The 115343-nt window shown below is 62.2% G+C and carries 108 protein-coding genes and 2 riboswitches (1 of these 110 running past the window's edge); of the genes, 28 read left to right on the top strand and 80 right to left on the bottom strand.

Features of this window, described 5'->3' with window-relative positions; translation table 11 throughout:
• Window positions 1-151: the end of a 2-C-methyl-D-erythritol 4-phosphate cytidylyltransferase gene (ispD, locus tag ASH01S_RS02250; protein ID WP_067922759.1), read on the top strand. It extends 545 nt beyond the left edge of the window; the window shows 151 of its 696 coding nt (coding positions 546-696); its start codon lies off the left edge, out of view; the stop codon is at window positions 149-151.
• 19 nt (window positions 152-170) lie between these two features.
• Here ispD and ASH01S_RS02245 read toward each other — a convergent pair whose 3' ends face one another.
• The gene (locus tag ASH01S_RS02245; RefSeq protein ID WP_245628897.1) at window positions 171-1157 is read right to left on the bottom strand and encodes a glycoside hydrolase family 130 protein; all 987 of its coding nucleotides are present in this window, start codon (window positions 1155-1157) and stop codon (window positions 171-173) included.
• A gap of 176 nt (window positions 1158-1333) precedes the next feature.
• Between ASH01S_RS02245 and ASH01S_RS18275 the strand changes: the two genes are divergently transcribed.
• The 3 genes from ASH01S_RS18275 to ASH01S_RS02235 all read left to right on the top strand — a co-directional run bounded on the left by ASH01S_RS18275 (window position 1334) and on the right by ASH01S_RS02235 (window position 6028).
• Window positions 1334-1480, top strand: coding sequence for a hypothetical protein (locus tag ASH01S_RS18275; protein ID WP_157066946.1), 147 nt, complete (start codon window positions 1334-1336; stop codon window positions 1478-1480).
• 288 nt (window positions 1481-1768) lie between these two features.
• On the top strand, window positions 1769-4921 hold the full coding sequence (gene ileS, locus ASH01S_RS02240) for an isoleucine--tRNA ligase (protein ID WP_067922757.1): 3153 nt from the start codon (window positions 1769-1771) through the stop codon (window positions 4919-4921).
• Window positions 4922-5158: 237 nt separating this feature from the next.
• Window positions 5159-6028 (top strand): SDR family oxidoreductase, encoded by an 870-nt coding sequence (locus ASH01S_RS02235; RefSeq protein ID WP_067922754.1) that lies wholly within the window; start codon window positions 5159-5161, stop codon window positions 6026-6028.
• 97 nt (window positions 6029-6125) lie between these two features.
• Here the strand turns inward: ASH01S_RS02235 and ASH01S_RS02230 are convergent, their stop codons facing one another.
• The 9 genes from ASH01S_RS02230 to ribD form a co-directional block, all read right to left on the bottom strand.
• A complete protein-coding gene (locus tag ASH01S_RS02230; RefSeq protein ID WP_067922750.1) occupies window positions 6126-7994 on the bottom strand; it encodes a glucosaminidase domain-containing protein in 1869 nt (622 codons plus the stop codon).
• Between the two features lie 251 nt (window positions 7995-8245).
• Complete coding sequence (gene galE, locus ASH01S_RS02225) at window positions 8246-9247, bottom strand: UDP-glucose 4-epimerase GalE (protein ID WP_067922747.1); 1002 nt, start codon at window positions 9245-9247, stop codon at window positions 8246-8248.
• The gene (locus ASH01S_RS02220; RefSeq protein ID WP_083516743.1) at window positions 9232-10452 is read right to left on the bottom strand and encodes a galactokinase; all 1221 of its coding nucleotides are present in this window, start codon (window positions 10450-10452) and stop codon (window positions 9232-9234) included. Before ASH01S_RS02220 ends, galE begins: the two co-directional genes overlap by 16 nt.
• The gene (gene galT, locus ASH01S_RS02215) at window positions 10449-11426 is read right to left on the bottom strand and encodes a galactose-1-phosphate uridylyltransferase (protein ID WP_067922745.1); all 978 of its coding nucleotides are present in this window, start codon (window positions 11424-11426) and stop codon (window positions 10449-10451) included. The genes ASH01S_RS02220 and galT overlap by 4 nt, the downstream gene beginning before the upstream one ends.
• Window positions 11427-11798: 372 nt before the next feature.
• A complete protein-coding gene (locus tag ASH01S_RS02210) occupies window positions 11799-12617 on the bottom strand; it encodes a methyl-accepting chemotaxis protein (protein ID WP_067922741.1) in 819 nt (272 codons plus the stop codon).
• 120 nt (window positions 12618-12737) lie between these two features.
• Window positions 12738-13211 (bottom strand): 6,7-dimethyl-8-ribityllumazine synthase, encoded by a 474-nt coding sequence (gene ribH, locus ASH01S_RS02205; RefSeq protein WP_067922739.1) that lies wholly within the window; start codon window positions 13209-13211, stop codon window positions 12738-12740.
• Between the two features lie 16 nt (window positions 13212-13227).
• Complete coding sequence (locus ASH01S_RS02200; RefSeq protein WP_067922737.1) at window positions 13228-14418, bottom strand: bifunctional 3,4-dihydroxy-2-butanone-4-phosphate synthase/GTP cyclohydrolase II; 1191 nt, start codon at window positions 14416-14418, stop codon at window positions 13228-13230.
• Window positions 14419-14456: 38 nt separating this feature from the next.
• Entirely contained in the window at window positions 14457-15140 is a 684-nt protein-coding gene (locus ASH01S_RS02195) for a riboflavin synthase (protein WP_067922734.1), read from the bottom strand.
• Window positions 15121-16296 carry a bifunctional diaminohydroxyphosphoribosylaminopyrimidine deaminase/5-amino-6-(5-phosphoribosylamino)uracil reductase RibD gene (gene ribD / locus ASH01S_RS02190; RefSeq protein ID WP_067922731.1) on the bottom strand — a complete coding sequence of 392 codons (1176 nt, stop codon included), beginning with the start codon at window positions 16294-16296 and terminating at the stop codon, window positions 15121-15123. Before ribD ends, ASH01S_RS02195 begins: the two co-directional genes overlap by 20 nt.
• Before the next feature lie 232 nt (window positions 16297-16528).
• Window positions 16529-16717, bottom strand: a riboswitch (FMN riboswitch).
• 297 nt (window positions 16718-17014) lie between these two features.
• Here ribD and ASH01S_RS02185 point away from each other — a divergent pair.
• Entirely contained in the window at window positions 17015-18892 is a 1878-nt protein-coding gene (locus ASH01S_RS02185; protein ID WP_169794169.1) for an APC family permease, read from the top strand.
• A gap of 261 nt (window positions 18893-19153) precedes the next feature.
• Here ASH01S_RS02185 and ASH01S_RS02180 read toward each other — a convergent pair whose 3' ends face one another.
• From ASH01S_RS02180 to epsC, 3 genes are all read right to left on the bottom strand, one after another.
• Entirely contained in the window at window positions 19154-21247 is a 2094-nt protein-coding gene (locus ASH01S_RS02180; protein ID WP_169794168.1) for a beta-galactosidase, read from the bottom strand.
• A 159-nt stretch (window positions 21248-21406) separates the two neighbouring features.
• On the bottom strand, window positions 21407-22423 hold the full coding sequence (locus ASH01S_RS02175) for a LacI family DNA-binding transcriptional regulator (RefSeq protein ID WP_067922723.1): 1017 nt from the start codon (window positions 22421-22423) through the stop codon (window positions 21407-21409).
• Window positions 22424-22456: 33 nt separating this feature from the next.
• The gene (gene epsC / locus ASH01S_RS02170; protein ID WP_245628896.1) at window positions 22457-23320 is read right to left on the bottom strand and encodes a serine O-acetyltransferase EpsC; all 864 of its coding nucleotides are present in this window, start codon (window positions 23318-23320) and stop codon (window positions 22457-22459) included.
• A gap of 137 nt (window positions 23321-23457) precedes the next feature.
• Between epsC and ASH01S_RS02165 the strand changes: the two genes are divergently transcribed.
• On the top strand, window positions 23458-23895 hold the full coding sequence (locus tag ASH01S_RS02165; RefSeq protein WP_067922721.1) for a Fur family transcriptional regulator: 438 nt from the start codon (window positions 23458-23460) through the stop codon (window positions 23893-23895).
• Window positions 23896-24012: 117 nt separating this feature from the next.
• Here ASH01S_RS02165 and ASH01S_RS02160 read toward each other — a convergent pair whose 3' ends face one another.
• Window positions 24013-25359 carry an Nramp family divalent metal transporter gene (locus ASH01S_RS02160; RefSeq protein ID WP_281178177.1) on the bottom strand — a complete coding sequence of 449 codons (1347 nt, stop codon included), beginning with the start codon at window positions 25357-25359 and terminating at the stop codon, window positions 24013-24015.
• A gap of 256 nt (window positions 25360-25615) precedes the next feature.
• Between ASH01S_RS02160 and ASH01S_RS02155 the strand changes: the two genes are divergently transcribed.
• Together ASH01S_RS02155 and ASH01S_RS02150 are read left to right on the top strand one after the other, a co-directional pair.
• Window positions 25616-26230, top strand: a complete 615-nt coding sequence (locus ASH01S_RS02155) for an undecaprenyl-diphosphatase (protein ID WP_067922719.1) — start codon at window positions 25616-25618, stop codon at window positions 26228-26230.
• A 115-nt stretch (window positions 26231-26345) separates the two neighbouring features.
• Window positions 26346-27728, top strand: a complete 1383-nt coding sequence (locus ASH01S_RS02150) for a dipeptidase (RefSeq protein ID WP_067922717.1) — start codon at window positions 26346-26348, stop codon at window positions 27726-27728.
• Between the two features lie 132 nt (window positions 27729-27860).
• Here the strand turns inward: ASH01S_RS02150 and codY are convergent, their stop codons facing one another.
• The gene (codY, locus tag ASH01S_RS02145) at window positions 27861-28646 is read right to left on the bottom strand and encodes a GTP-sensing pleiotropic transcriptional regulator CodY (RefSeq protein WP_067922714.1); all 786 of its coding nucleotides are present in this window, start codon (window positions 28644-28646) and stop codon (window positions 27861-27863) included.
• 323 nt (window positions 28647-28969) lie between these two features.
• Between codY and ASH01S_RS02140 the strand changes: the two genes are divergently transcribed.
• A complete protein-coding gene (locus ASH01S_RS02140; protein ID WP_067922712.1) occupies window positions 28970-30139 on the top strand; it encodes a cation:proton antiporter in 1170 nt (389 codons plus the stop codon).
• Window positions 30140-30172: 33 nt separating this feature from the next.
• Here the strand turns inward: ASH01S_RS02140 and ASH01S_RS02135 are convergent, their stop codons facing one another.
• The 11 genes from ASH01S_RS02135 to ASH01S_RS02090 all read right to left on the bottom strand — a co-directional run bounded on the left by ASH01S_RS02135 (window position 30173) and on the right by ASH01S_RS02090 (window position 39228).
• Window positions 30173-30472, bottom strand: a complete 300-nt coding sequence (locus tag ASH01S_RS02135) for a YerC/YecD family TrpR-related protein (protein WP_067922709.1) — start codon at window positions 30470-30472, stop codon at window positions 30173-30175.
• 144 nt (window positions 30473-30616) lie between these two features.
• Window positions 30617-32245 carry a dihydrolipoamide acetyltransferase family protein gene (locus ASH01S_RS02130; RefSeq protein WP_067922706.1) on the bottom strand — a complete coding sequence of 543 codons (1629 nt, stop codon included), beginning with the start codon at window positions 32243-32245 and terminating at the stop codon, window positions 30617-30619.
• Between the two features lie 14 nt (window positions 32246-32259).
• Entirely contained in the window at window positions 32260-33246 is a 987-nt protein-coding gene (locus ASH01S_RS02125) for an alpha-ketoacid dehydrogenase subunit beta (RefSeq protein ID WP_067922704.1), read from the bottom strand.
• Window positions 33243-34304: a pyruvate dehydrogenase (acetyl-transferring) E1 component subunit alpha gene (pdhA, locus tag ASH01S_RS02120; RefSeq protein ID WP_169794167.1), complete on the bottom strand. Its 1062-nt coding sequence runs from the start codon at window positions 34302-34304 to the stop codon at window positions 33243-33245. The genes ASH01S_RS02125 and pdhA overlap by 4 nt, the downstream gene beginning before the upstream one ends.
• Window positions 34305-34764: 460 nt before the next feature.
• On the bottom strand, window positions 34765-34875 hold the full coding sequence (locus tag ASH01S_RS17775; RefSeq protein ID WP_083516739.1) for a hypothetical protein: 111 nt from the start codon (window positions 34873-34875) through the stop codon (window positions 34765-34767).
• Window positions 34876-35307: 432 nt separating this feature from the next.
• Window positions 35308-36090 (bottom strand): enoyl-CoA hydratase-related protein, encoded by a 783-nt coding sequence (locus ASH01S_RS02115; protein WP_067922700.1) that lies wholly within the window; start codon window positions 36088-36090, stop codon window positions 35308-35310.
• A 161-nt stretch (window positions 36091-36251) separates the two neighbouring features.
• Window positions 36252-36704: a thioesterase family protein gene (locus ASH01S_RS02110; RefSeq protein ID WP_067922697.1), complete on the bottom strand. Its 453-nt coding sequence runs from the start codon at window positions 36702-36704 to the stop codon at window positions 36252-36254.
• A gap of 60 nt (window positions 36705-36764) precedes the next feature.
• A complete protein-coding gene (locus ASH01S_RS02105; protein WP_083516738.1) occupies window positions 36765-38078 on the bottom strand; it encodes a phenylacetate--CoA ligase family protein in 1314 nt (437 codons plus the stop codon).
• 117 nt (window positions 38079-38195) lie between these two features.
• Window positions 38196-38381 carry a hypothetical protein gene (locus ASH01S_RS02100; RefSeq protein WP_067922691.1) on the bottom strand — a complete coding sequence of 62 codons (186 nt, stop codon included), beginning with the start codon at window positions 38379-38381 and terminating at the stop codon, window positions 38196-38198.
• A gap of 50 nt (window positions 38382-38431) precedes the next feature.
• Window positions 38432-39019 carry a helix-turn-helix domain-containing protein gene (locus tag ASH01S_RS02095; RefSeq protein ID WP_245628900.1) on the bottom strand — a complete coding sequence of 196 codons (588 nt, stop codon included), beginning with the start codon at window positions 39017-39019 and terminating at the stop codon, window positions 38432-38434.
• A gap of 2 nt (window positions 39020-39021) precedes the next feature.
• A complete protein-coding gene (locus ASH01S_RS02090; protein ID WP_067922684.1) occupies window positions 39022-39228 on the bottom strand; it encodes a helix-turn-helix domain-containing protein in 207 nt (68 codons plus the stop codon).
• Between the two features lie 213 nt (window positions 39229-39441).
• Here ASH01S_RS02090 and ASH01S_RS02085 point away from each other — a divergent pair, with 213 nt between their 5' ends.
• A complete protein-coding gene (locus ASH01S_RS02085; protein ID WP_157066945.1) occupies window positions 39442-40053 on the top strand; it encodes a GNAT family N-acetyltransferase in 612 nt (203 codons plus the stop codon).
• Here the strand turns inward: ASH01S_RS02085 and ASH01S_RS02080 are convergent.
• The gene (locus ASH01S_RS02080; protein WP_067922679.1) at window positions 40010-40720 is read right to left on the bottom strand and encodes a cytochrome c biogenesis CcdA family protein; all 711 of its coding nucleotides are present in this window, start codon (window positions 40718-40720) and stop codon (window positions 40010-40012) included. The two genes, ASH01S_RS02085 and ASH01S_RS02080, sit on opposite strands and share 44 nt — an antisense overlap.
• A gap of 36 nt (window positions 40721-40756) precedes the next feature.
• On the opposite strand from ASH01S_RS02080, the gene ASH01S_RS02075 reads away from it, so the two are divergent.
• On the top strand, window positions 40757-41332 hold the full coding sequence (locus ASH01S_RS02075) for a helix-turn-helix domain-containing protein (protein ID WP_245628895.1): 576 nt from the start codon (window positions 40757-40759) through the stop codon (window positions 41330-41332).
• Between the two features lie 11 nt (window positions 41333-41343).
• Here ASH01S_RS02075 and ASH01S_RS02070 read toward each other — a convergent pair whose 3' ends face one another.
• From ASH01S_RS02070 to ASH01S_RS02045, 6 genes are all read right to left on the bottom strand, one after another.
• The gene (locus ASH01S_RS02070) at window positions 41344-42456 is read right to left on the bottom strand and encodes a metal-dependent hydrolase (RefSeq protein WP_083516737.1); all 1113 of its coding nucleotides are present in this window, start codon (window positions 42454-42456) and stop codon (window positions 41344-41346) included.
• A gap of 55 nt (window positions 42457-42511) precedes the next feature.
• Window positions 42512-43627 (bottom strand): DUF1648 domain-containing protein, encoded by a 1116-nt coding sequence (locus ASH01S_RS02065; RefSeq protein ID WP_067922668.1) that lies wholly within the window; start codon window positions 43625-43627, stop codon window positions 42512-42514.
• Window positions 43627-44031 (bottom strand): GntR family transcriptional regulator, encoded by a 405-nt coding sequence (locus ASH01S_RS02060; RefSeq protein ID WP_245628899.1) that lies wholly within the window; start codon window positions 44029-44031, stop codon window positions 43627-43629. The genes ASH01S_RS02065 and ASH01S_RS02060 overlap by 1 nt, the downstream gene beginning before the upstream one ends.
• A gap of 174 nt (window positions 44032-44205) precedes the next feature.
• Window positions 44206-45288, bottom strand: a complete 1083-nt coding sequence (locus ASH01S_RS02055; protein ID WP_083516736.1) for a class I SAM-dependent methyltransferase — start codon at window positions 45286-45288, stop codon at window positions 44206-44208.
• Window positions 45289-45542: 254 nt separating this feature from the next.
• Window positions 45543-46547, bottom strand: coding sequence for a hypothetical protein (locus ASH01S_RS02050; RefSeq protein WP_157066944.1), 1005 nt, complete (start codon window positions 46545-46547; stop codon window positions 45543-45545).
• Window positions 46548-46656: 109 nt separating this feature from the next.
• A complete protein-coding gene (locus tag ASH01S_RS02045; RefSeq protein ID WP_067922897.1) occupies window positions 46657-47991 on the bottom strand; it encodes an MATE family efflux transporter in 1335 nt (444 codons plus the stop codon).
• A 360-nt stretch (window positions 47992-48351) separates the two neighbouring features.
• Between ASH01S_RS02045 and ASH01S_RS02040 the strand changes: the two genes are divergently transcribed.
• Window positions 48352-48780: a DUF1641 domain-containing protein gene (locus tag ASH01S_RS02040; protein WP_067922659.1), complete on the top strand. Its 429-nt coding sequence runs from the start codon at window positions 48352-48354 to the stop codon at window positions 48778-48780.
• Window positions 48781-48867: 87 nt separating this feature from the next.
• On the opposite strand, the gene ASH01S_RS02035 is transcribed toward ASH01S_RS02040, so the two are convergent.
• The 5 genes from ASH01S_RS02035 to ASH01S_RS02015 all read right to left on the bottom strand — a co-directional run bounded on the left by ASH01S_RS02035 (window position 48868) and on the right by ASH01S_RS02015 (window position 54612).
• Entirely contained in the window at window positions 48868-50238 is a 1371-nt protein-coding gene (locus tag ASH01S_RS02035) for an MFS transporter (protein ID WP_067922656.1), read from the bottom strand.
• Between the two features lie 181 nt (window positions 50239-50419).
• Entirely contained in the window at window positions 50420-51985 is a 1566-nt protein-coding gene (gene mctP, locus ASH01S_RS02030) for a monocarboxylate uptake permease MctP (protein WP_281178176.1), read from the bottom strand.
• Window positions 51972-52178 carry a DUF3311 domain-containing protein gene (locus ASH01S_RS02025; RefSeq protein WP_067922653.1) on the bottom strand — a complete coding sequence of 69 codons (207 nt, stop codon included), beginning with the start codon at window positions 52176-52178 and terminating at the stop codon, window positions 51972-51974. Before ASH01S_RS02025 ends, mctP begins: the two co-directional genes overlap by 14 nt.
• Before the next feature lie 195 nt (window positions 52179-52373).
• Window positions 52374-53597, bottom strand: a complete 1224-nt coding sequence (locus ASH01S_RS02020; protein ID WP_169794166.1) for a glycosyltransferase family 2 protein — start codon at window positions 53595-53597, stop codon at window positions 52374-52376.
• A 34-nt stretch (window positions 53598-53631) separates the two neighbouring features.
• Window positions 53632-54612, bottom strand: coding sequence for an aldo/keto reductase (locus ASH01S_RS02015; RefSeq protein ID WP_067922648.1), 981 nt, complete (start codon window positions 54610-54612; stop codon window positions 53632-53634).
• Window positions 54613-54735: 123 nt separating this feature from the next.
• Between ASH01S_RS02015 and ASH01S_RS02010 the strand changes: the two genes are divergently transcribed.
• The 4 genes from ASH01S_RS02010 (at window position 54736) to ASH01S_RS01995 (ending at window position 58373) form a co-directional block, all read left to right on the top strand.
• On the top strand, window positions 54736-55209 hold the full coding sequence (locus ASH01S_RS02010) for a hypothetical protein (protein ID WP_157066943.1): 474 nt from the start codon (window positions 54736-54738) through the stop codon (window positions 55207-55209).
• A gap of 166 nt (window positions 55210-55375) precedes the next feature.
• Window positions 55376-56530, top strand: a complete 1155-nt coding sequence (locus tag ASH01S_RS02005; protein WP_067922642.1) for an XRE family transcriptional regulator — start codon at window positions 55376-55378, stop codon at window positions 56528-56530.
• Complete coding sequence (locus tag ASH01S_RS02000) at window positions 56527-57603, top strand: extracellular solute-binding protein (RefSeq protein ID WP_067922639.1); 1077 nt, start codon at window positions 56527-56529, stop codon at window positions 57601-57603. Before ASH01S_RS02005 ends, ASH01S_RS02000 begins: the two co-directional genes overlap by 4 nt.
• Window positions 57600-58373 carry an ABC transporter permease gene (locus tag ASH01S_RS01995; RefSeq protein ID WP_067922636.1) on the top strand — a complete coding sequence of 258 codons (774 nt, stop codon included), beginning with the start codon at window positions 57600-57602 and terminating at the stop codon, window positions 58371-58373. The genes ASH01S_RS02000 and ASH01S_RS01995 overlap by 4 nt, the downstream gene beginning before the upstream one ends.
• A 31-nt stretch (window positions 58374-58404) precedes the next feature.
• On the opposite strand, the gene ASH01S_RS01990 is transcribed toward ASH01S_RS01995, so the two are convergent.
• Genes ASH01S_RS01990 through ASH01S_RS01980 form a run of 3 tightly spaced genes read right to left on the bottom strand, consistent with a single transcriptional unit; the run spans window position 58405 to window position 62290 of the window.
• Window positions 58405-59538: a multicopper oxidase family protein gene (locus ASH01S_RS01990; RefSeq protein ID WP_067922633.1), complete on the bottom strand. Its 1134-nt coding sequence runs from the start codon at window positions 59536-59538 to the stop codon at window positions 58405-58407.
• Window positions 59535-60686 carry a multicopper oxidase family protein gene (locus tag ASH01S_RS01985; protein ID WP_067922630.1) on the bottom strand — a complete coding sequence of 384 codons (1152 nt, stop codon included), beginning with the start codon at window positions 60684-60686 and terminating at the stop codon, window positions 59535-59537. The genes ASH01S_RS01990 and ASH01S_RS01985 overlap by 4 nt, the downstream gene beginning before the upstream one ends.
• Before the next feature lie 23 nt (window positions 60687-60709).
• Window positions 60710-62290 carry a phospholipase C gene (locus ASH01S_RS01980; protein ID WP_174520711.1) on the bottom strand — a complete coding sequence of 527 codons (1581 nt, stop codon included), beginning with the start codon at window positions 62288-62290 and terminating at the stop codon, window positions 60710-60712.
• A gap of 353 nt (window positions 62291-62643) precedes the next feature.
• Here ASH01S_RS01980 and ASH01S_RS01975 point away from each other — a divergent pair, with 353 nt between their 5' ends.
• Entirely contained in the window at window positions 62644-63489 is an 846-nt protein-coding gene (locus tag ASH01S_RS01975; protein WP_174520710.1) for a hypothetical protein, read from the top strand.
• Window positions 63490-63562: 73 nt separating this feature from the next.
• Here the strand turns inward: ASH01S_RS01975 and ASH01S_RS01970 are convergent, their stop codons facing one another.
• The 16 genes from ASH01S_RS01970 to ASH01S_RS01895 form a co-directional block, all read right to left on the bottom strand.
• The gene (locus tag ASH01S_RS01970; RefSeq protein ID WP_067922621.1) at window positions 63563-64381 is read right to left on the bottom strand and encodes an ABC transporter permease; all 819 of its coding nucleotides are present in this window, start codon (window positions 64379-64381) and stop codon (window positions 63563-63565) included.
• A complete protein-coding gene (locus tag ASH01S_RS01965; protein ID WP_067922618.1) occupies window positions 64341-65153 on the bottom strand; it encodes an ATP-binding cassette domain-containing protein in 813 nt (270 codons plus the stop codon). Before ASH01S_RS01965 ends, ASH01S_RS01970 begins: the two co-directional genes overlap by 41 nt.
• Window positions 65125-65655 carry a MarR family winged helix-turn-helix transcriptional regulator gene (locus ASH01S_RS01960; RefSeq protein ID WP_067922615.1) on the bottom strand — a complete coding sequence of 177 codons (531 nt, stop codon included), beginning with the start codon at window positions 65653-65655 and terminating at the stop codon, window positions 65125-65127. The genes ASH01S_RS01965 and ASH01S_RS01960 overlap by 29 nt, the downstream gene beginning before the upstream one ends.
• Window positions 65656-65830: 175 nt before the next feature.
• On the bottom strand, window positions 65831-66817 hold the full coding sequence (locus ASH01S_RS01955; protein WP_067922612.1) for a Gfo/Idh/MocA family protein: 987 nt from the start codon (window positions 66815-66817) through the stop codon (window positions 65831-65833).
• Window positions 66818-66837: 20 nt separating this feature from the next.
• Entirely contained in the window at window positions 66838-67824 is a 987-nt protein-coding gene (locus tag ASH01S_RS01950; protein WP_067922609.1) for a Gfo/Idh/MocA family protein, read from the bottom strand.
• A gap of 62 nt (window positions 67825-67886) precedes the next feature.
• The gene (locus ASH01S_RS01945; protein WP_169794165.1) at window positions 67887-68969 is read right to left on the bottom strand and encodes an ROK family protein; all 1083 of its coding nucleotides are present in this window, start codon (window positions 68967-68969) and stop codon (window positions 67887-67889) included.
• Window positions 68970-69068: 99 nt separating this feature from the next.
• Complete coding sequence (locus ASH01S_RS01940) at window positions 69069-70070, bottom strand: N-acetylglucosamine kinase (RefSeq protein ID WP_067922603.1); 1002 nt, start codon at window positions 70068-70070, stop codon at window positions 69069-69071.
• Between the two features lie 4 nt (window positions 70071-70074).
• Window positions 70075-71082 (bottom strand): N-acetylglucosamine kinase, encoded by a 1008-nt coding sequence (locus tag ASH01S_RS01935; protein ID WP_083516734.1) that lies wholly within the window; start codon window positions 71080-71082, stop codon window positions 70075-70077.
• 18 nt (window positions 71083-71100) lie between these two features.
• The gene (locus tag ASH01S_RS01930; protein WP_067922600.1) at window positions 71101-72414 is read right to left on the bottom strand and encodes a 6-phospho-beta-glucosidase; all 1314 of its coding nucleotides are present in this window, start codon (window positions 72412-72414) and stop codon (window positions 71101-71103) included.
• Window positions 72415-72503: 89 nt separating this feature from the next.
• A complete protein-coding gene (locus ASH01S_RS01925) occupies window positions 72504-73661 on the bottom strand; it encodes a GNAT family N-acetyltransferase (RefSeq protein ID WP_067922598.1) in 1158 nt (385 codons plus the stop codon).
• Between the two features lie 23 nt (window positions 73662-73684).
• Window positions 73685-74602 carry a carbohydrate ABC transporter permease gene (locus tag ASH01S_RS01920; protein ID WP_067922595.1) on the bottom strand — a complete coding sequence of 306 codons (918 nt, stop codon included), beginning with the start codon at window positions 74600-74602 and terminating at the stop codon, window positions 73685-73687.
• A 17-nt stretch (window positions 74603-74619) separates the two neighbouring features.
• On the bottom strand, window positions 74620-75516 hold the full coding sequence (locus ASH01S_RS01915; RefSeq protein ID WP_067922592.1) for a carbohydrate ABC transporter permease: 897 nt from the start codon (window positions 75514-75516) through the stop codon (window positions 74620-74622).
• Between the two features lie 73 nt (window positions 75517-75589).
• Entirely contained in the window at window positions 75590-76951 is a 1362-nt protein-coding gene (locus ASH01S_RS01910; RefSeq protein ID WP_067922589.1) for an ABC transporter substrate-binding protein, read from the bottom strand.
• 66 nt (window positions 76952-77017) lie between these two features.
• Complete coding sequence (locus ASH01S_RS01905; protein ID WP_067922586.1) at window positions 77018-77731, bottom strand: glucosamine-6-phosphate deaminase; 714 nt, start codon at window positions 77729-77731, stop codon at window positions 77018-77020.
• Window positions 77732-77786: 55 nt separating this feature from the next.
• Window positions 77787-79100, bottom strand: coding sequence for a family 4 glycosyl hydrolase (locus ASH01S_RS01900; RefSeq protein WP_067922583.1), 1314 nt, complete (start codon window positions 79098-79100; stop codon window positions 77787-77789).
• A gap of 281 nt (window positions 79101-79381) precedes the next feature.
• Window positions 79382-79999, bottom strand: a complete 618-nt coding sequence (locus ASH01S_RS01895) for a TetR/AcrR family transcriptional regulator (protein WP_067922580.1) — start codon at window positions 79997-79999, stop codon at window positions 79382-79384.
• 121 nt (window positions 80000-80120) lie between these two features.
• Between ASH01S_RS01895 and ASH01S_RS01890 the strand changes: the two genes are divergently transcribed.
• Window positions 80121-80687 carry a cysteine hydrolase family protein gene (locus ASH01S_RS01890; RefSeq protein WP_067922577.1) on the top strand — a complete coding sequence of 189 codons (567 nt, stop codon included), beginning with the start codon at window positions 80121-80123 and terminating at the stop codon, window positions 80685-80687.
• Window positions 80688-80842: 155 nt separating this feature from the next.
• Entirely contained in the window at window positions 80843-82009 is a 1167-nt protein-coding gene (locus ASH01S_RS01885; protein ID WP_373278539.1) for a multidrug efflux MFS transporter, read from the top strand.
• Window positions 82010-82087: 78 nt separating this feature from the next.
• Here ASH01S_RS01885 and ASH01S_RS18270 read toward each other — a convergent pair whose 3' ends face one another.
• The gene (locus ASH01S_RS18270; RefSeq protein WP_157066941.1) at window positions 82088-82288 is read right to left on the bottom strand and encodes a hypothetical protein; all 201 of its coding nucleotides are present in this window, start codon (window positions 82286-82288) and stop codon (window positions 82088-82090) included.
• Between the two features lie 150 nt (window positions 82289-82438).
• Between ASH01S_RS18270 and ASH01S_RS01880 the strand changes: the two genes are divergently transcribed.
• Complete coding sequence (locus ASH01S_RS01880) at window positions 82439-83068, top strand: YidC/Oxa1 family membrane protein insertase (RefSeq protein ID WP_067922569.1); 630 nt, start codon at window positions 82439-82441, stop codon at window positions 83066-83068.
• 81 nt (window positions 83069-83149) lie between these two features.
• Complete coding sequence (locus ASH01S_RS01875; protein ID WP_067922565.1) at window positions 83150-84115, top strand: aminoglycoside phosphotransferase family protein; 966 nt, start codon at window positions 83150-83152, stop codon at window positions 84113-84115.
• Window positions 84116-84217: 102 nt separating this feature from the next.
• On the opposite strand, the gene ASH01S_RS01870 is transcribed toward ASH01S_RS01875, so the two are convergent.
• From ASH01S_RS01870 to ASH01S_RS01845, 6 genes are all read right to left on the bottom strand, one after another.
• Window positions 84218-84832 (bottom strand): nitroreductase family protein, encoded by a 615-nt coding sequence (locus ASH01S_RS01870; RefSeq protein ID WP_067922560.1) that lies wholly within the window; start codon window positions 84830-84832, stop codon window positions 84218-84220.
• 92 nt (window positions 84833-84924) lie between these two features.
• Entirely contained in the window at window positions 84925-86316 is a 1392-nt protein-coding gene (locus ASH01S_RS01865) for an MATE family efflux transporter (RefSeq protein WP_245628893.1), read from the bottom strand.
• Window positions 86317-86470: 154 nt separating this feature from the next.
• Window positions 86471-87667 (bottom strand): glycosyl transferase, encoded by a 1197-nt coding sequence (locus ASH01S_RS01860; protein ID WP_067922557.1) that lies wholly within the window; start codon window positions 87665-87667, stop codon window positions 86471-86473.
• On the bottom strand, window positions 87642-88859 hold the full coding sequence (locus ASH01S_RS01855; protein WP_067922554.1) for a glycosyltransferase family 4 protein: 1218 nt from the start codon (window positions 88857-88859) through the stop codon (window positions 87642-87644). The genes ASH01S_RS01860 and ASH01S_RS01855 overlap by 26 nt, the downstream gene beginning before the upstream one ends.
• Window positions 88856-89095 (bottom strand): hypothetical protein, encoded by a 240-nt coding sequence (locus ASH01S_RS01850; protein ID WP_067922551.1) that lies wholly within the window; start codon window positions 89093-89095, stop codon window positions 88856-88858. Before ASH01S_RS01850 ends, ASH01S_RS01855 begins: the two co-directional genes overlap by 4 nt.
• A gap of 380 nt (window positions 89096-89475) precedes the next feature.
• On the bottom strand, window positions 89476-90720 hold the full coding sequence (locus ASH01S_RS01845) for an aminopeptidase (RefSeq protein ID WP_067922547.1): 1245 nt from the start codon (window positions 90718-90720) through the stop codon (window positions 89476-89478).
• A 231-nt stretch (window positions 90721-90951) separates the two neighbouring features.
• Between ASH01S_RS01845 and ASH01S_RS01840 the strand changes: the two genes are divergently transcribed.
• The 5 genes from ASH01S_RS01840 (at window position 90952) to gcvH (ending at window position 94387) form a co-directional block, all read left to right on the top strand.
• Window positions 90952-92118: a Gfo/Idh/MocA family protein gene (locus tag ASH01S_RS01840; protein ID WP_067922544.1), complete on the top strand. Its 1167-nt coding sequence runs from the start codon at window positions 90952-90954 to the stop codon at window positions 92116-92118.
• Between the two features lie 109 nt (window positions 92119-92227).
• A complete protein-coding gene (locus ASH01S_RS01835; RefSeq protein WP_067922541.1) occupies window positions 92228-92638 on the top strand; it encodes a Fur family transcriptional regulator in 411 nt (136 codons plus the stop codon).
• Window positions 92639-92728: 90 nt separating this feature from the next.
• Window positions 92729-93268 carry a peroxiredoxin gene (locus ASH01S_RS01830; RefSeq protein ID WP_067922538.1) on the top strand — a complete coding sequence of 180 codons (540 nt, stop codon included), beginning with the start codon at window positions 92729-92731 and terminating at the stop codon, window positions 93266-93268.
• A gap of 228 nt (window positions 93269-93496) precedes the next feature.
• Entirely contained in the window at window positions 93497-93955 is a 459-nt protein-coding gene (locus tag ASH01S_RS01825; RefSeq protein WP_067922535.1) for a TlpA disulfide reductase family protein, read from the top strand.
• 48 nt (window positions 93956-94003) lie between these two features.
• The gene (gene gcvH / locus ASH01S_RS01820) at window positions 94004-94387 is read left to right on the top strand and encodes a glycine cleavage system protein GcvH (protein WP_067922532.1); all 384 of its coding nucleotides are present in this window, start codon (window positions 94004-94006) and stop codon (window positions 94385-94387) included.
• Window positions 94388-94470: 83 nt separating this feature from the next.
• Here the strand turns inward: gcvH and ASH01S_RS01815 are convergent, their stop codons facing one another.
• From ASH01S_RS01815 to ASH01S_RS01765, 11 genes are all read right to left on the bottom strand, one after another.
• Window positions 94471-96492, bottom strand: coding sequence for an FtsX-like permease family protein (locus ASH01S_RS01815; protein ID WP_067922530.1), 2022 nt, complete (start codon window positions 96490-96492; stop codon window positions 94471-94473).
• Complete coding sequence (locus ASH01S_RS01810) at window positions 96489-97247, bottom strand: ABC transporter ATP-binding protein (RefSeq protein ID WP_067922527.1); 759 nt, start codon at window positions 97245-97247, stop codon at window positions 96489-96491. The genes ASH01S_RS01815 and ASH01S_RS01810 overlap by 4 nt, the downstream gene beginning before the upstream one ends.
• An 89-nt stretch (window positions 97248-97336) precedes the next feature.
• Window positions 97337-98503, bottom strand: coding sequence for a sensor histidine kinase (locus tag ASH01S_RS01805; protein WP_067922524.1), 1167 nt, complete (start codon window positions 98501-98503; stop codon window positions 97337-97339).
• The gene (locus ASH01S_RS01800; protein ID WP_245628892.1) at window positions 98500-99318 is read right to left on the bottom strand and encodes a response regulator transcription factor; all 819 of its coding nucleotides are present in this window, start codon (window positions 99316-99318) and stop codon (window positions 98500-98502) included. The genes ASH01S_RS01805 and ASH01S_RS01800 overlap by 4 nt, the downstream gene beginning before the upstream one ends.
• A 194-nt stretch (window positions 99319-99512) precedes the next feature.
• Window positions 99513-99911, bottom strand: coding sequence for a VOC family protein (locus ASH01S_RS01795; protein WP_067922521.1), 399 nt, complete (start codon window positions 99909-99911; stop codon window positions 99513-99515).
• A gap of 106 nt (window positions 99912-100017) precedes the next feature.
• Window positions 100018-100782, bottom strand: a complete 765-nt coding sequence (locus ASH01S_RS01790) for a phosphosulfolactate synthase (RefSeq protein ID WP_067922518.1) — start codon at window positions 100780-100782, stop codon at window positions 100018-100020.
• Entirely contained in the window at window positions 100779-102419 is a 1641-nt protein-coding gene (locus ASH01S_RS01785) for an AMP-binding protein (protein WP_067922515.1), read from the bottom strand. Before ASH01S_RS01785 ends, ASH01S_RS01790 begins: the two co-directional genes overlap by 4 nt.
• A gap of 94 nt (window positions 102420-102513) precedes the next feature.
• Window positions 102514-103692 (bottom strand): acyltransferase, encoded by a 1179-nt coding sequence (locus ASH01S_RS01780; RefSeq protein WP_245628891.1) that lies wholly within the window; start codon window positions 103690-103692, stop codon window positions 102514-102516.
• Between the two features lie 29 nt (window positions 103693-103721).
• On the bottom strand, window positions 103722-105170 hold the full coding sequence (locus ASH01S_RS01775; protein ID WP_067922512.1) for an MFS transporter: 1449 nt from the start codon (window positions 105168-105170) through the stop codon (window positions 103722-103724).
• 325 nt (window positions 105171-105495) lie between these two features.
• Window positions 105496-106347 carry an NAD-dependent epimerase/dehydratase family protein gene (locus ASH01S_RS01770; RefSeq protein ID WP_067922509.1) on the bottom strand — a complete coding sequence of 284 codons (852 nt, stop codon included), beginning with the start codon at window positions 106345-106347 and terminating at the stop codon, window positions 105496-105498.
• A gap of 174 nt (window positions 106348-106521) precedes the next feature.
• Complete coding sequence (locus ASH01S_RS01765) at window positions 106522-107346, bottom strand: G1 family glutamic endopeptidase (protein WP_067922506.1); 825 nt, start codon at window positions 107344-107346, stop codon at window positions 106522-106524.
• 288 nt (window positions 107347-107634) lie between these two features.
• Here ASH01S_RS01765 and ASH01S_RS01760 point away from each other — a divergent pair, with 288 nt between their 5' ends.
• On the top strand, window positions 107635-108153 hold the full coding sequence (locus tag ASH01S_RS01760; protein ID WP_067922504.1) for a transcription repressor NadR: 519 nt from the start codon (window positions 107635-107637) through the stop codon (window positions 108151-108153).
• Window positions 108154-108277: 124 nt separating this feature from the next.
• Here ASH01S_RS01760 and purU read toward each other — a convergent pair whose 3' ends face one another.
• The 5 genes from purU to ASH01S_RS01735 all read right to left on the bottom strand — a co-directional run bounded on the left by purU (window position 108278) and on the right by ASH01S_RS01735 (window position 113439).
• A complete protein-coding gene (gene purU / locus ASH01S_RS01755; RefSeq protein ID WP_245628890.1) occupies window positions 108278-109222 on the bottom strand; it encodes a formyltetrahydrofolate deformylase in 945 nt (314 codons plus the stop codon).
• Window positions 109223-109583: 361 nt separating this feature from the next.
• Window positions 109584-110813: a glycosyltransferase gene (locus ASH01S_RS01750; RefSeq protein ID WP_067922500.1), complete on the bottom strand. Its 1230-nt coding sequence runs from the start codon at window positions 110811-110813 to the stop codon at window positions 109584-109586.
• A 45-nt stretch (window positions 110814-110858) separates the two neighbouring features.
• The gene (locus ASH01S_RS01745; RefSeq protein ID WP_067922497.1) at window positions 110859-111281 is read right to left on the bottom strand and encodes a GtrA family protein; all 423 of its coding nucleotides are present in this window, start codon (window positions 111279-111281) and stop codon (window positions 110859-110861) included.
• Between the two features lie 220 nt (window positions 111282-111501).
• Window positions 111502-112638 (bottom strand): WxL protein peptidoglycan domain-containing protein, encoded by a 1137-nt coding sequence (locus ASH01S_RS01740; RefSeq protein ID WP_067922494.1) that lies wholly within the window; start codon window positions 112636-112638, stop codon window positions 111502-111504.
• A 138-nt stretch (window positions 112639-112776) separates the two neighbouring features.
• On the bottom strand, window positions 112777-113439 hold the full coding sequence (locus ASH01S_RS01735; RefSeq protein WP_067922491.1) for a WxL domain-containing protein: 663 nt from the start codon (window positions 113437-113439) through the stop codon (window positions 112777-112779).
• A 51-nt stretch (window positions 113440-113490) separates the two neighbouring features.
• A riboswitch (cyclic di-GMP riboswitch) is annotated at window positions 113491-113574 on the bottom strand.
• A gap of 255 nt (window positions 113575-113829) precedes the next feature.
• On the opposite strand from ASH01S_RS01735, the gene ASH01S_RS01730 reads away from it, so the two are divergent.
• Window positions 113830-115343, top strand: a 1514-nt coding sequence (locus ASH01S_RS01730) for an ArnT family glycosyltransferase (protein ID WP_067922487.1), incomplete at its 3' end; no start/stop codon positions are given.

Raw genomic sequence — 115343 nt, 5'->3', positions numbered from 1 at the left:
TCAGGCCCCTGTGCTGGCCAGCGACGACTGCAGCCTGGTTCTGCGCTTCCAACTGGCTCCGGTGCATGTGGTCGAAGGCGACGTGCGAAACCTGAAAGTCACATACCCCGCCGACCTCGCGCTGGCCGAACGGCTGCTGACACTGCAATAAGAAGTGCCCAGCCGCTGGATCAGGAAGCCATCGCTTCCCCATCCTCAGCCCGCGCCGAAGCGGGTGCCGTCGCGACCCCTATCTTCGAGTCGGCCATGCCATAATAGAGGTACCAGAAACCGTTGTGCTCCACCAGCCCTTCGACGAACACGACATTGTCCACCTGGCCCACCCGCTCGTCCAGAGTTCCCGGGGTGAGGAAGGGAACCGTTGTGCGTTTGAGCACTCGCAACGGGTCTTCCTTGGCCAAGAGCGCCTGGCCGCTCGCATAGTGCAGCTGGCCATGCTGCGGACTGGACGGATTGTCAATCCGCCGGGCGGCATTGTAGATGAGGAGGATGCCCTGGTCGGTCAATACTGGCTGCGGACCGGGCTCGATGAGCGCGCTGTCGAAGGCGTCTGGATTGGTGGACGGACGTAGCACCGGCTCCGCCACCGGCGTCCAGTGGATGAGGTCCTTCGAGTGAGCCATCCAGATGCTGGTGTCGCCGAAGTACATGACGTACCGTCCGTCTATCGGCGTCGACAGGATGGCTCCCGACTTGGACCACACCTTGTCCGATCCGCCCCGCCACTCAGGGAACAATATCCCGTGTTTCTCCCAGGTGAACAGGTCCTTCGAAGTGGCCAGGCACAGGTACGCGCTCCGGCCGTCAAACGCCGTGTAGGTCATGTAGTACGTGGCCCCCACCTGGGTGACACGCGGATCCTCACACCCCCCCGGAAGCTCATACCCCTCCGTCGGCACGAGCACGGGCTGGGGATGGCGTTGAAAGCGGATTCCATCCTCGCTGAACGCAAGCCCGATGCGCGAGGTGCCGTTCCAACGGCCGCTGCCGCTGTGGTCCTCGGCACGGTACAGCATGTATATCTTCCCGTCCTTGGCGACCGCGGTCGGATTGAACAGATCCTTGGCCTCCCAGCCATTCCCCTGCGGTCCCAAGATAGGATTGAGTTCGTATTTTGTAAACGGCCCCAGTGGGAACCCTATCTTGTTCGAAGTCAAGGTCTGCAACCTCCCACTTTGATGGTGTTGTCATTGTACTACGGCCGCCCAACCCCCGCGAGCCCAATTTATGCCTGGACTGGGTGATGGAACTTTGCCGTGGCGTCGATTTATGCTACAATTACGCGTGAATTTCCGGCCGTGTCGCGGCCGGATGGAACGATGAGCAAAGGCCGATGAGAAGGACGAGTACCCAGCATTTGGACGCCACAGAGAGTGGGGGGCAGGTGAAAGCCCACGCGCCCAGGCTGGTGAACATCCCCTTTGAGGTGCTGGCTGAACCCGGCCCCGCCGGCGAGCAGGTTGCAGAGGGTTGGCAGTAGGCCCAGACGGTTTCTCCCGTTATCGAGAGCAGATGGAGCGGCAAGCTCGGCACCCATCCGGCCCCGCCGCATCGCGGCATGCCGGCCAGGCAGGTGCAGAGTTTTTTCATGGCCGATGGTGAAGACCGGGTGCGCATAGGCACCCCCGGCTCAGCGCCAGGCCATGTGCGGCTAACTTGGGTGGTACAGCGGGAGGTCCTCTCGCCCCAAACGGGGCGAGAGGTTTTTGTTATAGAGCCCCGCCGCACCCCGACACATTCCGCCATTGACGCTGCAGGAGGATGAACCATGTACCGAAAAGTGGACGCCAAGGAACCGGCCAAAGCGCGCGAGCAGCGCGTGCTCTCGTTTTGGCGGGAGCACGACGTGTTCCGGGAGAGCGAGCGGATGCGCGAGGGCAGCCCGGAGTTCGTGTTCTACGAAGGTCCCCCGACCGCAAACGGGCGGCCCCACCCCGGCCACGTGCTGACCCGGGTGATGAAGGATGTCTACCCGCGCTACCGGACGATGAAGGGGTTTCACGTCACGCGCAAGGCGGGCTGGGACACACACGGCCTGCCCGTCGAGATTGAAGTGGAAAAAAAGTTTGGCATCAGCGGCAAGAAGCAGATTCAGGAGTTCGGGATTGAACGCTTTGTCCAAGAGTGCAAGAACAGTGTCTTCACTTACGAACAGACGTGGCGGGAACTGTCTGAGCGGCTGGGCTATTGGGTGGACCTGGATAACCCGTACATGACGCTGACAGACGATTATATTGAATCGGTCTGGCACCTGTTGAAAACCATCTACGACAAAGGCCTGCTGTACAAAGGCCACCGGGTGAGCCCTTACTGCCCACACTGCGAAACCACGCTGTCTAGCCATGAGGTGGCGCAGGGCTACAAGAATGTCAAGGACTTATCGGTGACGGCCAAGTTCCGCCTGCTTGACCCATCGGAGGTCGCGCGGGTGTTCGCGCAGGGACAGTTGCCGGATGACACCCCGACATACATCCTGGCCTGGACAACCACCCCCTGGACGCTGCCGAGCAATGTGGCGCTGGCGGTCAACCCGGAGTTTACGTACGTGCTGATTCATGACGCGGCGGCCAAGGAGAACTACGTTGTCGCGGAGGGCCGCAAAGAGCACTACCTGACGGAGGAGCGACGCGTCATCACCGCCTGCACCGGCGCGGAGTTGGCCGGCCTGCGCTATCAACCGGTGTTTCCGTACGTGACCGTCGACGGGCAAAAACACGTCGTCGTCACCTCCAACCACGTGACCGACGAATCCGGCACCGGCGTCGTGCACATGGCGCCGGCCTTCGGCGAGGACGACTACCGCGTCTGTCAGGAAAACGGCGTGGTGTTTGTCAATTTTGTTGACCTTTCCGGCCACTTCACCGACACCGTCAGCGACTTCGCCGGCCGCTTCGTCAAGGATGAACAAGTCAACGTGGATATCGTCAAGCACCTGGCGGCGCGCGGTCTGGTCTATGACAAGGGCAAGCACGAACACGCGTACCCCCACTGCTGGCGCTGCGACACGCCCTTGTTGTATTACGCGATTGACAGCTGGTTCATCCGCATGACCGCCATCAAGGCCGAGGTCATCCAAAACTCGCGCGGCGTCCATTGGATCCCGGAGCACATCCGCGACGGCCGCATGGGAAATTTTCTGGAAAACCTGGTCGATTGGAACCTGTCGCGCAGCCGCTATTGGGGCACTCCACTGCCGATTTGGGTGTGCGACCGCTGCGGGCGCACCGAGTGCATCGGATCGAAGGCCGAGCTGAAGGAGCGGGCCGGCCGGTTGCCGCAGGAGCTGCACAAGCCGTACATCGACGATGTCCGCTGGACCTGCGCGTGCGGCGGCCGGATGGAGCGGGTGCCCGAGGTCATCGACGTCTGGTTTGACTCCGGCAGCATGCCGTTTGCCCAGTGGCACTACCCATTTGAGAACCAGGAGCAATTCCACCGGCTGTACCCGGCCGATTACGTCTGCGAGGCGATTGATCAGACACGCGGCTGGTTCTACAGCCTGTTGGCCATTTCGTCGCTGGTCAAGGGAATGGCCCCGTATAAAAACGTGCTGGTGCTGGGCCACGTGGTGGACGAGGACGGCAAGAAGATGTCCAAGTCGAAAGGCAACGTGATCGATCCGTTTGAGGCTTTCGACCTGCACGGTGCGGACGCGCTGCGCTTCTATTTCCTGGTCAACACCCAGCCGTGGAACTCGCAGCGCTTCTACCACCGAGCGGTGGCGGAGGCCAAGGCGAAGTTTATCGACCTTCTGCAGAACGTGCACGCCTTCTACGCGCTGTACGCTGGCATCGACGGCTTCTGCCCGGCCGAGCATCACGTGCCGGTGGCCGAGCGGCCGCTCATGGACCGCTGGATTCTGGCCCGCCTGCACGATACCATCCGGCGCGCGGACGAGGCCCTGGCGGCGTTCGACGCGACCACGGCAGCGCGCCAGATCCAGGGTTTGGTCAACGACTTGTCGACCTGGTACGTGCGCCGCAACCGCGAGCGGTTCTGGGCGGGCGGCATGGAGGCGGACAAGGCAGCGGCGTTCTTGACCCTGTACGAAGTCCTGGCGACTGTGGCCAAGCTGATTGCGCCCCTGACCCCGTTCATCGCGGAGGAACTGTACCAAAATGTCGTGCGCAGTTGGGACGAGACCGCTCCCGTCAGCGTCCACCTGTGCGACTTCCCAGTCGCGGACGTGGACCTCGCGGACGAACGCCTCTTGGATGAGATGGACTGGGTTCTCTGGGCGGTGGAATCCGCGCGGCACCTGCGCAACGAAAGCAAGCTGAAAATAAGGCAACCGCTCTCCACGCTCTATCTGCCGCGAAACCTGCAGGATGTGCTGAGCAAGTTCACCGACATCCTGGCCGAGGAGTTGAACGTCAAGGAGGTTGCCTTTGTGCAGCTGGAGGAGATTGCCCGTCCGGAGCTGTTCCTCAACCTGAAAGAAGTCGGCCGGGCCTACGGAAAAGAAGTGCCGGCCATCAACCAGGCGGCCAAGCAGGCGGCTCCGCAGGTGATGGCTGCGTTTGCGGCCGAGGGCAGGGTGGAGTTGGCCGGGCGCGTTATCACCCGCGACATGGCGGAAATCCGCTACCACGCGGCATTTCCGGGTCTTATCGACGTCTCCGGCCGTGGATTCGTCGGCCTCAACACCCAGTTGACGCCAGAACTCATTGAGGAAGGGTTTGTCCGGGAAATCATCTCCAAAATGCAGATGATGCGCAAAGAGGTCGACTATGAGGTGACGGCCAAGGTTGTGTTCGCCGCCTACGGGGACGAGGAGGTGCTGGCCATTCTGCGCCGCCATCAGGAGCGGATTGCCCGGACTGTCCTGATTCGCGATGTCCATTTTGGCAGCATGGAAGGCGATCTGACCAAGGAGTGGGACATCAACGGAAAACCGCTGACGCTGACGGTTAAAGGCTGAAGACAGTGTTCATTCGCCCGTCCCGGGCCGGTGAGGCTCGGGACGGGTTTTTGCCAAGGACGCGCCTGTCCGATGTGTGTAGGACGGCGCCCCCGTCTTGGGATACAGGAACCCCCACCACAAGCCTTGAATCGAACCACGCGAGTGCGGACAACGGCGGCTCCCAGCCAACATGACATCACGCAAAATGGGGAAAGATGCAACTAAGTCACCAACCCAGTTCAATGGAGGCGCAGCATGACCGTCCAAACATCCTTTCCACAGTTCTTTCCCGCCCAACATCAGGATCGTCAACCGGGGCTTGAATCGGTGATGAACCCACTGCCCACGGCGGAAGACCCAAACTACAAGGCGGCCGGAAAGCTGGCCGGGCGAGCCGCCATCATCACCGGCGGAGACAGCGGTATAGGCCGCGCCGTTGCCATCGTGTTTGCGAAGGAAGGGGCGGATGTGGGCATCGTGTACCTCGACGAACATGAAGACGCCGAGGCCACGAAGGCGCGCGTCGAGCAGTTGGGGCGGCGCTGCGTACTCGAAGCGGGCGACGTGGGAGACGAGGCCTTTTGCCGCGATGCAGTCCGTCGCCTCGTCAAGGCCATGGGACGCTTGGATGTTCTCGTCAACAATGCGGCCGAGCAACACCCGCAGGACAGCGTCGAGAAGATCTCTGCGGAACAGCTGGAGCGCACGTTTCGCACCAACGTCTTTTCCTATTTTTATATGGTCAAGGCGGCGCTCCCATACCTCCAATCTGGGGCCGCCATCATCAATACCGCGTCGGTCACTGCCTATGAGGGGAATGCGGGCCTCATCGACTATTCGGCGACGAAAGGGGCCATCGTCACCTTCACCCGCTCCCTGTCGTTGTCCCTGGCCGGGCGCGGCATCCGAGTCAACGGCGTAGCTCCGGGCCCTATCTGGACGCCGCTCATCCCCTCCACCAGCCCCGCGGAACAGGTGACCCACTTTGGCTCCAACACGCCGCTGAAGCGGGCCGGGCAGCCCTGCGAACTCGCCCCTGCTTATGTATACCTGGCGACGGACGATTCGTCCTACGTGTCCGGCCAGGTTCTGCATGTCAACGGCGGCACCGTGGTCAACGGGTGAACGGGCGCCACCGAGGCACAGGCCGCGTAAGACATCAGATCTGTGACACCAGCGGCGGCCGCGCTTGCAACGGTATCGCCATGAATCGGTACGAACCTCAACTACCGTGTACTTCGGGCATGGTGAATTTCTCAAGATTGACGGGCGCACTGGGCAATCCAACGATAAGTTTTCCCGTCTGCTGATTGTACACCTCCAACTGTCCCTTGGAGTTCTGCACAGCAAAGTCGCCACGATGCAATGTGACCGAACCGCTGGTGCCCGTCAGTTTCACCGAGTATCCTGTGGACGGGATGACCTGGTACACGTTATCCAGCTGGACTTCCGTTGAAGGCACCCACCCGAGGTTAACGATGTGATACCACAATGTGGCAAACTCTTTATTTCCGCCTGACATGCCTGTGGTCAGGAATTCCGCCATTTCGTCAATATGGTACACTTGCCCCTTGTGTAAGGATGTTCCGGTGGCTGGGAATAGCTGCGCCCATGTCGCGTCATCACAAACTCCGGTCACAGACAGTCCGTGTGCCTGCTGGTACTGTTCCACCGCCTGAGCGGTTTGGGGGCCGAACAATCCGTCCACCGTCAATTTGGGATAGACGTACGGATCCTGATTCAATGCCTGTTGGAGTTGCTTCACTGCAGGGAATGACGTCGCTGACGTCGTCTGGGATAAGGTACCGTACAAGAAATCGTCCTCAGCATCCGCGCTCAGGCTCGGAAAGACAGGCAGGGAGCTGTACGGCGATGTGGGAGCCACCTCTGCCATGGCATCCGTGCCGACTTTGTACACGGGCTCGGTGCTCGATAAAGGCGCCGGCGCTTTGTTGGAAGACTGATATTGTACATAATCACTCTTCGAACCGCCAGTTTGAGACACATATTCGTTCATGATCTCCCCGATGCTAGTGGCCCATTCTGGATCCGAGGCGTAATTTGCCTTGCTCATTCCGGTTAATGTCGGAGAGCCGCCGTCATGGGTGGCCCCAGGCGTTAAGTAATTTTGTCGGACCTCCCATGCCTCAAACATAATGGCATATTCGCTGGAAGGAAACATACCGCCGTAACCGTAGGCGTCGTCGCCGTAAGCCCCGTAGCCAAACCAGTTATTCTTCTTCAATGCCAAGTCACTGGTTCCCCACCCTGTCTCTAAAGCCGCATGGGCCAGCAAATACGTGGCATTGGCTCCATACTGATTTTGGGCATTGACAAAGTATGAACCCAACCCCTCCATGTCTCCCTTATGATTGGCGGCAATCCACTTGTCCATTTGACTGGCGGTGACCGAAGCCGGTGCCGGATAGCGCAAATCCACATTGCTGAAAAACGAATAGGTTACGTCGATACTCTGTTTCTTGGTCTGGAGACCATTGGTGGCGACAGCGGTGATGGTGTTCTTGCCATCGCGCAGTTTCAGGGAAAAGGCGAAACGACCGTTCTGCAACTTACTGCCGCTCTGCGGCTTACCGTTCAGATACAGCTTGACGGACTTCTCATTGCTGTTCACGGTGACCTTTTGCGAGGCCAATGTGACAACTTGCCCATTGCTCAGACCGCTGATGCTCACCGTCGGCGCCGCCGGAGCGGTCACCGTCACCTTATACCAGTGCGACAGGCCGTTCACCGTTACCTTCAACCAGGTGGACCCAGCCTTGTGGCCGCTGATGGTCACCTTGGCCTGACCGCTCTTGTTGGTCACCACATGGCCCGCAGAAGCCGTGGCCACACTCCGGTCGTAGCTGTGAAAGTACACCAGTGCCCCGCTGATGGCCTTGTTGTGCGCGTCCTTGATGGTCACTGTGAATGATTCCTTCTGATTGACTAAAAGGCTATGAAGTTTGGTTATAGATTCGTGTGCGACTTTGGTCGTATTGTAATGCGTGGATGCCGCCCATACCGACGTGGGTACAGTCATGGTCCCGACAACCGCAGACGCTGCCGCGATTCCCTTGAACGTGCGTCGCAAGAACGTCCCTCCTCTTCCTTGCTTACTTCAAGAGATGCCGATCTTGAACATTCATTACGAGACAGTGGTAAGTCACGTCAGAGTACCCGTTTCTCCCCTGTTGAAATCTATCTTAGGCCTTCTCTAAACGATTTGCGAGTCACGCAATTTTTGTGCCAATGAAAAAAGATTGTATTATTTCCGATCCAAACAACTACGGGAGCCGACTCGGCTCCCGCACACTACAACCCTTTGTTGCTGAATCACGATTTTCACCGCTCATAGCCATGGGGATGGGAACGGTGCCAGCGCCAGGCCGAATCCACAATCTCGCGCAGGTCCGCCCGCTCGGGTCGCCATCCCAACACCTCGCGCGCTTTGTCGGAGGAGGCCACAAGGACGGCCGGATCGCCCGCGCGGCGCGGGCCGACCACAGCCGGGATGGCGCACCCGGTCACCTCGCGGGCCACGTCAATCACCTGTTTCACGGAAAAGCCCTCGCCGTTGCCCAGGTTGAACGCCTCCGCCGCGGTCTCCCCAGACTTTTCCAACCGACGCAGCCGCTCCACGGCCAGACGATGGGCCGAGGCCAGGTCCATCACGTGGATGTAGTCGCGAACGCAAGTCCCGTCCACCGTCGGGTAATCGTCCCCGAAGATGGACACTTCCGGACGCTGACCGAGGGCCGCCTGCAGGATGATAGGAATCAAGTGTGTTTCCGGATTGTGATGCTCACCAATCGGCAGCGTCGGGTGGGCCCCGGCGGCGTTGAAGTAGCGCAGGCTGATGGACGACAGCCCGTACGCCTCCCGGCACCAATGGAACATCCGCTCAATCGCCAACTTCGTCTCCCCGTAGGGGTTGGTCGGGACGGTGGCGTCGTCTTCGCGGATGGGCGTTCGCTCGGGCTCCCCGTAGACCGCGGCGGTCGACGAGAAGACGATACGCTTGACGTTGGCGTCCAGCATGGCGCCCAACAACCGAGCCGTCGCCGCCACGTTGTTCTCATAGTACTTGAGTGGATTTTTGACGCTCTCGCCGACCAGCGAGTTGGCGGCGAAGTGGACCACCGTGTCGACCGCGTGCTCGCGCAGAATGTGGACGATCCGGTCGTGATCGCGAATGTCGGCCTCATAGAAGGGCGCCCCGAGCACCGATGCCGCGTGGCCTGTGCCCAGGTTGTCCACGACCACGACCTCTTCCCCGTGCGCCAACAACTCGGCCACCGTATGACTGCCGATATACCCGGCGCCCCCCGTTACCAAGATGGACATGCGGCTTCTACCTCCTCGGTGACCTCGCGGGCGCCAGGCCCGATGTCCGTCACGTAAAACGACGGGGTGAGCCCGGTCGCCTCTGTGTATCGCGCTCGCACGTGCGCCTGGAACGCCTCGACTTGGTCGTCCGCGACCAAGCTGACCGTACAGCCGCCGAAGCCGGCCCCGGTCATCCGGGATCCCAGGCAGCCAGGGGCGGACCAGGCGGCTTCCGCCAGCGCGTCGAGCGCCTGACCGGTCACCTCGTAGTCATCGCGCAGGGATTCGTGCGACGCGTTGAGCAGGCGGCCGAACTCGGTCAAGCGGCCGCCGCGCAGCGCCGCGATGGCCGCGCTCACGCGCCCGTTCTCGCTCACCACGTGGCGCGCCCGGCGCAGCAGCGTGGCGTCCTGGATGAGCGGGGCGAACTCGTCCCAGCGGTCGGCCGGGATGTCGGCCAAATGCCGGACCAGCGGGTGCACCGCCTGCACCTGGGCCAGCGCCCGCTCACACTCGGCACGGCGTTCGTTGTACTTGGAGTCGGCCAGCCCGCGTCGCTGGTTGGTATTGGCGATGACCAAGCGGCACCCCTCCATCCGCGCCGGGACCAACTCATAATCGAGGGTGGCGCAGTTGAGCGCAATTGCGGTGTCCGCCTCACCGGCCGCGACGGCAAACTGATCCATGATGCCGCAGTTGACGCCGACGAACTCGTTCTCCGCCCGCTGCGTCAGTTTCGCGATATCCGTGACCGGAAGCTGCGCCTGCAGCAGATCGCGCACGGCCACCGCCGTCGCCACCTCGACCGAAGCGGAGCTGGACAACCCGGCCCCGTACGGCAGATTGCCGTGCAGGTAGAAGTCCCCGCCCGCCAGAGCGAGCCCCCGCTGAGCCATCACCCATAATACACCCTTGGGGTAGTTGGCAAAGTCGTCCTCCGGGCGGTACACCCAGTCTTTCGCGCTGCCGCGGAGCTCCACGGTGTTCGGAAAGGCACTGGAGGCAAACCGGAATACCCCGTCGTCGCGCTGGCGCACGAACAGCCATGTGCCCATCGTCAGCGCCGCCGGAAAGACCCGGCCGCCGTTGTAGTCAATGTGCTCGCCGATGAGATTGACCCGACCGGGCGCAAAGAAGACGCGCACACCCGCACGGGCGGATGACCCCTCCGCCCCCGGAGAAAAGCTCAGAAACGCCCGATAAGCCTCGCGCAGATCCGTCATGCACGACTCCCCCTTCGCGCCTGCTCGATGGCCGCCCGCAATCTGGGCGCCGTCTCTTCGACCGCGGTCGGGTTGCAGGGCGCCCACGCCCCGGTTTCGGAGGACGCCAAATACTTGATCTTGTTCCGGTCCCTGAGCGGCGGGTAGAACTCAATGTGGAAGTGGTAATAGGCCACCGCGTCCCGGTCATGGACCGGGCGCTGGTGCATCACCATCATGTACGGAAATTCTCGATCAAACAACGCGTCCATGCCGGCTGTCACCCGTTTCAGGATGGCGGCCAAATCGTCTCGTTCCGCGTCGTCCAAATCGGTGATCGCCGATTTGTGGGCACGGCTGCTGATGAACACCCCATATGGATAATCGGTAAAAAACGGAATGAAGGCGACGAACGAATCGTTCTCCGCGACGACGCGCTGCTCGAAGCGAAGCTCCTCCTGGTTGATATCGCAGATCAAGCAATGGCCCGTGGCAGCGTGATGGTTGCGGCAGGATTCCAGTTCGACGCGCAGTTTCTGCGGCACGTAGGGATAGGCGTAGATCTGGCCGTGTGGGTGCGGCATCGTCACGCCCACCTCGGGGCCGCGGTTCTCGAAGATGAGCACGTATTGGTGGCGCGGATCTTCACCCAACACCGAGAAGCGGTCAATCCACAAATCCACCAGTTTGCGGATGTGGGGGATGGACAACTGCGGCAGGGTGGTCGTGTGCTCTGGCGAATACAGCACCACCTCGCACTTGCCGTAGGCTTCAGCCACCTGGTACAACGGCGTCGCCACGTCGTCGGGATGCGGAGGATTGGGCGACAGGGCGGGAAAATCGTTGTCGTAGACAAGCACCTCGTAGTGCTCGGGAACCTTGCCAGATCCGGGGCAAAAGGGGCAGTAGTCCTTCGGCATGTCGGGCCGCTTCTGGCGATTGGAAGCGACCATCGTCCAGTCGCCGAGAAGCGGATTGTACCTCAATTCAGCCAACCGTCTCACCTCATCGCTGTCAGGATGCAATAAATTACTGATAATTCTGCCATGTGGTCTCGAGTCCCTATGGGGCCCACCGATCCCTGTTGGACAGGTACCGCCCCCCCTGTGGCATGACCCTCACCTCGGGCCACGAGACCAGTATAACAAATCCGCCACTCCAGCCAGAGGGCGAGACGGAAAACCTCCAGGCTCTTTTCCTGATTTATGGTGGCACCCCGCTGTCGACCAACAGCGGACGCGGGCTGGGTGTCTTCTTTCCTGATGCGGGAGCCTCCCCGGTGCCACCTTGTCCCGTGCGGCGGATGCGCGGAACACAATAACGCTCCCGCGCCTCATTCGGGCCAGTTCAGGTAAACGGTTAGTTGGTCAACCTGCTGCCTTGGCCAGTTTTTCGGCCGTCGCCGCGACATGGGCGAACTCCGAGTTCAACTCTTCAATGTTGGCGTTATGCTCCTGGGTGGCCCCGCTCATCGTGCGAATGGCCTCGTCCATGCGGCTCACCGCTTCCAGGACGACCTCAAGCTGCTGCTGGATGTCCTGCACCGCCTGCTTACTCTGTTCCGCCATCTTGCGGATTTCCCCCGCCACCACCGAGAACCCCCGCCCGGCTTCTCCCGCTCGTGCCGCTTCAATCGCGGCGTTGAGCCCAAGCATATGTGACTGCGTCGCCACGCTCTTGACGAAGTCGAGCACGGAGTGGATTTTGTCGATGTTCTCCGACACGGTGCCGGCATGGGCCGCCATGCCTTGCACAAACTCCGCCATCCGGGCCGAAGCCTGGGCGATTTCATCGGCGTTCGCGGACATTTCTTGCACCAATGCCGAGAGCTCACTGGCACCATCGCGCAGTGCGGCCAACCGTCCCTGGCTGACGAGGGCGGTGACGCAGCCGACCACTTGACCGTCCTCAAAGATGGGCACGGCCGTAGCTACGTACGGAACACCGGTGACCATGATGGCGTCCCGCTCCTCACACAGCGTCTGTCCCAAGCGCATCGCCTTCGCCGTCACCGTATTCTCCATCTCCGTAATGGGAGTGCCAACGTCGAACTCCGGTTTAATATGTTCCCCAGGGATCTGCGTGACCACCTTTTCAGTGTCAAACACAATGAGACTGGCGTCCTCCGGGTACGTCTGCCGAATCACATCCAGACACGCCACAATCGCGTCCAGTTTCGCTGACATCCGCGTTCCTCCCGAACTCTTATGAGTGCGACTAGTATGTAGTTTAGACTATGAGAGGAATAGTATCAATCACTTTCCATTTTGTTTTGACCCATCGCAGAACTCCGGTTGCCAGCACCATCAACCACGCAGGGTGCGGGTCAGGTTGGCCATTTCTATGGCCGACACGGCCGCGTCCCAGCCTTTATTTCCGGCCTTGGTGCCGGCTCGCTCAATCGCTTGTTCAATCGTGTCGGTGGTGAGCACCCCAAAGATGACCGGGCACTCGGACTGCAGCGACACCTGGGCCACTCCCTTGGCCACCTCTCCCGCCACGTAGTCAAAGTGCGGCGTGGCCCCGCGGATAACCGCACCCAGGGCCACAACCGCGTCGTAGCGTCCCGACTGGGCGAGCTGCTTGGCGATGAACGGGATCTCGAAGGCGCCCGGCACCCAGGCCACCTCCACGTCCTCCTCGCCCACACCGTGCCGCTTCCAGGCATCAAGGGCGCCGCCGAGCAGGCGCTCTGTGATAAACTCGTTGAAACGGCTGATGACAACGCCAAACTTCAGTCCTTCTCCAGTCAGGTGACCTTCGTACGTGCGGATGTTCATGTTGGCTCCTCCCGTCTCACAGGTGCAACAAATGCCCCAGCTTTTCGCGTTTTGTCTGCAGATAGTGTTCATTGTAAGGGTTGCGGTCCACTTCCAGCGGAACCCGCTCCACCACCGTCAGACCGTGACCCTCAATGCCCCGGATCTTGCGCGGATTGTTGGTCAAAAGCCGCATCCGGCGCACTCCCAGGTCATGCAGAATCTGCGCCCCGATGCCGTAATCGCGCAGGTCGTCGGCGAAACCCAGGCGGTGGTTGGCCTCCACCGTGTCCGCCCCCTCGTCCTGCAGCGCGTAGGCGCGGATCTTGTTCAACAGGCCAATCCCGCGGCCTTCCTGGCGCAGGTACAGGAGCACCCCTTTGCCCTCCTCCGCAATCTGCTGCATGGCCGCGTGCAGCTGCGGCCCGCAGTCGCACCTGAGCGAGGCAAAGGCGTCGCCGGTCAGACACTCCGAGTGCACGCGCACGAGCGTCGGCTCCCCGTCCATCTCGCCCATCACCAAGGCGATGTGCTCCTTGTCGTCCAGTTGATTGGTGTAGACCACGGCTTGGAACTCACCGTAAGCCGTCGGCAGTTTCGCGCTGGCGCGGCGCTCGACGAGCTTTTCCGACCGCTTGCGGTAGGCTATCAAATCGGCAATCGAAATGACCTTCAGACCGTGACGGGCGGCCAGTTCCAACAGCTGCGGCAGGCGCGCCATGGTACCGTCCTCGTTCAGGATCTCGCAGATCACGCCCACCGGCTCCGCCCCGGCGAGTCGGGCGAGATCGACCGCGGCTTCGGTGTGCCCGGCGCGGCGCAGCACGCCGCCCTCCTTGGCAATCAGCGGGAAGATGTGCCCCGGGCGACGAAAATCCTGGGGCCGCGCGTCCGCGCGCACCAGCGCCGCCACCGTCTGGGCCCGCTCGAAGGCGGAGATGCCGGTGTGTGTCCGCGCCTCGTCGACGGAGACGGTGAAGGCGGTGCCGTAAGCGTCGGTGTTCTCTTCCACCATCGAGCGGAACCCCAGCCGTTGGGCCCGGTCTGCGGTTATTGGGACACACACGAGCCCGCGCCCGTGCGTGATCATGAAATTGATGACCTCTGGCGTGGCCTTCTCGCCGAGCGCCACAAAATCGCCCTCGTTCTCCCTGTCCTCGTCATCGACCACGATGACCACGCGGCCGGCGCGCAGGTCCGCGACAGCCTCCTCAATCGAGTTCAACATCGCGTTCGCCTTCCTTCCCTAGGTTCCGGTCAACGCCCTCAGGCGTACCCGTGCTGACGCAGGAAGCCCAAATCCAAAGCGGCGTCTCCTGACAATCCGTCCGTCTCGGCGCCCACAGCCAACGGAGTGCCCAAGCGGGGGGCGGCCAGCTTTTCCAGGTACTTGGCCAGAACGTCCACCTCCAGGTTGACCTCCTGGCCCACCTTGGCATCCAAGAGCGTCGTGTGGGCACCCGTATGCGGGATGATGGAGACGCGGAACCCCTTGTCGTCCACGTCCATCACCGTCAGGCTGACGCCGTCGACGCAGATGGAACCCTTCTCCACGACATAACGCAGGACGGACAGTGGAGCGGAGATGGTGAGCACCGTCGCCACGCCCTCCCGCGCACGTGCGGCAAGGATGCCGACCGCGTCGACATGGCCGGCGACGATGTGCCCGCCAAGGCGATCCCCCACGCGCAGCGCCCGCTCCACGTTGACGCGGCTGCCCGGGCGCAGGCGGCCCAGGTTGGAGCGGCGCAGGGTCTCCTTCACTGCGTCCGCGGTGAACGTGCGGCTGTCAAACGCCACCACCGTCAGACAGACGCCGTTGACCGCGATGCTGTCGCCCAGCCGCACGTCCTCCAACACCCGTTCCGCCGCCAGCCGGATGCGCACACTCTCGGCCCGCGGCTCCATGTCCACCACGCGCGCCACCTCTTCAACCAACCCGGTGAACACCGTGTTTCTCCTCCTCTCGCGCAGGATAAACGAGACGCCCTTCCACGCGAATGTCACCGCCCACCACCTCTGTGCGGACGTCGGCAAGCGTCACCGCCTCCTCCATCCGCACAGGCGCGAGGCCGTCGAGGGCCGGTATGCCCCCGCCCAGGAGCTTGGGCGCCAGGTAGTACACCACCCGGTCTATCAGCCGCTCGCGGAGCAGCGCGCTCACCAAGGTGCGCCCGCCCTCGACGAGGACGCTGTCGCACCCGCGCCGGGCGAGGTCGGCCAGGGCGTCAGCCAACGGCACTCGGCCATCCGCCCGAGGCGGCAGACGCACGATGTCGATCCGCCCCTTGCCCGCCTCCGTCAACCGCTGCGCTCGCTCGTCGGCAACCGCCTCCGTCGTGTAAATCAAGGTTTGCCCCGGCTCCCGCAGCAGCCTGGCGCTGTGCGGCGTCCGCAACCTCGAATCAAACACCACCCGCAGCGGCTGCCGCGCCCCCGACTGCGAATGGAGGCGCATGGTGAGCTGCGGATCGTCCGCCAGGACGGTCTGCACCCCAACGGCGATGGCCGGAATCCGCCAACGCAGCCACTGCACCTCCTGCCGCGCGGCCGCGCCGGTCACGTAGCGGCTGTGCCCGGACGCGGCTGCGATGTAACCATCCAGCGTGGCGGCGGCCTTCCAGACAACCAGCGGCCTGCCTGTCGCCATCATGTGAAAGAACGCCTCGTGCAGCCGCTTGGCCGCTTCTGCCTCGACGCCGACGACCACCTCGATGCCCGCCTCGCGCAAGCGCGCCAGGCCTCGCCCCGCCACCTGCGGATTCGGGTCCGTGCAGGCGACGACCACCCTGCGCACGCCGGCGGCAATCAATGCGTCCGCGCATGGCGGCGTGCGGCCAAAGTGGCTGCACGGCTCGAGGGTGACGTAGGCGGTGGCGCCGCGGGCGGCTTCGCCCGCCATGCGGAGCGCGTGCACCTCCGCGTGGGGGCCGCCAGCCTTCAGGTGCGCTCCCTGGCCCACCACTTCGCCGTCGCGGACGATGAGGGCGCCCACAGCCGGATTCGGACTCGCCTGCGCCAGCCCCAACTCTCCGAGCGAGATGGCCAGGCGCATGAAGTGAGCGTCCAGATCAACGTTCCCTGCTGCAGCTTGTAGGCCGGTCATCATCTGCCCTCCCTGCGACCTCTGCCTTGCGGAGCATAGCGGATCACAAAGCAGGCCCCCTGGAATCCATCCAGGGGGCCTGACCGATTGATGAACGATGGTTGACGTCCAACAGGACTGCGTCCGCACCGTACAGACCCGTTCCTCCAATCCGCACCGGCGGAATCTGCTTCCCCAGTGGAACAGGAGACCGGTCTGCCGGGACACGACCGCACAAACAGACGTTGCCACCGCCATCCTTCTTTCATCCGGACTATACCGTCGGTACTGGAGTCTCACCAGTTCCTGCGCCAAGACGTGCCGCCGCCGTCGCGGCCGACGCATTGGCGCTCGTGGACTTCGCGCATCGCCGTGCGCTTCACCACCGATCGGGAATTGGCGCGGCCATCGGCCTTCGCCTCACCCTGCCCCGAAGGATTGCCGTGTACTCGGTATCCAATTGTCGCACACTTATCATAGAACAAGCGGCCAAGAATCGCAACATAGCCGCGATTTCTCGCGTATTTTCACGATTCCATTCGCGCGTCCCGTGCCGCCTCGCAAAAGCCCGCAAGGACGGCATATGAATTCGCTTTCATCAGCCGTTTTGCGGTTTGCGGACGCGCCCTTGCATCCTGTAGAGTCTTGGCGTCAAGCGACATCTGCGCGCGCTGCGCACGCCTCCCTGCGCACGCGCGTAACGGCAAATTTTCGACGTTACGACTGGAGACGTGACATGATGGCGAGTTTGAAACGCTTGGTTGTCGGCCGGCCACTCAAGACGAGGGAGAGCCAGCAGGCCCGCATCGGCGCCCTGCAGGGCATGGCGCTGTTGACCCCCGACGCGCTGTCCAGCGTCGCCTACGCGACGGACCAGATGGAATCCGTGCTAGCGGTCCTCATCGCCGCCGGCGCCGCCCAAGCGACCGTCTCCGATGTGCTTGGGTTTTCCATGCTTGGTACCGGCCTCATCGTCATCCTGGCGTTTCTCTTGTATTTGGCCTATCGAAACATCATCCGCCACTACCCGTTGGGCGGAGGCGCCTACGCCATCGGCCTCAACGACCTGGGACGATACTGGGGCCTCTCCGCCGCCGCCACGTTGATCATCGGCTATACGCTCACGGTCGCCGTCTCCATCGCCGCCGGGGTCGACGCGGTCGGGCCCGAGATTCCGTGGGTGAACGACCACAAACTGCTGTGCAACGTGCTGCTGACCCTGCTCATCATGCTGCTCAACCTGCGCGGAGTCGGCGAATCGGCCACGGTGCTGGTGCCCTTCACCTACCTGTTCATCGGCTGCATCGGCGCGGTCGGCGCCGCCGCCGTCGTCGGGGCCATCCGCCACCCGGACGCCATCACCGTGCCGACACCCGCCGGCATGCACGCCCTCGGCGGTATGAGCCTGTTTCTCTTTCTCAAGATGTTTGCCAGCGGCTGCAGCGCACTGACCGGCGTCGAGGCGGTCTCCAATTCCGTCCCGGTTTTCCGCGATCCGTCCGCCAAACGCGCCACCCGCACGCTGCTGTCGCTGATCATCACGCTGTCGATGCTGTTTCTCATCGTATCCGGTGTCGCCACGCTGCACGGCCTACAATACAACCCAAACGTCCCGCTGATCAACCAGGAGGCGCACGTGGTCTTCGGTCCCTCCCTGGCCGGCCGCATCGCCGCCGTCATCGTCTCACTGGCGACCATGTGCATCCTGGTCATCGCGGCCAACACTGCCTTCGCCGGCTGTCCGGCGCTGTGGTCGTCGATGGCCCGCGACGGATTCATGCCCCGCTGGATGCAGCATAAGGGGGATCGACTGGTTTACAGCAACGGCATCGTGTTCCTGACCATCATCTCGCTCGCCTTGACGCTCGTCTTTGACGCCCGTGTGGAGCGATTGATTCCCCTGTACGCGGTGAGCGTGTTCTACACGTTCTCCGTATCGCAGTTGGGCATGCTGGTGCGACAGCTGCGCGAGCGCCAAAAGAACTGGCTGTGGCCGACTATCGGCACCGGCTTTGGCTTCATCATGACCGTCGCCGCCTGCCTGGTGTTCGCCATCACGCGCTTTTTCGACGGAGCTTGGCTGGTTCTGGTGTGCGTACCGTTGTTGGTGGTGATGTTTTCCAAGATCAAAGCGCATTACGAGCAGGTCAAGGCTGACCTGCGCTACGACTTCTCCCAACCGTTCACGTCAAAGGGGGACAGCATCACCATCGTCCCGATTGCCTCCGTCAACAAGGCATCGGTACAGGCCTTGCGCTACGCGGTGGACAACTTCAAGCATGTGATCGCCGTGACGGTCATCGCCAATGAGTCGGAGGAAGAGATGCGCCGGGCCACCGAAAAGATTCAGCGCGACTGGGACCGCCTGCAAAGCGGGGTACCGCTGGTCGTCATCCACTCCCAGTACCGCAACGTGGCGAAGCGACTGCAGCGGTTTGTCGAGTTTGAGCTGCACAAGTATGACCCCGACAACATCACCGTGGTCATCCCGCAGTTCATCACCACCCGCTGGTGGCATACACTCCTGCACAACAAGACGGGCGGACTGCTGATGGCCTGGCTGGTGCTCGGCAAATCCGTGAAGGTGGTGTCGGTGCCCTACCGGTTGTCCCGGTGATGAATGATCAAGGCACGGCCGCCACGCCGGCTACACAAGACAAAAAAAATCGGCGCATCCGAGCGGTTGCGCCTTCCTAGGGGAAAAGGGTTGTCTACAATATAACACTTGCCACATCGACAATCCATCGGACTTTTGCCCGAATTGATATCGAACTTTTGTCCAGGTAACATAGTTACGGCTAACCATGTTACGGCTAACCAGGCCGATCCGACAGATGGCCCTGATCATCATCAGGACGCCGAACCCGCGCCATGGCGGCTATTGTTTCAGCACCCGCACCCCCCGTGCCTGCAACCGCAGGACTGTCCCCACCGCATCCCCGGTCCAGACATCCCTCAAGGGGCCAGGCACGTCCTCCAACGCGATGGACTGCTCCTCGTCTGTGTGATTGAGCAGGAACAAGAAGCGCGATCCGCCCGGCTGCTGCCGCCATACTGCCTCTACACCCTCAGGTGTCACCAAGGCGGGCTCCACTCCGGCCACATCGGCAATAGAGAACAGCAGCCGCCTGATGGCGTCCGCATCCGGCCGCGTGCCCACATAGACGGCGAGACCCTGACCAAAACTGTGCGCCGTCACAGCCGCCCGACCGGCGTAAAAGTCGGCACCAAACTCGGCCAGCGGCTGCGCCCCCTCCAGCACAATGACATCCGCCCACAGATCGCCGGAGAACGTCTCGGGCAGCACGTCCCGTAGGCCCCCTGCGTCTATGGCCCCGGATGTCTCTGCACCAAGCCCGCCGGTTCCGGGAACGGGCAAAGCTGTACCGGTGTACCGGCAGGGAACCTGTTGACGCGGGAGGAACGGATCGAACTCTTCCACGTACATGCCCAGCACCTTCCTGAGCGGCGCCGGGTATCCGCCCAGGTGCACACGCTCGTTTTCGTCGACGATGCCCGAGAAGAATGTCGTCAAGAACACTCCGCCCCGGCGCACATAGTCGGCGATGCCGCTGGCCGCGCGCTCGGTCAGCAGGTACAGGTGCGGCGCCAACACCAGTTTGTATTTGGACAGGTCCGCCTCCGGGGGGACAAAGTCGACGGCGACGTTCTGCTCGAATAAAGGCCGGTACCAGCGCAGCAGTTCATCCAGGTAGCGGATGTCCTGGCTCGGCTTTGAACCCAGCTCCAACGCCCACCAGTTGGCCCAGTCGAACAGGATGGCCACCTGCGCCCGGACGCGGCTGCCTACAACCTCGGCAAGCCCTGGCAGCTCCTGCCCCAGCTGTACAACCTCGCGAAACACACGGGTGTTGCTGCCTGCGTGCGGCAGCATGGCGCCATGGAACTTTTCGGCTCCGGCGCGGGAAGCGCGCCACTGGAAGAACAGGATGCCGTCGCCGCCTCGCGCTATCGTCTGGTAGCTCCACAGCCGCGTCACACCCGGGCGCTTAAGGGGATTCTGCGGTCGCCAGTTGACCTGGCTGGCCGTCTGTTCCATCAAGAGGAACGGCTGCCCCTGCTTCAGGCTGCGCATCAGGTCGTGCGACATCGCGGCCAGCACAGGGATGCCGGCGGTCGGCTCGGGATAGCTGTCCCAGGTCACCAGGTCCATGTGCTGGGCCAACTTGAAGTAGTCAATCGGTTTGAAGAAGCCCATCAGGTTGGTCATCACCGGGACGTGGGGCGTGACCTGCTTCAGAACGTCGCTCTCTGCCACGTATAACTCAATCAGGCTGTCCGACATGAAGCGCGCGTAGTCCAGCTGCTGCGCCGGGTTGGCGTACGTCGGCGTCTTGCGCGGGAGCGGAATTTCACTCCAGTCATAGTAGGTTTGACTCCAAAACGCGGTGCCCCAGCGGTCGTTCAGCTCCTCCAGGCTCCCGTAGCGCGCCTTCAACCAGCCGCGAAAGGCGGCCTCGCAGCGCGGACAAAAGCAGCGCGACACGTGGCAGCCGTACTCGTTGTTGACGTGCCACATCGCCAGCGCGGGATGGTCTTTGTAGTGCTCTGCCAGCGCGCGCACCAACCGCCGACTGTATTCCCCATATTCCGGACTGTTGGGGCAATAGTGCTGACGCGATCCGTGCGAGTAGCGCACCCCGTTTTCATCCACCGGCAACACTTCGGGATGGCGCACCACCAGCCACGCCGGCGGCGACGCCGTGGCCGTCGCCAGATTGACCGCGATGCCGTTCTGCCACAGCAAGTTCACCACTTCGTCCAACCAGGAAAAATCGAACTGCCCAGGCGACGGCTCCAGCTTGGCCCAGGCGAAAATCGCCAGACTCACCATGTTGACACCCGCTTCGCGCATCAGCCTGACGTCTTCCTGCCACACCTCCTTTGGCCACTGCTCAGGGTTGTAGTCGCCTCCGTAAAAGATGTGTCGGGTGTTTTGTGCAAATGGCAAAGTTCTCCCCATCCTTCCGCCTGTGGTTTCGTGACCACATTCGACCTACGACACCTGAAAACGGTTACTCCGCATGAGTCCATGTTATTTCGATGGCCATTCGCTTGTCAAACGAAACGGATGAAAATACGGAGGAGGCCGACTCCGCAGGCCGCCGGCCTAGGGCGCAGGGCTTGCCGGGGCTTTCACGGATTCGCGCAACACCAGGGTAGTCGAAACCTCCACCGCGCGCGGCGCGGCGGCGTCCCCATGGATTTGCGCCAGCATCTGCTCCATGAGGACATTCCCAATTTGGCGCTTGGGGATGCGAATGGTGGAGAGGGTTGGTGTGACCAAACTGGCGATCTCCAAATCATCCACTCCGGTCAGGGACACGTCGTCGGGGACCTTCAGGCCGTGTTCGACCAATGCGCGCATGGCCCCCACTGCAATCAGGTCGTTGGTCGCGCAGATGGCGGTGAAGGAGCACCCTCGGTCCAACAGGTCGCACACCGTCTGGTAACCGCAGGTGAGGGTATCCTGGTAATCGGGAAAGAGCCGGGTCAAGGACTCGTCCAATGGGATGCCGTTGCTCTCCAGCGCGTCTCGATATCCCAGGTAGCGTGGGTTTTGAGTCGGCCTGGAGAACTGGTAGCCCATGAAGACAATTCGCCTGTGCCCGAGCGAGATCAGGTGCTCCGTGCACTCCCGCATCGCCCGGCGCAGGTCCACATAGACGTGCGGCAAGTCGGGGTGGCGCTCACGGTCGCAGTACAGACTGACCGGGAGCCGCCCAGCCAGTTCGGATAATGCCACAATCTTTTCCATTTCGTACGGAGCCAGCAAGATCATCCCATCGTAAAACCCGGACAGGACGACATCCAAGTACTCACGCTTCTCGTACGTCAGACTGTATAGAGAAAAGGTGTAATCGTGGGCCAGCGCCGTCTCCTCGATGCCGGCGACGATCTCCAGATAAAAGGAGTTGCTGATGGAGGGCGTGATGCAGGCCACCTGCCGGGACTGCTGCATCCTCAGACTGCGCGCCAGCCGATTGGGAACATAGTTCAATTCCTCAATGGCCCGGTGCACCCGCTTACGCACGTCATCGGCCACATACCCGTTATCGTTGAGAACGCGCGATACGGTGGATGGAGAAACCCCGGCCAGCCGGGCAACGTCTCGACGTGTGGCCATACCTTCACCCCCTGCCGTGGGCACCGCAATCCCTCAGCCGCGGCGCAATCGGACCACGGTCTCAGCCTGATAAAACACCTTGGAGTATGGCGGGACGCTCTCGGTCACCCAGGCACTGCTGCCGATGACCGAATGGTGCCCGATGACGGTGTCACCGCCGAGCACGGTGGCGTTGGCATACAGCACAACGCCGTCTTCAATCGTCGGGTGGCGCTTCGTCCGCCGCACCATCAGGCCCGCCTCGTCGCGCGGCAGGTGCAGTGCACCAATCGTGACTCCTTGGTAGATCTTGACGTGGTCTCCGACCACCGCCGTCTCGCCGATGACAATCCCGGTGGCGTGGTCAATCATGATGCCACGACCGATGGTGGCCCCTGGGTGGATGTCCACTCCGGTCAGGCGGTGGCCGTATTCGGTCATCATGCGCGGCAGCAACGGCACGTCCAGGTGATATAGGGCATTGGCGACCCGATAGATGAGCAGCGCCTGCAGACCTGGGTAGGTCAGGATGATCTCGTCGTAACCGGTTGCAGCCGGATCGTTGTTATAGGTCTCCAACACATCGTCGTAGAGCATGGCCTGCAGGTCGGGCAGCCTAGCAATCAAGAGATCCGCCTTCGCGTCGGCTTCCGCCCGCGACTCGGGTGTGGCATCTTGGTCGTAGCAGCGTCGGAACAGGGCTCGATGGATTTGTCGAGCCAGGGTCACGTGCAGGTCATCGACGACATCGCCGAGGCTGCGGCCGCTCTCGGGAGGAAAATAGTTGCACGCCATCAACTGCCTGACCAGTTGGACAATCTGCCGAATCCCATCCGGCTCGGGATGGCAGGCGCGACCTTCAAACCATTGGCAGCATTGCCTTTTCATCTGTTGGGCGATGTCGTGTCGCGAACTCACCGGAAAACCTCCTCATGGCGCAAGATCAGGACCAGACCTGAAGTGATAAAACACAGACGCGGATTGACAGATAGGTGCCACCGCGTTACATTGCGTATGCAAAACGATTTTCGATAAACCCGCGAGAGTGAGAGATAATGAATCAAGAACGGTTGCGGCAACTGCTGCACGAACAAAACTTTCGCCTGACGCGCGAACGGCAATCCCTGCTGGAACTGTTCGTGCAGTCCGAGCGCATGTTGACCCCGGCGCAACTGCACGAGTGGGCGCAGGAACACGGCGCGCGCGTCGGATTAACCACAGTATACCGACTCTTGGAGGTCCTGACAAAGGTCGGCGCGGCAATGCCGTTTTTGGTGGACGGCAACGTCTACTACGCGTTTTGCAGTGACGGCCACCATCACCATTTCGTGTGCCTCTCCTGCCACCGTGTGCATGAGATCCGCGAGTGCCCGTCCTTCCTGCACGTGCCGCGGGAGTTTCAGGTCGAATCTCACCGCGCCGACCTGTTTGGCACCTGCCCCCATTGCCAGTCGACCACGCCGGACGCGGCCGGAACGGGCGTGGCGCCATAACCCCCTGGCTCCACAGAATGTGTCCGCCAGGAGGTTGGGGATACGGCGATTGGATGATGAGTTTCAATTTTGGCCCTGGGGGACCGGCGGCGAGCCGGGGCGGGCTCTGGCGATGCCTCAGCCGGCCCCGGTGCAGGTCAGGTAGAGAAGGACCAAGTTTAAGCCAATCACCACGACCGCGATGGCTCCCGACAGTGCGGTCAACCAACGCGGATTGGTCAGTCGCCCCATCACGTCCCGCCGCCTCGTGAAGCCAATCAAGGAGACGAGCGGCGCCGGCAGCGCGAAGCTGAGCACCACTTGACTGATGACCAGCGCTCGCATCGGATTGGTGCCCCACCCGATAATGGCCAGTGTCGGCAGCATCGTCACCAACCGCCGCACCCAGACAGGGATGGTAAATCCGACGAAGCCCTGCATGATCACCTGCCCGGCCATGGTCCCGACGACGGAACTGGAGAGACCGGAAGCAAGCAACGAAGCCAAAAACACGCCGGCAGCAGCAGGCCCCAACAACGGCGTCAGGGTGTGGAACGCCTGGCTGATGTCCAGCGTCCCTCCCACACGGCCGTGAAACGCCCGGGCGGCGGTGTACATCATGGCCAGGTTGACCATCCCGGCCAGCGACATGGCGATAACCACATCCATGCGCTCAAACCGCTGAATGCGCACCGCCTCGCTCGTGGTCCGCGGCACGATGCGGTTTTGGGTCAGCCCAGAGTGCAAGTACACGGCATGCGGCATCACCGTGGCGCCGATGATGCCAGCGGCCAAGAGCACGCTGTCGGAATTGCCGAGCCACGGCGTCACCGCGTGCCGCGCAATCTGCCCCCAATCCGGGGCGGAGAACACGGTTTCCAGCACATAGCACAGCGCGATGGCGCCGAGCAGTGCGCCCACAAACACCTCCAGCGGCCGAAAACCAAACCGCTCCAAGGTCAGCACCCCATAGGTGATAATCCCGGTCAACACCGCAGCGGGGAAAAGCGGAATGCCAAACAGCAGATTGAGCGCCAGGCTCGCCCCCAGAAACTCCGCCACATCGGTCGCCATGGCCGCGATTTCCGCCACAACCCACAGCGTCCACGTGAGCGGACGCGGGTAATAGGCCCGGCACAACTCCGGCAGGCTGTGGCCGGTGGCGATGCCGAGCTTCGCAGAGAGCGTCTGAATCACCATCGCCATCAGGTTGGCCAACACCACCACCCATAGCATCCGGTATCCGTAGGCCGCCCCCGCCTGCAGGTTGGTCGCGTAGTTACCTGGGTCCACGTAGGCCACCGCTGCAATCAGGGCCGGGCCCAGAAACGGCAGGAGACGCCGCATCCCGTGCCCGCCAGTCAGGGCCCCGCGCGCCGAGCGCACCGTGCGTTCGGAGACCGAGCCAGGCCGATACGCGGCCCGACGGTCCTTACGGGGCCTGGGTGATCCCTGTGTATTCCTGGAAACCACATAGTCGCTCACGGTATCGGTCTCCTTTTTCGCTTCAAGACACAAAGTTTCACCAAGGACAATATTTTTCCCTAAGGAAACTTTCTGAGGCCATTATATGACAAATGCGGCTGGATGTGAACCCCCGCGCCGGTTGCGACATAGGCGCGGCCACAGTCTTCGACGCAGGCTGACAAAAAATCGCTTGTCAGGCGCACCGGGCTGGCGTATCATACCGGACAGACAGTCCCTGCACGCCCTGGCACATTCGCAGGATAAGGAGAGCCATATGAATCCGTTTGACGACGAGGTCTTTCACGCGATCAACCAGTATGCCGGCCATACGCCCGGCCTCGACCAGTTTATGTATTTCATCGCCCAGTATTCGTTGGAACTGTACGCCCTCCTGTTCATCATCGCCTGGTTCGCCCTGCCGCGGCGCGAAGAAGCCAGGCGGCACGCTTTGGTCGTCTCCGTGGCCGGCGGCGTGATTGCGCTCATCATCAACCTGATCATCGGAACCATTTGGTACCGGCCCCGTCCATTCGTCGCGATGCCGCACCAGGTCAACCACATTGCGCCGCACGCGGATGACGCCTCGTTCCCCAGCGACCACACCTCCGGCGCGTTCGGGTTCACCAGCGGATCGTTCGGCAAAGCGTCCCGTTGGGTAAGCTGGACGTTTTTGATTCTGGCCATTCTCGTGATGATTGCCCGTGTCTACGTCGGTGACCACTGGCCGACCGACGTGTTGGCCAGCGTCGTCGTCGGTACGGTGTCCGGCCGCGTCGCCTGGCTGTTTGACCGGCCGCTGGCCGTGGTCAGCCGCCTGCTCATGCGCATCTTCCGGCAGGGGCGGTTTTCCCGATCCGGCCGTTCTCTTCACTACTCCAACCGTTACTGATGCCCATCTGCGGAGCGCGCCCATAGGGCGCGCTTTGTTTTGCCCAGTGTCTGGTAAACCGCTCCCGGCGCCAGGCTATAATGAAGGGGTGACCTGGAAAGGGGGCAATGGAAACGTGAGCCACACATTCGCTGCTTACCTGGCGTCCCATCGCGAGCAGCACCTGGAACAGTTGAAGCAATTCCTGCGTTTTCCGAGCATCAGCACGCAACCGGAGTACGCTCAGGATGTCCGCGCCTGCGCGGAGTATCTGGCGCAGGCCATGCGCGAGATTGGCCTCGACGGCATCGCCGTGATGGAGACGCCCGGCCACCCGGTGGTTTATGGAGAGCGCCTGGCGGCGCCCGGCAAGCCGACGGTCCTGATCTACGGACACTACGACGTGCAGCCGGTCGATCCGCTCGAGCTCTGGCAGACACCGCCGTTTGAACCGACCGTGCGCGACGGGCGGCTGTATGCGCGCGGATCGAGCGACGACAAGGGACAGGTGTTCATGCACCTGAAGACGCTCGAGGCGTTGCTGGCAACCGAGGGAGAGCTGCCGGTCAATGTCAAACTGCTGATAGAGGGCGAGGAGGAGATTGGCAGCCGGCACCTGGAAGGGTTTGTGGAGCAGCACCGAGACCTGCTGCAGGCGGATGTCGTCGTCATTTCCGACACGACCATGCTAGCGCCCGACCAGCCGTCGGTCTGTTACGGCCTGCGCGGCCTGGCGGCGCTGCAGATTGATGTGCGCGGGGCGAAGGGCGACCTGCACTCCGGGCTGTACGGAGGAGCCGTGCAGAACCCGATTCGGGCGCTGGTGCACATCCTGGACTCGATGCACGACGATTCCGGCCGAATCACGGTGGACGGGTTTTATGACGGTGTGCAGCCCCTGAGCGAAGAAGAACGCCGGTCGATAACGGCGCTGCCGTTTGACGACGCTCAACTGGCCGCCGAATTGGAGGTGCCTGCCCTCTACGGCGAAGCCGGGTACACGACCCTGGAACGGCTGTGGGTACGGCCGACCCTGGAGTTCAACGGCATCTATGGCGGTTATCAGGGGTCAGGCACCAAGACGGTCATCCCCAACGAGGCGCACGCCAAGGTCACCTGCCGCCTGGTCCCCGACCAGGACCCGGAGCGGGTGTTCGAGGCGATTGAAGCGCACGTGCGCCGCCACGCACCGCCAGGGGTGACAGCTAGCGTACAGCGGTTTGACGCCGGCCGCGCCTATGTAGCCCCGTTTGACCATCCGGCCATCCAGCAGGCTGCACGCGCCTATGAGAAGGCCTACGGTAAGCCGGCCGCGTTCACGCGCATGGGCGGATCCATAGGAGTCGTGGACACGTTCGCGCGCCTGCTGGGAGCCCCGATTGTCATGATGGGGTTTGCCTCCAGCGATGAAAACTTCCACGCGCCGAACGAGTTCTTCCGCTTGGCGAACCTGGAAAAAGGGTTGGAGACCCTGTGCTGGTACTGGCTAGGTCTGGAGGACGCGCTGCGCGGAAAGTAGGCTCCAGCCAAATCGAGGATTTACCGGTTTGGCCAAAGGTGTGCAAAGGGTATGCGAAAGGGACCCTCTGGGGAGACGGCCCAGGGGGTCCCTTGGTTTTCTGGCGGCCCGGTGCGGGCCTATATCCCTGCGTCAGCGGTCGAACTGGCGCGCGATTTCCTCTTCGACGTACGGGTTGAGAATCCGCAGGTGGGTACCCTTCATGCCGAGAGAGCGGCTCTCCAGTGTGCCGGCGCTCTCCAGCTTGCGAATGCTGTTGACGATGACGGAACGAGTGACACCGTGCTCGTCGGCAATCTGGCTGCTGACCACGATGCCGTCCGGTGACTCCTTGACCGCGTCGATAAGGTACTTGGCAGCCTGCAGTTCCGAGAAGCTGAGGGAGTCCACCGCCAAACGCGCGAGCGAGCGCTGGCGACCCTCTTCTTCCTTGTGCTGCTGACGGGAGTGCACAACCTCCAACGCCACAACCGTCGCGCTGTACTCAATGAGAATCATGTCGTCATCGTCAAACGGGCGCTCCGAACGCGCGAACACAAGCGTGCCTTGACGTTCCCGCGCGCCGATGACCGGCGCCACCGCGATGTACTTCGACTGGAACGAGGCGTTTTCCTCCTCCGTCGAGAACACGTAAAACGGTTCTTTGTTCTGCAGGTTGGGCGTGGCCGTCTCCACGCGCAGCAGATGCTTGTTGAACTCCTCCGGGAAGCGGCCGTCTTCTGTCATGATTTTCAGCCACTCTTCGGTGAGCGCCTCGTCAATCACGCCGTAGCCGAGAATCTTGCCCTTGCGGCCGACGATGTATACATTGCAGGACATCACGCGGCTAAGAAATTCGGCGACGTCGCTGAAATTCACCTGGTCACTGGATGACCGCAACAATTGGCCAAGTTCCTGAACCTTCTCCAACAGTTTCAACGCTCATTCTCCTAACAATCCGAAGTATTTGTTCCGCCTTCCGAACCGACAGACCAAGCCGCCCGCCCTCACTGTCCACAGCATGTCCAACTTTCGGTCCGGTAATGCTGCCCGGGAGGCGGAACCAGCCCCGAACAGCACCATGCATTACTGTACCACGTAACATTCAGATTTGTCCCGGGCCGTGGCACGATTTTAGCCCGGATTCGACAAATGTTCACATTTCGTCTACATCCGTGTCATATTTTGTCGACCAGGCATAGGGTTGTCCGCTCCGCACATACACATCCAGTGTCCATCTGTGCGCCGGGAGGGGATGTGACGTGACAGATACGCTCCGCTTCTTCTTGCTCATCCTGTGCGCGTCGTTTGTGTTCAGCACACTGCTCGGCCGCCTGCCGTGGCTGCGCATTCCGGCGGCGCTGGGGTACCTCGGCTTTGGGATGCTGTTGGCGGGCCACCTGGTCCGTGTCGGCCCGGAGGAGGCTGCGTGGATACAACAACTGGGTGAGCTCGGGATGCTGTTTTTAATGTACCTGTCCGGCCTGGAAGTGGACATGACCTTGCTCAAACCGCACCTGTGGAAGGGGCAGCCGACGAATCCGCTGTTTCTGGCCATCTCCCTCTTCTGCACGTCGCTCGTCGTCAGCCTCGGGGCGGCCTTGGCCCTGACCCGATTGACGTTTCCCGGCGCTCACCCGTGGATGTTGACCCTGCTCTTGGCGACCACGTCCATGGGCATCATCCTGCCGGTGCTGGAGGAGTCAAGGCAACTCTTGGCCCTCTACGGTCAGACCCTGCTGCTGTGCGCCCTGATTGCGGACGTGGCCACGATGTTCTTGCTCTCGCTGTTCGTCAGCGTTCACTCCTCCGGTCAGCTGGACGACTTTTTGCTCACGCTCTCCGTCTTCCCGTTGGCGTTTATTCTCTACCGGGCTCTTGCCTGGGGGCAGCGGGTGCCAGCGCTGCGCCGACTGGCCGGCGACGCCCAGGCGCGCATGCGGGCGGTGGTGGCACTGCTGGCCGGCTTTTGCGCGGTCGCCGAATTCACCGGTTCAGAACCGATTCTGGGCAGCTTCCTCGTCGGCATGCTGGTCTCCGCGCTGCCGTTTGCCCACAAGCAGCGCATCAAGGAGTACAGCCACGGCATCGGCTACGGCTTGCTCATCCCCGTATTCTTTCTGTCGGTCGGCCTACAGTTTGACTTCGTCCGCTTTTATCAGTCGGCTTCTTGGACAGGAGTGCTGGCGCTGCTGGCCGCCGCGTTTGTGGTCAAGCTGGCGCCGGCCTGGCAACTGCGCCGCAGCTTCGGCCGGCGGGCGGCCGCAGCGGGTGGATTTTTGCTCTCCGCCCGCCTGAGCCTGATTATCGCCGCGGCCGAAATTGGGGTGAAACTGGGGCTTCTGCCCGAGGTCGTGGGGCAATCGGTCATCCTCGTCGCGGTCATCACTTGTATCGTGTCGCCGGTGGCGTTTTTGAGCCTCCTGGGATAAATCCACGCCAGCGTTCCAGGGGGCGCTGCCGCGTCACCCGCCGGCTTCCTTGAGACGCCCGAGCACCAGCGTATATCCATCCGATCCGTAGTTCAAACAGCGCTTCACACGGCTGATAGTGGCCGTGCTGGCGCCCGTCTCCGTTTCGATCTGGTGGTACGTTTGACCAGCCTGGAGCATGCGCGCCACTTCCAGGCGCTGCGCCAACGACCTGATCTCGCCAATGGTGCACAGGTCGTCGAAAAATCGGTAGCACTCCTCGACCGACTGCAGGGTCAGGACCGCTTCAAACAGACGGGTCACCATCGGATCGCGAATCCTATCGATGGGCATGCACTTTCACCCTTTACAGTGTTGAATCCATTTCCCGTCTATGGTAGCACACGCTGCCGGCACCGCCCAGCCCCCAGGGAAACGCCGCATCCCGCGGGCGCGCCAGCGGGCCGCCCGGCAACCGGCGCGGCCCGCCCGCACAACTTATCGCAGTTCGAGCATCAGTTCCTCAGGGTGTTCAATCAACCGCTTCAGATGGTTCAGGAAACGCACCGACATGGCCCCGTCAATGACGCGGTGGTCGAAGGACAGGGTGACGGTCATCACCTGACGAATCCGGATCTCGTCCTCGATAACCACCGGTTTCTTTTGAATCTGGTGGATGCCGAGGATGCCCACCTCTGGATAATTGAGAATCGGCGTGGCAAACAGGCCGCCAATCGGCCCCATGTTGGTGATGGTGAACGTGCTCCCGCGCAGGTCCTGCGGCGTCAGGGTCCGGTTCCTCGCACCGGTGGAGAGACGGTAGATCTCCTCGCCGATCTCGCGCAACGTCAATTGGTCGGCGTCCCGGACCACCGGGACAAACAAACCGTCGGGCGTGTCGACGGCGATGCCGATGTGGTACTCAGGCAGCAGCAAAATCTCCTCCGCCTCTTCGTCGAGTCTCGCGTTGAAGTACGGGAAGGCGCGCAGCGCAGACACCACCGCCTTGACGATAAACGGAAGGTAACTGATGCGCCGGCCCTCCGACTCCAGGCGCTCGTTCCAACGCTGCCGCAGCGCCACCAGCGCAGTGGCGTCGCATTCGTCAAAGGCCGTCACGTGCGGGGCCGTGAAGACGGATCGCTTGACGTGTTCAGCCGTGGCCCGGCGGATGCCACGGAACGGCACCCGCGTCGGCGTCCGCGCATCACCAGTGGCGGCGCGGGAAGCGGCACCGAGGGGCCGCCGCACCGCATCGTCCCCCTCGCCTGCGGGGGAAGAATCCGCGCGAGCGGGCCGGGAAGGGCTGTAAGGCCCGTCTTCCACCGCAAACCCGTGTCGCGCGGACCGCGGGACCGGCGTGGGATAGCCGCCCTGACGCAAGTCGCGCTCGCCGCGAACCGGTCGCTGGGCGAGCGACCAGAGCAAAGATGTCCCATGTTCACTCATGCTCTTGGCCGGGCCGGAGGTAGTCGGCGCTGTACGCTCCTGGAGATACCGCTCGACATCCGACTTGAGGATGCGCCCGCCCGGGCCGGTGCCTTTTACGTCCCACAGGGAGACCCCGTGCTGGCGTGCAAAGTGGCGGACACCGGGCGTCGCCTTGGGACGCCGGGCACCCGCCTCCGGGCCGCCCGCTGAGCCACCCGCCGTGTCGGCGCGGCCTGCGGCCGCGGAGTCCAGATTGTGTCCGGCGGCGTGGCCCTGCCGCCGCTGCGACGGGGTGGTCTCGACCGTCCGCACACCGTCGTCGACCGCCCTGTGCTCGCGCTGCCGGCCTTTGTCCGCTCCGGCCGCATCGGCAGGCGCCGGGCCGGACAAACCGCCTCGCGCCGCAGCCAACGGGGACGGATCTGGGGCGCGGACGACGACCGGATCGCCAATCACACTCTCCGGCTCAATCTCGACCAGCACGTCGCCGACGTGGGCGATGCTGCCAGTGGGTGCGTGGATGTGCGTGATCACCCCGGATGCGGGCGCCGGCAACTCGACAATCGCTTTGTCCGTCTGCACCTCTACCATCGGGTCAAACTCCTCCACGCGGTCTCCCTCGTGCACCAGCCAGCGCACAATCTCCGCCTCGTGGATGCCTTCCCCCACGTCGGGCAAGCGAAACTCGACCGCCATGCGTCAACCCCCTTTCAAAACGTCATGACCTTGTGAATGCCTTCAACGATACGCCCGGCGTCCGGCGCGTACCAGTCCTCCAATTGAAACAACGGGGCTGGCACGTCGTAGCTGGCCACCCGCGCCACCGGCGCTTCCAGGTCGAGGATGCACTCTTCGCCGATGCGCGCCGCCAACTCCGCTCCAAGCCCCAAGTGGCCAAACGCTTCGTGGGCGATGACGGCCCGGCCGGTGCGGATGACCGAGGCAAACACCGTCTCCTCGTCCCACGGCGAAAGAGTGCGCAGATCAATGACTTCGACGCTCCATCCATGCTCCTGCTCCGCCTGCTCCGCCGCCTTGAGGGCGTCGCGCATGGTGCTTCCCCAGCTGATGAGCGTCACGTCGTGGCCAGCTCGGACGACTTCGGCCCGGCCGAGGGGAACGGTGTAGTAGTCGTCCGGCACCTCCTCCCGGTAAGCGCGGTAGAGGCGCATCGGCTCGAGGAAGATAACCGGGTCTTCCGACTCAATGGCCGACAGCAGCAACCCCTTGCCATCGTACGGCCGCGAGGGGCTGACCACCACCAACCCGGGGGTGTGCGCAAAAAACGTCTCGGTACTGTCCGAATGCAGCTCCGGCGCCCGGTTGCGGCCCCCGTACGGCACGCGCACCACCAGCGGCGCCGTGTAGCGGCCACGCGAGCGCATGCGGATGCGGGCGATGTGTGAGACCACCTGCTCAAATCCCGGGTAGATGAAGGCCATGAACTGAATCTCCGGCACCGGCCGCATGCCGTTGGCGGCCAGGCCCAGCGAGGTGCCCAAAATCCCCGACTCCGCCAGCGGCGTGTCGACCACTCGGTCCTCGCCGAATTCCTCGAGGAGCCCTTCGGTGGCACGAAAGACTCCCCCGTTCTTGCCGATGTCCTCGCCCAGCAACATGACCCGCTCGTCGCGCCGCATGGCTTCACGCAGGCCCGCGTTGATAGCCTGTATCAGAGTCAGTTCCCGGCCGCTCATCGCTCCGCCCCCTCTCGTTGCGCCAACCGCGCCCGCAGCTCATCGCGCTGGCGCACCAACCGCGGAGGAAGTTCGGCATAGACGTGGTCAAACAGGTCGTCCGGGTTCGGAGGCGGTGCCGCCTCCATGGCTCGGATGGCCGCCACAATACCCTCGTTCACCCGCCGCTCCAACGCCTGCTGCCGCTCTTCGTCCCATAGGCCCCAGCCTTCCAGGCGGCGGCGGTGGCGGAGCAGCGGATCGCGCTCGCGCCAGGCCTCGGCCTCCTCTTTCGGGCGGTACTTGGACGGGTCGTCCGAGGTTGTATGCGGTCCATAGCGATAGGTCAGCGCCTCAATCAACGTCGCGCCGCCGCCCTGCCGGGCCTCTGCCAGCGCCTCCCGCACCGCCTGGTAGACGGCGATGGCGTCACTGCCGTCCACCCGCTTGCCGACGAGACCGTATGCCTGAGCCTTTTGCGCAATCGTCTCGCTCGCCGTCTGGCGGGCATATGGCACGCTGATGGCATATTGGTTGTTTTCGCAGAAAAAGATGATCGGCAATCGAAACACCCCGGCGAAGTTGAGCGCCTCGTGGAAGTCGCCTTCCGAACTGGCGCCGTCTCCGAAGAACGCCAACGCCACCTCGTCCAACCCGCGCAGGCGGGCCGCCCAGGCCACCCCCGCTGCGTGCGGGAGCTGTGTGGCAATCGGCACGGCAATCGGGAACACCTTCACCCCCTCCGGGATGTACAGTCCCTCGGCCCGGCCGTTCCAATACAGGAGCAGCCGTTCCATCGGCACCCCGCGTACGAGCATCGCCCCGGTGTCCCGGTAGGTGGGGAACACCCAGTCCTGCTGGCGCAGCGCCAAAGCGCTGGCCACCTGGCACGCCTCGTGGCCTTCCACCGGCGGATAGGTGCCGATGCGCCCGCTGCGCTGGAGCGCCACCAGGCGGCGGTCAAACTGACGTACCCACACCATTTGCTCGTACATGTGCACCAAGAGGGCGTCGTCCATCCCGCTTGGCTTCGGCTCGTCGGCAGCTGGGGCCGGATGAATCACGTACGACACGTCCATCATCCCTTCTCGAGGTTGTCCGAGGCAGGGGTATCCCCCTCGGGCGCTTGCGTCGGCGTCAGGAGTAGATGGTCTTGGGGCCGTGGACCTTGCCCAGCCCCTGAACCGCAAACGTGCGGCCGCTCAGTCCCGTGCTTCCTCAGAATTCCACGCCGTGGCGCGAATTCCCTGCATCACGCCAAACAAGGTCGGCAGTGACGAAGCGACTGATGCCGAGAGCAGATCACCTGCTAGTGACCGTACGGTTGAATTTCCGCAAAAATGCCCACGTTCTACTCTCCTCCATAGGCGGGCGGTCAAACCCGGTGAGTCCGCACCCGTACCCACCGGTCCGCCCGCGTACACCCACTCCTGGGACCGATGGCACATGTTGATATGATGAACAAGCCGACGCCAATTCGCAAGGTAACAAGCGGTCGCTCGCCGTTCTCTCGCCCGCTGCCCGCGCGCCAAGGGAGATTTAGCGCGCCCAGGTTCTTCCACACTGCATACAGGCCAGCAACTGGGCGGCGAATGCCTCGTTCAGTTTCACCACGTCCAGGTCGTCCGGGGAGATTCGCGCCCTGGCCAACGCCTTTTTGTGTCGGGCACCGGGCCCAGGCCCATGTGGGCCGGATTCACCCCGGCCACCGCCGAGGCGCGAGCCGCCTGAACATCAGGCTGACGCGCGGAGGCGACGCTCCCTACCCGTCGGATTATTGCAAGCGCTTTCAGAGCAGGTAGCAAGCCCCTCCCCGGACCTACCTTCCAACGCCGATACGTCAAGGCCCGCCTTCTCGGTTGTCCGCGGTCCCAGCCTGTGCAAGACCGACCGCGAGGCAGCCGGCAAGCTGCCCCGCCTCGTTCACGTTGACCCCTACCCCGGACGGTCTCCGGTCCTCTCTGTCTGTTGGCCGCACAACCGCCGATTCCAGGCGGATTTTCCGGCCCCGCTCACGATACATTCGACAGCCCCGACGCAAATTCCTCTCCGGCCGCCCTCGCACCAGCCTACGGGCGCCGTCTAGCGGCCGCGGTACTGCGGCCGGCGCTTTTCCAGGAACGCGCTCACCCCTTCGCGGAAATCCTCACTGCGCCCCGCCGCGTCCTGCAGCTGCGCTTCGACCTCCAGCGCGTCCGCCAGGCTGGCGGTGGCGTTGGCGAACAGGGCTTGCTTGGTCAGCCGGTACGCGAACGTCGGCCCCTGCGCCAACTGACGGGCGAACGCCAACGTCTCCTGCAGCAGTTGATCCGGTTCGTACACGTGATTCACAATCCCCAGCGCCCGCGCCGTCTCTGCGGACAGTACGTCGCCCGTCCAGGCCAATTCGAGCGCCTTGCCGACGCCGACCAAGCGTGGCAGGAAGTAGCTGGCACCGGAATCGGGCACGAGGCCAATCTTGTTGAAGGCCAGGGTGAACTTCGCGTTGACCGCCGCGAAGCGCAGATCACAGGCGAGGGCCAAGGAAAACCCGGCGCCGGCGGCGGCCCCGCTGACGGCGGCGATGGTCGGCACCGACAGCCCGTGCAGGCGCGCAATCAGCAGGTTGTATCGCTCGCGCACGGTATCGCCAAGCGACGCACCGGGCTCCACCGACTGCCCTTCCGACAGGTCCTGTCCGCTGCAAAAGCCGCGCCCCTCTCCGGTCAGGACAAGGGCCCGCACCGAGGCGTCGGCATCCACCCGCTTGAAGGCGTCGTATAATTCTTTCCCCATCTGCTGATTGACGGCGTTCATCACCTGCGGGCGGTTGAGCGTCACCAGCGCCACACCGTCCTCCACCTGGTAGCGGATCGTTTCGTACACTCACAGCACCTCGCTCTCCACATCGGCAAAATAGAACTGCACAAAATCGCCCGCAAACGCTTGCAAAGGCCTCCACGTCCGCGGGACGGCGCTACAGTGCAATCATCTTCACCATATCCCTCCCTGGGCCGCCTTCGGAGCACCGCCCGCGCCGCAGACGCTCACGCGCGCCGGTCCCCGGCCAGGCGCGCCAGCCTGCGCCCGTCCGCGCTCGGCTCCGCCGGCCAGCAGTCCGGGTACCGCTCGCACAGGAGCGTGCGCGGCACAATCCGCTGCTCCACCGTCCCGTCGCCGAGGAGGGTTTCTCCGTGCCACACGCGAACGGCACACACCACCTTGCCTCCGACCGCCTCCGTGCACACCGCCTCCGCCCGGATGGCGGCGCCCACTGGAGCCGGCCGCAGGTGACGCACGGCAACGCCCGCGCCGATGCCCTCCTCCTCCGGTTCCAGGTACGGCAGGATGACCCGGCGGGCGGCCCATTCCATGTGATAGACCATGGCGGCGGTGCCGTACACCTCGTGAATCACGTGCGGACCAAAGCGGGCGCGCATGTCGCCCGCAACCACGTCCTCCACCACGGCCCGCACCCCCACGCCGAACCCTCGCTTCACCGCTGACTCTCCTCCCAACACCGCGTTGTCGATTGCAAACCCACGGCCGCAAACCACGCGTCAGCCGCGGAGCCGCCGTTCATCAATGACGCGCACCGCCTTGCCTTCGCTGCGCGGCAATTCACCCGGCTGATGGATGGTGACCGCCGCCGTCAGCCCGGTGCGCTGGCGCAGCCGCCCGACAATCCGACCGGCCAAGGCGGCCAGGCGCTCCTCGCCGTCTAAGATGACGGGCGCCGTCTGCGGCCGCAGTTCCACGTGCACCTCCATGACATCGAGCGCTCCGTCGCGGCGCAGGACAATCTGGTAGTGCGGCGCCAGTTCCTCGACCTCCATCAGCTCCGCCTCCACCTCCTGCGGGAAGACGTTGACCCCGCGAATGATGAGCATGTCGTCGACGCGGCCCTTGATGCGCGTCATGCGCCGGTGGGTGCGGCCGCAGCTGCAAGGTTCCGCGATGATGGACGCCAGGTCGCCGGTGCGGTAGCGAACAATCGGGAAAGCTTCTTTGCTGAGCGAGGTGAACGTCAGCTCGCCCAACTCGCCGTCCGGCACCGGCTCGTGCGTGACCGGATGGAGCACCTCGACCAGGAAGTGATCCTCCCAAACATGCAGGCCGTTCTTCTCCTCGCGGCACTCCATGGCGACGCCCGGCCCCATCACCTCGCTCAGGCCGTAGATGTCGAGCGCGTCGATGCCCAGCGCCTCCTCGACCTGCCGGCGCATCCCTTCGCTCCACGGCTCGGCGCCAAAGATACCGTAGCGCAGGGACAGGGCCGACTTGTCGATGCCTTTGCGCTGCATCACTTCGGCCATATGCAAGGCGTACGACGGCGTGCAGCTGAGACCGTCGGCGGCAAAGTCAATCAGCAGCTCCACCTGCCGCTCGGTCAGGCCCCCGGACGCGGGGACCACCGTCATTCCCAGGCGCTCGGCCCCGCCATGCAGACCGAGGCCGCCGGTGAACAGGCCGTAGCCGTACGCGTTGTGCAGAACGTCGCCCGGCCGTCCGCCGGCACAGGCGATGGAGCGGGCCACGACCTCGGCCCACACGTCCAGGTCCCGCTTCGTGTAGCCGACCACCGTCGGCTTCCCCTTGGTTCCCGACGACGCGTGCAGCCGCGCCACCTGCTCGCGCGGGACGGCAAACATGCCAAAGGGATACGTCTCCCGCAGGTCGCGCTTGTATGTAAAGGGAAAACGGCTCAAATCGGACAACCGCCGCAGGTCCTCCGGCTTCACGCCCGCCTCGTCAAACCGCTCCCGGTACAAAGGCACGCGTTCGTAGACCCGGTGGAGCGTTTGCTTCAACCGTTCCAGCTGAATTCGCTCCAGCTCCGGCCGGGTTATCGTCTCCATGGCTTCATTGAACATCACGACTGCATCCTCTCCCCAGTGGACTGCGGACAACAGGCCCCTGTCCGACGGCTGTCCCAATCTGTCATCTCGCGCCCGCACGGCCCGGCCCGGGGTGTCGAGCGGCCCGCGAAATCAGCGGTGCAGCGACTCGATAACCTGCATCAGGTGCCGCACCTCGGCCAGGCGCGCCTTCAACTCCATCCGCCGCGCTTCGTCCGCCACCTCCAGTTCCTCGGAGATTGCCTTGTGACGGCGCTCCAGGCTTTTCTGCACCTGCCGCATGGCGTCCCTGTAGCCGATCTCTTCTTCCGTCGACATCCTGGGCTCCCCCTTCGCGCTCCGCCTCCATATTGGTCGATCCGATTGTATCACAGCCGCTTGGGCTCTGGCTGCACGGGTGCAGTCGGCCCCAGCCGCCGTGCCCGGGCGCACATCTTCTGCTGCCACTCCAATGCCGCCGACAGACGGCCGCAGGCGAGGGCCACCAAAAAGTGGACCCGCGCTTCCACAGCCAAGATTCGATCCGCTCCCCGGCGGGTCAACCCGGCCCCGTCAAGGCTGGCCTGCCAGGCCATCGTCAGCAGGTGCTCGGCTGCGACCGTCCGTCCGGCCAACGCCGCCGCCAGCGCAGCGTACACCAGCCGTTCGAAGCGGCTGAGCCTGCCCCGGGCAGGCCCAGGATCCAACAGGTCGCCGGGCTCCCGCGCCCGCATGGCTGCCTTGTACATCTCATTGCGCAGTCGATCCCGTTGGCGCAGGGGCGCGTAACCGCTCAGCACCTCGTCCGCGTCCGCACCGTAGCGGGCACACAAGGCGCAAACCGTGCGTCGACCAGGGAGGACCCGGCCATTCTCAATCTGACTCAGTTCTCCTGTCGTGAGCAGCCCAGCGGCCGCCTGTTCCTGTGTCAGACCGGCCAGCCGGCGCAGCTGGCGCAACAGCGTCCACGGCTCCACGTTCAATCCCGTCCCTCATCCCACAGTGCGGTGAGGGATACGTCCAGCGCCTGGGCGATGCGCTCCAGCTTGCTCAGGTTGCTCCCCCGCTTGCCCGATTCCACCGCGTACACGTAGCTCACCGACACACCCGCCCGCGCCGCCAGTTGACGCACGGTCAGCTGCCGTTCGGTGCGCAGTTTCTTGACCCGGGTTCCGATGTCCAGCATGTCAATCCCCCCACGATGTTTCTCTATTGTGGAAATTATACCGGATTCAACGCGACTTGTGGGAAAGATTTGCACGATCGTAGAACAGTTCGAGACTCATGGTGAACTGCGCAGGCCGCTTTCTCAGGCCGCTTTCTTTAGCGCCGGAATTTCGTTACTGTGAAGCCGACAGCTGAATCCATAGGCACACGTCTACCAGGGGGGGGGATGAACGTGGAACCTGTCTTTCGACCGCTGGAAACCGAGGATACTGAGCATCTCTGGGAAGCGGCGGCCAAAGACGCCGACTGGCCGGTCCGCCCCCGCACACGAGGCGCGTTCTTCCGCCTCGTCGAAGGGCTGCAGTCGGCCTCCACCCTGGGAGAAGCCTGCCTGGAAGCGGTGGAGGTGGATGGCCGCCTGGCCGGATTTTGCGTCCTGCAGCCAGTCCCGATGTCCCACCTGGGACCCCTGGCGGAGGAAGGAACGGTGGTCGAGGGAGGGACCTACCTGACGCCTTGGGCGCGCGGCCGCGGCCTGAATGCGCAGATTAAGGAGCGCTTGCTGGCGGCCGCCTGGGTTAGGTTTGCGGCGGCATGGTGTGTGTTTCTCGTCCCCTGCGACAACCGGCGGGCGCTCGCGGCCTTCGCCCGCCTGCCCTGGCCACACCAGGTGGAAAGCGCGCGGGATAACGGCCGGTTTGCAGCGCTTTTGCGCCGCCGCGAGTGGGAGGAGGGACACCCCCTGGCGGCCGTCGCCTTCTCCCGCGACAGCCTGTCCCAGGCGGCCGGATACGCCCTCTTTAGACGACCGAAGAGCCGCTCCAGTGGGCCAGCCAAATGGTGATGCGGTGCATCTGGTTGGTGGCCAAAAGCAGCCCCATGGCCACCAGCACCCAGCCGCCAATCTGCTGCAGCCGCTGTCCGATGCGGGCCATGTGGGCCACCGAATCCAACAGCAGGGCGCAGAGGATGAAGGGCACCGAAAAGCCGATAGCGTAGGCGCTCATCAGTATCCCACCTCGGGTTGGGTGCGTGACCACCAAGGTCAGCACAGAGGCCAGGATGGGCCCAATGCACGGGGTCCATCCGCTGGCGAAGACCACGCCCACCAGGGCGGAGGAGAGGTAGCCGTACGGCTTTTCGCTGGGCAGGGCCGGACGCAGCTCGCGCATCAACCAGGGGATGCGCAGGACCCCGGCCAGGAACAGTCCGAGAAGCACGATGACCCAGCCGCCCACGACGCGAATGACCGCCTGGTACTGGATGAACAAGGATCCGATGGCGCTTGCACCCCACCCCAACGCCACGAACAACGCCGACAGGCCGACGCAGAAGCACACCGCGTGTCCCAACATGCGCAGACGCACCGGCGCGGGAGGGTTGGCTTGCTGCCGCCCGCCCGCCGAAACGCCGCTCAGGTACCCCAGATAGGACGGCAGCAGCGGCAGGGTGCAGGGAGACAGAAACGACAGCACACCGGCCGCAAACGCTGCCCAGAGTGGAATGCCCATGGCCTAGCCTCCCGCATTCTACAATTGTGTACATCCGTGGATCCCGCTATAATTCAGAGCGAGAACAGCGTTTTCCGAAGGGGGGCATGGACGGTGTCCATCGGCGACAAGGCACGCCAGCTGCGTCTCCGGCACGGCTTGACGCTGGAACAGGTACACCAACGCACCGGCATCTCCGTCAGCCATCTCAGTGCGATAGAAAACGGTACACGCCCCAACCCTTCGTTTCGCAACGTGCTGAAACTCGCCCACACCTATGACGTGCCCGTCTGCTATTTCAGCGACGAGGGCGCCTGCGCGAGCCACGACGACACCCACCCAGCGGCGCCAACGGCTGCGAGCCCCTCCTCTACCGGCAGGGGCGACCCCTCGCCGCGGGCTGCGGCCTACGACCCGCCGCACAGCGGCAACCTAGCCCTGGATGCGGACGTCTGGGCCCTCCTCACGTCAGATCATTCCCGGCCGTACCTGGCGCTGGCCCGCCGGCTGATGGACGCCGACGCGCTCACCGACCACACCTCCCAGGTGCTGCAGGTCATCGCCGAGTTTATCCGCGAACAACGGGCCCCCCAGAGCCCGACGCAGCCCACGGACGAGCCTCCGGCTGAATGAACAGCGGCCGGTCAGGGCTTGCGCAACGTAGCCTGGCTGGCAGGTGGGCCGTCTTCGTCCCCGCGACGACTGGCAGCCGCCAGCTGGCGCTGCAGCGCAGCCCTGTCCACCTCCTGCGCCCGCACCCGTTCGTCCACCACACGCAGACCGTGCCCGCCCGCGTCAGGCTGCACCTGAACGGAAGCGGTGAAGGGAAAGACACGCCCGTAGCGGTAGGTGGCATCCGCCATCGTCAGCAAGGTTCCGGATTCTAACTCGGTCTTCGTCCAAATCAGGTGCCGGGCAAACCAGCGAAAGACCACGCCCACGCGGCTGTGGGTGAACACGAAGGCGGCCGTCTCATCCCACGGTTCCTGCTGCCAGACCACCTCTGGGCGGGTATGGCCGGTGTTGCCGAGGCCGCCCGCCTCAAGGCCGACCTCCGTCTCGACGACGTAGCTCCACATCCACGGCATCGGCCCCGGCAGCACACTCACCCGCCGCGCGCCGGGATACAGTCGACGCAGGCGGTCGTACAAAAACCCGGTGTGCAAGCAGCGCCACGCGATATACAGGAACGACACGCCGCCAAACACCAACACCGCGTGCCCAATCGGCCAGCCGCGCAGCGTCAGCGCGATGCCCGCGAACCCGCACAGGATGAGGACGATGTCCACGATGAACAGACAGTCCAAGGCCAGTCTACGCGAAGAGAACGGCCACAATGCCTGGGTGCCATACGATGTCAGGATATCGAGTCCCACGTGCACCAGCACACCGGCCAGGGCGAGGAGGTAAAACTGTCCCCAGTGTCCTGGCCAGACCAGGGACAGGACGAGCGCAATGGGGAGTGGCCACATCAGCCAGGCTGGGACGCTGTGTGACGCGGCTCGATGCTGGCGGAGGTAATCCACCGGCCCGCGCAGGATGCGCACGGCGTAGTCGAAGTCGGGCGCCTCCGACCCAATCACCGCGGCCAAGCACGCGCCCACCGCATCCCCAGTGAGGGCCGTGTGCCCGGTGGCCACCGCCCATACCCCGTAGATGCCCAGTCCATACAGGCCATGCGTGATGTTGTCCAACCCACATCCCCCTCGCCAAGCCGTCACCGGCCGCACCCGCAAACCTTGCAAGTCGATTTCCATTATACTGAAAACCTTCGCAGGCTGCACACCGGATGGAGCGGGCAAGGGCCACGCGTCAACGGCTGCCCGCTATCCCCAACACCACCAACAGCAGCGGTACCGCTACAATCGCCGCCAGCAAGCCCCAAGCACCCGGGCGCGCCATGTTCAGCGTCCAGCCCACGCCAAACCGTTTGGGCACAAGCACGGCCGGATCATCCCGGTTGAAGTAGATGACCCCGGCCAGCCAGAACCGGTCATCATCGTGCGGGGCCGCGGGGACGGCAGCGGAGAACGCGGCGACAGACCCCTGGCCGCGCGCCTTTCGCGCCGAGCGATAGGTGACGACGACCAGCAGGACGACCACCAGCAGCGGCAGTGCCCCGGCCGCCATGGCCACTCCCTGCCCATGCCCGGTACCGGTCACCAGAATGCACTCGACGCCCACAAAAACGGCGTTGACGCAAGCGGCGAGCAGCCACAGACCGCGGACAATCGTGCACGTGAAGGCCCATTCGCGGCCGGCGGCCTGGGCGTCGGAGCCGGTCCGCAGCGGCGCCCGCTGCGTCATGGCGATGATGACGCCCATCAACAAGGTCAGCCCAAGCCCCATGAGCACGGGCGAGAAAACGCTGAGGAACGACTTGTGCGCCCAGCCGTTCGGGTGGCCCTGCAGGTCAAAATGGATGGGCAGCGGGTCAGGCAAGCTAGGGTAGGCCATCCCTGCCAGCACCGCCCCGGCGACCAGGACGGCCAACGCTGGCAAGGCCCAGACCATGCTCACCTTGGGACGGCTGGAGGGCAGCCACTCGGTGTCCACCGCGATCACCTGGCGCTGTCCGGCAAACCATCCCTCGCGTCGCTTGGCCCGGCGGACCGAATCGTGGCAGACCAGGTACATCACCAGTTGCCCGACCAGGGCCAGGAACAAACCGGAGAGGCCTAACCATGTCCACCCGCCCCACAGCCGCACGGCTAGACACCCCCAGGCGACCGCCACAATCCCGATGAGCGAGACGCCCAGCCGGTACACACGGCGCGCCCGCTGGATGGCGGAATGGCCGAGGTGCGTTGTCGGAACACGCACACCAAAGGCCAGCGTGGGCACCGTCATGCTCGGCACGAGCCAAGCTGCCAGCGAGACCACAACGACCAACAGCGCTTGGTATACAGCTTGGTATACAGGATCCATCAGGCATCCCTCCCCGATTGCGAGGGCGCGTCCTCGCTGCTCCCGTGCTCAAACTCCGCCAGCACCGCGCGGTAAGCCGCCTCCACCTGCGCCCGCGCGACGCCCTTGGCCACCGCTTCCGCCAGCACCAGGCGCAGCTTGTGCTGCCATACCTCGGTGTCCGCCTCGCTGCGGCTGGTGTGCACCACGGCGCCGGATTTGCGCGAGAGACGAATGAATCCCTCCTGACGGAGCAGGTCATACGCCTTGTTCACCGTATGGAAGTGAATCCCAAACTCGGCCGCCAATTCGCGGATGGGAGGCAGATGGTCGCCCTCGCGCAGGGCGCCAGTGGCGATGGCCAACACCACCTGGTCCCGGATCTGTTGATACAGCGGCTGCTCCCCGCCCAGGTCCAGCTCCATGCGCACGCCGTTCGCCTCCACTTGTTATATATATGATGTATCAAATATATCAGATTGACTTCCTGGCGTCCATTTGCCTGGCGCAGAACCTTGAGGGACATTCTGGAGGACAAAAACCAGAACGGGAGCGCGGGGAGCCGGGCGGGCGACGCGCTGCCCCGCCCTTGCGAGCGTTTACCGGATCTGCGCGATGATGCCGTTGTGGGCCTTGATGACCCCGTGGCGGACGACGGACAGCCCGTTCTCGTACAGATACAGGCCCATCTGCTGTACGGTCATCAGTTCCCGGTAGGTGTAGTTCATCGCCTCGGCCATGACATGGTAGAACATGCGCGTCTTCCAATGCCAGCGGGGAGTCGTCAGGATGGCGTAGCCGCCCGGCTTGAGAAACTGGCGGTGCCACTCTATCGCCTCGGGCTTGTATTCGTCCGGAAAGTGTTCGATAAGGCCGACGCTGAGCACGATGTCGAACTCGCGGCCGAACGGGAGGTCGCGGATGTCGCTGACCACAAACGACAGGTTCATCTCTGGCCGGTACCATACGCCCGGCCCGCCGGTGCTCGGGTTCGTGCCGAGAAACGGATACGTCTCCGGAAACTGGCCGAACCGGTTGCTGGCGCAGAACGGATCGTAATCGACAAGCACCGCCTCCCCGCCCGGATACATGGCGTACAGCTGCATCGCCTCGTACCCGTCCGCCGCCCCGAGAAACAGGATACGCGGGCGGGTGAGATCCAGGCCGCGAAACAAGGCGCGCTTGCCGCGCGGATCCCAAATCGCGTCCTCCACCCGGTGAGCCAGGTTCCAAATCGCCAGCTGTTCCCACTCGCGCAGGGCCTGCGCCGCACGAGGGGCATCCAGGCGCCCCAGCGCCCTCATCAGGTCCCGCGTTGTCCGCCTCCGCTCTTCCGGCACGTTCTTGACAAACCAAGAGTGAAACGAGCGATTGAACATCTCCCAGGACAGCTTGACGGGCATCGTGTCGCCGTTCTGCTCCTGCCACAGGCGCCTGCCCTGGGCGTAGTTCTCGACGCGAAACGGGCGTCCGATGTCCTGCCAGCGCAGTTGCGACCAGTCACGCACCAGGTCGTCGTCGATAAAATCATCCAGCTCCGCCACGCGCGGGTGGCGCAAATCCATCCGGTAGTTGGCCAACAGCCGGGTGGACCCCAGCTCGTAGCGCGGCCGCTCCCAGCGCTCCTCCGCGCTCCGTTGGGACAGCGCGCCCTGAACATCCGATTCTTGCAGTCCCGCCATCTGTGGACACCTCCGTTCGCAAGCCTGCCGCCTGCTCACTTGGCCGACTCCGCCCCCGAGCAGCACCTGACTATCCGAAAATTCGGAACCCATTAGCCGAACAGGCGCTTTGCCTCCCTCCGTGCCGAGTCTTGTGCCTTCAGTGTACGCGACAACATCCGACCGTGCAATCCGCAGGAAGATCGCATTCGGCGACGCTATCAAAAGATGCGCGGGACCTGCGGCTGCCCTGCTGCCGCCGTTCGCCAGCCGACTCACTCCGGATAGGGCTTTGTGCCTGCCGCCATGCGCACGGAAGTCGTTATCGGCTGCTCGCAGAGAGCCGTCGTTTGGACATCGAACAGTTGGTTCTGCTCCAACCAGGCCACCGTCACGTCCACCGAGCTCCCGCGCTCATGGACCAGGATCTCGCCTGCGTTGTGCGGCACCGGCAAAAAGTACCGGTTGAGCAGCTGGACCACCTTTTTGGCCGTATCGGTAGGAGGCGAGGTCGTGTTCTCGCGCGTCACGAGAATCTGCCACCGCCCCTCCGACCAACCGATGCGCCCGATGCGCCGGTCTGGGTCCACCGCCGCTCTGCCGGTGAGTCCGCTGCCCAGGGACACCCGGCTGGCCTCCCCCGGCACCCGGCGGGCGTCGCCCATGTCGTTCCACAGCCCCCGCTCCGCCTCTTCCGCCGAGTCGTAGCGTGCCCCGCCAAACACGGCCACGCGGCCCTGCGGGGTGGAGAGCTGAACCTCGTAGGCGGTCATCAAGCCGGGCCGCCCGGAGACCGGTCCCTCGGTGACCACATCGTGATAATACAAGGTGGTCTCACCGCCCACCCCGACTGGGAACACGGTCGGCGCCCACGCTCCGTTTCGAGCCCCGGAGGGCAGATTGTCCATAGCCATGCGGATGATTTTCGGAAACGCCCGGATGGCCAAATCATCGCCAGAAACTCCGTTGTTCGATCCGGCCGTCCGTCCGGAGCCTGTGCCTGCGGTCTGGCCTGCCTGCCCTGTCGAGTTCCCGCTTGTGTTGGCAGCGTCTGCGCGGTCACCGCCGCCAGCACCGCTATGGGCCGATGCGGCCCCGTCCGACGGGCGGGCAGATTCTTTCTCCTGACTCTGCGCTTTCCGCCCGTCCCCTGCGGAGCCCTGGGATGCGGCGTGGCCGCCTGCATCCCCGGCGCCACCCCACAGCCCCGAACACCCGGAGACGGTCAAAACCACGCCCATCATCACCGCGCTGATAGAAAGCCCCATGGCTCTTCTCATGTTCGCATCGCCTCGCCTTTGGGCGGCCGCTTCGTAGAGCCACGTTGGCCGCCCTGCTGCCGTTTATCCAGTCTGACGAAGCGACGCGCGCGGGTGTGGCAGGAGAAACCTAGGCGATCAGCCGCTTGTGCTCCTTGCGGCGCCAAAACCAGCGATAGTACCCGTACAGGAGCAGCAGGCCCACCACAAACGCGGCGCAGTAGCCCAGCCACACGCCGTCGATGCCGATGTGGGCGGACAGGACATACGCCACCGGGATTTCGACGCACCAAATCGAAATCACCGACAGCACCGTCGGCCACACCACCGTGCCACTGGCCCGCATGATGCCGGAAAACACCTGCCCGTTGCCGAAGATGAGGTAGCTCCAGAGCGTGATCATCAACAGTTGGTAGGCCATGGTAAGGGTGTGCTCATTCGTCAGGAACCAGCTCAGAATGTCGCGAGCAAACAGGTAGCAAAGAATCACCAACACACCGCCGACCACGTAGTTCAGCAGCACCCCGGAACGGATGACCTGCCGCAGCTGCTCCGGCCTGCCGGCGCCAATCACCTGCGCCCCGAAGATGGACACCGCGATGCCGATGCTCACCGCCGGCATCTGCACGTAGTTGGCCACTTGATAGTAGGCGCCGTAGGCCGCCGTCGCGTCCGATCCATAGCGGTTCACCAGCGTGACAATCGCGATCTCGGACAGAGACACCATGACCATCTGCACCCCGGTCGGAAGGCCGATGCGCAACAACTGGCCGAGAATGCCTGCGTCAATCTTCAGCCCGGCCACAATTTCCCGGTCCAGCCGCAGCGGGTGCCGCCGCACGTGCAGGTAGCCCAGCATCAGGACAAACGTCACCAGCGTGGCCAGCACATTCGACCAGGCCGCCCCGTACAGACCCAGTCTGGGCAGCCCCACCCAACCGAAGATGAACGTCGGCGTCAGCAGCAAGCTGAGCCCAGTGCTGACCACCAAGAAGTAAAACGGGGTCCGGGAGTCCCCGATTCCGCGCATGAAGGTTGTGTACACCGCGTAGACAAACAGAATGGGCATGGCGTAGAAGAAGATCCGAGCGTACCCGGTCGCGCTGGCCAGGATGTTGGCCGGCGTCCCCATCCACGTCAGCACCGTGTGCGTGCAGATCCCCCCCGCCACGGCGAGGGCAATCCCGACCAAAAAGGTGAAGGTCAGCGACGTGCCGGCCACCGCTTTCACCCTGTCCATCCGCCCCGCCCCGTAGGCCTGGCCGATGAGCACGCTGCTGCCGCTGCCGATGCCAATCATGAACGAGATGAGGAAGAACACCACCGGAAACACGGCCGATCCGGCCGCCAACGCGTCCACGCCGATGAATTGGCCCAGCAGCACCGAACTGATGGCGCCACCAATCGACTGCAGGGCGTTGCTCAGCATCAGCGGGATAAGGAAGACAAACAGCGTCTTCCACATCGGCCCCTGGCGCAGCGGCCGTGATGCAGCGGTCTGCTTCCCGCGCCCACCCGGGCTGCGCGCCTCAAGGGCGATATCTTCGGACACATGCATCACCATCCTTGTGGAGAGCGCTTGTGTGCAAGCGTAACGATATTACGGTATTTTCCGGGCTTTGGGAAGTCCCCCGTTTGCACCGCCGGCGAACACCTTCATCGGCGTGGCCGATACGCTCCGGGTCGCGGGCGGAGTATTTTTGCCGCCAGCGCGTATGCTATGTGGGGAACAAGGGATCGACGCATGGTGTATAATGGACAAGGTGCCCACTTGGGCGTTCGCCATATCGATTCAATTGCATTCGTACACGAGGAGGAACCCGGTATGACCCAAGCGACCCTGCCTGAGGCGGCGAACTCCCTGCAGTCGAAGGACGAGGTGTTCGATCTGTTGCTCAAGCCTGAGGTGCAGCAATCGCTGGCCACCTTGGTCGAGAACCTGCCGCGCATCGCGGGCATGGTGGCGGTCCTGAACAAGGTCTGCGACCTGACCAAGGAAGTCCTCACCGACGCCGAGTTCATGGGCGCCGTCGACGAGATGATCCGCGAGAAGACCAAGCCGATTCAAGCGAAGTTGGGTGATCTGCCGTCCGCCATTCGGGAGGCGAAGCAGCGGGCCGAGGCGAGCAACGCCCAGATTGGCCTGTTTGGCATTCTGCGCCTGCTCAAGGAGCCCGTTGTACAAAAAAACCTGCGCTTTGTCGCCGCACTGTGCGAAGTGTTGGCGGAGCGCGACGCAGCCAAGAACCACTGAATGCGCCTGGAGGACAGCGCCAACCGGGTCGGGCCACCGTCTGGCTGCGGGAGGCGCTGCCCATGCCCCTTCTCTGTTCCTGCCGACTCAGCCCGCTTGTTGCGGACGCCCCTTGGGAAGACGCCAACTCATCCAGATCACGGACGCCGCAAACACAACCAAAATCCCCGCCAGGATGCGCAACCGCCCGGTCGTCAAGGAAGACCCGAAGACCATGCCGAGGAGGACGGACGAGATAATCGTGCCCATGTAGCGGGCGGTCATGAAAAGGCCGGAGGCGGCCCCGATGATCTCCTTAGGCGCACTTGCGAACAGGGCGGCCTGCATGCCCACGTTGTTCAGTCCATTGCTGACGCCCAGCACAAGCAGGACGGCAATCAGCAGCGCCAGCGGGCTGGCCTGATGAAACGTGGTCATCCCGAGTGCTCCCAGCGTCATCAATACGCCGGACAGCAGCAGACCGGGCCGAGACCCTGACCGGTCGACCCAAGCCCCGGTCAGAGGCGCCACCAACACAGAGACACCGGCCAGACACAGCATCAACAGACCGGTCTGCTGCGCGTCAAAGCCGCGCACCTCCTGCAAATATGTCGGCATGCCGAAAAAGAAAGAATAGAAAATCACATTGACGACAGCAAACTGGATGTGCACCCAGAGAAACAGGCGGTTTTGAGTGAACATCCGGATACGGATGAAGGGGCTATCAGCGTCAAGCTCACGCCAGACAAACCCGGCCAACGCCAGCACACCGACCACGCCCGCGTACACGTTCACCCCCTGCCCGAAGGACAGTAGGAACATCAGAATACCGACGATGGTGAGCGCGAACAACAGGATGCCGGGAAAGTCGAGGACACCGAGAACCGAGCGCGGACCTTCGCCATCCGCCGCTTGGGACCAACGCCGCGGGTCTCTGGGCAATGCCCACAACGCCAAGCAGAAAGCCGCGGCGATGATGGGCAGGTTGATGGTAAAAATCGCAGGCCAGTCAAAACTGTGCAGCAACACCCCGCCGATGGTCGGCCCGAACGCGGCCGCCCCCGACGAGAACACGGCCAGGAAGGCGAGCGCCTTCGCCTGCCGGTCGCTCACCTGGTGGCGGACAATCGCCATCCCAGCCGGAAACAGCACGCTGCTGCCCACGGCCTGTATCAGCCGGAAAACCACCAACCAAGCGAAACTAGGGGAAAACGGGGCGGTGACGGACGAGAGCGCCACCAACCCCAGGCCAATCAAAAACAGGCGCTTGTGTCCGAACAAATCGGCCACCTTGCCCATGACCGGTTGGGCTATCGCGCTCGCCAGATAGTAGCTCGAGATCAGCCAGGAGACGGTCGCAAAGCTGAGCCCGAATACGTGTTGGAAGCGCGCGATGGCGACCGAAATCATAGAAGAGTTGAGGGGGTTGAGCAACATCCCGAGGGCAATCGCCAACAATAACCATACCGGCCGTTGCATGGGCAACTCCTCCTGCGTCGATACTGAGACTCACCACCTTTCCATATCATACCGCAGGTGGAGGCTGCAACCGTGGCCAGCCGGCCACGGCCATCCGCCCGGCCTCTGAGACCCACCGAGATCACCGAGACTGCCGGTGCCCGGCGCTCATGCCGTCACGCCCATCGCTGGCCGGCCCAGATTAAACCGTGGCTCCCAGCCCCGTCTCATAGTCGGCACGCGCCGTTTCGTCCTCCCCTTCTTTGGCCCCGAGGGCGCGAAACACCCAGGTGAAGACCACAGCGACCACCAGGTTGGCGGCCAGGGCCCACACCGCCGCGTAGATGGAAACGGCGACACCGCCGATGTGCACGGTGTAAATGGAGCTGGCGAAATGGTTCGCAATCGCCATGCCGGTGCCCATCACCATGCCGACCGCCCACCCGAGCAACAGCGCCCAGCGGTGCAGCCAACGGGTATACAGGCCGAGGATGATGGCGGGAAGCGTCTGTAGAATCCAGACGCCACCGAGGAGCTGCAGGTTGATGGCGAACGCCTTCGGCATCGCGACGATGAACACGAGAGCACCCAGTTTGACGATGAGTGAGACGATTTTCGCCACCTTTGACTCCTCCTGGCCGCTGCAGCCAGGCCGGAAAAACTCCTTATAGATGTTGCGGGTGAACAGGTTGGCGGCGGCAATGGACATGATGGCCGCCGGCACCAACGCGCCGATGGCGATGGCGGCAAATCCAAAGCCAGCAAACCAGGACGGAAACTCCTTGAGAAACAGAAGCGGCACCGCCGCCGACGTGTTGTCCGTCGTTTTCACGCCGGCCGCCCAGGCCATGTATCCGAACAACGTGATGAACGCGAGCACCAGCGAATACGCCGGCAGAAGCGCCGCGTTGCGTTGAATCACGCGCCGGTCGCTGGAACTGAGCGTGCCGGTGATGGAGTGCGGATACAGGAACAGCGCCAAGGCCGACCCGAGCGCCAGTGTCGAGTACGCCAAGTACCCGGACGGCGGGAGAATCACGGATGGAATCGCTTTCTCGGAGGCGTGAAAAATGTTGCTGAAGCCGCCGAGCTTGAGCGGTATCACGATGACGGCGACGATCACCGTGATGTAGATCATCAGGTCCTTGACCACGGCAATCATCGCCGGCGCCCGCAGGCCGCTGGTGTATGTGTACAGAGCCAGGATCAGAAAGGCGATGATGAGCGGCAAGTCGCCGAGCAATCCAGAGCCGGTGATGCCCATGGCCGCAATCACCGCCTGCATGCCAACCAACTGCAGGGCGATGTACGGCATCGTGGCCAGAATGCCGGTCACCGCCACAGCCAGCGCCAGGGAACGGCTGCCATAGCGACCCTTGACAAAGTCGGAGCCGGTGATGTACCCGTGCTTTTTGGCCACCGACCACAGTCTCGGCATCACGACAAACACAAACGGGTACACGATGATGGTGTATGGCACGGCGAAAAATCCGGTGGCACCCGCTCCGTAGAGCAGGGCAGGCACCGCGATGAACGTGTAAGCGGTGTACAGGTCTCCGCCGAGAAGGAACCAGGTGATAACCGTGCCAAACCGGCGCCCGCCCAGCCCCCACTCGTGCAGCTGGCCCAGGTCGCCGCGCCGCCAGCGCGCCGCCACAAAGCCCAAGACGGTCACAAAGACAAAAAAGAGGATAAAAATGACCAGTGCCGGCCAGTTCACCATGATGGTTTCGATGCCCCCTCCGACGGTTTCCTCATTCCCGCTCACGTGTCATCCTGTAGACGAAGAACGTGATGAACGAGCTCAGGAAGACCCAGAGAATCTGGTACCAATAGAAGAACGGGAATCCCCATAACTCCGGTTCATCGGACGCATACCAGGACGGAAACAGCGTGCCGATGAAGGGAAGCAAGAGCAGCCAATACCATACTTGGCGACGGCGACCGGACGGTGAATTCATGCCTGACACCCCCTTCCACAGACAGGTGGCACAACGGGCCCCTTAACGACAGGACGCCCGGCTCAATCGGTACAATTATCTGATTAGGTGAATCAATTTGTCAAATGGGATTGGGCCGAGGAGCGGGCCGGCGTTCGGCCCGCCGCTCCGGCGCGGCGCGGACTCAGGCGCACCTGAGGCGGTGCAGGAGATGCATCAGAGGCCGCGACGCAGTTCCGCCAGGGGGTACAAGGTGCCGCGCCACAAGAGGCCTCCGCGACGCAGCGCCTGCCAGGCGGATCGGACAAACGTGTAGATGAACAGGCACAACGTGACCGGCAGCACGAGGAACTGGTGCAGCGGGAAACGCAAAAACCGGTTGACCATGAAGTATAAGAGAAACATGATAACGAGCGCCCCCACCCCGGCGAGGCGCCACCAGCCGGGCGCGAGCAGCGCGCACGCAAAAGGGCCGTCGTACAGAAGCAGGAGCGGGATCAGACTGGCCACCAGCTTTCCCACCGAGTAATGGAAAGCTGCCAACGGACTCTTCTCCAGGCCCTTGACCATATCCCTCAGACTCGGATACCACTCAATCTGCATGAATTGGTCAGCGAGCGCAAACTGCTGGCGGCCGTGCACCCGCTTTACCAGGCGTCCCAACTGGATATCGTCATCGGGTCGCAAGGCGAGCGCCCGATGGCCGCCCATGCGCTGGTAGACCGACTTGCGCACCAAATTGAACGCTCCAATGCCGGCGTACGCCCGCGACTTGGCGCGATGGGCCATGTGCGGACGCTTGAACAAGACCAAATTGTAGGCGAACAGCGCGGTCAGCGCGCGCAGCCAATAACCGCGGGCGACAACACGCGGAGCCACGGTCAGGTGGTCGAGTGCCTGGCGGCCGACGTATTCCATGGTCCGTGCCAGCGCATCCGGCGCAAAGCACACATCCGCGTCCGCAAACAGCAACCATGACCCGGCCGCTGCCTCGGCTCCCTTTTGCAGGGCGTAGTTTTTGCCCAGCCAGCCGACCGGCAGCTGGGCGATGTGCAGCACACGAAATCCCGGATGAGATTGCGCGAACGCGTCAGCGAGGGCCCCGGTGGCGTCCTCCGAACGGTCGTCCACCACAATCACCTCAAATTCCGAGTACGTCTGCTCCGCCCACGCGGCAAGCGTCATCGGCAGGCGTTCCTGCTCGTTGCGCGCCGGGATGATGACACTGACCTGCACACGCTCGCTTGCACCCGCGCCGACCGATGGGCGCGCGCCCGCCGGGTCCGTTTGGGAGCCGACGCCCGCTGCGCCTGCGTCTGCCCGCCCTGTCCCCGCCTTCGGCAGCCACGGCACGCGCAGTAAGTCGAACACGTTGAACAGGGCGATGCCCACCCATGCTGCACAGACAACAAGCGACAGCCCCGGCCACCACCAATTCACGCGATTCCCCTCCGCCGTCTCCAAAGTTGCTGTTTCATTGAAAGCCAAGTACCGGGTGTGGAACATAGGGTTCCTCGAGGCGGGCGATTTCCTCCTCGGTCAGGTGCAGGTCCAGTGCCGCCACCGCATCCTCCAGGTGGTGCATCTTGGTTGCCCCGACAATCGGGGCGGTCACCTGCTTTTTCTGCAACACCCAGGCCAACGCCACCTGCGCCCGCGACACGCCACGCGCCTCGGCCACCTCCTTGACCCGGGCGACAATCTGCCTGTCCACCTCCTCCATGGCGGTATACAAGGTCTGTCCAAACCTATCCGTCTGCGAGCGGCGCGTAGTCTCCTCCCAGTCCCGCGTCAGGCGTCCGCGGGCCAAGGGGCTCCAGGGAATGACACCGATGCCTTCCGCCTCGCACAGCGGCAGCATTTCGCGCTCTTCTTCGCGGTAAAGCAGGTTGAGGTAGTTCTGCATCGACACAAAGCGCGTCCAGCCATGTTGGTCGGCGACCGCGAGAGCTTTCATGAACTGCCACGCATACATCGAAGAGGCGCCGATGTAGCGGGCCTTGCCCGCCTTGACCACATCGTGCAGAGCTTCCATCGTCTCCTCAATCGGAGTGGTGTAATCCCAACGGTGGATCTGATACAAATCCACATAATCGGTGCCGAGCCGACGCAAGCTGTTGTCAATCTCCTCCATAATCGCCTTGCGTGACAATCCAGCGCCGTTGGGGCCACTGTGCATCCGCCCGTGCACTTTCGTCGCCAAAACCACTTCGTCCCGCCGGGCGAAGTCCTTCAAGGCGCGGCCGACAATCTCCTCGCTGGTGCCGTCCGAATAGACGTTCGCCGTGTCGAAAAAGTTGATGCCCAACTCCAGCGCCCGCTTGATGAAGGGGCGCGCCTCCCGCTCGTCCAGCACCCACGGGTGATTCCCCCGCTCGGGGACGCCATAGCTCATGCAGCCGAGGCAAATCCGTGACACCTCGAGGCCGGTGCGGCCAAGCTTCACGTATTCCATGTGCCCACCCTCTTTCTGTTCAAGATATCTTAAATGGTAACACAACCGCCCGCTGCCTTTGACAGTTCGGACCACCCTGCAGTGTGTAATTGTGGTACGCTTAACGCAGAATGGTCGGCAGAGGTGTTACAGTTGCAGATGGAGTTGACCCCGGAACAGTACCGTCACTTGGTCACACTGATGTTTCTCGGTGAGTGGATGGTGAATGGCCTGCCGCCCGAACGGCGTCCCCAGGGTCTGCAGGAGACGGCGGACCACGTGTACGCCCTTGCGGAGCAGTTTGGCTGCGGCGACTGGATAAAGTATTGCGAGGATTGTGGCGCCTATCACGCCAATCAGGCGATGGAAGATGCGTTGCTGCCCATCGTCGACGAATACGACGAAGAGACGTTTTGGGATGTGCTCTCCCACCACCTGGCGTACCGCGACGTGATGCTGGGCGCGGACGCCGACGCGGAGCTCACACCGGCCCTGGAGATGCGCTTATGGCGGCGCAAAGAGCAGTACCAGCAGGAGTTTGACAAGCACGGCCTGGATCACGTCCGAATGGTCTTTCCCGGCGGAAAAGACGGCCGGCACGGCAAAAACGGCAAGTGACAGGAAGATTGTGGTTCCAAGAATCGCGGCACCGGCCCAGCGTCCGTGCGGCCGTGACGGACCCGCGCGGAAAGTGGTTGACGTTGGGGCCGTCTCGGTATATTGTGATTGTCAAATATACTTTCTGAATGTATATTATTTTTTCCATGCAAGGGAGGCCGCCCGTGTGAAGTTCCCCAACCGCGTGCGCGAGGTCCGAATGCAACGGGGCCTATCCCGTGAACACCTGGCCAAAGCCGCGGGTATCACGCGCCAGAGCGTCGGTCTGATTGAGGCAGGGAAGGTCAGCCCGAACACGGTTACCGCTCTGCGCTTGGCGAGCGCGCTGGGCGAGACGGTGGAGACTCTGTTCGCAGATCCCGAGACGTCGGTAGACGCCTACTGGTCGTCCGCCGCCTCGCCTTCCCCGGCAGCGACGCCGCAGCGAGCCTACCTGGCTGCCATCGACGGGCGCTGGGTGGCCCGACCGGCCCTGGCCGACACCGTCCCTCCCGCCGCTCCGGTGCACGGCGTCGTCCAGACGATTGACACTGAGCGCCGCCAGGCGCGCCTCTCACTGCTGGCCCCCTTGGCTGAAGCGCGCAAGACTGTATTCATCTCCGGGTGCGATCCAGCCCTCGGCCTGCTCGGCGAGTACACGCGTGTCGTCGCCAGGGGGCACCGCGGGGTCTGGTTCAACGTCAGCAACCGGCAGGCAGTGGTGGAACTGGCAGCCGGCACCACGCACGTGGCCGCCGCGCACGTTCCAGACGAACCGGCCCTCTGGCAGAGTGTCCGAGAGGCGCTGGCCATACCTTCCGCCGCAGGTCAGTCGGTGGAGTGGCTATCGGAGCTGCGGCCGATTCGCCTGGCGGGGGCGGAGTTGGGTTGGGTGATGCGATCCGATGTCCGCCCGGGATTTGCCGGTGCGGCAAGCCTCAGGCAGCAGCGCTGGCGCCTGGTCAATCGCGAGCCTGGGTCAGGCGCGCGGGCTGTCTTGGACGCGGAGCTGGCCAGGGCCGAGGTGGCGCCGCAGCAGGTGAACGGGTACCACACGGTGGTGCACAGCCACCTGGCGGTGGCGGCGGCGGTGAGGGACAACCTGGCGGACGTGGGCGTGGCGCACGCGGCTGCCGCTCGCTTCTTTGGCCTCGCCTTCACCCCGATTCAAGAAGAGGTGTGCTTCCTGCTCATCCACCCTCGGCACATCCAAACGGACGCGGTGCAGGCGCTGCTGGAGGCGCTGCAGTCGGACAAGTTCCGCAGCGAACTCTCCGCCTTTGGCCCATACGACGTCACGGGGCTGGGCACAGGTCTCACAACGGAGGAGAAGCAGAGATGAATCCGATTCGCTTTTGGTGCGCCGGCATTGGCTTGGCGCTCGTGCTGAGCCTCGCCGGCTGCGGCACAACCACCTCGAACAGCCAGAACGGCGCTGCGAGCGCCCAATCGGGGGCCGCATCGTCGGGGAATCAAACCGCCAGCAACGCGGCCAAGCCGACCTCGGCCGCCCAGAAGCTGTCCGTGCTATACGCCGGATCGATGACCGACCTGATGGAGCACACCATCGGACCGGACGTCAAGCAGCGATTGCGCCTGGACCTGCAGGGCGAAGGCAAGGGCTCCGCGGCCTTGGCGCAGATGATAAAGTCCGGCATCTCCACGCCGGATGTGTTCATCAGCGCCTCGCCCTCGGTCAACGACAACCTGCTCATGGGCAGCAAGAACCACAACCTGGTTCGCTGGTACCTGGAGTTTGCGCGCGATCAGCTGGTCATCGCGTACTCGCCGAAAAGCCGCTTCGCGGACCAACTGAAGCAGGCGGCGGCCGGCAAGACCCCGTGGTGGCAGGTGCTGGAGCAACCCGGGTTCCGCTTCGGCCGGACGGATCCGAAACTGGACCCGAAAGGGGTCTACACGCTGATGCTGTTCCAGTTGGCCGCACGCTACTACCACCAGCCGGAATTGTCCAAGAAGGTTCTGGGCGGGGACGAGAACCCCAAGCAAGTGTTTCCCGAGGAGTCGCTCCTGGCTCAGTTGACCAGCGGCCAGATTGACGCCATCGTCGCCTACCGGCACGAAGCGGTCGAATGGAAGGTCCCCTACATCTCCCTCCCGGACGCCATCAACCTGGGCGATCCGGCCGAGGCGAAGACCTACGCTAAGGCGGTGTACAAGCCCTCTGGCGGCCCGGCGCAGTACGGCAGCCCGATTGTGTTCACCGCCACCGTCCCGACCGTGGCCAAGAACCCTGCCGCGGGGGCCCAGTTTATCCGTTACCTGACCGTGGGCCACGGGAAAACCTTGCTCCAGAAGGACGGATTTGTGCCGATGCAGCTCAAGTTTGTCGGCAGCCGCCAGGCAGTGCCTGCGGCCCTGAAAGGAATTGTCGGAGGAGCGAAGCAGGGCGGATGAAGTCTGGACGTCTGCTCCCCAGCCTTCTGACGGCGGCTGCGCTGCTGCCGTTCCTCTACATCGCGGCTCCGCTGGTGCATATGTTCAGCATTCTCTCGCCGCGTGCGGCCGTGGCGCAGCTGGCCAGTCCCGAGCTGGCCAGCGCCGCGGCCGCTTCTGCGGCGGGCGCCCTGATGACGACCGCGGCGGCGGTGGTGTTCGGCCTGCCGGCGGCGTACCTATTGTCGCTGCGGCCGTTTTTCGGCCGCCGCCTGCTCGAGGCGCTGCTCCTGCTGCCGCTGCTCCTGCCGCCGGTGGTCGGCGGCATCGGGCAGCTTTTCCTATACGGTCCGATGACGCCGATTGGCGCCTGGTTTGGTGCACACCACGCGCCGCTCACCAACTCGATTCTCGGAGTCTTCCTGGCCCAGTCGTACATCACCAGTCCGTACCTGATTCTGACGGCCAAAGCCGGGTTCGAAGACGTACCTCGGGAACTGGCCGAGGTCACCCGCACCTTGGGCGGCAACCTGTGGAGCGTGTTCTGGCACATCAGCCTGCCTCTGGCGCGCCCGGCCATCCTGTCCGGGATGCTGCTGACGTTTGCCCGCTCCATCGGCGAATTTGGCGCGACCATGATTGTCGCCTATCACCCGTACACCCTGCCGGTCGAGGTATGGGTGCAGTTTACCGCGGGCGGCGTTGCGGCGGTGGTGCCCATAGTGACGCTGATAACCCTGTTTGCACTGGTGGTGGGGCTTTTGGTTTCGGCTTGGCGAGGGCGCGTTTAATCCGCCTGCCGAGGACGGTCGAACGCCGGCCTCATCGGAGCACGCGCACGAAGGTGGTCAGGCCCCCCATGCCTTCCACCGCGTCGCCCGGATTCATCATGTGATCAAGAATGTGGCAATGCAGCATCCAGGTCCCCGGATGATTGGCGACGAACTCGATGTCGGCCGTCTCCTCCGGTGCCAGGTTGACCACGTTCATCGGCCTCGGTTTGGGCAGCGGGCGCCCGTCCTCGGCCACCAGCCAGAACGTGTACCCGTGTAGGTGCATCGCGTGGTAGCAATCCGGACTGTTGTTGACAAACCGCAGCCGCACCCGCTCGCCGCGGCGCACGGTGAGCTCCGGCGCCAGCGGGTACGGTTTGCCATCAAGCAGGAAGACGTTGTCCATCGTCGCCTGGTCGACCGTGAACGAGCCAATCTCAAACAGGGCATCCACCCTGTCCTGTGGCTGCCCGCCCGCCTGATCCACCTGCAGCACCCCATGCAGACCGCGGTCAATCTGCGTCTCCATGTCGGTGCCGCTGCAGTACAGGTGCGTCCCGACCATGTCTTTCGTCACCGTGAACTGGTATGTGAAGGACGATCCCGGTGTCACAGCCCACTGGCTGGTCCCACCCATGCGCTCCACACCGGCGGGCACGGACAGCCCGGGGAAACGCAGCGTGGTCGGCACCGGCAGGTGGTTACGCAGCACAATCTTCACCTTCTCGCCTACCTGGACCCGTATCAAGGGACCGGGCACCTGTCCGTTGTACCCCCAAGCCTTCACGTTCTTCTTGAGGTACAGGTGCCAGGTGACCGGCTCTGCCGTCAGCGTGAAACGCACGGCCCCGTCCGCCAGCCGCTGTCCGCGCATGGGACGCTCTTCCATCAGGTCGCGGGCAACCGCCTGCTGCTTGCGAATGGCCGCCTGCGACAAGGCGTCTTGTCCCGCGTCCGCTACACCGGGCAGGGTAAATTCAGGCTGGCCCTGCCCGCCTGGGGATGCCGCGGCCTGAGTTGCCCCAGCAGCTGGCTGGCTCGCGGCGGCAGGCGTGGACGCTGTGCCGCCGGAGGCAAACGGGTTGGGTGCACACCCCATCACCCCCACCGTCAGGGCCGCGGCCACACCCCACATGGCCGCCGCCGAGCGGACGGTTCTGACCCACGCCTGAATTGTCCTCATTCCACGCGCACCTTCATCTCCGCCCCGCCCAACCCCTGGGTATCGGGGTTCTCCAGGTTGGCCGCCAGGGTGTCGCGCAGCAGCCAGGTGCCTTGGCGGTTCGCCGTGAACTCCACATCCGCGGTCTCGCTGGGAGCGAGCGAGACCACGGCCATCGACTGCGGATCTGGCTGAGGTTGCCCGTCCTCGGAAACCAGCGTCAAGTCGTAGCCGTCCAGGGTGATGGCGTGGTACGATTCGGCGCTGGCGTTGACCAGCCGCAGGCGCACCCGCTGCCCCTTGCGCAGGTGGAGCGTGGGCGCCAGCGGATACGCCTGGCCGTTGACCGTGAACAGGTTTTCGTCATCCATGCCGTCCACCTTGAACGCACCAAACATCACCAGCGCGTCCACGTCGGCTTTCGGTTGGGTGTCGGCCGCGCCGCGGCCGTCCACCACTATCGGCCCGTACATGCCCATGTCCACCTGCAAGTCGTCATCGACGTGGCTGTGATACCAGTGCGTGCCCACCATCTGCGACGTGATGGTGAACGTGTACGTGAAGGACGCGCCTGGCCGAATCGCCGGCGTCGGCATCCCCGGGACGCCATCCATGGCGTTCGGTACAGCCAGGCCGTGCCAGTGCAGCGTGGTGTCCTCGGGCAGGTGGTTCCGCACCACAATCTGCACCCGGTCGCCCACCTGGACGCGGATGAGCGGCCCCGGCACCTGGCCGTTCAACGCCCAAGCCTGCACCGTCCGGCCGGGCGTGGCAGGCCACCGCACGGGCGCTGCGGTGAGGACAAAGCGCTTCGTGCCGTCCGGCAGGACCTGGGGCTTGAGCGCCTGTTCGTGCAGGGTCCCATCCGCCAGGGCACCCGCCTGTCCCTGCCCGACCGCCGGTGCCCCGTCCGGCGTGGCGTCGGCCGCCACGTCTGTGGCAGCGTCCGTCGGCTTGGCCGCAGGCCACGCCGCGGTCGTGGCTGGTGTCTGCGTGGCAGCATGCGCCGGCAACAACCACCCCCCCAGCACGGTGGCGGCCGCACCTACGGCCGCCGCCGCGAGCCCGAGCCGCCACCCTGACCAAAAGCGCTGGGGCGGTTGCTCATCCCCCCGCATGACAAGCGGTGTGTCCGAGGCGCCGCGTGTTTTCAGCCTCTTGCCGTTCATTGGTCAACCCCCCGGCGCGGGCTTCAGCGCGTGCCGCCCGACGTGGCGGACGCAGCGTTGGAGAACGGACCGGCCGGCTGCCGGACCCCCGCATCGTGGTAGAGTGACTTGAGATAGGCCGCAATCTGCTTCCTTGCCTCTCCCGCGCTCTCCGGCTCGCCGGTGGCTGGGTTGAGGTACAGCGGTTTGGCCTGCGGTTTCTGGAAGTTGAACATGTTGTCAATGGACCCCGCCAGCGCGTCCATCGACTGGTCGCCGATGCGGCCCAAGCGCCAGTTGTCCTCGATGAAGCGAAGAACGGACGCCTGGTCGGTGACGCTGTGGTCGACAAAGTTCACCTTGGCGTAGGGCGAGATGACCAGAAGCGGCAGACGCGGGCCGTAACCCGCCCGGTCCAGGTAGGCGCTGGGCTTTGGGGTGCCCGCCTTGCCCGGACCGTCGAGAGCATCGGCGTCCGGATCGTCAGAAGGATTGACCAGCGGACCCATCACATGGTCATACCAGCCGTCCGAGTCGTCGTAACTGATGATGATGGCCGTATCCTTCCAGGTTGGTAGCTGCTCCAGGTGGTTGATGATGTTGGCAAGGAAGGTTTGTTCGTCCAACGGATCGGAATAGCCGGCGTGGCCGTCCTGATACGCCGGCGCCTTGAGAAAACTGACGGCCGGCAGGTGGCCGCTGTCCGCCGCAGACCAAAAATCGGTCAGGTCGTACTGGTGATTAGCTTGGTCGGTGTAGCCAATCTTGGCGATGGACGAAGGCGGCAGGTGGTTGGGATTGGCAGTGGACTTGTAGTACTGGAACGGCTCGTGGTGCGGGATGTAGTCGGTTGACGCGCTGCCCGCCACGTTGTCGTGCTGCTCCTTGCTGTTGCGGAAGCCGCCCTCAAACCAGCCCCAGGTAATGTGCTTCTCGTTCAGCAGATCGCCGATGTTCTTGCCGCTCATGGCCACCGTCTGCCCGCTCGAGGTCTTGTCGTAATACGGATCGATATCGCTGTAGAGAGTGCCGTTGTTCAGCTTGCCGGCCACCACGTTGCCCGGAACCGGCTTGCCGCCGCTGCTGACACTGGCGGTATACGCGGTGGCTCCGTGTGTCTGTCCGGAGACGAGGTTGAGCGCCCCCGGGGTGGACGGGCCGAAGGTGGTGCCGAACGAGTTGTCGCTCATCGCGTAATGCTGCGCCAGGTTCCACAGGGCGGTGACGGTGTTGCCGTCGTAGTAGTCCATGACGATGTCGTTGCCGTGTCCCGTGCCTTGCACGAAGTTGTCCATGAGGCCACCGTCGAACGCCTTTTGCTCGCTGGTGTAACCGTGGTCCATGTCGGCGGTGACAGCCTGCGAGCGGTCGAGCCGCTGGGGGTTGACGCCATTGGGATTGTGGGTCAAAAGCGGCGTGTTCAGCCCGTTGACGCTGGGCGTGTCCTTGGCCGGCGTGAACTTGGGCTCGCCGGGCGGGTTCTTCGCGTTGGGATAGGTGCCGAAGTAGTGATCGAACGACACGTTCTCCTGAAAGATCACCACGACGTGCTTGATTGGCGTCGTCGTAGCAGGGGCCGCTGAGTGACCGTGCACCGCCTTGCCAGATCCGCCTGTCCCAGGCATGACGGCCTGAGCGTACGCCCAGCCACCGGCGCCCAGTGCCCCACCAAGGGCCGCGAGACCGGCCAGTACCGCCCACGGCCGCTGCAAGCGTGGCTGCATCATGCATCGCCTCCATCGGATTCTCCCAGGTATCGCTTTTGTGCAATTCGCAGTGTACCGGTGGAATGTTGGTGGTTTATGAACGCTGTTTGAAGATGCCGTAAATGCGGACGAGGCGCCCGTTCTCCCGCTGCCTGTCCCATATTTGAACGATCGTTCCAAAATTCACGGCGCCGGCAAACGGTCGCCCAGGAGCTGTTGACGATGCAGAGAATGCTAGCCGTCCTGTTGTCGATGTGATTGGCGCGACCTTCGTGTCGCCTTTGTTTCCGCTGTACGAGGAGCGTTATGGACTGAACGGCCTTGGGGTGACGGCGTTGTTCGTCGTCTACGCTGTGTTTTTACTGCCAACGCTGCTGATTGTGGGAAGCAAAGGCAGCGCCTGGGGGTTAAAGCGGGTGCTAAGAGTTAGCGTCGGCCTTTCGCTGCCGTCCACGCTTTTGTTTTTGTTCAGCAGCGAGGCATGGATGCTGTATTCCGCTAGTGACATCAGGGCCCCGTTCCTCTCGTTTGTCGCGCTGTCGGCGTTCGCCAACTTTACGCTGAACGGGATCGTCTTGTCCCTGGTCCCCTCCTATGTGAAGAATGTCATCCATACCTCCAACCTGTCGATTTCCGGCTTGCTAATCTTGCTGCTGCTCGGCGGTGCGGCCTTCGTACAGCTGATTCCCCGCCCGGCCCATCCTGTGGCGAAACTTTGCACCGGGGTCAGTCTGCTGTCGGTGGGGGCGTGGACAACGGTGACATCCGGCGAGGTGTCGAATATGGGGTTGCTCTGGATGGGGATGTTGTTCCAAACCTTCGGAAGCAGGCGGACGTTCCAGGCAGGCCTGCAGTTGGCGGGTGGGCTGGCCGGACCGCGGGAGCGCCCCCGAGTCATCTCCATGTTTTACTTCGCGGCTTACGCGGGGTTTGTTGTGCCGAGCGTGTGTGTCGGCATTCTTACCACCTTTTTGAGTCTGAACGCCTCACTCATGATCCTGAACGCGGCGGTTACCCTGCTGGTGCTGTACATCGTCGGGTACGCCCCCCGGTTCTGTTGCTTCTATGCACCGCAGCAGGTGGCGCGGACGGCGCGCGCCAGTCTCCGTCCCGAATGAGAAGGACGCATGAGCCGTTGCCGCTCCCAGCGGATGCGCTGGGAGCGCGCATCCGCTCAAGGGGACACATCCTTCACCCGGCCAACCGACGCGGAAACAAAATAGAGGCGAGCGTGAGCATCAGCGCCCCCGCACCGACGAGCACGGCCCAGTCCAACCACAGGTGGAAGCTGGTGCCGAGCAGCAGCCCGCGCAGGCCGTCGACCAGGTAGCTCATCGGATTGACGGTGGCCACCACGCGCAGCCAGGCCGGCATGATGTGAATCGGGTAGAGGGCATTCGAAGAAAAGAACAAGGGCATCGTGATGACCTGGCCGATGCCCATCATCCGCTCGCGCGTGCGCAGCAGCGCCGCCAACACCATCGACATCCCGGCGAAAAAGGCGGAACCTAAAACGAGCGTGACGAGCACCCCGATGAGATCCCAGCCCATGCGCAGGTGCACACCGACGATGAGGGCCAACAGCACCACGATGATGCCCTGCCCGACCGCGCGCACCGAGGCGCCGAGCATCTTGCCGAGAACCAGGGCGGACCGGCGCATGGGCGACGAGAGAAACTTTTGCAGGAGTCCCATGTCCCGCTCCCAGATGATGGCGATTCCGTAAAAAATGGAGATGAACGTGATGGACTGCGACAGAATGCCCGGGGTCAGGAACGCCATGTAGCTGACGCCCCCCGTCGGAATCGCGCGCAGGCGCCCGAAAGCTTGGCCAAACACAAGCAGCCACAGGGCCGGCTGCACCGCCCGCATCAACAGCTCGGACGGATCCTGGCGGAGTTTGCGCACCTCCAGCTCCACCACGGTCATCGCGTGCACAACGTACAGCCACACCGCCCGCAAGCGCGAATCAGCCCAGTCGGCGCGCGGTGCGACGGCTTCTTGAGACATCGCGCATGCCTCCTCCCTGGGGCTCAAACGCGCCCGCAAAGTGGACAAAGATGTCATCCAGGGTGGCGTCGGACTGGCCCATCTGGGCGCGCAGTTCCGCCACGGATCCCAGAGCGGCCACCTGGCCGCGGCTCATGATGGCGATGCGCCCGCACAGCTGCTCCGCTTCCTCCATGTAGTGCGTGGTGAGGAGGATGGTCATACCGTGTTCCCGGCGCAGTTGCTCAATGTGGTCCCAGACGCCCTTGCGTGCGACCGGATCGAGCCCGACCGTGGGTTCATCTAGGAACAGGACACGCGGACGGTGGAGAATCGCCTGTCCGATTTCCAGCCTGCGAATCATGCCCCCCGAGTACGTGCGCACGCGCCGCTGGGCCGCGTCCTCCAGGCCTAGCATGGCCAGGGTTTGCGGGATGCGCTGGCGCCGCTCACGCCGCGTCAGGCCGAACAGTTTGGAAAAAATAAGAAGGTTTTCGTACCCTGTGAGCGACCCATCGACCGATAACGCCTGCGGCACATATCCGATGGAGGCGCGCACCCGCGTCGGCTGTACGGCCAGGTCCCAACCGGCGATCCGCACGCGCCCGGCGTCCGGCTTGAGCAGCGTGGTCAGCATCTTGATGGTGGTGGATTTGCCCGCGCCGTTGGGCCCGAGCAGGCCAAAGCACTCCCCCGCGGCGACAGTGAAGCTGACATCGTTCACAGCCCGCACTTCGCCGAACTGCTTGCACAGGTGCTCCACCTCAATGGCCAGATCTGAGGTCTGCGTCATCCGGCATTCCCTCCCTTGCCTCCAGGTTGTCTCCTGCTCTCTCCTCCCGCATCTGCGGAACCTCCCCCGAATCACGAACCGACTGTGCCAACTTTTCCATCAATTCCACCAACTGCTCCTGCTCGGAGGCCGTCAGACGGGCAAACGGCCGGGAAAGGCGGGTGAGCCATATCGATTCGACCTGGCGAACAACCTGTTGACCCAGCTCCGTCAGGTGAACCCGCTTCACCCGCGAATCCTCGGGCGCAAGCTCCCGCTGCACATAGCCAACCTTTTCGAGCCGATCCAGCATCTGCGACATGGTGCTGGGGCGCACGTCCAACCGCTCCGCCAGTTCTCCCACCGTGCACCCTGGATGCCGATACACGTGCCGGAGAATCATCCACTGAACGCGGGTGATGTTGAACCCGCCCTGGGCGAGCGAGCCCTTCCGCAGACTTCGGTTGACGACCTGGAGCGCTTCAAACAGCCGCTCCAAACGCGCATCGTCCGATGTTCCCATGGAGCGCCTCCTTTCCCGTACGGGAGCTGTGTCCCGCAGGCGGATTGTCATCCTCTGCTCTTATTATATTATATAGCGACACTAAATAAAAAATGGGCGCAAATGAGAAACTGTGCATGACGGCCGACAGCGACTGCCCGCCGTGGCGACGCGACGGGCAGCCGGATGTTCTCCGTCAAGACAAGGGCAGCTTAACCGGGCGTCCGGTTCGCGCCGACTCATAGGCTGCCAAGGCCACCTCTGTCGCTTTGAGCCCGTCTTCTCCTGTCACAAGCGGAGCGGCGTCGTTGTAGATGCTCTCAATAAAACTGTTCAGCATCTGCTCGTCAGGGTCATCCCCCCACATGATGTGCTTCACAGTCCCTGCCTCATCATCGTAACGGACAAGATTCTGGGCAAGGGCATCGACCGTGAGGGCGCCTGCGGTTCCAATCAGGCGAAGGGTCACGTCACCCCAGGTTGGAAACGTTTTGGGCCGCGACCAACTGGGATCATGTGCAGCAATCACACCGTTTTCGAACGACATCGTCAGCAGTCCGCAATCGTCCACGCTGCGAGCAGAAAATCTTGTCCCGACCTCGGCGTATACTTCACGCACCTCGCTGCCGGTGTACCAGCGCATAATATCTATCACGTGGACGGTGTGATCGAGAACCGCTCCACCACCGGACAGAGCTGGATCTACAAACCAGCCTCCCGGATTTTGTCCCCGATTCGTGCCATTGATAGCCATCAGCTGGCCAAGCTTGCCCTGGTCGACTTGATGCTTCACTCGCTGCACGGGCGTGCTGAAGCGAATAGGAAAGGCAATTTGAAACTTCACGGAAGCTTCGTTGCACGCGGCAACCATGCGCCTTCCGTCTTCCATCGAGGTCGCAATCGGCTTTTCACACAACACATGCTTCCCCGCCTCAGCGGCAGCCACAACCATTTCCGCGTGACGGGCGTTTTCGCTGCAGATGACGACGGCCTCCACGTCGGGCTGATTCAAGACAGCTTGATAGTCAGGCACGAAGCGCGCTCCGTATTTCTCGGCTGCCGAGCTTCCGCGTTCCTCGTTTTCATCCGCCACAAACGCCAATTCTATGTCCTTTCTCCTGCTGAGAATCGCAGCGTAGCTGTATGCATGCATATGCGCAAAGCTGAATATTGCCACCTTCATCGGTAATTCCCCCTAACGCGCTAGTTTAGAGTCACAACCTGGCCTGTTTGGGCAGATTCGACCGCTGCCAGACTGATCTCCAGCGCCTTGATGGCGTCTTCCGGTCTGACAATCGGTTCCTTGTTTTCACGAATGCACTCGATAAAATGGGCCAGTTCCGTGTGATACGGCGTGCGGGCGAGTGGACTTTCCGGTACTGCCACGGCGGGTGAATCATGGGTGGTCTCCCGCAGGCTGATACGGATGGCTGCGCTTTGTTCGCTGCGATGCGTGAGCAGCCCAGATGCTCCTGCCACTTCAATCTCGGTAGAGAATCCGGAAGGCACAGCCCATGTACCCTCCACATGCGCAATCACGCCGGTCTCAAAGCGCAAGCTGGCAAAAGCGTGTTCCATCAGCACGCCTTCGGTATGCCTGATGGTCTTGGCGTATACCCGTTTCACTTCCCCAAAACACCAGCGGAAAAAGTCGAAATCGTGGATCATAAGGTCCACAAGCACAGACCCGCTGGCATCTGGATTGGCGTACCAATCATTCCATCCCCGGGGATAAGAACCGCCTCGGTAGGCACGGGCCGTTCCGACAGCACCGACGGCGCCGTCTTGAATCAGGCGATGAATGGTTTGGTATTCTGGAAAGAATCTCACAACCTGTCCGACAAACAGTCGAACCCCTGCCTCTCGACAGACATCCACACACTCGTGGGCATCAGTCAGATTCGTACACAATGGCTTTTCACTAATGATATGCTTGCCCAGCTCTGCGGCCCGAACAATGAGCTCCTTGTGATAAGGGGTGGGAACACAAATATCCACGATGTCCGCCTCGACGTTTGCCAACGCTTCATGCAGATCTGCGTAGGCGCGGACCCCCACTTCATCGGCGAGCAACTTGGCCGCATCTGGCCGGATGTCGACAACGCCGGTCAGTTCGACATCCACCATTTGCGCATACGCCCGTGCGTGCGTAGCCCCCATGGTGCCGGCGCCAATCACGATAACCTTCATGTTCCTTATCCCTCCATCTCCAGGTTCATCCACGCCTTCGCTCACGTCTGCAACCCTGGGCATCACGCCGATACCCGAAACAGCTGCAACAGACAGAGAGAGGCGCTACCAACCAGACCTGCATTGGTGCCCAGCGAAGACCTGCGGAACGTGACCGTTTCACCGAACCTGGGCAGGGTGACTCGCCGAGCGGCGCGTTCCACCTCGTCGAAGAAAAACGCATCACACCCCAGCACAACACTTCCACCCAAGACAACGGTATCTACGTTCAGCACATTGATTTGGTTGCCTATGGCCGTTCCTATGCGACGGGCGCCTTCAACCAGCACTCCAATCGCGTTCTCATCTCCCCGGTTGGCCTGCCTTGTCAGGTCTGCCACCTCTCGAACGCTGCCACTCCCGGATATGTTCCAGTAATCCCTCAACAGGGCTGGTCCCGCAGCCACCGCCTCTAGGCAGCCTCTCCCGCCGCATGCACACCTTGGACCGTCCGGCATGACCACAATGTGTCCAAATTCCCCGGCCAGCCCGTGGGTCCCTGAAAACAGCTCGCCGTCCAAGATAAGCCCGCAGCCAATCCCAGTGTCTACGGAAACGTACATCATGTTTTGGACACTCACGTCGCGATACGATCCGTGTCGGAACTCTCCCGAAGCCGCTGCATTGGAGTCGTTTTCCACGACAACCATTTCCGAGATATCGCTTTCCAATCGAGCTTTTAAGTCAAAATCTATCCATCCCAGATTATCAGCCTGGAGCACACGACCTGTCGGCGTTATCAATCCTGGAGACGCCACACCAATCCCGAGAACGGGCCACTTTTGAAATGTGCAGGTATCCTGCAAATCGTTCAGGGCCCGAATCAATTGCCGGTAGAGTTCCTCGCCCTGAAGGGTGCTGTCTGTCCGATACACCTTGGATAATACAGGTTCGAGCGAGAGGTCGATCACCGCCACGGCAAGACCGTCAGAGCCGAGATCCGCACTCAGAAAATAGCCGCCAGTAGGATTCACCTCTAAGAGGACTTGGGGCCTGCCAATTCGAGTCTCCGCATCCCGTCCGCGTTCACGAATGAACTTGCGGGCCTGTAATTCCGCTGTAATCACGGACACGGTGCTTGGGGCCAATCCCGTACGTTCAACCAAACTTGTTCTCGAAAGCGGCCCCTCTTCGTGGAGGGTCCTGAATATCAGACCCATGTTCGCGTCGCGGAGCTGCGTATGATTTCTGACTTCCAACCGGCGTCATCCCCCTGCTATCCCAGAAGAAGTGATGGAGCGAATGACCAAGCTCTCGAGATGGCTGCGTGACAGAGCCGAAACCTCGCCAAGTCGTGAATGACGCGCCTTGGCCAATTCAATCGCCCGCATGAGGGCGCCAAAGGCGGGTGGACGATTGAGGGTAACCAATGTATCACAGGGGAGATATATTTGTAACTTATCTTGCATAAAACGGTATGCTTCAAATATCCCTCCGGCGAGAACCACCCGACCTCCGAGCTTGTCAGCCAATAAGCGCCGAACCGCGTATACAAGTTGAGCATAAGCCTCTACAGCACCGGATACAATTGCGCCCGCAACACCATCTTCCTCGGCGATTTCCAGGACTTTTCCTGCAAACCCAGCCACAGTGGACACCGATTTCCCATCTTCATACAGCGAGTTGACCAATTCAATGGGATGGTCAACGCCAAAATGAGCGGCCACCTGCCGCCAGAGCATCGTCTCTGGACCCCTGCCCTCAAATGCACGAATGGCGGCTGCAATACCCTGTCGGCCAATGTCGAAGGCACTGCCTTCGTCGCCTACGAGACTCCCATAACCCCCAGCTCGCGCTACAGCCCCGTCGGCTCGTTCGCCGACTGCGATGGAACCCGTGCCACCGATGACCGCCACGCCGACGCGTCCCAGAATTCCGGCCGACAAGGCCGCGAAAGCATCGTTGGTCACCTCAAGGGCTACATTGGGAAAGTATCTCCTTAACTCATGCCGCATGGCATCGGCCTGCCTGTTTGTGTCCACGCCGGACAGGCACGCCGACATAGCCACGACCTCAGCCATGTCACCGCCGACAGTCGCAATTCCCTGCCGCAACAGGTCTACAATGCAGTCGCGGGCCCGCGCCAATCCAACGAGACTGATACGAGTCGGCTCCCCGTCAACCATGATGGCTTGTCTGCTGCCTGCCGCATAGACTATCACTCGTGTCGTAGTTCCGCCCCCATCCACTCCCACGAACAGTTGCACGTCCCTACACCTCTGTCTCTCGACGTTCCCCGCTGGAGATCGAGTTGCCTCGAAAGGGCACCCAGTTCAAAGCGACGCTCTCAGGTAGATGCACGCCTTTATCATCCAGTGCCAACCACACGGCACCACATACAGGAGCGACCTTTGGCAGCACCCGCGTATACCTCCAACCCTTGCCTTGCAGCGTTTCGTCAAGGGCGGACAAGAGAATGGGGTGTCTCCCTCTTTGCAAGACACTTCCAATCAGAACCAAGCGAAATGGTTGCACAAGATTACCCAGTCGGGTTGCCACTGAATGGGCGGCCAACCCCAGCTCCTTCCCGGTCTTCCACAGTAAATGTTCGGCCAGTTTGTCTCCGTCGTCTGCCGTTTGATGGACGAGAACGGCCAGATCCCGCGGGATTGGGGTTCCCGGATGATCGAGATAGTAATCCAACATGGCGGGAACATCAGAAAAGCCGAGATAGTCTGGCACACGCTGCGCCAGCAACGAAGGCTCCTCACGGCCCTCCCACGAACGGATAGCCATCCGAAACGCCTGCCTGGCAAGATCGCCGCCGCCAGCCCAATCTCCAAACAGATAACCAAATCCACCGGTCTGAACCTCAACCCCGTACTCGTTTCGCCCAGCCGCATTGGTTCCCGAGCCACAAACCACGACGACACCTGTATTGCTGGGACTGCCGCAACGCAGTCCAATCATGGTGTCGCAGACCACGCGCCAGGAGGGAATCGGCAGTGTGCTCAAAGCCGGCTGCAAAATGGCATGGTCCGTTGGGCGATCCGCCCCTGCCAAGCCATAAACGGCATGGCAGATGTCCCTTGGCTTCACGCCGGCCGACTCCATCGCCATACTGATGGACTCGCGGATATTCGCCAGCGCGGCCTGAATCCCGATGGTTTGGTGATTACTTCCGCCTGTACATCCCCATCCGACTAGATTTCCCTGCTCATCCACGATGATGGATTCGGTCTTGCTGCCACCGCCATCCACCCCTAGGAAATAACGCAAGACTGGTCCTCCTTGTCGTCACTTAAACTGTGGCAGGTAGGCCTCGTTCGCTGCCAAGATTTCATGAAGCAGCTTCTTCGCCACGGAAACCGACGGGATCAACGGGTGCACTGTCAGTGCTTCTAAGGCGGCCAGTCTGTCCCCATGAACTGCCGCCTCCACAGTGAGGCTTTCATAAGCCTTGACAACCTGCAAGAGCCCGCGGGCGCTCCCGCTCAATTCCGCGGTTGGCTGTAACGGATAGGCACCGTCCCTGCCGATGACACAATTCACCTCTATGCTGACGTCAGGGGGCAAAAAGGGGATCGTGTGTCCATTGCGGACATTGACCGTCTGAATGTCCCGGGTGTTGTTGTACATCGATGTCATCAGACGAACGGCTGCCTCTGAATAGTAAGCTCCTCCTCTCTGCTCCAGCTGCTTCGGTTTGACGGCCAAATTGACGTCCCGATACAGCTCAAACAGTTCGGCCTCGACCCGTTTTACAACCTCCGCTCTTGTTCCCACCGTCCTGGCCGACTCGAGTTGCTCTTCCAACATTTGATCCGTCATATAGTAGTACCTCAGGTATCCGCAAGGCACTGCATGCAGAGCATTCAGCAAGTCTCGATCCCATCGAAGATCCGGAATATTTTTCGGAGTCATATCTGCCGCACCCACGTACTTGTCCAAGAAACTGTCGGTGATATCGTCACCGTCGAGAAAGATACGTGTTGTCCAATTCAAATGGTTGATTCCAACCATTTCGGTCTGTATGCGGGATTCATCCACGCTGAGCGCTTTGGCAATGCTCATTCGCATACCGATGGGCAAATTGCAGAGTCCCACACACTTCACGTTGCTGTATTTCAGCACGGCTTCCGTTACCAAACCTGCAGGGTTGGTGAAGTTAAACAACACTGCGTTTGGGGAAAGTTCCTCAATATCCTTGCAGATATCAAGGATGACCGGAATCGTTCGCAGGGCTTTGGCAAACCCTCCGGCGCCGGTGGTTTCCTGACCGATGCAGCCGTACTTCAGCGGGATGCGTTCGTCTCTGGCCCGGGCATCCAACAGCCCCACACGCAGTTGTGTCACCACATAGTCGGCTCCGGCAATGGCCTCCCGTCGATTGAGGGTGAGATGAACCTTGATGGGTACAGCCGCTTTTTCCACCATCCGTTTGGCCAAGGAGCCGACAATGTCCAGCTTCTCCCGACCAGCCTCAATGTCGACCAACCAGACTTCACGTACGGGGAGAATGTCCACATTGCGGATAAGACCTTCCATCAATTCCGGTGTGTATGAAGAGCCTCCACCTATCACCGCAATCTTTATCCCTCTGGAAGCCATACATGCATCCCCCCTGGTTTCAAATGTCACCTTTCAGCCAATCCATCGTGCTTCCCTCAGGGTATCAAGAGGCTGCTTGTAAACAGCTGTTAGAAATAATCGGTGGGCCATAAAATACCCGACTGCTTGGGGAACAACAGCCGCACAGTCGGTGGCGCATCGGCAGGAGCCCCATTCATGATCATGTCCACCAAGCCAGCCGCGCCCAGCCGGATGAACTCGGTGTACTCGATGCCGGTTCCCGGAGCCACGACGTCCACACCGGTTGGTCCAGCAATGAGCAGAACGTATGCGTCAGGGCACTGCAACAGCAGGTGCTCAGTTCCGGTCATCTTCTGTTGAACGCGGCATGACAGCACCGGTCGCAAACGCCGTATCAGCCGAAAGCTATCCAGTGTCTTCCACATCGGGGATGCGGTTTGCGGTGCGATGCCAGACGCCGTAAGTTGCACGGCCCATGCGTGATCAAGAGGCAACGTGAGCTTCACCTCAGACACGGACGAATGACTATGAAGTGCGGTTGCCAAAAGGCCCTTCGACACTTCTTCATACCCTGGTAGATAACAGACTTCTGTGACCTCCATGGTATGGGTTGAACTCACACGCACCCGCAAGTAGGCTACGACACCCGTACCATTATCGACAACCCACGTGTCATCCGGCAGCCAATGGAGTGCGTCCTGCCAATACGTCAGCGTGCGAATTCGCGCTTGAGTCCGTCCTTCGATCCATTTGTTATAAATATCCATCAGCGCGGGCAGGTCGCCCATTTGGAAGCGCCGGCAAGCGAGCGACTGTTCTCCGCCAAACCTTTGCAGGTGTTCACGTGCAACCCGCCAATGCAGGGTCGTCGCCGAGCCCCAGCCGAGCCTTTCATAGAAAGCGTGGATGCCCGTAAACAACAGAGACACATGAAAACCATGCGCACGCATCCAATCCGATTGGGCCGTCAGGATGGTTCCAGCCAAGCCCATGCCTCGATACTGGGGTAATGTTGCCACATTTCCAATACCCCCCACTTTCAATCGAACCGAGTCAATCGCTGTCTCATACGGAAAAATCTGCACCGCAGCCGCCAGAGCCCCATCCACATAGGCAGCCCATGTCGTCTCATAATCGTAGGTTGAATCGTAGTCCAGCCGACGCTGAAAAAATGCACGTTCCTCAGGAAATACTTGGGCCCATAGATCATAACACGCTTCCAATTGAAGGCGATTGTGAATGGGAGAAATCCGTACCGACGGCAAATCCGGTTTTCCTCCTTTCCGAATTACCCTTTTATCCCGCCAGCGGTGAGGCCATTGACGATATATCGGTAAAGAAACATGGCAATGATGACGGGCGGTAAGGACCCAACGAAGCCACCCGCAGTCATCAGCCCCCAGTCCATTCCATGCTTGCCTACGAATTCAGCAATCGCTATTGGCAGAGTCTTCGAAGCGTATGTCTGGGTAAACGCATTGGCAATCACATATTCATCCCAGGCGTTGAGCAGTGTAAAGATAGCCGTTGCCGCAATCCCTGGTACAGATAACGGCAAGATGACGCGAAACATCGCCCTCCATCGGCCACATCCGTCTACAAACGCAGCCTCCTCCAAGTCTTTTGAGATTGTTTGGAAGTAGCCCGCCAAGAGCCAGATGACAAATGGCAGCGAAAATGTCGTATAGGCAATGACCAAGGACCAGACAGAATCCAGTAATGAACCAGTCTGCCATGTGATATGGGTAAACGGAATAGTGATGGACACCCCGTTCCTCATCATGATGTACAGCGGAACCAGAATACTGATGGAAGGTAAGATCTGCATGGCGAGAATGCCAAACAACATCGACATGCGAAACGGAAAACGGACTCGCGCAAACGCGTATGCCGCCAGGATGCCAAAGATCATTGAGAGAACGGTCGTGCACGCGGCGACTTCCACACTGTTCCGCATGGCAGCAATGTAATTGGCAGATCCCTGTCCCGTCAGCAGATTGACATAGTTACTCAACGTTGGATGGTGAGGGAGCAGTTTTCCGCTCAACAAGTCGGGCGTGATCGATATGGATGACGTGAACAGATAGACAAACGGGGCGAGGGTAAAAATCAGAAGCAGCATCAGACCCAACCACAACCAGAACTTCGGAACCAATTCACTGGGTCTGGGTTCAAACAATCTCTTGCGAACCGCCGACACGGCCATTTGGACCCCCCCTGAACTTACGCTTGGTCAAGGTTTTTCTTCAGAACCCGGATATAAATCACAATCAAGATTAAGATGAAAATGGTGCTAATCCAGGCCATGGCTGATGCCTTGCCAAGATAGAAATATCGAAAAGCGTAGTTAAATGTAAGATAGGTGATGGAGGTCTGCGGATCTCCTGTAAATACAGTCAAAATATCGTAAACGCGGAAGGCCCCCATGATGCGCAAAACAATGGCCACGAGGATCGACGGCATAAGCTGCGGAATGGTAACATGAATCAGTTTGTTCCAAAAACCAGCCCCATCGATAGCTACCGCTTCATACAGTTCTTCCGGAATTGCCTGCATTCCAGCCAGCAAGATCAAAGTCATAAACGGTGTCATCTTCCATATATCAGCCACCGAGACGAAGTTCATGATGCTGGACGAATTTGCCAACCATACAGGATTCTGTTGGGGAGACAAAATATGAAGGCCATGCAGCAGAACGGTGAAGAGCCCAAAACCAGGCTGATAGATCCAGTCCCACAGCAGACCATTCACCAGGGTAAGCAGAGCCCATGGAATAATAATGATGGCACGAAAGAACGTTCGCCCGCGAAAATGCTGATTGAGCAACAAGGCACTGAAAAACCCAAGCACTAATTCAAACAGTACGGTCAAGACCGTAAAATAGACAGTTCTTTGTGTAGCAAGCCAAAAGGCTACACTCGTCAACACATCTTTATAGTTTTGCCATCCAATAAACTGAACGGGTGAACCGTCCATCAGATTATAATGAAAAAAGCTCCAAACTGCAGATTGGTAGATAGGATATACAAAGATACGCAAGAGCACCAACACGGTCGGCAGAATGAGGAGGAGGGCAAATCCGACATCCTTGTGGCGCTGTGTTATATAGAATTTTTTCATGGTATTTACAGCCCCCAGGTTTCGGGAATGTGGGCGGCACAAATGTACCGCCCGACAGGAGCGCTCTTCCTAGTCATTGCGAACTGGAAAGCGCCTCTTGGCTTTGGACCTCGTTTGCTGCCACCTTCAGGTTGTATTCCGGAGTACCCTGTCCGAGCAGCGCGTCATGCAAGCGGGCGCTAATAATATCCGACCATTGCACGTAGCCCGGAGCGTTCGGCCGGTTCACCCCATATTTGAACTGTTCGTCAAACTTCAACAGAAGACCCGATTTGTCTGACGAACTGAGCTTCGTATACAAGGCTTGAACAGACGGATACTGGCCCTCCTGTTTGTATTCCATCGTTTGATATTCGTCGCCTGCAATCCATTTCAAGAAGGCGAGCGCAGCTTCTTTGTGCTTGCTCGTTTTCATGATCGCCAGACCCTCGGAGCCCGTGCATGCCGCGGAGGTCACCTGTCCCTCCCCAGGAAGCAATCCTACAGCCCACTTCCCGGCGATTTTTGACTGCTTCGGATCGTTCAGATTATCCCCTTCCTCCCAGTTGCTCATCATCGCTATTTTCCCGGCCATGAATGCGTTGGCGACGTCTTGTTCATCCCATTGCAGACTGGCCGGGTCCACCGTCCCGCTTTTCATCAGGGTGACCATTTCTTTTAATCCTTGCAGGCCGCCGCCTGTGTCGAAAATCGGCTTGTTGTTTTTGTCGAAGAATGCTCCACCGTAGGCTCCGAGGAAGCCCACGTAGTCGCATGTCAAGCTTTCAGCCTGCTTCCAGGACCAGCCGGAAGCATAGATGCCTTTCCCGCCGAGCTTACTCTGAATTATTTTAGAATCCTTCAGGAATTCATCATATGTTTTTGGCGGACGATTGGGGTCGAGTCCCGCTTCCTTAAACAGCTCCTTGTTCCAAAACAAGTGCTTGGAACTTGAGAACCAGGGAATACCCATCAAATGTCCGTCATAAGAGGCAGCACTGAGCGAGGAGGGAGTAAATTTGTCCTGGACATCCTTTGGAATCACATGGGTCAAATCCACGGCAATATTGCCCTTGTAATATTGCCCGGCCCAAATCGTGTCCATTTCGACCACGTCGATATCAGAAGAACGAGCCATGGCTGCTGTGGTCACTTTGTTGTAGACCGAATTGTAGTCGACACCGATTTCCTTTACCTTAATACCAGTATCCTTCGTGAACTGCTTCAGTAGCTTGCCCCGAATGCCATTGGTATCGGTCCACAGCACGGTGATGGTTTGACCCTTCAGGGACGGATCGCTGGTACCTGACCAGCTCAGGCCATTGGATGAACCTTCGGCGTTTTGACCGTTCGAGTCCGAGTTGCCCCCGCCGCTGGTAGTCGGCGGAGCACCTCCGCAACCACTGACGAGAAAAAGGCCAACAATACCGGCTGCCACCACTGAATGTCTCTTCATAGTTCTTCTACCCCCTTAATATGGACAAGTTTTTATATGCGCACCCCTGTCTCCTCACACCGCCGACTACAGGCGGCTTGCAGCCTCTTCATCCAGCAGGAGGAGACAGTTTGGGTGTTGGCGAAACCAACTGGCCGGAATGTTCTCGCTGATGTCCCCGTGAACTATGCGATGCACGATGTCGGCCTTGTGCCGCCCGTTCGCCATCAGGAGCACAGATTTGGCATCGAACAGGGAAGCAATGCCCAAGGTCAATCCTCGACTTGGAACATCCAGCCACCCCGAGAGCCGAGCGCGCTCCATCGTCGCCTCGGCAAGCTGAGCGACATGCGCGCGCGAATCACGAGGCGTTCCCGGCTCGTTAAAGCCAACATGACCGTTGGTGCCAATGCCCAGGACACACAGGTCAAGACCACCTTCGTCTCTGATTGTTTGTTCGTATTGGTTGGCTGCGTCTTCGGGTGAGGTTTTCATATCAAATGTGAACCTTTGGGACGGACTCAAACCCAATCCGTCGTATAACTGAGTGCTTAGGGTATAGAAGCACGTCCTTGGATGACGCAGCGGCAATCCCACGTATTCATCCAAAGTAAAGGCCTTGAGCTTGTCCGCATTGAGTTCACCAGTCTGGCTCCGTCGGACAAGCTCCTTGTATGTCTCCACAGGGGTTTTCCCGGTCGCAAAGCAAATCTGAGAGGTTCGACCCGTCAATATGTGATCCGCTATGACGTCCGCTGCGGTGGTTGCAAACTCTTGCTGGCCGACCACCTTGATGTTCATCTGTATCCACCTCCGGTCGACAATGAAAAATGCGTTCAAACCTGAAGTGCCTGCATCACGGAGCCATCGACTGCTGAAATTGAGGAAGATACTCGCGATGGACCGCCAGCAACTGGTCGAGCGTAACTTCTGCAGCCCTTAAACTGTCAACAACGGGATCTACCAGCAGTGCCTGCAGGGCGGCACGTCGGTCCCCCTCAACCGCCGCCTTAACCACCAAACGCTGCACATTGACCTGCGTGTTGCACAGGGCGGCGATGCCGTCAGGCAGCGCTCCCATCGTCAAACCTTGAATGCCGAAACCACTGACCAATGCAGGAACCTCGACAATTGCGTCGGCAGGAAGGTTGGTTATGCATCCGTTGTTCGCGATATTGACGGCCAACACGTACTCATTTCGATTCCCTGCAATCGCCCGAATGATATCAAAAGCAATTTCACCCGACGGTTTTGTCAGCAATTCTCCGAGCGGCTTTCTGCCGTCGGCCCAGGCCTCAATCTCCAATTGCCGCTGTTTACGATAGGCTTCGGCTTGGTCAAAGTTGTATCCCTCCATCCCCACCAACTCCCATGCATAAGGCAGGTACTCTCCCACATGATCGTCGGTGGGCGATGGCCAGTAGCCAAAGTGACGGAACAATTTCCGACTGAGAAGATCCACCCCCCAAGGTCCCACGTCGTTCTCTGGCAATTCCCGTTCCCGACGCCGAAGTTCGGGATACAGGTCCTCACCGGACTTTGCATCGCGTATATCCATCAGCCAAAGCAGGTGATTCACGCCAGCAGCCTTAACGTCAATCTCCGTCGGATGGCGGCCAAGAATGTTGGCGACACGTTCTCGGCCCATGAATACACCGTGGCACAGTCCTACGGCCTTGATGTTGGTATATCGATGAACCGCCATGATGATTCGGCTTTCGGGATTGGTGAAGTTAATCAAATAAGCATCGGGGCAAAGTTCTTCCATGTCACGACAAATATCCAGGATAATAGGAATATTTCGCAAGGCGTGCGAGAGTCCGCCAGGCCCGCCGTTTTCCCCAAGCACCTGGCGAAGTCCGTTGGCTTTTGGAATTTCCCAATCTTTCCGCCACAGCTCATCTCGTCGTACGGCCACGGATGTGATGACAAAATCCGCCTCCGGCAAGGCCTCCCGGCGATTTGTCGTAGATTGGATGATGAGACCCGTGCCGGCTTCCTCGTTCATCCGGTGTGCCAGTTTCAACATGACTTGCAGACGAGGTTCATCCGTGTCCACCAGAACCAGCGTACTGCCCTGAAGGTCTGTAGTCTGCACTGCGTCCTGCAAGGCCCCCAGTCCGAACGAGGCGCTGCAAGCGCCAATGATGACGATCTTCACGGGTCTCATACAAGCCAGCACTCCTCTCAAGTAGGAATGGCTTTTGTTTTTTCTCAACATGAAATAACTTGACTTTAAATATAGCACGGCTATTCTACTTTTACAACAAATAATCTTTTGGTTTTGATATTTGGTTTTGATAAGATAATAGCCTCGTGAAATAGAGACGCAGTCTATGTGACCCAGGAAAATGAAAGTAGGTTTCATTTTTTCTGTATTTTCATACAAGTAAGGCCCATTGAGTTTCTCTTTTGGTTACTCCATGGGTCACCTGAATGCAGGTTTGGCCGTCAGACCTGAGATTGGGGTGGAATAAAGGTCAAACAGAGCTGCTCCAAAATCTCCTCGGGCGAAAGGCCCCGCACCTCTCTTTGGAACAGATAAGAATCACTGGTCAAAGCTGTCATCAGCATATCCGCGCGGAAGGTACTGTCGGCTGGGGTCTGCTCGGTGGCACTCATCTCGTCGAACAGCCGGACGAGGATAGGATGCAAATCGTTATAGAAGGCGCTCCGCGCTCGGTTCCTGGGTCGATGGCTGGACCCGGAGTCCTCGACCCCTTTCAACAACTGCGCTTTTGTCTCGCGGAAACGGATGAACAAGCTGAGAATCCCCTTCAATCGTTGGCCGGCCGAATCGGTCCCATGCTCGTTCAAGAACGCCTCAATGTCCTCGAACAGCAAAAAAATGTTGTCCTTGATGAGGTCCAGGCACAATTCGCTTTTGTTTCGATAGCGGCGGTAGAGCGTTCCGGGGCCAATTTGGGCCTCTGTGGCAATTTGATTCATGCTGACTTGTTCAACCCCGTATTGGTCAAACAGCCTGAGCGCCGCGTTCAGTATGCGCTGGCGATTCTCGGCTGCATCACGACGTTCAGAACGGGTGCGGATTGTCTCCGCGTCATGCACAGTATCATCACTTCCTGAAAATCCGATTGCCAAGCGCCCTTGACTAGCGGAGAAGTCTCCGGTTAATATCAAGGGGAGAATTCTCCACTTAATGGTAACACAGAAACGAGGAGTGTGCCACATGATGCCGAATCGTAACGCTGCCCTGCTGGTCATGGATGTGCAAAACGGGATTGTATCGCGTTTTGCCGAGAACAAGGAAGTCCTGCTGCCATTCCAACGAGCCGTGGAGGCCGCGCGGCAACACGGCATTCCGGTGATCTTCGTGCGCGTCGCGTTTCGCGAGGGCTATCCCGAGGTCAGTCCCCGCAACAAGTCGTTCTCCGCAATTTCCGAACGCCCGGGAATGACTTACTCGGATGCGGCAACCCAGATTCACGAATCCGTACAACCGCGGCCGGACGAACCGGTGGTGACAAAGATTCGTGTCAGTGCGTTCGCTGGCAACGACCTTGAGGTTTTGCTCCGGGCCCGCCAGATCGACACATTGATTCTCAGCGGTATCGCCACCAGCGGCGTCGTTCTGTCAACCTTGCGGGAAGCAGCGGACAAAGACTTCGCGCTAACGGTGCTGGCGGATGCTTGTCTTGACGCCGATACTGAGGTGCACCGTGTTCTCATGGAGAAGGTGTTCCCTCGGCAAGCGGATGTGCTGACCGTGGACGACTGGATCAAAACCTTGGATTGAATATCGAGCCCTTACAACCGGCGCGGCGACAACGACGGGCCATGAACCAGCATGGTCCGTCAGGCTTGTCGCTGTACCCAACCCTAGGGTGAGCAGAAGGCAGGTCTTCATCCATGCCGATATGGAAAAGGAATTTATTCGTTTGCTGGTTTGGGATGTTCGTCACCAGTATCGGGATGAGCCAGATTGCTCCGGTGCTGCCACTGTACATACGGCACCTCGGCGTTCACGATAAGGCTCTCATCGACCAATTTTCCGGGATTGCCTTCGGTATCACTTACATCGTTTCAGCTGTGTTTTCACCAATCTGGGGCAAGGCCGCCGATAAATATGGGCGAAAACCGATGCTACTGCGGGCCAGCCTGGGTATGGCCGTGGTGATTTTCAGCATGGGTTTTGCCCAGAATGTCTATGAACTCATAGGGCTTCGATTGCTGCAGGGCGTCATCACCGGCTACGGCACAGCCTGCACCACGTTGATTGCGACTCAAACGGACAATGAACACGCCGGATGGGCCCTGGGCACGCTTTCCACAGCCAATATCGCCGGGTCTCTGCTTGGACCCACCATCGGCGGCTTTATTGAAGACAACCTCGGCATGCCGGATGTGTTTTTCATCACCGGCGCACTGCTGCTGATTGCCTTTATCACGACCGTCTTGTTCGTCAAGGAGTCGTTTACCCGTCCAGGCAAAAAGACGCTCAGCACCAAGGAGATATGGGGCATTCTCCCAGAAAAAAGCCTGACACTGATCATGCTGGCGACCTTTTTTGTGATCAACCTGTCGTTATATTCGGTTCAGCCCATCATCACCGTTTATGTCGGCGAGTTGTCCCACAATGCCAGTCATGTGGCGCTGTTGGCCGGGATCACATTCTCCGTGACGGGACTGGCCAATATCATCGCCGCTCCCATATTGGGAAAAATCTCTGACCGATTCGGAGCCCACAGAGTCATATGGGTGGCGCTGGCCGTGGCCGGGATCGTATTTATTCCGCACGCCTTCGTGCAAGACGCCTGGCAGTTAATGGTGCTTCGCTTTGTGTTTGGATTGGCAGCGGCAGGGCTGAGTCCCTCTGTCAACACCCTCCTGAAGAAAATCACACCGGGATCGGTCACAGGCAGGGTGTTTGGCTTCAGCATGTCGGCCGGGTACTTGGGCGTATTTGGAGGCTCCGTCTTGGGCGGGCAAATCGCAGCCTATATGGGGATCCCGTACGTGTTTCTCATCACAAGCGCACTGTTGCTGATGGATGCAGTCTGGGTTTATTTTCAGGTGTACAAGAAGCTGCCCGTCTCTTCTGTGCAATCCATGGTCTAGAGGCGGCGCTACTCCCAGCGCATCCGCCGCGGCCTGCAGAATTCCTCTGCTGGACGTGGGTCGAGCGTCCTAGTAGGCTTATGGCAAACCACGATGCGAAGGGGTGAGCGAGTTGGACACGTCGGTTTTCTCGTTGCTCCCGCTGCTGCCGATTCTCGTGGGACTGGCGAGCCTGGTGTGGAGTTGTGTCCGCTCGCCCGCCCCGCGGATGACGTACTCCCGTCCGGTCGGAGTGGTGCGCGTCGCCCGTCCCGGCATGACAACGCAAGTCTCGCCCATCCTTCGCATCCTGCGCACGACTCGCCGAAAATTGGCGGGGCCTGGTGACGACGACGAGGGGCCTCTCCATGCATGCGCCGTCAGCGCGTCACAAAAAACGCACATCTGGAGACGCACATGTTCACGCATGCATGGAGGAGGCCGCAGGGAATGTACGGATCGATTGAATCGCTTTTGCATCATCTGCTGTTCGCCATGGCGACCTACACGCACGATTGGGGCCTGGCCATCATCCTGCTGACGGTGGCCGTCCGGCTGTTGCTGATGCCGCTGTCGATGCGGATGCTGAGAAACATGGATAAACAGATGGCGGTGGCCCCGCATCTGCGGGAACTGGCCGCCAAATGGAACGGATCGAAGGAAGGACTGCTGACCGCGCAGCAGGATCTGCTCAAGCGGCACGGAGTGCGGCGCAGTTCGTCCGTGCTGCTGCCGCTGCTGCAGGCGCCGGTGCTGTACGTGGTTTACCAGTTGTTTCGCACCTTGAACCATCCGGTGACGAGCATGCTGGTGCCCTGGGTGCCGCTGACCGCGGTAGATCCCTGGCACATTGCGCCCCTTGTCGCGGCGGTGCTGCTGTTCCTCGCCGGCTTGGTCAGCCACCGCCCGGCGCGTCTTGGCGCCAAGATCCCGGGCGCCGTCATCAGCGGCCTGGTGAGCCTAGCCGTTTTGTGGCAGGCGCCCGTGGCGGCTGCCATCTACTACGCTATCTCCGGGCTGTGGGGCGCCGGTGAGCGATGGGTGTATGGCCACTTGGCGCCGAAGGCAGCTGCGGCGTGACGAGAGTGATGCGCGCCCCGGCGCGCAGTCGACATCTGAGCCGGCGCATGAAAGCGCGTGGAAGGGACGGGAGGAAGGCTGGTGCCAAACGACCATTGGGAGCCCGATTGGTTGGACATCGCCAGCCCGCTGTCGATCGAAGTGCAGCGGGTGCAGCCCATAGCGTGCACGGCCCAGGCGACGGTGGTCCGTCTGGTGCCGAGGCACGGACTGCCGCTGATTGTGAAAGCCTCGCACAACCATGCGGCGATTCGCCGCGAAGCCGCGCTGTACGAGACGTGCGTCCGCCACCTGCCCGTGTGCGCACCGCAGGTGGCCGGAAGCGGACAAAGCTGCCAGTGGGCGTGGATTGCCTACCGGGACGACCAACTGGTGCCCATCACCACGCGCCGCCACGGGATCCTGCTGGCGGTGGCGGCGGCTGCCCGGTTACATCAAGCGGACCTCCCGGCGGGCGAAGCCCGGGTGGCCCTGAGCTCGCACACCCCCGATTTGGCGGAGGTGCTGCGCCAAACCCTCGCGGTCGATCCGGCCGTGTTCGCGGCTACCATGGCCGCGGGCGGTTGGGCGTCGGCGGCGCGGCGGCAGGTATGTCAGCTCCACCGACGGATGGAATCCTGGGGTGAGGAATTGATGCTCCGGCCGCGCGTGCTCTGCCATGGCGACTTGCACCTGGGCAACCTGATGTGGTCGCGGGCGTATCGGCAACCGGCCGTCATCGACTGGGAGTTCTTACACCCGGACTACGATTACTTCGATCTCTTTCAACTCCTGGACGCCACTAGTCCGACGACCCCGCTTTGGCGTCCACTCGGCCGCAGGCGGGTGCTGCTGGCGTATGCGCGGGCACGCTCTGACCTGCGAGAGCGAACGGCGACTTGGCTGCGCGGGTATCTCCGGTTTGCGGCCATCCACCTGCTGTGGATTGCCACGCGCATCCACGCGGACAGAGAGACCGCCCGCCACCCCGAGGAAGAGCTGAACCGGCAAGAGAGGGAGACTTACGCCGGTCTGCTCTCCATCGCCCGCGAATTGCGACGCCTGTAGAGAAACAGCCACCGACAGAGCCTGTCGGTGGCTGTGTGTTGTCCCGAGGTGAGGCGAGAGGGCGGGCCTGCCTGCGCCTGGGCACTGGCTGGTTATCGATCCTCAGCGAAACACCTTGACCCTATCTGTCAGCGGCTGAAACTGTTTTTCACCGGCCGGAGCGGTCGGCTTGCCAAACGGCATCTGGGCAATCAACTTCCAGGCCGACGGCAGGTTCCACTCCGCTTTCACCTGTTCGTCAATCAGCGGGTTGTAGTGCTGCAGGCTTGCCCCGAGACCGGCGGCCTCAAGCGCCATCCAAATCACCAGCTGATGCATGGCGTTGGTATGTTGCGACCAAATCGGGAAGTTCTCCTGATACAGCGGGAACTGCTTCTGCAGGCCTTCAATGACCGCCAGGTCCTCAAAGAACAGCACAGTACCATGACCCTGACGAAAGCTGTCCATCTTCTGCTGCGTCGAAGCGAACTGGTCCGCAGGCACAACCGCCTTCAGCACATCGGTCGTGATGTCCCACAGCCGCTCATGCTGCTTTCCCAACAACAGCACGACGCGCGTGCTCTGCGAGTTAAAGGCGGACGGGGTATGTTTTACCGTTTCTTCAATGATATTCTGAATCTCCTCGTCCGAAATCGGCGATTCCGCACTGATTCCGTAGATAGAGCGGCGGTCGCGAAGCGCAGCGAACAGGTCCTTGGTCACCGTCATGGTTGTCATCTCTCTCCACTCCTCTTGTCTGTTTAGCTCACTTTTAGCTTTCAACACACCTATTGTATATTACTAACTATACGTAAGTCAACCGGATCCTCTCACACGGAAGCGCTGGGCGCCGTGGGCTGATGGGTGCCGCGTTCGCGGGCGCCCTGTGATTTCGTGACCATAAGTTCCCAACGAATGGACAAGTACCGCCACAGATTGGCCACCGCGATGCCCACCAACAGCGTGCACAGAGCCAGCCAGGCGCCCGCTTGTCCCCAATCCAGCACACGGGTCACGACAATCGTCATCGGAATGAACAACAACCAATTCAGGATGAGCGACATCCGGAAGAGGAATGTCGTATCCCCCACCCCGCGCAGGCCACCGGACAAGACAATGCCGCCGCCATCAAACAGCTGGATGAAGGAAGCGATATGGATGAGCGAGACGGCCAACAGCGCCACTCGAGCGTCGGAGGTGTAGATGTGAGCTGCCGGCAGGGCGAACAGCCACAGGCAGATAGAAAACAGCGCCATGAACATGAGCCCCAGCAACAGCGTGTGCAGGCCCACCGTCTTCGCCGCCTGCGGCTGGCCGCGGCCAATCTCCTGACCGACGGCCACGGTGGCCGCCATGCCAAAGCCGTTGGCGGGCATGAACCCGAGCGACAGAATATTGAGCGCGATTTCATTTGCGGCAATCGCGTCGGTGCCCAGGCGCGTGATGCAAGCGGTGAACACCAACATCCCCAGGCTCATGGACAGCTCCATCACGCTGAGCTTGACACTTTCCACCAAAATCAGGCGCACTTGACTGCGGGCCATGGCCAGCCACGTTCGGGTGTGAAACTGGGCGTGATAGCGGCCGTAGTACACCGCGATGCTGGCCGTAAAGCCAAGAAACTCTGTGGTCACCATGCTCCACCCGGCGCCGACCAGGCCGAGATCCGGAAGACCAAAGTGGCCGTAGGTAAGGCCATATGTCAGCACCACCAAAAGCACATTGGTGGCCAGCGAGATGTACATCGGTGTCTTGGTATCGCCGACACCGCGCATGTAGGCGTAGAACACGTTGGTCAACAGCGTGAAGGAAAAGGCGATGAGACGTGCCTGCAGGTAGGGTGCCCCAAGCGCCGCCAAAGGATGATTGAGCCCCATCGCCACCAGAACGGCGTAAGGAGCGAAAAAACTGGCGAGCACTACGCACACGGACAAGCACGCCGAGATGCAGAGGGCTATCTGCGTTCGCTCGTTGCCCTCCCGCATCGTCTTTTCTCCGTAATTCTGCGACACCAGATAGTTGACGGACTCGTTCAACCCCGCGAACAGCGCCCAGGTGTTATACATCCACACATTGCTCACGCCGACAATGGCGATTGCGCTCGGTCCCAACCGGCCCACCAGGATGAGCGTGATCATCCCGGTCAATGTCATCGAAGAAAACGTGGCGATGGACGGCAGCGCGAGCTTGAGAATGTGTTTCCACAGCTGTACGACGGTCACGCAATTCCCCACCCCGCTGTAAAGTGCGTCCCCATCTTATCACGGAACTGGGGGATTGCGATATGGCTTGGAACACACAAAAACCCACCGGCATCGCCGGTGGGCCGTGAGCGCGTCAGCGGAATCGACGTTCGAGGATGAATCCATGGCTCGCTCAGACGCTGGCCGCCGTATCGGAGGTGTACGCCAGGTCGTGGCGCCCACCCGCCAGGTTGAGCGATGCAGCGTACGCCTCGGTGAACAGGTAGGATAAGGTCGACTCGGCGCCGCGATTCGGGTTGGCTCCGGACGGTGCAAGCCCGTCGCAGCAGCTGCCATCGGACGGATCGGCCATGGGCAGATTGAGGTCGTTGTCACCGTGAAACCAGTCCAACGACCGTCGCACGATCTCCCGCCAACGCTCGTCGCCGGTCGCCAGGTAGGCCTCCCGCGCCGCCAGCGCCAGTTTCATCACGTCGACCGGTTGCTGGTCCCAGTGCGCCCGCCACTCGCGGGTGCACCAGCCGCGGTTGCCGATGGGCCGGATGCGTCCGTCTTCGCCGCTCATCTGCTGGACGAGAAAATCGAGGCTCGCTTCTGCAATGCGCTGCGTCGTTTGCCGCCCGCCGACCCGCCAGGCCAACCACATGGCCCACGGCAAGAGTCCGTTGGAATAGTTAAGCTCGGACTCAAACCAGCGCCAACCGTCATCCGCTTCGGCCTGGTACGCGTTGGTCAGCCGCCGCTCCCACTCCTGGACCTGGGACGTCAACTGTTCCCTCGTCAACCCCCACGCCTCCAGCCGCTGCGGCTGATTGTCTCCGTTGGCATCCCCCAAGAGATCAAAACGGACGCCATGGGCTCGCCGCGTCGGCGTCAGGCCGGTGTGGGCCAGGAGCAGACAGCCCGCGGCCAGCGCCCACGCCAGCCCGCGCATGCGACGGAGTTCCGATGCGGCTGGCAGCGCCCGGCGCAGAACTTCCGCAGCCACCTGTCTGCGGGCTTCGTCGGACAAATGCACAGAGACCACCGCCGCTGCCCAGAGTGAGCGGCCCAGACAATCCTCGGACCGTTCTTCGGGTTCCGGCGTGCGGTCAAAGCGAATGTTGTTCTGGAACCAACCGTCTTCCTTCTGCGCCCAGAGCAGGAAGGCCAGATACCGGTCCAGCAGGCGGTACAGCAGGCTTCGCTCAGCCCGGCAGTCCTCAGGCAGCTGGGCCAGCCACTCCACGCACAGCCAGATGGCGCGCGCGTTGTCGTCCGTTGAGTATCCCTCACGCCTGCGCGGGATACGGCCCAGGCAGTGCTCCAGCAACCCCGTGTCGTCGGTCAAGCGCTCCAGGTGGTCAAATCGAATCGCTGACGGAGACAATTGGTTTCACCTTCCCTTTCACCTGCGGTGCCAGCGTCGCGTCACCAACTTTCTCGCCGCACACTGTGGCCAACAGCTTGAGGTACTGCGCCGCCACCCGCGGCCAGTGGGTTGCCTGGCCGATTTGGCGGATCTTCTCTTCCAAGCGGCGCAGCGCGGTGTCATCGCCGAGCAGGCGCCGGAGCGCCGCCTCCCATGCGGACACATCGCCGTACGGGAGCAGCAGCTCGTCGCAGCCGGCGAGAAGGTCGCGGGCGTGCTCATACGGTGTCGAGAGCACTGGCCGCCCAAGCCCCACCGCGTAGGCCAGGGTGCCACTGGTGATCTGCTGCAGCCCCGGATAAGGAGTGAGGTACAAATCGGAAGCCATCAGGTAGGCGACCAGATCCTCTTCGCTGATGTATCGGTTGACCATGCGCACGTGCCCGTCCAAACCCAGCTCGTGCACCATGCCCAGCAGCTCTTCGCGGTACGCCTCCCCTTCGCGTCGGCGCACTTCCGGGTGCGTCTGGCCCGCAATCACGTACAGCGCGTTTGGCACGGCCCTGACCACGCCCGGGAGCGCCCGCAGCACCGACTCAATGCCTTTGCCGCGGCTGAGCAGACCAAACGTGAACATCACCTTGCGTCCTGCAACCCCGAGCCGGCGCCGGATTTTCGCCCGCTCTTCGCGCTTGGGCTTGGGAGATCCGTGCGGAATATAGACAATCTTCTCCTCCGCAATCCGGTACGCGTTCGTCAAATACGGGATGGCCCGCCGGTTCATGACGACGATGGCGTCGGAACGGTCGGCCAGCTCCTGCTGGATGGGCCGATAAGGCGGCTGGGGGTTTGGAAAAATGGTGTGAAACGTGGTGACGAGCGGCTTGCGCAGCGCGCGGACAAAATCCAGCACATACTCCCCTGCCTCGCCTCCGAAGATGCCGAATTCGTGCTGCAAGATCACGGCCGACACATCGCTCTTGTTCAGCTTCTCGGCCATCTTGGCATAGGCCGCCCGGTCAGCCGCGGGGAGCGGCCAAAAGTTGGGCTGGCTCCGGTACGCGGCGCCGTCATCGTTAACCATCACGACAACCACATCACCGTCGCGGCGTCGGCTGGCGGTCATGATGCTGTGCCGCAGGTGTTCGGTGAATGTGGCGATGCCGCAGCGGCGGGGCGGATAGGTGCTGACGTAGGCAAGGTTCTTCATACCCGCACCGCCTCTCCGCCTCTGCCGACGGCGGCGTGCGCGAGCGGTTCTGCGGCTGGCACCCTAAGCCCCTGATAGGCCGCCCGGGTGCATCGTCCGATGCCCTGGTTCATTCGTTGACGGAAGTGTGAATGCGGCCCGGTCCGGTGGACCCCCGGAGCCACCGGTTTGGCCAGACTGCCTCTGTGTGTGTGCAGGCGGGTACCATGCCCGCTGGCAAACAGCAGCGCCTTCATTTTTCCCATCCCTCCATTTGGTTTCGAGATCAGTGTTTCCACAGATACGAATTCCGAAATAGACGAATGAAAAAATGAGAAGCGATGAATGGGAGAAAAAATCAGCCGCGTCCCGCGACCGGAGGAAAAAATGGATGCCGCCGACTCGACCCTGCACCACCCTCAGCCAAGCGCGACGGTGCGCGTATCCTCGACACCTCAATCAGGCGGCTGCGACACGGCCACTTAGCACTCAATCAAGATGTCTGCTAATAAGTATACATAACCTGACGGGTTGGACGCAAGTTTTATGTCGACAATAGGTGAGCGTTTTGGACAGGCCGGGCAGGCGCCTTAGGCAGACGCCCGCCCGGCTGCCCGGCGCGGCGATGGCGGTTGTCTTATACGGACTCAGTCCAGCGGCCGCCGCGAAACAGCGAAACGGTGTTGCCGTCCGCTGTTTCCGCGTCGATGTCGAGCTCCGGGGAACCCATCATGAAGTCGACGTGCATCAGGCTTTCGTTTAGTCCATACTCGGCCCATTGCTCACGCTCCAGGTCGTGACCGCCCTCGACCAATGGATACGCCTTGCCGATGGCCAGGTGGCAGGACGCGTTCTCGTCAAACAGGGTATTGTAGAACAGGCGCCCAAGCTTGGCGATCGGCGAATCGACGGGCACCAGCGCGACTTCGCCCAGGTAATGGCTGCCCTCGTCCGCTTCGATGATGTCACGCAGCGCGTCCTCTCCCTTTGTCGCGTGGTACTCGACAATGCGCCCCTGCTCGAAGCGCAGGCGAATGCCGTCAATCAGGTGGCCGTTGTGATTGAGCGGCATCGTGCTCGAGACGACTCCGTCCACACCGTCCTTGAGGGGTGCCGTGTACACTTCCTCCGTCGGCATGTTGGCGACAAAGCGCACTCCCTCTGGTGTGTGCTGCAGGGCGGCGGTAAAATATGCCCGCTCGTGCAGACGGATGGTCAAATCCGTGCCAGGCCCCCTATAGTGCAGCTTGCGGATACCAAGCTGGTTGAGACGCTGGCTGCGGCGCTTGAGGTTGTCGATGTGCTCGCGCCAATCCGCAATCGGATCGTCCCCGTCAGCACGCGCGCAAAACAGAATGTCCTTCCACAGCGCCTCCACCCGCTGCTCCGGCGGCAGCTCGGGATACACCTGGTCCGCCCACGCCTGGGTCGGAGCCGACACCAGCGTCCAGCTGTACTCGTCGTTGGTCCGCTTGTCGTTGAACGCGCGAAACACCGAGGCAACGGCACGGTTGGCTTGGGTGACGCGGTTTGCGTCCACGCCTTGGAAGAGGTTCGGATCGGACGCGGGGATGCCGATGAAGGCGGCCCCTTCCTCGGCCAGCTGCTCAATCCACGACAGCTGCCAGCGGGCGCGCGCCTCCAAGGTCTCCAACGAGCCGCGGCGAATCGTCTCGCGCTGCCACCACTCGTCCCCCCATTCCACCTGCACAAACTTGGCCCCGGCGTCGTAGCCGGCGGCCGTCAACATCCGGACAAACTCAATGTGCTCCGGCAGCACCTGGCGAATCCCGTAGCCGATGACCAGGTGCTGGCCGGGCTGCAGGTTGACGCCCACCCGCACCGCCAAGTCGGCGTACTTGCGCAATTGTTTCGCATCCACTGCACGGTCATCTCCTCTTTAGGAATGTATGTATTTTCTCCCGCCTCATTCAGGTTACCACTGGCGCCGCGAACTGTGCAAAGCAGCAATCGGCCGCCCGCCGGGCGTGGACTCACCACTGAACTGGGCAGGAGGTGAGCGGCCGATTCGCCGAGACAGAATGGCTGTATTACAATGCAGATAGACACGCTAGACGCCGCGGACAGACACCGCGGTTGAGGAGGTGGCCCTATGGGTTGCTCCCCCAGATATCGCGTGGGCATCGCCGGTGCCGGCGCGTTTGCGGCGTTTTTGGCGCAGGCGCTGGCGCCTCTGCCCAATTTCGAACTCACGGCTGTGGCTGGCCGGACACCGCGAAAGCGGCAGACCGTCATCGAGGCCTACCTGCACCGGCGCAGCGGCGCGGACGCCAAGCGGCCGCAGGAATATGAGGACGCCACGCAACTCGTCGCCGCCCCTGGGCTGGACGCGGTCATCCTGACCACGCCGCCACACCTGCACGCTTCCCTCACCGCCCTTGCCCTCAAAGAGGGCAAACACGTCCTGGCGGAAAAGCCGGGAGCGCTTTCGGTCGAAACGCTGGCAGAAAACGGACGCCTGGCGGACGGCCGGGGCCTCGCGCTGGCCGTCAATCTGGTGCAACCGTTCAACCCGCTGGTGGAGGCCGTGCGGCGATTATTGGAACTGGGCGTGTTCGGGCGCCCTTGGCAGGCCATTCTGTACAACTCGGCCCACCGCGTGCCCGACGACTCGCACTGGTTCTGGTCGCACGAGATGAGCGGCGGTATCTTCGTGGAGCACGGTGTCCACTTCTTCGAAGTGGCGCGCCGCTGGTTCGGTGAAGCCGCAACGGCCGCCGGCGACGTGGTCCCGGATGAACAGGGGCGCGAATCACGCGTATTCGCGCAGGTGGTACACGCCGACCGCGGAAGCCAACAGGAAGTCGTGGTGCAATATTATCACGGCTTCACCCTGGACAGGGATATCCCCGAATCGACCGGCTGGACGCTGCACCTGGCGCAAGGCAGGTTGCAGATAAACGGGTGGATCCCGACCGACCTGCGTGTGCAAGCCAAGTTCACCCGAGCTCAGGCCGAACTATGCGACCGCGTGCTGGATGCGGTGCCGACGCAACCGACGCACCGAGCGTTGGAGCGGTTGACGTCCGTGGATGCGGCGCCCGTCTCCAGCGCGGATGCGGACGAACGCATCGCCTACGAGAGGACCATAGAACTGGCGGATCGCCAGGGGTGGTATGAGGCGATGGCGCAGGCGCGCTGGCTCGACTTCTGCCGAATGATGGAGGAGCCCGGCTGGCGCGGCCTCGTCAGCTGGGAGGACGCGGCCGCCGATCTGGCCCTGGCCATCGCCTGTGCGCCCGGCCAGCCGCGGCCCTGAACCTCCCGCGGCGACAGGGAGGTGCGCATTGCCAGCGTATCTCCCTTGAGCGAGAGGGAAAGCTCGTGTACGATGGGAGCATGACTATCTGTTATTGGAGGAATTCTCGGTGCAATCGCTCAACATGACTGCTCCGCGCAGAGCTGTTTTGGAGGTGATCCGGCAGTCCAGGGAACACCCCACCGCGAACGACATCATGGATACCCTGGCCAAGCGCGGCGAGCGGTATGCCTATGCGACCATCTACAACTCCCTGCGGTACCTGGCGGATCATGGTTTGATACGTGAGCTCAACATTGGCAACGGAATCACCCGTTACGACGGAAGAATGGAGGAACATCAGCACGTGGTGTGCGCGCGCTGCGGCGCCATCGCCGAGGCCGATGTCGACATCCCGGTCGAGCTGGTGCGGCAGATTGAAGCTGAGACGGGTTACAAGGTGCATTCCCTGAACGTGCACTTGACCGGATTGTGCCCCGCCTGCCGGAGCGCAGAACAGGACGGACAGAGTCGAGACTAGACAGCCACCTCGACCCTGTGATATACTCGCGTTGTCGATTTAGACTTAGTCTAAATCAAGAACCAAAACTGGATTAGGAGTGTGATTGGAATGCCGCTCGTAGGAAATCCGGCTCCCGATTTCGACATGCTGTCGACAAAGAACTTGAAGACCCTGGATGAACGCGTAAAGTTGTCCGACTACCGGGGGAAGTGGTTGATCCTGTTCTTCTATCCGGCCGACTTTACCTTTGTCTGCCCCACCGAGATCATCGCAATGAACGACCGCCTGCAGGAGTTCAAGGACCTGGACGCGGAGGTGCTCGGGGTTAGCTGCGACAGTGTGCACAGCCACAAGGCCTGGATTGAGACGCCGCGGGACAAAAACGGGCTGGGCAGTCTCGACTACCCACTGGCGGCTGACTTCACGAAAGAAGTCGCGCGCAAGTATGATGTACTGGTGGAATCGGAAGGCCAGGCGTTGCGCGGACTGTTCATCATAGATCCAGAAGGCATCCTGCGCTACCAGGTGGTGCACGACATGAACATCGGGCGCAGCGTGGACGAGACCCTGCGTGTGCTGGAAGCTCTCCAGGCAGGCGGACTCTGCCCGGCCAACTGGAAGCCTGGCGACAAGCTGCTGGAGGTTTGAGGCTTGCCTCACCCGGCGGTTGCGCCTGCGGCGCGATGGGGACCGGACGCTGGCGGCCGCAGAAACGGCAACGCCGCTGGCGGCTGGTTTGCCCATTCCGGCGTCCGGGTTCTGCCCGGGCGCCGTTCACCATAAATCATGAAGAGTGTTTCCCGCGCCCTATACATACGCGGATGCGTGTATGGGCAACGTGAACACTGCATCCCTGTCCAAGGAGGTTTTATCCGCATGCCAATGCGTTTAGGAACGCCGATGCCGAGTCTGGAGGGCGCCACCGAGTGGCTGAACAGCGATGGCCAGCCTCGCGTGGAGCCGGGCAAAGTCACGCTCATCCACTTTTTCGCTGTGTCCTGCCACATCTGCCACGAGACAATGAACGACGTGGTGGCCATCCGCAACCGCTACAAAGACCAAGGCCTGCAGACCATCGCCATCCACATGCCGCGGCAGCAGGAAGACGTAGACAAGGACAAGGTCCTCAGAGACATTGCCGAATACCATATTCAGCAACCGGTAGGGCTGGACCACCGCATGGAGGTTGCGGAACGGTTTGAGAACCAGTATGTGCCGGCGTTTTTCGTGTTTGGCGAGGACGGCACGCTTAAGTTCCGCGCCGCCGGGGACAAAGGCTTCCAGAAAGTCGAACCAAAAATCCGCGAGGCGCTCGGCCTGCCGGTCGAAGGCTGAGGACGGGAAACCGAGGCGCCGCCCGGAGACAGAACGAGGAGGGAGAATATGGCCAATCCATCCGATAGGAAGTACCACCCGGAACACACCTGGGCCAAGGTCGAAGGCGACCTGGCCCGCATCGGCATCACCGATTTCGCTCAGGACCAACTGGGAGACATCGTGTTTGTCGACCTTCCATCCCCAGGCGGTCGCCTGACCCAGGGCCAAAGCTTTGGCACGGTGGAGTCGGCGAAGACCGTGTCCGACCTGATTGCCCCGGTCAGCGGCGAAATCGTCGAGGTGAACTCCGCCCTGGACGACGACCCGGAAACGGTCAACCACGACCCCTACGGGGACGGCTGGATGGTCGTCGTGAAGCTGGCGGATACGGGAGAGTTGGACTCCCTGCTGTCGGCCGATGGCTACGAGCAGGCGATACAGGACGAATAGATATCCCCGACCGCTCACCGCGCGCCACGCACGATGCGCAACGCGCCGAGGGCGGCGCCGCTGCACCACCACTCACCTTCGCCTCACGCCGCCGGCGGCGCCGCTTCGTCCTGCCAGCCCGCTTGCCGCAAGACGTCGTTCAGGTAAACCCAGCGGGTGACAAGGAAGAACAAGGCGCAGAAGGCAACGTATATCAGCGCCACCAGAGCGACATCCCGCCAACTGAACCATCCCATGCTTACCAACCGGGAGAACTCCACCATCGCCACCAGGGTGTGCGACAACGCCAACACCAGGGGGGCAAAGAACAGGCAGGCCATTTCCACGCTGATGAGGCGCCCGACTTCCCGCCTGCGCACGCCGATGCGCAAAAGGGCGCGCAGTTGGCGCACATCCTCCTCGCGCCCGGCCGAGAGGCGGAAGTACAGCGTGCTGACGCAGGCCAGGAAGAACAGGGCGCTGACAAAGAACCCGGCGAACAAGCTGGTCGAGAACAGCTGCATCCCCGATGTGTACATCTCCACCGTTCCCGTCACCCACCACCGGTCCGCCGCGGGCAGCCCCGCCCGCAGGTGGCGCAGGATATCCGTGCTCTTCCGCCAATTCGTGGCCGTGGCGGCCGCTATCCGCCACTGCCCCGCCGGGTTTGCGGCGGCCGCCCACGCCTGGAAGCGCGCGTCCGAAACGATGAGCGCCCGGTCGATTTCCTGCTGCTCGTTCCAGGCCCGGGTGTCGCTCTGTCCCTGGATGCGCACCGCGTACTCCTGCCCGCCCAACCGCACCACAGCACGTCCGCTTTGAAACATGCGCGGCACTATGTACGGATACGGCACCACCCACTCCGCCTGATTGCCGGCCAGCGAAAAATCGGGGATGGTTGGCGCCAGGCTGGGATGGCTGGCGAGCAATGCTTCTCGCAGGCGGTGATAGCCCGTGTCGGAGATGACCATCGCCTTCAGCGCTGAGGCGTCCCCGCTGGCGCCCGTCATTGGAGTCGATCCGCCCGTCTTTGTAACCGACTGACCGCTCCCGGAGGGATCGCTCACCTCGACTGTGAGCACCGTCACCTGCACGGTTTGCGAGACCGACAACCCGGACTGCCGCAGGTCGGAGGCACCCACACTCTGCCACAACGTCTTCGCGCCCACCGGCGCGGTCACCTGGACCGCAAACGGAGCCAGGCGTTCTGAATTCGATGCATTCAACTGGGCAAAACTCACCACGGCACCCATCGCCGTCATGACCACGGCCGATAAGGTCGTGATCACCGTCAGGATGCGGGCGTGATCGCGAATCCGATGGATGAGACGGGCGGACGTCAGCCAGGTGATTCCGCCCATCGCCGGGCGGCGCAGACGGCGCAGGACGTATACGGACACCTGGCTGAACAACAGCAACGTGCCGAAGATGACCAACACCAGAACCGGGACCATCGTCACCATGACAGCGTGGGGGAAGCGGATGGCCATTGTGTAGCCGGCGGCCAGACACAAAAGGGCCAACACCACCTTGAACGGCGCCGCCTGCGGCTCCCGCTGGTGCACCCGCCCGCCCAGGATGAGCGCTCGCGGCATCCGCCGCGCCGTGCGCAACGCCTGCCAAAGCCCGTCCGCGGCAAACAGCAACCCAAAACCCAAAAAGGTGCTCAGCAAGGCCGAGCTGGGGACCGCAAACGGCACCGGCGGCAGTGCGAGGGCCGCTGTGATGGCCATCAGGAACAGCCGCAGGAACAACAGACCCAGTACGCCGCCTAGCGCCAGCGCGGCGGCGCCCAGCAACAGACTCTCCACAAACACCAGCAGCGCCAGTTGGCGCGGGCGCACGCCAAGCACCAACAGCAGGCCAAACTCACGGCTTTGCAACCGCAGCAGCGCAGCGTGGAAGAAGACGACAAAGAACACAGAGAAGACGACGACAATGCCTTGGCACAGACGCAGGACGCCGCGCGCGTCTCCCGGCATGGTGCCGTGGATGACGCTCGGGTTGCCGATGAAGCAGGCAAACAGCATGTAAACCGCTACAGCCATCGCACCGGCCAGGAAGAAACCGAGGTAGCGCGGGATGGTGCGCAGGCTGTTTTTCACCAACAGACGAAACCAGCTCATGCCCGCGCCCCCTCCAGCACCGCCAGCCCGCTCAGGATGTCCTGAAAGAACGCCTCCCGGCCGCCGTTGCGCACCAGTTCACTGTGTACTCGCCCGTCCTTGATGAACACAACCCGGTCCGCGTAGCTGGCCGAGAAGGGATCATGCGTGACCATCAGCAATGTGGCCTGCCGCCGCCGGTTCAACGCCCGGAACAGCTCCAGCAGAGCCTGGGCGGAGGCGGAGTCGAGGTTGCCGGTCGGTTCGTCCGCCAACAGCAGCGCCGGCTCGTGCACGACGGCGCGAGCGACCGCAGCCCGCTGCTGCTGGCCGCCGGACACCTCGTACGGGTACTTGTCGCCGACGGCGTCCAAGCCGAGGTCCGCCATCACCGACACGACGCGTTCGTAGAGACGCGCCCCACGCGCGCCGTCGAGGGCGAGCGGCAGGGCGACGTTTTCCGCCAGAGTGAGGGTGTCGATCAGGTTGAAATCCTGAAAGACAAACCCCAGCTTCTGCCGTCGGAACACCGCCAGTTCTTCATTGCTCATGGTCGACAGCTCGCGGCCGTCAATCCAGCACTCGCCGCCGGTTTGTCGGTCCAGCCCGGCGAGAATGTTGAGCAGGGTGGTCTTGCCGCTGCCTGAGGGCCCCATGATGCTCACGAACTCACCCCTGGCCACCGACAGGTCCATGCCGTCGAGCGCCCGGACCGCCACCTGCCCGCGCCGGCCTTGGTACACCTTGGTCAAATGGACAATTTCAAGGACTTGCATCGCCCCGGCCTCCTTTCATCCTACCGCCAGTGTGCCAGAACGGACCCGGGCAAACCTTAACAGGAAGCTTACAGTCGCTCCCGCCAAACTTACAGTTTTGTAAGGTCGTCCGATAACGCGGCAGGGGACAGGTGGGTCGAGTCGTGCAGGGTGAGGGTGAAGGTGGTGCCTTGCCCCGCAGTGGAACACACCTGGATGTCGTGACCGAGGCGCTCACACACCTCCTTGACCAGGTACAGGCCGATCCCGGTGGCACGAGAATGCAGGCGCCCATTGGCACCGGTGAAAAACGGCTGGAAGAGGCGCGGCAGGTCCGCCTGCGGGATGCCGATGCCCTGATCGCAAAACGCCAGCACCACATCCCCGCCGCGACGGCGAACGCGGATAACGAAGGGACAGCCCGCATCCGTCCCGGGAGGAACGCCGTATTGGAGCGCGTTTCGCACCAACTGCTCGGCGATGAAGCGCAGCCATTTGCCATCCGTCCACGCGTACACAGTGGGCGCTTCGGCATCGATGCGTGGATACAGGTGGCGGCGTATCCAGGCGGATTTGTGCTCGTTCACCACCTCGCGCAGGAGTGGCACCACGTCCACCCGCTCGGGCCGGGCGTCGAAACGGAATGAGGTGACGCGGGCGGTCTGAAGGAGTTGTTCCAGGCTGGCCTCCAACCGTTCCTTCTCCTCAAGCAGGCTGTCGAGCAGCGGCGCCACGCCTGCCGCCTTCACGTTCCGGTTGCCGCCCGCCTTTCCGCCCTGCCCCGCGTCCGTTGCGGGGCCTGCGTTACCCGCGGCGACCGATTCCCGCAATTCTGCCAACAACAGGGTCATCACCGCCAGCGGAGTCTTCATCTGGTGGGCAAAACGGGTGACGAACGCCTCGTAGAACTTGGTCTGCCGCTCGGATTCGTACCGCTCGCGCAGGTTGTGGGCGTACTCCGCGTTGACGAGGGCGGCCCATGCCCGCTGCTCACGCGTGCCCACCAGCCGCATCCGCGGCTGGGCGCCGCCTTGTTCGAGGGCCGCTCGCCGCGCCGCGAGCGCACGCCCCTGAGGTATGCGGACCCACACCTCCCAGAGGACGCCGGCGGCGGTGGCCAGCGCCGCCAGCAGGCAGCCGTACAATAAGTCCGCCCACGGCACCGCCAGCCCTCGGCTTTGCAGCGAGAGCACGACGACCAACACAAACAGACCCAGCCCCAGGCAGGCCAGGGAGAGAAGGCGGCCGAGGTCGAGAACATAGTCGCGCAGCCTCACTCCGCCACCCCCTCGGCCAGCGGCCGCAGGCGGTAGCCCACGCCGCGTACCGTCTCCAACACCCGCGGCGCCCCAGCGGCGGCCAGCTTGACCCGAATGCGCGCGATGTTGACGGTCAGCGTGTTGTCCTCGACAAAATCCGCCTCATCCCACACCGCCTCCAACAGTTCCTCCCGCGTGACAATATCGCCCTGGCGTTGCAACAGTAAGCGTAAAATCTCCCGTTCTGTGTTGGACAAGGTCACCCGCTCGCCGCCGAGGGCCAAGACGGACCTGCGCACGTCGAGGACGAAGCCGCCCCATACCAGCGCCGCTTGGGTCTCGGCCGCCTGTGCGTAGTCGCCATAGGCGCGGCGCAGCAACGCCTTGACCTTCGCCGTCAACACATCTGGGTGAAACGGCTTGGTCAGGTAGTCGTCCGCCCCCTGCTCCAACGCCAGCACCTTGTCCATGTCGCCCGTGCGCGCCGACAAGAACAGAATCGGCACACGCGAGAAGCGGCGCAGTTCTCGGCACCAGTGAAAGCCGTCGTAACGCGGCAGGTTTACGTCGAGTATGACCAGGTGGGGCTGAAACGCGGCGGCCTCATCGGCGACCCGGTTGAAATCGGCCGCCTGCCGTACACAGTATCCGTACCCAGCGAGCCGACGCATGATAAGCGCTGCCAACTTGTCGTCGTCCTCGACGAGGAAGATGCGAGCCCCAGCCGACGGGGAAGCCCGCTCTTCCCCCGGCAGGGGCTGTGCCCTCTCCCCCCGTGCGGGTGCGGACTCGACATGATGGCCCTGCGGGAGACCGTCCTCTTGCCTGGTCACGCGCATCCCTCCCGGAAAGCCGCTTCATCCATGGCCTGATGGAAATGGCTTGGCCGACTCCTAGGCCTCATGATCCTATCTCATTATACGGGAACTCGGGGGATTGGCAGAGTGTGAACGCGAGGCGCAGAGGCGAGGCATGAAGACCCGGTCCGGCGTTGCTGTGCCGGGCCGGGTCAGACTGCGGGATGCCGTCAATACATCATCCGCTCATCCAGGTAATATTTGAATTCCAGGAGGTTGTTGGAGGGATCCTTCAGAAAGAACGTCTCATGCTCCTCGACGAGGCCCTCAAAGCGCTTCGAGGGCGGCTGGAAGAAAGGCAAGTCACGCATCTTGGCCAGTCGCAGCAGGTTATCGAACTCCCGCTTGTCCGAAAACGTAACGCCAAAATGGCGCGGATACATCTTCGGATCGCGCTCCCAGGCGTCGGACAGGTGGCAGACCACCTGATCGCCGAAAAAGTCCAAGGTGATGCGGTCGTGGTAGCGGCGGGCCAGCTTGCACCCGAGCCCCTTCACGTAAAACTCGTACGCTTCGTCCAAGTCGCGGCAGGGTATGGCGAGGTGAAACACGTTGTTCGGGTTGCGCATGGGCAACGCCTCCTTTGTCGAGGATTGTCTGAATTTCCCGGGCAAAACCCTGTTTGCGGGCGCACCGCCTGTCAACGACAACGCCCCGGCCTCCGCGCGGCTCCGTTCAGGAAAACTGCAGCAGCGTGTCGGAACGCAGGCCCAGGCGCAGGGTCTCCAGCGCCACCGCATCGTCAAAGGCGACGTTGCCCAGGTTGACGTTGGTGCCAAAGAGGCGGATGAAGTAGGTCTGCAAGGTCTTGTTGGGGGCTTCGAAGACCACCTTGTCGAGATCGATGCCCGAATCGGCAATCTCCTCAATCAGGCCGTACCGGACCTCGCCGTTGCTGCGGCAGATTCCGCTGGTGCCACTTTCCCTGGCCTCGGTGATGACCTTAAAGGCGCCCGCCGCCAGGTCCTCCTGAATGTACTCAATCCAGCGCGCCGGGGAAAGGTGGATAGACTTCTCGCCATCCTTGAAGCCCACCTCGCTGAATACCGTGAACTCGCTGGAAAACTCGCGGATGTACTGGGCCTTCTCCGCATTCGACAGGTCGATGGTCCCGTTGGAAATCTCGACGTAGCGCCCGCCGTGCTGACGGAGGTATCGACGGTATTCGGCCAATTTGCCCTGGTAGACGTACTTCTCAAACAACGTGCCGCCAAAAAACCAGCCGATATCGTGTTCCTCCAAACATCGGATCTTGTCCGTCAGGTGCTTGGTGATGACGGAGGTGCCCCAACCGAACTTGACGAAGTCGATGAACCCGTCAAAACTCTCGACGACGTCCTGAAAGTGGTGCAGGGGAACGCCATTGTCAATCAACAGGGTGAGACCACGGGAGCGAGGCTTGCTGGCCCGCTCCGGCAGCGTCAATTCAGCCGCGTTCACGGCATCGACCTCCTCTCCGAATCCGCCGGAACCCGCTCCCCTTCGAGCAACTCTTGCTTCAGCCGCGTCCGCTGTACCTTGCCGGTCGGCCCGACCGGAATAGCGTCGACAAACAGCACCTCGGCCGGCCACTTGTAACGCGACAGCGACGATTGACACAGCTTTAGAATCTCGCTTGCAACCCCGTCCCGTTCCGCCGGCGGCGCATCGCTCACGACGCAGGCGGTCACCCGCTCCCCATACAGGGGATCCGGGAGGCCAATGACGCCCACCTGGCGCACCCGCGGGTGTTCGCGGATGACATTCTCCACCTCGTACGGGCTGATCTTCTCGCCAGCGCGGTTGATCATCTCTTTCTTGCGGCCTGTGAGAAACACATAGCCGTCCTCGTCCTGGTACCCCAGGTCGCCAGTATGGAACCAACCACCGGCAAAATCCTTTGGACTGTCCAAGCCTTCATACGCCTCAATCACGCTGGCGCCGCGGATGACAATTTCACCCGCCTGCCCGCGCGGCAGCGGCCGGTTGTCGTCGTCCACCACCATCAGCTCCAGCCCCACCGGCAGCCCCACCGATCCCAACCGACGCTCCCCCGGGGGCAGCGGATTGACGCAGATTTGGCTGGCCGCCTCCGTCATGCCGTACGACTGGATGATGGGGATGCCAAAGCGGCGCTCAAACCGCATCGCGTCGAGCACAGGCAGCGGAGCGGAAGCGGACCTTACAAAGCGCAGGTGGGGTGGGATGCGCTCTGGACGCGGCTTCTTCAGCAGGATAGCGATGATGGTCGGCACCGCTGACACCCACGTCACCCCGTACTCCTCCACCTGCGGCCAGAACGAGGACGCACTGAATTTGGGCGCCAATACGATGCGCCCGCCCGAGAGCAGCGTCGCCAAAAACGCGATCACCTGCGCATTGATGTGAAACAGCGGCAGGAAACAGTAGGTCACATCCCGCTCCGTCAACTGGTGCGAGACGATGACGTTGTCGGCGGTCGCCAACAGATGCCGGTGGCGCAGGCCGACCGCCTTCGGCACGCCGGTCGTGCCGGAAGTGTAAAGGAGAACGCCCTGCGCCTCATCGGAGATGTCGGCCAGATCCGGCAGTATTCCGGCTGCCCCCGGCATGGCCTCGCCCTGGCTGGACGCACTGGCTGCCTCCCTCTGTGCGAGGGCGTCTGCTGCCTCGGACCAGCCCCCATCCCGCCCCCGCAGGAGATATCGTGCAGGCTGGGGCTGAGCCACGTCCTCGACCAACCACACGCGCGTCAGGCTCTTTGGGATAGACGCACTCGCTTGCAGCGCCTGCCACTGCTCCGGTCGCAACACCGCGGCCGCCGCCTGGCAGCGGTTGAGAAACACGAGCAGTTCGGCAACCGGCATGTCCGGGTTGCAGGGAGCAGCCACCGCCCCCATCCGGATAAGCGCCAGCCAGGCGATGGCAAAGGCGGCCGAGTTGGGCACTCCCAAAATCACCCGCTGGCCCGGCTGGACGCCGGCTTGGCTCATGTGCGCAGCCAGGGTCTCGGCCTCGGCCAGCAACTCGCGCCGCCTGTACCAGCGCCCGGCGAAACACAGACATGGCGCATCGCCGTCAAACGGTGCCGCGAACAGGCGTTCGATCAACTGGGACATCACGAAGAACTCCTTTCCTGTCTCAATCCAGTACCTCTCCATCCAAGACGGTGTACAGTCGCGCCCAAAGCTTGACGCTCTCCCTTACGCTGCCTCAGGCGCTGGTCGATGCCGCGTCGGGCCGTGGCTTGTTGACCCGCCACTGCACCTTGCGACCGACGCAATAGGCCACGTAGGGCACCTTGCCAATCAGGTAGGCTACCAGCATGCCCGAGAAGTAGACAAACAGAATCGCAAACGGGAGCGATCCGTAGGTCACCCAGCTCGGTGTGCTCAGGTGTGGCACAACGTGCCACAGAAGGGCGAGCGGGAACGGTTGGAACAAAAAGATCCCGAACGATGTTGACGAAGCGAGCATGACAAATCGGCTGAACGGCTGCCACCCGGGCCGGGTGCGCCGCTTCGCCCACGCCATGCCCAACTGCCACATGTTGGCCGTGACCACCAGGGCGTACGGAATCATGAGCGGCGTCTCGGCCAACTCGGCGTGAGAGTCCGAATACCCGAGCACAAACCGTTCAAAGAAATACTGCGCCCACATGGCGAGCACCCCGATGACGAGTAGCCAACGCAACAGCGCCACGTGAGATTCTACGTACGCCTTGACGCGATCATAGTGGCAGGCCAGGACGCCGCCGGCCACAAACCAAAACTGGTAGGTCAGCACAAACGTCCCGTAGCGATCGGCGATGCGCGCCAACAGATACGGCCATTGATGCTGATAGTCGATGTGAATCAGCACGTAATGGTAAAACCCCATCAACGCCAGTTGGAAGATGAAGCTGCCGACAAGGATGTGCGCGTGCCAGCGCTCCAGCCAGCGTAGTCCATAAAGCAGGATGGGAAAGACAATGTACAATTGAATGGACACCAGGACATAGTACACATAGCCCTGATCTCCCACCTCCAAGGAATGGCCCAGCTTGGCGAGAAATGAACCGAACGTCCCCCCGTAGTCGCGCCCGTACAGGATGTAGGCGATGTTCCACACCACGTACGGCACGGCAATCAGAGTCAGCCGCTTCCACCAGAACTTGAGGGTATGAAAGGGCCGCCGGTAATAGGTGACGAACAGCACGAGGCCGGTGATAAACATGAACGATTCACGCGTGAAGTGCATCGACGAGTGAACCGCGGCTACCGACAGAAAGGCGATGGTCCCGTCCCGCAGTCTTGACGCGTAAACCGTGACCGTGTGTACCGACAGGACGCCGAGCATGATAAACGCGCGCATTAGGTCGATTTCATAAAGGTGAACTTTTTTCTGGGCCAACTGTGCGACCTCCTTGCACGCTCAGCCAACTAGTGCGCCAACCGGGCCTCCAGCTGCTCCAGCGTGAGCGCCTTGGTCTCCGGTGCCAACACCAGTTCAATCACTACGGCGCACAACGCCACCGCGGCCACAATGTAAAACCCGACCGCCATGCCGGCCGACTGGAGGATGACCGGCATCGCGTAGGAGCCCACCACGCCGCCGAAGAACCGTCCCAGCGTCTCGACCGTAGCAGCGCCGGTGGTCCGCAGGTGCGTCGGATACTGCTCCGCGTACGACATCTTCAGCGCCGGGAACGCGCCCGTCCCAAACAGGGACATCACGCAGGCGAATGTGACCATCCCGACGGCGGAGCGGGCCAGCCCAAAGAACAACGAGGCCACCCCGGCCACGCCCATGAACAGGACATAGACCCACTTGCGGCCCAGCCACTCGGCCATCCAGCCGTTGAGGAGCTTGCCCGGGATGGCGGCGGCCGTGATGATGGCCGTAAACTCGAGCGAATGCGCGAACGACAACCCCTGCGAGACGAATAAAGTGGGCATATAGGTCATCACGATGTAAAACATATAGAAGGTGCCGATGGCCGAGGCCGCCCGCGCCACGGTGCGGCGCACATACGGCGGTCGCCAGGGCGCCAGGATTCCGGCGCTCAAGCGGCCACCCGGCCCCGGATTCGCACCCGAGCCTTGAGCCGATATGGCTTCTGCCTCGGCGTCTTCGCCCACCCCGGCAGCTACGGGAGCGGGCAGCGGCTGCCCGGTCAGACGCTCCACGCGCTCCTCAATGGAGCGCATCAGCGCTTCCGCCTCCTGCAGCCGTCCTTTGCGCTCCAGCCACCGCGGGGATTCCGGGAGCATCCGGTGAATGACGTAGGCGTACAGCATCGGCAGGGCGGACACCGCAAAGAAAACCCGCCAGGACATCGCCAAGTCAAACCGCGGCAAAATGACCAGTCCCAACAGGGGCGCGATAAAGTACCCTACAGACAGGCAGGCATCCAACAGACCGTTGAACCAAGCCCGCCGCGTGCTCGGGACAAACTCGCTGACTATCGCATACGGCAGCGGGAAGACCGCACCCATGCCGAAGCCGGACAAGAAGCGAAACAACAAAAGCACCCCGTAGTTGGGGCTAAATGCGCAGAGCAAGGTGAACAGGCTGTACTCCAAAATCCCCCATACCAACATCTGTTTCCGGCCGAACTTGTCCGCCAGAAACCCGGCGGGTATCAGGCCCAACACGATGCCGAAGGTGGAGGCCGCCGTGAGCACGCCCACCTGGCCCGCCGACAGGTGCATCACTTGTTTGAGCGGATCGAGCGCGACCCCAAGCGATCCGATACTGAGCGACTCAATGAACCACGCAAGGCCCGAGAGCAGCACCACCATCCCGGTGAACCGGGTCATCGGCAGCCGCTCCATGCGTTCCGGGATACCGGCCCGCGACGACGGACCAAGCCTAGCTGACGATGTCATAAAAAGGGACCCTCCTAGAGGCAGATTCACGCCGCGTTAGCCCAGAAGACCGTCCAGCGCGCCGTGTAGGCGCCGTTCTCCATTCCCAATGGCAGAAACACACATAAGCATGGGAACGCCCTCCACGCATGGGTTATGTGTTTTTAAGTCTAGCAACCCCACCCGCAGGAGTGTTGGAAGGAGTATGGACAGTTGTGGAGTCGGTGTGGAGATTTTGTGGAGAACGTCATAGTTCATTAGGAGAAGCAAGGCAAAGAACAGGCGGCCGCGCGGATCGGCCGCCTATGGGACAGCACCTGTTGTCGCAAGGAACGCTAGGGAAGCTTTAGACGTTCACGTGGTCGCGCCAGCGATGCACAGGCTGCCAGCCGAGCACCTGTTTGGCGCGGCGATTGTCCAACAGCGTCTCATACCCCTCCAGGGGTGCGCGAAAGTCCCGCACGTCCGGATAACTGACCGCCATCAGTTCACGGCTGGGGATGTCCATGCTGGTGTCATCCGCGGCGATGTTCAAACGCATGCTGCCGAGCCCATCCGCCTCCACTGCCAACCGGTAGGCCACCGCCGCGTCGCGCGTGTCGATGTAACTCCAGAGGATGCGTTCGCGCTCACGCGGGTTGTGGATGAACGAAGGAAAATTCTCGTACATATCCGGGGCAATCACGTTGCCGAGGCGGAACGACACAACCTGCATCCCCGACCGGCGGTGGAACATGTCGGCCGTCGCCTCGTTGACCACCTTCGACAAGCCGTAGCTGTCCTGGGGCAGCTGTGGGTGGTCTTCGTCCACCGGCACGTATTGCGGCGAGAACGGATGCAGGGCAAAGACCAGCCCGTAGGACGATTCGCTCGAGGTGATAACGGCCTTGCTCATGCCCAGCAACGACGCAGCCGCCAGCACGTTGTACGTGGAGAGGACGTTGTTGCGGAACGTGAACTCATTGGGCCTCAGGCCAGCGGCAGGGATGGCCGCCAGGTGAACGAGCGCGTCCGCCCCCTCCAGCACGTCGACCGCGTCCCCCAGCTGCGCGAGATCCGCAATCACGGTGGGACAGAGCGGTTCCTGCGGGTGCCGGGTGTCGATGTTGACCACCTCGTACCCATGCTCGAGAAATTCGCGGATGACCCACGGCCCCAGGCGGCCGCTGCCTCCCGTCACAACCACTCGTTCTGCCATGACCCCACTCCCCGTGAACGAATTGGTGATGTGTTGCGACAACAACCAATTCTAGCAAAAGTGCCGCCATGTCCTCTAGTGGACGTGCCGTACTTCGCCGCATTCTGCCGCACGCGGAGCGCGCTGCCACGGGACGAAGAAAGACCCGGCGGGGCGCCAGGTCTGCGCTGCACATCAACCTCGCGGGGCCGCCGGCGCCGTGCTGCCAAAGGCGATTGTGAATGCGTCGCCGCTTTTCGCCGGGGCCGACGGCACAGCGACGGTCTGGCGGCCCTGAACCATCGCGCCGGCATCCGCCGGCTGCAACCGCACAGCCAACCCATTGAGACTGCAGCCGGTGAACACCACCTCGCCAAAGTCAGCCAGGCGTGCCAACCGCTCGTCCACTTCCGGCGCCTCCTCAATCCATTCCGCCGAGGTGAGCGGCCCATCGTAATTCAAATTAGGTCGCGCAAAGACCCATCCCTGGGTGCGATTCCAGAGCGAAAGCCGCCAACGCCTATCCTCCTGCCGCGTGATGGCGGCCGTCACCTGGTCGCCCGGCCGTACAGGATAGGCCTGCGGCGGGATCACCGTCTCCGGGCTCGGCAAGATTTCCCACCAGGCGTAGTACTGCGGCTGACCGGCTATCACGTTTTGCGCGGTGCCAATCTGAATCAACTGCGCGTCGCTGAATCCATCTATGCCTATCCATGTGGCCGAATACGCATCCCTTTGCGATCCGTTGCCGCTCAGCAGGCGGCTTAGCCACACCAGCAGGCGCTTCCACCAGCCCCCGTGAGCCGCGGCCTGGTCCCCGCCGACTGTGGGCGTCACCTCCGGCACCCGCCAGTTCCCAGTTATCGCCTGGAAGGCGCCGGAATCCCCAGCCACCGCATAGCCGGACCAGTTTTGCGACGTCCACCCATACTCGGGGCTGGTCACCGCATGGGTCACCTTGTCCACTGGCCGGCGCGCACCCTGCCCACGCGCCGTGGCTTGAACTCTCCCCCGCGTCATCGCCTGCACTCCTCCTTCCTTGGCAACTTGTCTTCAAGGTATGCAGGCGACACGCTCGCGCGTGGACAGGCAACCTGTGTCTTGGCCCGTCGCCAGCTGCGTGGCTGCCGGGGCAACCCGCCAAGGTAGACGGGCTGTGCGCGCGGGGAGCTGGCAGACGCGGATACGCGCGTCCGAAGGGAGATGTCCAGACCTGGTGGGCCTGGGACCTGTGTTACAATGGGCGTAGCCATGAACGGGCAGACTAGGGGGCAGCCTGCAGCGTGGAAAAAAGAGGTGCACATTCGCATGGGAGACCGACACGAGCGGCAGCAGAAGCTGATGCAGATTTTGCACAACAGCCAAAGACCCGTGACCGGATCGGACCTGGCCGAGGCGCTAGGCGTCACCCGCCAGGTTGTGGTGCACGAAATTGCCCTGCTGCGGGCGCAGGGCATGGACATCGTGTCGACCCCGCGCGGCTACCTGTTCGAATCGCGCCCAGCCCCCGCCCAGCGCAGCGTGCTCGCGGTCTATCACCCGCCTGAGCTGACGCGCAAGGAACTGATGACGCTGGTCGACTTTGGCATCCGCGTGCTGGACGTGCTGGTGGAGCATCCGCTCTACGGCGAGCTGCGCGGCTCCCTGCGGTTGGCGTCGCGCCGCGATGTGGAACTGTTTCTCCAACAGGTACGGGCGTCCGGGGCGACGCTGCTCTCCACTTTAACAGACGGGCACCATTTGCACACGGTGGAATACGAGGACATCGGGGCCTTGACCGAGGCCATCGCACAGTTGCGCAGGCAAGGGATTCACGTCTACGAATAGGTGCCGGAGGCCGGAACACCCACATCCCGGTTTTCCTGATACCCCGGCTTGGAAGGAGGGAATGCAGGCCCAATCATGCCTGCCGTCCCAGCGATCCCCCGCACGCCCCCACGCACCGCCTCACTCAGCGAAAGACGATGGTCTTGTTGCCGTGCAGGAGAATCCGGTCCTCCAAGTGCCACTGCACGGCACGGGCCAGTACCGTACGCTCGACGTGGCGGCCGATGCGCTTGAGGTCATCCGCGCTCATGCGGTGATCCACCCGCTCCACGTCCTGCTCGATAATCGGGCCTTCGTCCAACTCCTCGGTCACGTAGTGGGCAGTCGCCCCTATCAGCTTCACTCCCCTATCGTACGCGCGCTGATACGGGTTACGGCCGATGAACGCCGGCAAGAACGAATGGTGAATGTTGATGATGCGCCCCGGCCAGGCGTGTACAAACTGCGGCGAGAGAATCTGCATGTAGCGAGCCAAGACCACCACCTCGGCGCCGACTTGCTCCAGAATCGCCTGCGCCTTGGCCTCTGCCTCGGGTTTCGTCTCGCTGCTGACCGGGATGTGGTGGAAAGGGATGCGATGCTGCTCCGCCAGCTCGCGGGCATCTGGGTGGTTGCTGACAATCGCCCGGATGTCCGTGAACAACTCACCCATCTGCCAGCGCCAGAGCAACTCCGTCAGGCAGTGCAGCTCGCGTGAGACAAACACCACCATCCGTTTGGGCACCGCCGCCAGCGACACCTCCCACCGCATGTCAAACCGGTCCGCCACCTCGGCAAAGGCGGTCCGAAAGCCGGCCATGTCCGCAGCGATTCCCGGCATGTCAAACTCCACGCGCAGGAAGAAGCGCCCCGCCTCCGGGTGGGTGCTGTATTGGTCGGACTGGACAATGTTCGCCCCCTGTGAAAACAAAAACTGCGAAACCGCCGCAACGATGCCCGGCTGGTCGGGACAGACCACGCGCAACCGCGCACGTTCGCCGTGCTGCCCGCTGCCGCGGCTGGCGGAGGCCGCAAGCGTTCCTTGGCCTTGGAATGAGTTCGACTGGTCGGCTTTCATCGTCAACGACATGGGCTGAATTCCTCCATCAATTCGTAATCCTGCGCCGACGACGGGCATCAAAACCCTGTCAGCTGCGGCTGCGCACAATCACGCCATACGCCAATCCGTTACAGGACAGTTCTTATATTATGCGTTTTTGCAAGTCTATCGACAAGCAGGTCGCGCAAACGGGGATGGGGACGCGGGCTGGACAACTAGGAACTCTTTCTACATTTCGATACATCCAAGGCTGCGCGTGTCCTATGGGACTATCTCCAGAGCAGAGGCATGATAGACCTCGATTGATGACAGTCTTTCATACCGGCGGCAAGATGGGCTGCGCCGGCGGCCAGACGGCCGCCCTGGCGCCGACAGCACAGGGAGAGCGGCCCTACGCCTGCCTGACAAACGGCCGCCCTTTCCACATGTCTTTGCCGCCCAACCAGAAGCGGCGCGCCGAATCCATGGTCATCCCCGTGTACAGGAGAGCCGCCAACGGGAGCAGCGGCGCCCACGCCCCGTTCACGCCGTACCAACGAAGCATCGGCCAGAACGACACCGAGATGAGCAGCCAAGTCGCGGCGCCAAGCGCCAGGGCCCAGGCGTCCGGGGTGGCGGCCACGCCGGCGATGAGCCGAATGAACTCGACCATGGCGCACATGGGCGGCAGCAGGTAGAGGAACGTCATGCCGAGGACAACACCCGCCAACAGCCAACCCGAATAACGCAGCTGGACAAACGCGGAGCGCGCCACCATGCGCCAGATGTCACCGAGCCGCGAATACGACCGCAGACTCAGGACATCGGGGCCCAATCCCAGCCAGATGCGCCCGCCGCGTCCTTTCACCCAGCGCGCAAGCGCACAGTCGTCAATCAGGGCCGAGCGTATCGGCAGCAACCCGTCGGGCAGGCACGCCCGCCGCACCAGAATGCACCCGCCGGCCGCTGCGGCAACCCGGGACTTGTCGCGGTTCACCCAGCGAAACGGGTACAGCTTCGCAAAGAACAGCACAAACGCCGGAATCAACAGCTTTTCCCAGAAACTGTCCGTGCGCAGGCGCACCATGCGTGAGACAAGCTGCAAGTCCTCCGCCTCCGCCTTGTCCACCAACGCGCGGATGGAGGTCGGCGGATGCCAGATGTCGGCGTCCGTGAAGACAAGAAAGGCATCCTCCGCGGACGTGGATAGAAAACCCTGCTGCATGGCCCAAACCTTTCCGGCCCACCCTGCGGGCAGCGAATCCACCCGCACCACGCTGAGGCGCTCCGCCCGGCCGCAGCTTTGGGCCACATCGCGCGCCACCTCCGCTGTCCCGTCCTCGCTCTGGTCATCGACAAGCACCACCCGCAACCTCCCCGGATAATCTTGTCGCAGCAGTCCAGGCAGCGAGCGCGGCAGGATTTCGGCCTCATTGCGGGCCGGGACAATGACGCACACCGGCGGGTACCCGCCTGACGCGACAGAACAGGTGTCCCGTTTGTCCGTGGCTGGGACCGCCCTCGCGTCCGCCGGCAGGGCCGCAGGCAGTCCAATGTGGGTCCGCCAATACCCGCCGTGGGCGCACAGAAGGTACACCCAGGCCGCCAAAGCCAGCACGAGCAGCAGCAACAGCCAGGTCACAGCCCATCCCCCTTTGTGCCGCCGCCTCCACGCCCACCCTGACCGTCAATGGGCAGCGCGACGGCGAAACACCCACCATTTGCTGCCAATGAAGTTGAGCAGTGAGGCAGTCAAGGAAATGGTGACCTTGATGCCGGCCAAGGGCCACGCGTCTTGCTGCAGCAGCCACAGAAGCCACTCAGACACCCCATAGGAGATTCCGGTGATGGCGGCAAACCGCACTACCTCGGCCAGATTGGGCAGGCTGCGGCGGCGAAACGTGATATAGCGGTTCCACAGATAACTGTTGCAGATGCTGCATGTGTACGAAATCCCCTGGGCACCCTGCGCATGCCAGTGGCCGAAACGCACCAGGGCAAAAAACGTCCCCATGTCGACAGCGGTGTTGAGTGCGCCCACCAAACCAAAGCGCAGCGATTGGCGAATGGTCGTCTGCGGGCGTTCGCCGCCCCTGGATTTTTCGAGCATGTGGCGACCCCCGTGCCCTCAAATCCCCTGTGCAGGTCAGGTGGTCTCTCTATCCTGACCTGTGCCGGCCTCATGCGGAACACCGCGAGGCCGACTCGCCGCTGTCAACCCCTCCGCCATCATGATACGACATCCTCGCCGTGGACGGTACCGAAGGGCATACCGGGTGGGGGGCAGCACCCTCCCTGCTTCAGACCGCGCAAGGTTCCCCAGGCCCACCCTATGGTCGACCGCCCTGCTGGCGGTCCTGGCGTTGTTGCCGCTCATACGCTGCAATCGCCCTGCGTTTGGCCGTGCGCCACAGGAACACACCCGCCGCCACGAGGACCAGCACCAGCCCCGCCGCCCCATATTGCCACCAGGAGCGCGAGGCTCGCGGCGCCGGCTTCCCGGTGGCCTCGTGGTACGCTTGTTCCTGCGGCTGACCAATGGTCAGCGGCCGGGTGGCGGCCACCGTTCTTCCGGCAGCATGGGCGGTCAGCCGGAGCGTGTACCTGCCCGCCGGCGGCATCGCCTGGAGCGGCACCGGATAGGTGATGGCCGTTTTCGGAGCCATCGTGAAGGGCCCAAACGATCCCGCTTGAACCGTATCCCCGTTTTCGTTCACCAGCGCATACCTGCCAGTGAGCCCCTTCAACACCGCCGCCGCCTGGTTGCTCATGCCAATCCGCAGCTGCTCGCCGGTGGAGACCGGCGCCACATCCGCGCGGCCGAAGGCGAACCGCGGAGAGACGGTGTGCGGCAAGTTCAACGCTATCGCAACCGCCATGTTGAAGCGGTTCTGAATGATGATGGCCGTCTGGTTTCCGGCAACCCGCGCCGTGCTCTCTGTGCTGGCCCCGGACGCGCTGAACACCACACCGCCCAGATACGTCCCGGCATCGACGTTGGGCACCTTCACCTCAATCGGCACGCGAACGCTCCCACTCGCCGGCAGGCGAATGCTGGCGGGCAGAGAGATGCGGCTGGCCAACGCGAACGAGTGGTCAAGCAGCCGCGATCCCGCAAGTTGGGTTTGTGGGACATACTCGACGCCCCCGTTGGCCATGGTCAGGCCATTGGCGGACGCCGCCTTGACAGTCACCGGCTGGCGCGTGAGGTTGTGCACCTGCATCTGCAGGCGCAGGGTCTGCCCCGGCCGGACGTGAACATCGAAATACCCGGTCACCCCGTGAACCTGCTGCCCGTTGAGGACGGGGGTGACAGCAAACGGGAGCGAGGCACCGGGCGCCCCGCCCGGCTGGCCGGCAGCCAGCGCGGTGTTGACGGCCAGCGCGCTGGCACCGAGAAAGGCAGTTGCTGCGAGGTCCCATCTCAGCCTGCGGCCGGCCAGGTTTCGGCGTATTCGTAAATGCATACACATCGGCTCCGTCCGTTCGGTTTTGTCGTCCTGCGCGGCACTTGCGCAGGAGGCGCTTCCCCCGCCTGTCTGGGGCAGGCACAAAAAATTCACCGGGACGGGACGTCCCGGTGGCGGGCGAGACCCTTTTTCTCCTTACACCCCGGACGTGAGGTTCCAGGTGATAGTAGCATAAAACTGGGTAGGCCCGTTGTTCACGGACGGATCGACCGTCGGCACGCTGGGAGGGACGTGCAGCCCCAGCGTGATCGCACCCAGGTTCCACTTCCCCATGCCAAAATTGTTCCCCGCAGACAACAGTGTCACCTGCCCCTTACCGAGCGGGATGGCACTGGCTGCGTTGTTTGTCGGAGGGTTGGATTGGTCCGGATAGGCGGGCGATACCGAGTCAATCTTCAAAGAGAGATCGGATGCGGGAATGGTCAAGTGGGCGTGGCCGCCCGCTTCACGCAAATCATCGGATGATACTGATAATTGCCACCCCTGGCCGGTCCCGCGGTCATCGATGACCCCTGCGCCGGTGATGGTCGCCAAGGTGCCCGACACGCCGTCATCCCCGACCGTGAGGGGGCTCGAGGCCGGCGTCAGCTGTGCGTCACCAAAATCGAGCGCCAAGCTGCCGCCCTGAATCCACACCGGCGCGGTCGTGGATCCCGCCACCTGCGCGCTCCCACCGTCGCTTTGATTCCCGCGTCCATTGCCAGAATCAACATCAGCCCAGGCGGTGCTCAGGCACAATCCCAGCGTGCCAACCGCCCCAGCACCCGCGGCCGCAAGGCGCCGCCACTTCTCTTGCATTTTCTCGACACCTCTCTCGTAGGAAATCCTAGCAATTAGGAAAATCCTAGAATCGAAAGAGGTCGGTTGCACTACTCGCTCCCCCGAATCCAAGTGCCCAGATACAGATTCGGCTTCATCACTCCCTGCTTTGGCATAAAGTATATAGGTTGTCTGACCCAGCGACAAGATGGAACAAATTGTTTCGTGGCTCTGAAATATTGTACCTTTCAACGACTTCGCCCTCACTGCCCATCCCAAGATACGCGACAACGGGTTTCGAGCGCTCGCCTTCAGCAAACCTTCAGTTTCCCTTCAACCGAGTTTCAGGTGTGTGTCCCATCATGCAGTTTGGGCCCAGCCGACCCCTGTTGGGTCCCGTTTCTTACCATGCCCGTAGGAGTGGAGCACATGGAGCACAGACGAAACCCGCGCTGGCGGCTGCATCACCTCATACTCGCAGCCATCCTTGCGCTCTCCGCGTTTCTCAACCTGTACGGCTTGAACCAGGAGGGCTACGGCAACGAGTACTATGCGGCTGCCGTCAAGAGCATGCTCATGAACTGGCACAACTTCTTTTTCAATTCCTTCGATCCGAACGGCTTCATCACCATCGACAAGCCGCCTGTGGACTTTTGGATCCAGGCGCTGTTCGCGTGGGTGTTTGGTTTCCACGGGTGGGCGCTGATGTTGCCTCAGGCCCTGGCCGGCATCGGTTCGGTAGCGCTGCTGTACCACCTGGTGCGCCGTGTGTTCGGCGTCGCCGCCGGCCTCATCGCTGCCCTGGTGATGGCGCTCACCCCGATTGCTGTGGCCGTGCAGCGCACCAACCAGGTGGACGGCCTGCTCGTCTTCGTCATGTTGCTGGCCGCCTGGTGCCTGTTCCGGGCGCTGGAGACGCGACGGCTGCGCTGGTTGATGGGGGTGGCCGTATTCATCGGCCTTGGTTTCAACATCAAGATGATGGAAGCCTACCTCATGCTGCCGGCCGTCTACCTGACCTACCTGCTGGCCCGGCGCATCCGTTGGCGCAGGAAGCTCCTGCAGTTGGCCGCCATGACGGGCGTGTTGGCCGCGGTGTCCTTCTCCTGGGCGGTGGCCGTCGACGCCACCCCGGCCAGTGAACGGCCGTACGTCGGCAGCACGCAGACGAACAACGAGATGGAACTTATCTTCGGTTACAACGGATTGGAGCGCCTGACTGGACAGATGCACGGCGCATCAGGCGCAAACAGCGCGCCGATGCAGGCGGCCTCCAGCTCGTCTGGCTCGGCCGGCACGGTCTCAAGCGCCAGGGAACAGGCGGGTGCTGGCACCAGCCCATGGCGCACGGGCGGGACGGGAGGCCAAGCCACAGCCGAGCGCTCAGGCTGGCTGCGCGGCGGCATGGGCGGAGGCGGCATGTTCAACACCGGCAGGCCCGGTCCGCTGCGGCTGTTCCAGTCCGAGCTAGGCGGGCAAATCGGATGGCTGTTGCCGATAGCGCTCGTCTCCTTGGTGGCGCTGCTGCGGCGCGTGCGCTGGCGCCGGCCGCTCAGCCGGCGTGAACAACACGCTGTGTTCTGGGCCGCCTGGTTGCTGCCGATGGCAGTGTTCTTCAGCATCGCGGGCTTCTTCCATCAGTACTACTTGATCACGATGGCCCCGGGCATCGCCGCCCTGACGGGTGCCGGGTTTGCCCAAATGTGGCGAGACGCGCGGGCTAACAGCCGCTGGCGCTGGGTGATCCCGGCCGCGGCCCTGGTCGACTTTGTCTACCAGGTGACATTGGTCCTGCCCTACCCGCAGGTGCGCGTTCCACTGATTGCCGGAGGCGCAATCCTGCTCGCCCTGTTCGCGCTCGCGATCTGGCGCGCCCTGCGGCAGCCAACCGCGCACGCACCCGGCTTCCGCCCGGAGACATCCGGATTTCGGCCCGCCGCTCC

Source organism: Alicyclobacillus shizuokensis NBRC 103103 (assembly GCF_001552255.1).
GTDB classification, from domain to species: domain Bacteria; phylum Bacillota; class Bacilli; order Alicyclobacillales; family Alicyclobacillaceae; genus Alicyclobacillus_G; species Alicyclobacillus_G shizuokensis.
The sequence above is the reverse complement of the archived record's forward strand: the minus strand, read 5'-3'. Positions and strand labels throughout refer to the sequence as shown.

Coding starts and splice junctions, on each gene's coding strand:
- ASH01S_RS18275 (WP_157066946.1), top strand. CDS start 1,334: ATGAGAAGGACGAGTACCCAGCATTTGGACGCCACAGAGAGTGGGGGG.
- ileS (WP_067922757.1), top strand. CDS start 1,769: ATGTACCGAAAAGTGGACGCCAAGGAACCGGCCAAAGCGCGCGAGCAG.
- ASH01S_RS02235 (WP_067922754.1), top strand. CDS start 5,159: ATGACCGTCCAAACATCCTTTCCACAGTTCTTTCCCGCCCAACATCAG.
- galE (WP_067922747.1), bottom strand. CDS start 9,247: ATGTCCATCTTGGTAACGGGGGGCGCCGGGTATATCGGCAGTCATACG.
- ASH01S_RS02220 (WP_083516743.1), bottom strand. CDS start 10,452: ATGACGGATCTGCGCGAGGCTTATCGGGCGTTTCTGAGCTTTTCTCCG.
- ASH01S_RS02210 (WP_067922741.1), bottom strand. CDS start 12,617: ATGTCAGCGAAACTGGACGCGATTGTGGCGTGTCTGGATGTGATTCGG.
- ribH (WP_067922739.1), bottom strand. CDS start 13,211: ATGAACATCCGCACGTACGAAGGTCACCTGACTGGAGAAGGACTGAAG.
- ASH01S_RS02200 (WP_067922737.1), bottom strand. CDS start 14,418: ATGTTGAACTCGATTGAGGAGGCTGTCGCGGACCTGCGCGCCGGCCGC.
- ribD (WP_067922731.1), bottom strand. CDS start 16,296: ATGACCGGCCTACAAGCTGCAGCAGGGAACGTTGATCTGGACGCTCAC.
- ASH01S_RS02185 (WP_169794169.1), top strand. CDS start 17,015: ATGGCGAGTTTGAAACGCTTGGTTGTCGGCCGGCCACTCAAGACGAGG.
- ASH01S_RS02175 (WP_067922723.1), bottom strand. CDS start 22,423: ATGGCCACACGTCGAGACGTTGCCCGGCTGGCCGGGGTTTCTCCATCC.
- ASH01S_RS02165 (WP_067922721.1), top strand. CDS start 23,458: ATGAATCAAGAACGGTTGCGGCAACTGCTGCACGAACAAAACTTTCGC.
- ASH01S_RS02155 (WP_067922719.1), top strand. CDS start 25,616: ATGAATCCGTTTGACGACGAGGTCTTTCACGCGATCAACCAGTATGCC.
- ASH01S_RS02135 (WP_067922709.1), bottom strand. CDS start 30,472: ATGCCCATCGATAGGATTCGCGATCCGATGGTGACCCGTCTGTTTGAA.
- ASH01S_RS02130 (WP_067922706.1), bottom strand. CDS start 32,245: ATGGCGGTCGAGTTTCGCTTGCCCGACGTGGGGGAAGGCATCCACGAG.
- ASH01S_RS02125 (WP_067922704.1), bottom strand. CDS start 33,246: ATGAGCGGCCGGGAACTGACTCTGATACAGGCTATCAACGCGGGCCTG.
- pdhA (WP_169794167.1), bottom strand. CDS start 34,304: ATGGACGTGTCGTACGTGATTCATCCGGCCCCAGCTGCCGACGAGCCG.
- ASH01S_RS02105 (WP_083516738.1), bottom strand. CDS start 38,078: ATGTTCAATGAAGCCATGGAGACGATAACCCGGCCGGAGCTGGAGCGA.
- ASH01S_RS02100 (WP_067922691.1), bottom strand. CDS start 38,381: ATGTCGACGGAAGAAGAGATCGGCTACAGGGACGCCATGCGGCAGGTG.
- ASH01S_RS02090 (WP_067922684.1), bottom strand. CDS start 39,228: ATGCTGGACATCGGAACCCGGGTCAAGAAACTGCGCACCGAACGGCAG.
- ASH01S_RS02080 (WP_067922679.1), bottom strand. CDS start 40,720: ATGGGCATTCCACTCTGGGCAGCGTTTGCGGCCGGTGTGCTGTCGTTT.
- ASH01S_RS02070 (WP_083516737.1), bottom strand. CDS start 42,456: ATGGAAATCGACTTGCAAGGTTTGCGGGTGCGGCCGGTGACGGCTTGG.
- ASH01S_RS02065 (WP_067922668.1), bottom strand. CDS start 43,627: ATGGATCCTGTATACCAAGCTGTATACCAAGCGCTGTTGGTCGTTGTG.
- ASH01S_RS02060 (WP_245628899.1), bottom strand. CDS start 44,031: ATGGAGCTGGACCTGGGCGGGGAGCAGCCGCTGTATCAACAGATCCGG.
- ASH01S_RS02055 (WP_083516736.1), bottom strand. CDS start 45,288: ATGGCGGGACTGCAAGAATCGGATGTTCAGGGCGCGCTGTCCCAACGG.
- ASH01S_RS02050 (WP_157066944.1), bottom strand. CDS start 46,547: ATGAGAAGAGCCATGGGGCTTTCTATCAGCGCGGTGATGATGGGCGTG.
- ASH01S_RS02045 (WP_067922897.1), bottom strand. CDS start 47,991: ATGTGGAAGACGCTGTTTGTCTTCCTTATCCCGCTGATGCTGAGCAAC.
- ASH01S_RS02040 (WP_067922659.1), top strand. CDS start 48,352: ATGACCCAAGCGACCCTGCCTGAGGCGGCGAACTCCCTGCAGTCGAAG.
- ASH01S_RS02035 (WP_067922656.1), bottom strand. CDS start 50,238: ATGCAACGGCCGGTATGGTTATTGTTGGCGATTGCCCTCGGGATGTTG.
- ASH01S_RS02025 (WP_067922653.1), bottom strand. CDS start 52,178: ATGAATTCACCGTCCGGTCGCCGTCGCCAAGTATGGTATTGGCTGCTC.
- ASH01S_RS02015 (WP_067922648.1), bottom strand. CDS start 54,612: ATGGAATACGTGAAGCTTGGCCGCACCGGCCTCGAGGTGTCACGGATT.
- ASH01S_RS02000 (WP_067922639.1), top strand. CDS start 56,527: ATGAATCCGATTCGCTTTTGGTGCGCCGGCATTGGCTTGGCGCTCGTG.
- ASH01S_RS01995 (WP_067922636.1), top strand. CDS start 57,600: ATGAAGTCTGGACGTCTGCTCCCCAGCCTTCTGACGGCGGCTGCGCTG.
- ASH01S_RS01990 (WP_067922633.1), bottom strand. CDS start 59,538: ATGAGGACAATTCAGGCGTGGGTCAGAACCGTCCGCTCGGCGGCGGCC.
- ASH01S_RS01985 (WP_067922630.1), bottom strand. CDS start 60,686: ATGAACGGCAAGAGGCTGAAAACACGCGGCGCCTCGGACACACCGCTT.
- ASH01S_RS01980 (WP_174520711.1), bottom strand. CDS start 62,290: ATGCCTGGGACAGGCGGATCTGGCAAGGCGGTGCACGGTCACTCAGCG.
- ASH01S_RS01970 (WP_067922621.1), bottom strand. CDS start 64,381: ATGTCTCAAGAAGCCGTCGCACCGCGCGCCGACTGGGCTGATTCGCGC.
- ASH01S_RS01965 (WP_067922618.1), bottom strand. CDS start 65,153: ATGACGCAGACCTCAGATCTGGCCATTGAGGTGGAGCACCTGTGCAAG.
- ASH01S_RS01960 (WP_067922615.1), bottom strand. CDS start 65,655: ATGGGAACATCGGACGATGCGCGTTTGGAGCGGCTGTTTGAAGCGCTC.
- ASH01S_RS01955 (WP_067922612.1), bottom strand. CDS start 66,817: ATGAAGGTGGCAATATTCAGCTTTGCGCATATGCATGCATACAGCTAC.
- ASH01S_RS01950 (WP_067922609.1), bottom strand. CDS start 67,824: ATGAAGGTTATCGTGATTGGCGCCGGCACCATGGGGGCTACGCACGCA.
- ASH01S_RS01930 (WP_067922600.1), bottom strand. CDS start 72,414: ATGGCTTCCAGAGGGATAAAGATTGCGGTGATAGGTGGAGGCTCTTCA.
- ASH01S_RS01920 (WP_067922595.1), bottom strand. CDS start 74,602: ATGGCCGTGTCGGCGGTTCGCAAGAGATTGTTTGAACCCAGACCCAGT.
- ASH01S_RS01915 (WP_067922592.1), bottom strand. CDS start 75,516: ATGAAAAAATTCTATATAACACAGCGCCACAAGGATGTCGGATTTGCC.
- ASH01S_RS01910 (WP_067922589.1), bottom strand. CDS start 76,951: ATGAAGAGACATTCAGTGGTGGCAGCCGGTATTGTTGGCCTTTTTCTC.
- ASH01S_RS01905 (WP_067922586.1), bottom strand. CDS start 77,731: ATGAACATCAAGGTGGTCGGCCAGCAAGAGTTTGCAACCACCGCAGCG.
- ASH01S_RS01900 (WP_067922583.1), bottom strand. CDS start 79,100: ATGAGACCCGTGAAGATCGTCATCATTGGCGCTTGCAGCGCCTCGTTC.
- ASH01S_RS01890 (WP_067922577.1), top strand. CDS start 80,121: ATGATGCCGAATCGTAACGCTGCCCTGCTGGTCATGGATGTGCAAAAC.
- ASH01S_RS01885 (WP_373278539.1), top strand. CDS start 80,843: ATGTTCGTCACCAGTATCGGGATGAGCCAGATTGCTCCGGTGCTGCCA.
- ASH01S_RS18270 (WP_157066941.1), bottom strand. CDS start 82,288: ATGGGCGAGACTTGCGTTGTCATGCCGGGACGGGCGACGCGCACCACT.
- ASH01S_RS01880 (WP_067922569.1), top strand. CDS start 82,439: ATGTACGGATCGATTGAATCGCTTTTGCATCATCTGCTGTTCGCCATG.
- ASH01S_RS01870 (WP_067922560.1), bottom strand. CDS start 84,832: ATGACAACCATGACGGTGACCAAGGACCTGTTCGCTGCGCTTCGCGAC.
- ASH01S_RS01855 (WP_067922554.1), bottom strand. CDS start 88,859: ATGAAGAACCTTGCCTACGTCAGCACCTATCCGCCCCGCCGCTGCGGC.
- ASH01S_RS01850 (WP_067922551.1), bottom strand. CDS start 89,095: ATGAAGGCGCTGCTGTTTGCCAGCGGGCATGGTACCCGCCTGCACACA.
- ASH01S_RS01840 (WP_067922544.1), top strand. CDS start 90,952: ATGGGTTGCTCCCCCAGATATCGCGTGGGCATCGCCGGTGCCGGCGCG.
- ASH01S_RS01830 (WP_067922538.1), top strand. CDS start 92,729: ATGCCGCTCGTAGGAAATCCGGCTCCCGATTTCGACATGCTGTCGACA.
- ASH01S_RS01825 (WP_067922535.1), top strand. CDS start 93,497: ATGCCAATGCGTTTAGGAACGCCGATGCCGAGTCTGGAGGGCGCCACC.
- gcvH (WP_067922532.1), top strand. CDS start 94,004: ATGGCCAATCCATCCGATAGGAAGTACCACCCGGAACACACCTGGGCC.
- ASH01S_RS01815 (WP_067922530.1), bottom strand. CDS start 96,492: ATGAGCTGGTTTCGTCTGTTGGTGAAAAACAGCCTGCGCACCATCCCG.
- ASH01S_RS01810 (WP_067922527.1), bottom strand. CDS start 97,247: ATGCAAGTCCTTGAAATTGTCCATTTGACCAAGGTGTACCAAGGCCGG.
- ASH01S_RS01795 (WP_067922521.1), bottom strand. CDS start 99,911: ATGCGCAACCCGAACAACGTGTTTCACCTCGCCATACCCTGCCGCGAC.
- ASH01S_RS01785 (WP_067922515.1), bottom strand. CDS start 102,419: ATGTCCCAGTTGATCGAACGCCTGTTCGCGGCACCGTTTGACGGCGAT.
- ASH01S_RS01775 (WP_067922512.1), bottom strand. CDS start 105,170: ATGACATCGTCAGCTAGGCTTGGTCCGTCGTCGCGGGCCGGTATCCCG.
- ASH01S_RS01770 (WP_067922509.1), bottom strand. CDS start 106,347: ATGGCAGAACGAGTGGTTGTGACGGGAGGCAGCGGCCGCCTGGGGCCG.
- ASH01S_RS01765 (WP_067922506.1), bottom strand. CDS start 107,346: ATGACGCGGGGGAGAGTTCAAGCCACGGCGCGTGGGCAGGGTGCGCGC.
- ASH01S_RS01760 (WP_067922504.1), top strand. CDS start 107,635: ATGGGAGACCGACACGAGCGGCAGCAGAAGCTGATGCAGATTTTGCAC.
- purU (WP_245628890.1), bottom strand. CDS start 109,222: ATGTCGTTGACGATGAAAGCCGACCAGTCGAACTCATTCCAAGGCCAA.
- ASH01S_RS01745 (WP_067922497.1), bottom strand. CDS start 111,281: ATGCTCGAAAAATCCAGGGGCGGCGAACGCCCGCAGACGACCATTCGC.
- ASH01S_RS01740 (WP_067922494.1), bottom strand. CDS start 112,638: ATGCATTTACGAATACGCCGAAACCTGGCCGGCCGCAGGCTGAGATGG.
- ASH01S_RS01735 (WP_067922491.1), bottom strand. CDS start 113,439: ATGCAAGAGAAGTGGCGGCGCCTTGCGGCCGCGGGTGCTGGGGCGGTT.